This window comes from Streptomyces sp. DT224, from assembly GCF_049844595.1.
Lineage (GTDB): Bacteria > Actinomycetota > Actinomycetes > Streptomycetales > Streptomycetaceae > Streptomyces.
Map to the genome: position 1 here is coordinate 513,255 of NZ_JBNCLI010000002.1, position 110,246 is coordinate 623,500.

General features: G+C 72.5%; 104 protein-coding genes, 1 tRNA gene and 3 pseudogenes (2 of these 108 cut by a window edge). 49 read left to right on the forward strand and 59 right to left on the reverse strand.

Annotated features, from left to right (window positions below; genetic code table 11):
• Both ACLQ2N_RS05935 and ACLQ2N_RS05940 read right to left on the reverse strand, forming a co-directional pair.
• Positions 1-190, reverse strand: the 5' end (the start) of a protein-coding gene (locus ACLQ2N_RS05935; protein ID WP_425809759.1) for an ABC transporter ATP-binding protein. It extends 491 nt beyond the left edge of the window; 190 of the gene's 681 nt are visible here — the first part of the coding sequence; its start codon is at positions 188-190; its stop codon lies beyond the left edge, outside the window.
• Entirely contained in the window at positions 187-1,260 is a 1,074-nt protein-coding gene (locus tag ACLQ2N_RS05940) for an ABC transporter permease (RefSeq protein WP_425809761.1), read from the reverse strand. Before ACLQ2N_RS05940 ends, ACLQ2N_RS05935 begins: the two co-directional genes overlap by 4 nt.
• A 110-nt stretch (positions 1,261-1,370) precedes the next feature.
• On the opposite strand from ACLQ2N_RS05940, the gene ACLQ2N_RS05945 reads away from it, so the two are divergent.
• Together ACLQ2N_RS05945 and ACLQ2N_RS05950 are read left to right on the forward strand one after the other, a co-directional pair.
• Entirely contained in the window at positions 1,371-2,573 is a 1,203-nt protein-coding gene (locus tag ACLQ2N_RS05945) for a sensor histidine kinase (protein WP_425809763.1), read from the forward strand.
• Complete coding sequence (locus tag ACLQ2N_RS05950; RefSeq protein WP_425809765.1) at positions 2,570-3,205, forward strand: response regulator; 636 nt, start codon at positions 2,570-2,572, stop codon at positions 3,203-3,205. Before ACLQ2N_RS05945 ends, ACLQ2N_RS05950 begins: the two co-directional genes overlap by 4 nt.
• A gap of 20 nt (positions 3,206-3,225) precedes the next feature.
• On the opposite strand, the gene ACLQ2N_RS05955 is transcribed toward ACLQ2N_RS05950, so the two are convergent.
• Positions 3,226-3,540 (reverse strand): DUF5955 family protein, encoded by a 315-nt coding sequence (locus tag ACLQ2N_RS05955; protein WP_425809767.1) that lies wholly within the window; start codon positions 3,538-3,540, stop codon positions 3,226-3,228.
• A gap of 186 nt (positions 3,541-3,726) precedes the next feature.
• On the opposite strand from ACLQ2N_RS05955, the gene ACLQ2N_RS05960 reads away from it, so the two are divergent.
• The 3 genes from ACLQ2N_RS05960 to ACLQ2N_RS05970 all read left to right on the forward strand — a co-directional run bounded on the left by ACLQ2N_RS05960 (position 3,727) and on the right by ACLQ2N_RS05970 (position 7,148).
• On the forward strand, positions 3,727-4,320 hold the full coding sequence (locus tag ACLQ2N_RS05960; protein WP_425809769.1) for a nucleotidyltransferase family protein: 594 nt from the start codon (positions 3,727-3,729) through the stop codon (positions 4,318-4,320).
• 232 nt (positions 4,321-4,552) lie between these two features.
• A complete protein-coding gene (aceB, locus tag ACLQ2N_RS05965) occupies positions 4,553-6,172 on the forward strand; it encodes a malate synthase A (protein WP_425809771.1) in 1,620 nt (539 codons plus the stop codon).
• A gap of 391 nt (positions 6,173-6,563) precedes the next feature.
• A complete protein-coding gene (locus ACLQ2N_RS05970; protein ID WP_425809773.1) occupies positions 6,564-7,148 on the forward strand; it encodes a hypothetical protein in 585 nt (194 codons plus the stop codon).
• Between the two features lie 41 nt (positions 7,149-7,189).
• Here the strand turns inward: ACLQ2N_RS05970 and ACLQ2N_RS05975 are convergent, their stop codons facing one another.
• The 4 genes from ACLQ2N_RS05975 to ACLQ2N_RS05990 all read right to left on the reverse strand — a co-directional run bounded on the left by ACLQ2N_RS05975 (position 7,190) and on the right by ACLQ2N_RS05990 (position 12,147).
• Positions 7,190-8,086 carry a sucrase ferredoxin gene (locus ACLQ2N_RS05975; protein WP_425809775.1) on the reverse strand — a complete coding sequence of 299 codons (897 nt, stop codon included), beginning with the start codon at positions 8,084-8,086 and terminating at the stop codon, positions 7,190-7,192.
• A 16-nt stretch (positions 8,087-8,102) separates the two neighbouring features.
• On the reverse strand, positions 8,103-9,314 hold the full coding sequence (locus ACLQ2N_RS05980; protein ID WP_425809777.1) for a cupin domain-containing protein: 1,212 nt from the start codon (positions 9,312-9,314) through the stop codon (positions 8,103-8,105).
• Positions 9,311-9,712 (reverse strand): BatC protein, encoded by a 402-nt coding sequence (locus ACLQ2N_RS05985; RefSeq protein ID WP_425809778.1) that lies wholly within the window; start codon positions 9,710-9,712, stop codon positions 9,311-9,313. Before ACLQ2N_RS05985 ends, ACLQ2N_RS05980 begins: the two co-directional genes overlap by 4 nt.
• 146 nt (positions 9,713-9,858) lie before the next feature.
• On the reverse strand, positions 9,859-12,147 hold the full coding sequence (locus tag ACLQ2N_RS05990) for a glycosyl hydrolase family 18 protein (protein ID WP_425809780.1): 2,289 nt from the start codon (positions 12,145-12,147) through the stop codon (positions 9,859-9,861).
• A 211-nt stretch (positions 12,148-12,358) separates the two neighbouring features.
• Between ACLQ2N_RS05990 and ACLQ2N_RS05995 the strand changes: the two genes are divergently transcribed.
• The 5 genes from ACLQ2N_RS05995 (at position 12,359) to ACLQ2N_RS06015 (ending at position 17,734) form a co-directional block, all read left to right on the forward strand.
• Positions 12,359-12,431 (forward strand) — tRNA-Cys (locus tag ACLQ2N_RS05995).
• A gap of 30 nt (positions 12,432-12,461) precedes the next feature.
• Positions 12,462-13,598 carry a gala protein gene (locus ACLQ2N_RS06000; RefSeq protein ID WP_425809782.1) on the forward strand — a complete coding sequence of 379 codons (1,137 nt, stop codon included), beginning with the start codon at positions 12,462-12,464 and terminating at the stop codon, positions 13,596-13,598.
• A complete protein-coding gene (locus ACLQ2N_RS06005; RefSeq protein WP_425809784.1) occupies positions 13,595-15,334 on the forward strand; it encodes an ankyrin repeat domain-containing protein in 1,740 nt (579 codons plus the stop codon). The genes ACLQ2N_RS06000 and ACLQ2N_RS06005 overlap by 4 nt, the downstream gene beginning before the upstream one ends.
• On the forward strand, positions 15,331-16,542 hold the full coding sequence (locus tag ACLQ2N_RS06010) for an AAA family ATPase (RefSeq protein ID WP_425809786.1): 1,212 nt from the start codon (positions 15,331-15,333) through the stop codon (positions 16,540-16,542). The genes ACLQ2N_RS06005 and ACLQ2N_RS06010 overlap by 4 nt, the downstream gene beginning before the upstream one ends.
• Positions 16,543-16,546: 4 nt before the next feature.
• Positions 16,547-17,734: a DUF2201 family putative metallopeptidase gene (locus ACLQ2N_RS06015; protein ID WP_425809788.1), complete on the forward strand. Its 1,188-nt coding sequence runs from the start codon at positions 16,547-16,549 to the stop codon at positions 17,732-17,734.
• A 7-nt stretch (positions 17,735-17,741) separates the two neighbouring features.
• On the opposite strand, the gene ACLQ2N_RS06020 is transcribed toward ACLQ2N_RS06015, so the two are convergent.
• Complete coding sequence (locus ACLQ2N_RS06020) at positions 17,742-18,740, reverse strand: fibronectin type III domain-containing protein (protein WP_425809790.1); 999 nt, start codon at positions 18,738-18,740, stop codon at positions 17,742-17,744.
• A gap of 149 nt (positions 18,741-18,889) precedes the next feature.
• On the opposite strand from ACLQ2N_RS06020, the gene ACLQ2N_RS06025 reads away from it, so the two are divergent.
• Together ACLQ2N_RS06025 and ACLQ2N_RS06030 are read left to right on the forward strand one after the other, a co-directional pair.
• Positions 18,890-19,951: an amidohydrolase family protein gene (locus tag ACLQ2N_RS06025; protein WP_425809792.1), complete on the forward strand. Its 1,062-nt coding sequence runs from the start codon at positions 18,890-18,892 to the stop codon at positions 19,949-19,951.
• A 37-nt stretch (positions 19,952-19,988) separates the two neighbouring features.
• Positions 19,989-20,570: a TIGR03086 family metal-binding protein gene (locus ACLQ2N_RS06030; protein WP_425809794.1), complete on the forward strand. Its 582-nt coding sequence runs from the start codon at positions 19,989-19,991 to the stop codon at positions 20,568-20,570.
• A 41-nt stretch (positions 20,571-20,611) separates the two neighbouring features.
• On the opposite strand, the gene ACLQ2N_RS06035 is transcribed toward ACLQ2N_RS06030, so the two are convergent.
• Positions 20,612-21,295: an alpha/beta fold hydrolase gene (locus ACLQ2N_RS06035; protein WP_425809796.1), complete on the reverse strand. Its 684-nt coding sequence runs from the start codon at positions 21,293-21,295 to the stop codon at positions 20,612-20,614.
• Between the two features lie 60 nt (positions 21,296-21,355).
• Here ACLQ2N_RS06035 and ACLQ2N_RS06040 point away from each other — a divergent pair, with 60 nt between their 5' ends.
• Positions 21,356-22,180: a chitosanase gene (locus ACLQ2N_RS06040; RefSeq protein ID WP_425809798.1), complete on the forward strand. Its 825-nt coding sequence runs from the start codon at positions 21,356-21,358 to the stop codon at positions 22,178-22,180.
• 71 nt (positions 22,181-22,251) lie between these two features.
• Here ACLQ2N_RS06040 and ACLQ2N_RS06045 read toward each other — a convergent pair whose 3' ends face one another.
• From ACLQ2N_RS06045 to ACLQ2N_RS06090, 10 genes are all read right to left on the reverse strand, one after another.
• Entirely contained in the window at positions 22,252-23,700 is a 1,449-nt protein-coding gene (locus ACLQ2N_RS06045) for a nucleobase:cation symporter-2 family protein (RefSeq protein ID WP_425809800.1), read from the reverse strand.
• A 273-nt stretch (positions 23,701-23,973) separates the two neighbouring features.
• Positions 23,974-25,371, reverse strand: coding sequence for an 8-oxoguanine deaminase (locus ACLQ2N_RS06050; protein ID WP_425809802.1), 1,398 nt, complete (start codon positions 25,369-25,371; stop codon positions 23,974-23,976).
• 42 nt (positions 25,372-25,413) lie between these two features.
• Entirely contained in the window at positions 25,414-26,811 is a 1,398-nt protein-coding gene (locus ACLQ2N_RS06055) for a nucleobase:cation symporter-2 family protein (RefSeq protein ID WP_425809804.1), read from the reverse strand.
• A gap of 70 nt (positions 26,812-26,881) precedes the next feature.
• Positions 26,882-27,805 carry a factor-independent urate hydroxylase gene (gene pucL / locus ACLQ2N_RS06060; protein ID WP_425809806.1) on the reverse strand — a complete coding sequence of 308 codons (924 nt, stop codon included), beginning with the start codon at positions 27,803-27,805 and terminating at the stop codon, positions 26,882-26,884.
• A 7-nt stretch (positions 27,806-27,812) separates the two neighbouring features.
• Positions 27,813-28,205: a hydroxyisourate hydrolase gene (gene uraH / locus ACLQ2N_RS06065; protein ID WP_164403396.1), complete on the reverse strand. Its 393-nt coding sequence runs from the start codon at positions 28,203-28,205 to the stop codon at positions 27,813-27,815.
• Between the two features lie 13 nt (positions 28,206-28,218).
• Complete coding sequence (gene uraD, locus ACLQ2N_RS06070; RefSeq protein ID WP_425809808.1) at positions 28,219-28,728, reverse strand: 2-oxo-4-hydroxy-4-carboxy-5-ureidoimidazoline decarboxylase; 510 nt, start codon at positions 28,726-28,728, stop codon at positions 28,219-28,221.
• 177 nt (positions 28,729-28,905) lie between these two features.
• A complete protein-coding gene (locus ACLQ2N_RS06075) occupies positions 28,906-29,283 on the reverse strand; it encodes a helix-turn-helix domain-containing protein (RefSeq protein ID WP_425809810.1) in 378 nt (125 codons plus the stop codon).
• Positions 29,280-29,531 carry a hypothetical protein gene (locus ACLQ2N_RS06080; RefSeq protein ID WP_143618285.1) on the reverse strand — a complete coding sequence of 84 codons (252 nt, stop codon included), beginning with the start codon at positions 29,529-29,531 and terminating at the stop codon, positions 29,280-29,282. The genes ACLQ2N_RS06075 and ACLQ2N_RS06080 overlap by 4 nt, the downstream gene beginning before the upstream one ends.
• 65 nt (positions 29,532-29,596) lie before the next feature.
• Positions 29,597-30,778: a lactonase family protein gene (locus ACLQ2N_RS06085; RefSeq protein ID WP_425809812.1), complete on the reverse strand. Its 1,182-nt coding sequence runs from the start codon at positions 30,776-30,778 to the stop codon at positions 29,597-29,599.
• 125 nt (positions 30,779-30,903) lie between these two features.
• Positions 30,904-31,743 carry a GntR family transcriptional regulator gene (locus ACLQ2N_RS06090; protein WP_425809814.1) on the reverse strand — a complete coding sequence of 280 codons (840 nt, stop codon included), beginning with the start codon at positions 31,741-31,743 and terminating at the stop codon, positions 30,904-30,906.
• Positions 31,744-31,970: 227 nt separating this feature from the next.
• Here ACLQ2N_RS06090 and ACLQ2N_RS06095 point away from each other — a divergent pair, with 227 nt between their 5' ends.
• The 8 genes from ACLQ2N_RS06095 to ACLQ2N_RS06130 all read left to right on the forward strand — a co-directional run bounded on the left by ACLQ2N_RS06095 (position 31,971) and on the right by ACLQ2N_RS06130 (position 41,907).
• Positions 31,971-33,239: an extracellular solute-binding protein gene (locus ACLQ2N_RS06095; protein WP_425809816.1), complete on the forward strand. Its 1,269-nt coding sequence runs from the start codon at positions 31,971-31,973 to the stop codon at positions 33,237-33,239.
• Positions 33,240-33,277: 38 nt separating this feature from the next.
• Positions 33,278-34,264, forward strand: coding sequence for a carbohydrate ABC transporter permease (locus ACLQ2N_RS06100; protein ID WP_425809818.1), 987 nt, complete (start codon positions 33,278-33,280; stop codon positions 34,262-34,264).
• The gene (locus ACLQ2N_RS06105) at positions 34,261-35,103 is read left to right on the forward strand and encodes a carbohydrate ABC transporter permease (protein WP_425809820.1); all 843 of its coding nucleotides are present in this window, start codon (positions 34,261-34,263) and stop codon (positions 35,101-35,103) included. The genes ACLQ2N_RS06100 and ACLQ2N_RS06105 overlap by 4 nt, the downstream gene beginning before the upstream one ends.
• A gap of 33 nt (positions 35,104-35,136) precedes the next feature.
• Positions 35,137-36,729 carry a beta-N-acetylhexosaminidase gene (locus ACLQ2N_RS06110; protein WP_425809822.1) on the forward strand — a complete coding sequence of 531 codons (1,593 nt, stop codon included), beginning with the start codon at positions 35,137-35,139 and terminating at the stop codon, positions 36,727-36,729.
• Between the two features lie 47 nt (positions 36,730-36,776).
• The gene (locus ACLQ2N_RS06115) at positions 36,777-38,219 is read left to right on the forward strand and encodes a cellulose binding domain-containing protein (RefSeq protein ID WP_425809824.1); all 1,443 of its coding nucleotides are present in this window, start codon (positions 36,777-36,779) and stop codon (positions 38,217-38,219) included.
• A 220-nt stretch (positions 38,220-38,439) separates the two neighbouring features.
• Entirely contained in the window at positions 38,440-39,279 is an 840-nt protein-coding gene (locus ACLQ2N_RS06120; protein ID WP_425809826.1) for a TIM barrel protein, read from the forward strand.
• 44 nt (positions 39,280-39,323) lie between these two features.
• On the forward strand, positions 39,324-40,223 hold the full coding sequence (locus tag ACLQ2N_RS06125; protein WP_425809828.1) for a 2-hydroxy-3-oxopropionate reductase: 900 nt from the start codon (positions 39,324-39,326) through the stop codon (positions 40,221-40,223).
• 226 nt (positions 40,224-40,449) lie between these two features.
• The gene (locus ACLQ2N_RS06130) at positions 40,450-41,907 is read left to right on the forward strand and encodes a catalase (protein ID WP_425809830.1); all 1,458 of its coding nucleotides are present in this window, start codon (positions 40,450-40,452) and stop codon (positions 41,905-41,907) included.
• Positions 41,908-42,615: 708 nt separating this feature from the next.
• Here the strand turns inward: ACLQ2N_RS06130 and ACLQ2N_RS06135 are convergent.
• Both ACLQ2N_RS06135 and ACLQ2N_RS06140 read right to left on the reverse strand, forming a co-directional pair.
• Positions 42,616-43,230 (reverse strand): pentapeptide repeat-containing protein, encoded by a 615-nt coding sequence (locus ACLQ2N_RS06135; RefSeq protein WP_425809832.1) that lies wholly within the window; start codon positions 43,228-43,230, stop codon positions 42,616-42,618.
• A gap of 49 nt (positions 43,231-43,279) precedes the next feature.
• On the reverse strand, positions 43,280-43,657 hold the full coding sequence (locus ACLQ2N_RS06140; RefSeq protein WP_425809834.1) for a helix-turn-helix transcriptional regulator: 378 nt from the start codon (positions 43,655-43,657) through the stop codon (positions 43,280-43,282).
• On the opposite strand from ACLQ2N_RS06140, the gene ACLQ2N_RS06145 reads away from it, so the two are divergent.
• Positions 43,648-43,941, forward strand: coding sequence for a winged helix-turn-helix transcriptional regulator (locus ACLQ2N_RS06145; RefSeq protein WP_425809836.1), 294 nt, complete (start codon positions 43,648-43,650; stop codon positions 43,939-43,941). The two genes, ACLQ2N_RS06140 and ACLQ2N_RS06145, sit on opposite strands and share 10 nt — an antisense overlap.
• Before the next feature lie 46 nt (positions 43,942-43,987).
• Positions 43,988-44,230 (forward strand): cold-shock protein, encoded by a 243-nt coding sequence (locus ACLQ2N_RS06150; RefSeq protein ID WP_425809838.1) that lies wholly within the window; start codon positions 43,988-43,990, stop codon positions 44,228-44,230.
• Positions 44,231-44,244: 14 nt separating this feature from the next.
• Here the strand turns inward: ACLQ2N_RS06150 and ACLQ2N_RS06155 are convergent, their stop codons facing one another.
• From ACLQ2N_RS06155 to ACLQ2N_RS06165, 3 genes are all read right to left on the reverse strand, one after another.
• Positions 44,245-45,234: a CehA/McbA family metallohydrolase gene (locus tag ACLQ2N_RS06155; protein ID WP_425809840.1), complete on the reverse strand. Its 990-nt coding sequence runs from the start codon at positions 45,232-45,234 to the stop codon at positions 44,245-44,247.
• A gap of 186 nt (positions 45,235-45,420) precedes the next feature.
• Positions 45,421-45,813, reverse strand: coding sequence for a hypothetical protein (locus tag ACLQ2N_RS06160; protein ID WP_425809841.1), 393 nt, complete (start codon positions 45,811-45,813; stop codon positions 45,421-45,423).
• A 444-nt stretch (positions 45,814-46,257) separates the two neighbouring features.
• Positions 46,258-46,704, reverse strand: coding sequence for an ATP-binding protein (locus ACLQ2N_RS06165; RefSeq protein ID WP_425809843.1), 447 nt, complete (start codon positions 46,702-46,704; stop codon positions 46,258-46,260).
• Between ACLQ2N_RS06165 and ACLQ2N_RS06170 the strand changes: the two are divergent.
• Together ACLQ2N_RS06170 and ACLQ2N_RS06175 are read left to right on the forward strand one after the other, a co-directional pair.
• Positions 46,693-46,899: pseudogene (locus ACLQ2N_RS06170) on the forward strand (hypothetical protein); the annotation flags it as partial. The gene ACLQ2N_RS06165 and the pseudogene ACLQ2N_RS06170 overlap by 12 nt on opposite strands.
• Complete coding sequence (locus ACLQ2N_RS06175) at positions 46,896-47,435, forward strand: GNAT family N-acetyltransferase (protein ID WP_425809845.1); 540 nt, start codon at positions 46,896-46,898, stop codon at positions 47,433-47,435. The pseudogene ACLQ2N_RS06170 and the gene ACLQ2N_RS06175, both read left to right, overlap by 4 nt.
• A 59-nt stretch (positions 47,436-47,494) precedes the next feature.
• Here the strand turns inward: ACLQ2N_RS06175 and ACLQ2N_RS06180 are convergent.
• A pseudogene (locus tag ACLQ2N_RS06180) lies at positions 47,495-47,827 on the reverse strand (glyoxylate carboligase); the annotation flags it as partial.
• 122 nt (positions 47,828-47,949) lie between these two features.
• Here ACLQ2N_RS06180 and ACLQ2N_RS06185 point away from each other — a divergent pair.
• Both ACLQ2N_RS06185 and ACLQ2N_RS06190 read left to right on the forward strand, forming a co-directional pair.
• Positions 47,950-48,192, forward strand: a complete 243-nt coding sequence (locus tag ACLQ2N_RS06185; RefSeq protein WP_425809838.1) for a cold-shock protein — start codon at positions 47,950-47,952, stop codon at positions 48,190-48,192.
• Positions 48,193-48,324: 132 nt separating this feature from the next.
• Positions 48,325-48,801, forward strand: a complete 477-nt coding sequence (locus ACLQ2N_RS06190) for an RICIN domain-containing protein (RefSeq protein ID WP_425809847.1) — start codon at positions 48,325-48,327, stop codon at positions 48,799-48,801.
• 30 nt (positions 48,802-48,831) lie between these two features.
• Here ACLQ2N_RS06190 and ACLQ2N_RS06195 read toward each other — a convergent pair whose 3' ends face one another.
• Positions 48,832-49,146: an Imm21 family immunity protein gene (locus ACLQ2N_RS06195; RefSeq protein ID WP_425810218.1), complete on the reverse strand. Its 315-nt coding sequence runs from the start codon at positions 49,144-49,146 to the stop codon at positions 48,832-48,834.
• Between ACLQ2N_RS06195 and ACLQ2N_RS06200 the strand changes: the two genes are divergently transcribed.
• Positions 49,066-49,467 carry a hypothetical protein gene (locus ACLQ2N_RS06200; RefSeq protein WP_425809849.1) on the forward strand — a complete coding sequence of 134 codons (402 nt, stop codon included), beginning with the start codon at positions 49,066-49,068 and terminating at the stop codon, positions 49,465-49,467. The two genes, ACLQ2N_RS06195 and ACLQ2N_RS06200, sit on opposite strands and share 81 nt — an antisense overlap.
• A gap of 182 nt (positions 49,468-49,649) precedes the next feature.
• Here ACLQ2N_RS06200 and ACLQ2N_RS06205 read toward each other — a convergent pair whose 3' ends face one another.
• The 3 genes from ACLQ2N_RS06205 to ACLQ2N_RS06215 all read right to left on the reverse strand — a co-directional run bounded on the left by ACLQ2N_RS06205 (position 49,650) and on the right by ACLQ2N_RS06215 (position 51,622).
• Positions 49,650-49,775 (reverse strand): hypothetical protein, encoded by a 126-nt coding sequence (locus ACLQ2N_RS06205; RefSeq protein WP_425809851.1) that lies wholly within the window; start codon positions 49,773-49,775, stop codon positions 49,650-49,652.
• Positions 49,776-50,082: 307 nt separating this feature from the next.
• The gene (locus ACLQ2N_RS06210; RefSeq protein ID WP_425809853.1) at positions 50,083-50,877 is read right to left on the reverse strand and encodes an ISAs1 family transposase; all 795 of its coding nucleotides are present in this window, start codon (positions 50,875-50,877) and stop codon (positions 50,083-50,085) included.
• A 199-nt stretch (positions 50,878-51,076) separates the two neighbouring features.
• Entirely contained in the window at positions 51,077-51,622 is a 546-nt protein-coding gene (locus ACLQ2N_RS06215) for a hypothetical protein (protein ID WP_425809855.1), read from the reverse strand.
• A gap of 452 nt (positions 51,623-52,074) precedes the next feature.
• Here ACLQ2N_RS06215 and ACLQ2N_RS06220 point away from each other — a divergent pair.
• Together ACLQ2N_RS06220 and ACLQ2N_RS06225 are read left to right on the forward strand one after the other, a co-directional pair.
• Positions 52,075-52,978, forward strand: a pseudogene (locus tag ACLQ2N_RS06220) (IS5 family transposase).
• 27 nt (positions 52,979-53,005) lie between these two features.
• Positions 53,006-53,533 carry a DUF6584 family protein gene (locus ACLQ2N_RS06225; protein ID WP_425809857.1) on the forward strand — a complete coding sequence of 176 codons (528 nt, stop codon included), beginning with the start codon at positions 53,006-53,008 and terminating at the stop codon, positions 53,531-53,533.
• 400 nt (positions 53,534-53,933) lie between these two features.
• On the opposite strand, the gene gcl is transcribed toward ACLQ2N_RS06225, so the two are convergent.
• Positions 53,934-55,718 carry a glyoxylate carboligase gene (gcl, locus tag ACLQ2N_RS06230; RefSeq protein ID WP_425809859.1) on the reverse strand — a complete coding sequence of 595 codons (1,785 nt, stop codon included), beginning with the start codon at positions 55,716-55,718 and terminating at the stop codon, positions 53,934-53,936.
• A gap of 262 nt (positions 55,719-55,980) precedes the next feature.
• On the opposite strand from gcl, the gene ACLQ2N_RS06235 reads away from it, so the two are divergent.
• Together ACLQ2N_RS06235 and ACLQ2N_RS06240 are read left to right on the forward strand one after the other, a co-directional pair.
• On the forward strand, positions 55,981-56,679 hold the full coding sequence (locus tag ACLQ2N_RS06235; protein WP_425809861.1) for a hypothetical protein: 699 nt from the start codon (positions 55,981-55,983) through the stop codon (positions 56,677-56,679).
• A 153-nt stretch (positions 56,680-56,832) separates the two neighbouring features.
• Positions 56,833-57,060 carry a hypothetical protein gene (locus tag ACLQ2N_RS06240; protein ID WP_425809863.1) on the forward strand — a complete coding sequence of 76 codons (228 nt, stop codon included), beginning with the start codon at positions 56,833-56,835 and terminating at the stop codon, positions 57,058-57,060.
• 6 nt (positions 57,061-57,066) lie between these two features.
• Here ACLQ2N_RS06240 and ACLQ2N_RS06245 read toward each other — a convergent pair whose 3' ends face one another.
• Together ACLQ2N_RS06245 and ACLQ2N_RS06250 are read right to left on the reverse strand one after the other, a co-directional pair.
• Entirely contained in the window at positions 57,067-58,674 is a 1,608-nt protein-coding gene (locus ACLQ2N_RS06245; protein ID WP_425809865.1) for an AMP-binding protein, read from the reverse strand.
• Positions 58,671-60,347 (reverse strand): AMP-binding protein, encoded by a 1,677-nt coding sequence (locus tag ACLQ2N_RS06250; RefSeq protein WP_425809867.1) that lies wholly within the window; start codon positions 60,345-60,347, stop codon positions 58,671-58,673. The genes ACLQ2N_RS06245 and ACLQ2N_RS06250 overlap by 4 nt, the downstream gene beginning before the upstream one ends.
• Positions 60,348-60,483: 136 nt before the next feature.
• Here ACLQ2N_RS06250 and ACLQ2N_RS06255 point away from each other — a divergent pair, with 136 nt between their 5' ends.
• Positions 60,484-61,326 (forward strand): response regulator transcription factor, encoded by an 843-nt coding sequence (locus tag ACLQ2N_RS06255; protein ID WP_425809869.1) that lies wholly within the window; start codon positions 60,484-60,486, stop codon positions 61,324-61,326.
• Between the two features lie 58 nt (positions 61,327-61,384).
• On the opposite strand, the gene ACLQ2N_RS06260 is transcribed toward ACLQ2N_RS06255, so the two are convergent.
• Positions 61,385-62,530 carry a winged helix DNA-binding domain-containing protein gene (locus ACLQ2N_RS06260; protein WP_425809871.1) on the reverse strand — a complete coding sequence of 382 codons (1,146 nt, stop codon included), beginning with the start codon at positions 62,528-62,530 and terminating at the stop codon, positions 61,385-61,387.
• A 137-nt stretch (positions 62,531-62,667) separates the two neighbouring features.
• Here ACLQ2N_RS06260 and ACLQ2N_RS06265 point away from each other — a divergent pair, with 137 nt between their 5' ends.
• Positions 62,668-63,546, forward strand: a complete 879-nt coding sequence (locus tag ACLQ2N_RS06265; protein ID WP_425809873.1) for a DMT family transporter — start codon at positions 62,668-62,670, stop codon at positions 63,544-63,546.
• 116 nt (positions 63,547-63,662) lie between these two features.
• On the opposite strand, the gene ACLQ2N_RS06270 is transcribed toward ACLQ2N_RS06265, so the two are convergent.
• Together ACLQ2N_RS06270 and ACLQ2N_RS06275 are read right to left on the reverse strand one after the other, a co-directional pair.
• The gene (locus tag ACLQ2N_RS06270; RefSeq protein ID WP_425809875.1) at positions 63,663-64,247 is read right to left on the reverse strand and encodes a TerD family protein; all 585 of its coding nucleotides are present in this window, start codon (positions 64,245-64,247) and stop codon (positions 63,663-63,665) included.
• A gap of 213 nt (positions 64,248-64,460) precedes the next feature.
• Positions 64,461-64,691 (reverse strand): DUF6296 family protein, encoded by a 231-nt coding sequence (locus ACLQ2N_RS06275; RefSeq protein ID WP_425809877.1) that lies wholly within the window; start codon positions 64,689-64,691, stop codon positions 64,461-64,463.
• Positions 64,692-64,857: 166 nt separating this feature from the next.
• On the opposite strand from ACLQ2N_RS06275, the gene ACLQ2N_RS06280 reads away from it, so the two are divergent.
• Together ACLQ2N_RS06280 and ACLQ2N_RS06285 are read left to right on the forward strand one after the other, a co-directional pair.
• Entirely contained in the window at positions 64,858-65,310 is a 453-nt protein-coding gene (locus ACLQ2N_RS06280) for a DUF5709 domain-containing protein (protein ID WP_425809879.1), read from the forward strand.
• A 121-nt stretch (positions 65,311-65,431) separates the two neighbouring features.
• Entirely contained in the window at positions 65,432-65,794 is a 363-nt protein-coding gene (locus ACLQ2N_RS06285; protein ID WP_425809881.1) for a nuclear transport factor 2 family protein, read from the forward strand.
• Between the two features lie 54 nt (positions 65,795-65,848).
• On the opposite strand, the gene ACLQ2N_RS06290 is transcribed toward ACLQ2N_RS06285, so the two are convergent.
• The 6 genes from ACLQ2N_RS06290 to ACLQ2N_RS06315 all read right to left on the reverse strand — a co-directional run bounded on the left by ACLQ2N_RS06290 (position 65,849) and on the right by ACLQ2N_RS06315 (position 72,085).
• On the reverse strand, positions 65,849-67,234 hold the full coding sequence (locus ACLQ2N_RS06290) for an LLM class flavin-dependent oxidoreductase (RefSeq protein ID WP_425809883.1): 1,386 nt from the start codon (positions 67,232-67,234) through the stop codon (positions 65,849-65,851).
• The gene (locus ACLQ2N_RS06295; protein ID WP_425809885.1) at positions 67,218-68,012 is read right to left on the reverse strand and encodes an ABC transporter ATP-binding protein; all 795 of its coding nucleotides are present in this window, start codon (positions 68,010-68,012) and stop codon (positions 67,218-67,220) included. The genes ACLQ2N_RS06290 and ACLQ2N_RS06295 overlap by 17 nt, the downstream gene beginning before the upstream one ends.
• Positions 67,988-68,860 carry an ABC transporter permease gene (locus ACLQ2N_RS06300; protein WP_425809887.1) on the reverse strand — a complete coding sequence of 291 codons (873 nt, stop codon included), beginning with the start codon at positions 68,858-68,860 and terminating at the stop codon, positions 67,988-67,990. Before ACLQ2N_RS06300 ends, ACLQ2N_RS06295 begins: the two co-directional genes overlap by 25 nt.
• Entirely contained in the window at positions 68,857-69,924 is a 1,068-nt protein-coding gene (locus ACLQ2N_RS06305; protein ID WP_425809889.1) for an ABC transporter substrate-binding protein, read from the reverse strand. The genes ACLQ2N_RS06300 and ACLQ2N_RS06305 overlap by 4 nt, the downstream gene beginning before the upstream one ends.
• Positions 69,925-69,958: 34 nt before the next feature.
• Complete coding sequence (locus ACLQ2N_RS06310; RefSeq protein ID WP_425809891.1) at positions 69,959-70,483, reverse strand: flavin reductase family protein; 525 nt, start codon at positions 70,481-70,483, stop codon at positions 69,959-69,961.
• A 333-nt stretch (positions 70,484-70,816) separates the two neighbouring features.
• The gene (locus ACLQ2N_RS06315) at positions 70,817-72,085 is read right to left on the reverse strand and encodes an ROK family transcriptional regulator (RefSeq protein WP_425809893.1); all 1,269 of its coding nucleotides are present in this window, start codon (positions 72,083-72,085) and stop codon (positions 70,817-70,819) included.
• Between the two features lie 338 nt (positions 72,086-72,423).
• Between ACLQ2N_RS06315 and ACLQ2N_RS06320 the strand changes: the two genes are divergently transcribed.
• A complete protein-coding gene (locus tag ACLQ2N_RS06320; protein WP_425809895.1) occupies positions 72,424-74,856 on the forward strand; it encodes an endonuclease/exonuclease/phosphatase family protein in 2,433 nt (810 codons plus the stop codon).
• A 24-nt stretch (positions 74,857-74,880) separates the two neighbouring features.
• Here ACLQ2N_RS06320 and ACLQ2N_RS06325 read toward each other — a convergent pair whose 3' ends face one another.
• Genes ACLQ2N_RS06325 through ACLQ2N_RS06335 form a run of 3 tightly spaced genes read right to left on the reverse strand, consistent with a single transcriptional unit; the run spans position 74,881 to position 77,288 of the window.
• A complete protein-coding gene (locus tag ACLQ2N_RS06325) occupies positions 74,881-75,804 on the reverse strand; it encodes an alpha/beta fold hydrolase (RefSeq protein ID WP_425809897.1) in 924 nt (307 codons plus the stop codon).
• A 9-nt stretch (positions 75,805-75,813) separates the two neighbouring features.
• Positions 75,814-77,058 (reverse strand): beta-ketoacyl-[acyl-carrier-protein] synthase family protein, encoded by a 1,245-nt coding sequence (locus tag ACLQ2N_RS06330; protein WP_425809899.1) that lies wholly within the window; start codon positions 77,056-77,058, stop codon positions 75,814-75,816.
• Positions 77,055-77,288, reverse strand: coding sequence for a phosphopantetheine-binding protein (locus ACLQ2N_RS06335; RefSeq protein WP_425809901.1), 234 nt, complete (start codon positions 77,286-77,288; stop codon positions 77,055-77,057). Before ACLQ2N_RS06335 ends, ACLQ2N_RS06330 begins: the two co-directional genes overlap by 4 nt.
• Before the next feature lie 333 nt (positions 77,289-77,621).
• Here ACLQ2N_RS06335 and ACLQ2N_RS06340 point away from each other — a divergent pair, with 333 nt between their 5' ends.
• A complete protein-coding gene (locus ACLQ2N_RS06340; RefSeq protein WP_425809903.1) occupies positions 77,622-79,172 on the forward strand; it encodes a peptidoglycan-binding protein in 1,551 nt (516 codons plus the stop codon).
• 36 nt (positions 79,173-79,208) lie between these two features.
• On the opposite strand, the gene ACLQ2N_RS06345 is transcribed toward ACLQ2N_RS06340, so the two are convergent.
• A complete protein-coding gene (locus ACLQ2N_RS06345) occupies positions 79,209-79,775 on the reverse strand; it encodes a dihydrofolate reductase family protein (protein ID WP_425809905.1) in 567 nt (188 codons plus the stop codon).
• A gap of 111 nt (positions 79,776-79,886) precedes the next feature.
• Here ACLQ2N_RS06345 and ACLQ2N_RS06350 point away from each other — a divergent pair, with 111 nt between their 5' ends.
• Both ACLQ2N_RS06350 and ACLQ2N_RS06355 read left to right on the forward strand, forming a co-directional pair.
• On the forward strand, positions 79,887-80,927 hold the full coding sequence (locus ACLQ2N_RS06350) for a hypothetical protein (RefSeq protein WP_425809907.1): 1,041 nt from the start codon (positions 79,887-79,889) through the stop codon (positions 80,925-80,927).
• 149 nt (positions 80,928-81,076) lie between these two features.
• Positions 81,077-82,309, forward strand: coding sequence for an MFS transporter (locus ACLQ2N_RS06355; RefSeq protein WP_425809909.1), 1,233 nt, complete (start codon positions 81,077-81,079; stop codon positions 82,307-82,309).
• Between the two features lie 64 nt (positions 82,310-82,373).
• Here the strand turns inward: ACLQ2N_RS06355 and ACLQ2N_RS06360 are convergent, their stop codons facing one another.
• From ACLQ2N_RS06360 to ACLQ2N_RS06385, 6 genes are all read right to left on the reverse strand, one after another.
• Complete coding sequence (locus tag ACLQ2N_RS06360) at positions 82,374-86,129, reverse strand: S8 family peptidase (RefSeq protein ID WP_425809911.1); 3,756 nt, start codon at positions 86,127-86,129, stop codon at positions 82,374-82,376.
• 108 nt (positions 86,130-86,237) lie between these two features.
• Complete coding sequence (locus ACLQ2N_RS06365; protein ID WP_425809913.1) at positions 86,238-87,389, reverse strand: XdhC family protein; 1,152 nt, start codon at positions 87,387-87,389, stop codon at positions 86,238-86,240.
• A gap of 33 nt (positions 87,390-87,422) precedes the next feature.
• Positions 87,423-88,880 (reverse strand): NCS2 family permease, encoded by a 1,458-nt coding sequence (locus ACLQ2N_RS06370; protein ID WP_425809915.1) that lies wholly within the window; start codon positions 88,878-88,880, stop codon positions 87,423-87,425.
• A gap of 270 nt (positions 88,881-89,150) precedes the next feature.
• On the reverse strand, positions 89,151-91,535 hold the full coding sequence (locus tag ACLQ2N_RS06375; RefSeq protein WP_425809917.1) for a xanthine dehydrogenase family protein molybdopterin-binding subunit: 2,385 nt from the start codon (positions 91,533-91,535) through the stop codon (positions 89,151-89,153).
• A 3-nt stretch (positions 91,536-91,538) separates the two neighbouring features.
• Complete coding sequence (locus tag ACLQ2N_RS06380; protein WP_425809919.1) at positions 91,539-92,135, reverse strand: (2Fe-2S)-binding protein; 597 nt, start codon at positions 92,133-92,135, stop codon at positions 91,539-91,541.
• Positions 92,136-92,137: 2 nt separating this feature from the next.
• Positions 92,138-93,028, reverse strand: a complete 891-nt coding sequence (locus tag ACLQ2N_RS06385; protein ID WP_425809921.1) for an FAD binding domain-containing protein — start codon at positions 93,026-93,028, stop codon at positions 92,138-92,140.
• A 257-nt stretch (positions 93,029-93,285) separates the two neighbouring features.
• On the opposite strand from ACLQ2N_RS06385, the gene ACLQ2N_RS06390 reads away from it, so the two are divergent.
• Complete coding sequence (locus ACLQ2N_RS06390) at positions 93,286-94,998, forward strand: PucR family transcriptional regulator (protein ID WP_425809923.1); 1,713 nt, start codon at positions 93,286-93,288, stop codon at positions 94,996-94,998.
• A gap of 164 nt (positions 94,999-95,162) precedes the next feature.
• Entirely contained in the window at positions 95,163-95,948 is a 786-nt protein-coding gene (locus ACLQ2N_RS06395) for a hypothetical protein (protein ID WP_425809925.1), read from the forward strand.
• Between the two features lie 30 nt (positions 95,949-95,978).
• On the opposite strand, the gene ACLQ2N_RS06400 is transcribed toward ACLQ2N_RS06395, so the two are convergent.
• Positions 95,979-96,734, reverse strand: coding sequence for a GntR family transcriptional regulator (locus tag ACLQ2N_RS06400; protein ID WP_425809927.1), 756 nt, complete (start codon positions 96,732-96,734; stop codon positions 95,979-95,981).
• Positions 96,735-96,879: 145 nt separating this feature from the next.
• On the opposite strand from ACLQ2N_RS06400, the gene ACLQ2N_RS06405 reads away from it, so the two are divergent.
• A complete protein-coding gene (locus ACLQ2N_RS06405; RefSeq protein ID WP_425809929.1) occupies positions 96,880-97,728 on the forward strand; it encodes a (2Fe-2S)-binding protein in 849 nt (282 codons plus the stop codon).
• Between the two features lie 206 nt (positions 97,729-97,934).
• Entirely contained in the window at positions 97,935-99,014 is a 1,080-nt protein-coding gene (locus tag ACLQ2N_RS06410; protein WP_425809931.1) for a DUF2637 domain-containing protein, read from the forward strand.
• 221 nt (positions 99,015-99,235) lie between these two features.
• On the opposite strand, the gene ACLQ2N_RS06415 is transcribed toward ACLQ2N_RS06410, so the two are convergent.
• Both ACLQ2N_RS06415 and ACLQ2N_RS06420 read right to left on the reverse strand, forming a co-directional pair.
• Positions 99,236-99,601 carry an ATP-binding protein gene (locus ACLQ2N_RS06415; protein WP_164401724.1) on the reverse strand — a complete coding sequence of 122 codons (366 nt, stop codon included), beginning with the start codon at positions 99,599-99,601 and terminating at the stop codon, positions 99,236-99,238.
• 156 nt (positions 99,602-99,757) lie between these two features.
• Positions 99,758-101,608, reverse strand: coding sequence for a serine/threonine-protein kinase (locus tag ACLQ2N_RS06420; RefSeq protein ID WP_425809933.1), 1,851 nt, complete (start codon positions 101,606-101,608; stop codon positions 99,758-99,760).
• A 174-nt stretch (positions 101,609-101,782) separates the two neighbouring features.
• Here ACLQ2N_RS06420 and ACLQ2N_RS06425 point away from each other — a divergent pair, with 174 nt between their 5' ends.
• From ACLQ2N_RS06425 to ACLQ2N_RS06435, 3 genes are all read left to right on the forward strand, one after another.
• Positions 101,783-102,373: a TetR/AcrR family transcriptional regulator gene (locus ACLQ2N_RS06425; protein ID WP_425809935.1), complete on the forward strand. Its 591-nt coding sequence runs from the start codon at positions 101,783-101,785 to the stop codon at positions 102,371-102,373.
• Positions 102,374-102,523: 150 nt separating this feature from the next.
• Entirely contained in the window at positions 102,524-102,916 is a 393-nt protein-coding gene (locus ACLQ2N_RS06430) for a ribonuclease domain-containing protein (RefSeq protein WP_425809937.1), read from the forward strand.
• Between the two features lie 23 nt (positions 102,917-102,939).
• On the forward strand, positions 102,940-103,329 hold the full coding sequence (locus tag ACLQ2N_RS06435) for a barstar family protein (protein ID WP_425809939.1): 390 nt from the start codon (positions 102,940-102,942) through the stop codon (positions 103,327-103,329).
• A gap of 11 nt (positions 103,330-103,340) precedes the next feature.
• On the opposite strand, the gene ACLQ2N_RS06440 is transcribed toward ACLQ2N_RS06435, so the two are convergent.
• The 4 genes from ACLQ2N_RS06440 to ACLQ2N_RS06455 form a co-directional block, all read right to left on the reverse strand.
• Complete coding sequence (locus tag ACLQ2N_RS06440; protein WP_425809941.1) at positions 103,341-103,730, reverse strand: PPC domain-containing protein; 390 nt, start codon at positions 103,728-103,730, stop codon at positions 103,341-103,343.
• Positions 103,633-103,986, reverse strand: coding sequence for a hypothetical protein (locus tag ACLQ2N_RS06445; protein WP_425809943.1), 354 nt, complete (start codon positions 103,984-103,986; stop codon positions 103,633-103,635). The genes ACLQ2N_RS06440 and ACLQ2N_RS06445 overlap by 98 nt, the downstream gene beginning before the upstream one ends.
• Positions 103,987-103,995: 9 nt before the next feature.
• Positions 103,996-105,738, reverse strand: coding sequence for a pyruvate dehydrogenase (locus ACLQ2N_RS06450; protein WP_425809945.1), 1,743 nt, complete (start codon positions 105,736-105,738; stop codon positions 103,996-103,998).
• 114 nt (positions 105,739-105,852) lie between these two features.
• Positions 105,853-107,316: a protein phosphatase 2C domain-containing protein gene (locus ACLQ2N_RS06455; protein ID WP_425809947.1), complete on the reverse strand. Its 1,464-nt coding sequence runs from the start codon at positions 107,314-107,316 to the stop codon at positions 105,853-105,855.
• 269 nt (positions 107,317-107,585) lie between these two features.
• Between ACLQ2N_RS06455 and ACLQ2N_RS06460 the strand changes: the two genes are divergently transcribed.
• Positions 107,586-108,563, forward strand: a complete 978-nt coding sequence (locus ACLQ2N_RS06460) for a helix-turn-helix domain-containing protein (protein WP_425809949.1) — start codon at positions 107,586-107,588, stop codon at positions 108,561-108,563.
• A 51-nt stretch (positions 108,564-108,614) separates the two neighbouring features.
• The gene (locus ACLQ2N_RS06465) at positions 108,615-109,097 is read left to right on the forward strand and encodes a DUF456 domain-containing protein (RefSeq protein ID WP_425809951.1); all 483 of its coding nucleotides are present in this window, start codon (positions 108,615-108,617) and stop codon (positions 109,095-109,097) included.
• Here the strand turns inward: ACLQ2N_RS06465 and ACLQ2N_RS06470 are convergent.
• Positions 109,022-110,246, reverse strand: the 3' portion of a protein-coding gene (locus ACLQ2N_RS06470) for a DNA-3-methyladenine glycosylase 2 family protein (protein ID WP_425810220.1). It continues 203 nt past the right edge of the window; 1,225 of the gene's 1,428 nt are visible here — the last part of the coding sequence; its start codon lies beyond the right edge, outside the window; it ends in the stop codon at positions 109,022-109,024. The two genes, ACLQ2N_RS06465 and ACLQ2N_RS06470, sit on opposite strands and share 76 nt — an antisense overlap.

Genomic DNA, 110,246 nt, shown 5'->3' on the forward strand with positions numbered 1-110,246 from the left:
CGACCGCCCCGCCGTCCGGGGGGACCAGGGTCGCGGCCACCGCGAGGAGGCTCGACTTGCCGGAGCCGGACGGGCCGACGACGGCGGTGAGGGTGCCGGCGGGCACGTCGAGCGCGACGCGGTCCAGCGCGGTGAGCCGCCCGTCGCCGTCCGGGTAGGTGAGGGTGACATCGGTGAGCGTGAGGGTCATCGGGCACTCCCGAGCGCGGTGAGCGGGTCGACGGCGGTGACCCGCCGGATGGACAGGGTGGCCCCGGCCGCGCCGAGCGCGATCATCACGGCGGCCGGGACGAGGACCGTCGCCGTGTCCAGGACGAACGGCACGGGCCCTTCGGCGACCAGGGCGCCGATGCCGGAGGCGAGGGCGGTGCCCAGACCCGTACCGGCGGCGAGCATCACGACGGCCTGCCCGAGCGCGTCCCGCAGCAGATACGGCGTTGAGGCGCCCAGCGCCTTGAGCACGGCGACGTCACCGCTGCGCTGGATCGTCCAGACGGTGAAGAACGCGCCGATGACCAGGGCGGAGATGGCGAAGAGGAAGCCGCGCATCAGCTGGAGGGAGCCGTTCTCGGCCTGGTAGGAGCCGATGGCGGTCAGGGAGTCGCCCAGCGAGAGCGTGCGGGTGCCCGCCGCCCGGTCACCGGCGGCGAGATCGGCGGCGGAGGTGGCGGTCAGGGCGATCACGGTGGCGCGCCCGTCCCCGCTCCCGGCCCGCCGCCAGTCGGCGAGGTCGGTCCAGACGACCGGGGTGTGGCTGTACGAGGCGTCACCCGCGACGGCGGCCACGGTGGCCTCCCGGCCGCCGAGGGCCAGCCGGTCGCCGGGACGTACGCCCAGCTCGTCGGCGCCCCCGCGCGAAAGCACCACCTCGCCCGGGCCGACCCGGGCGGGCGCCAGGGGGCTGCCGGGCTCGACGCCGAACGCGGAGACGGCGGCGGTGCGCTTCCCCGTACCGGCGGTGGCGTTCAGGGTGCGGATGCCGAGCGGGTGCGCGGACTCCACGCCGGGCCGCCCGGCCCAGGCGCGTACGGCGTCCTCACCGACGGCCGAGTCGGCGAAGGACACCGACCGGCCGTCCGGCGGGGCGGCGAACGCGAGGTGGTCGGCGTTCAGCCCGGTGACGGCCGAGGTGTTCTCCCGGGCCAGCCCGGCGGTCAGGCCGGACAGCAGGCCCACGAGCAGCGTGATCAGCACGATCACCGTGCCCATGAGCGCGAACCGGCCCTTGGCGAACCGTAGGTCTCTCCATGCGACGAACATGGATCCAGCGTCGTTTCCGCCCGCCCCGGAAACATCGCCCCCGGGCTGGTGACGACATCAACCTTTCGGTTGACCGGCCGCGAGCGGGCCGCGCCTACGCTGGATCCATCATGGAAACGCGTGTCCATCCCCCGGTCGCCGCCGCACTGCGGCTGTGTCTGCACGGGCTGCTGCTCGGCCTGCTGGCGCTCGCCGCCGTCAAGGCCGTCGCCGACGGCGGCCCGCACCCCGGCGCCGTGACGGCGGTCGCCGCCGCGCTGGCGGCGGTGTACCTGGCGGGCGCGGCGGCCCCGTCCGTGCAGCCGGGGACCCGGGCCGGCGCGGGGTGGCTGGCGGTGCTCGGGGTCCTGTGGGCGGCGCTGCTGGTGCTGTCACCGGACGCGCTGTGGGTGGCCTTCCCGCTCTACTTCCTCCAGCTGCATCTGCTGCCGACGCGCTGGGGCCTGCCCGCCGTGGCGGTGACGGCGGTTGCCGCCATCGCGAGCTTCCTGCTGCACGGGCAGGCGGTCACGCCCGGCACGTTCATCGGTCCGCTGCTCGGCGCGGCCGTCGCCGTCGCCACGGTCCTCGGTTACGAGGCGCTGTTCCGGGAGAGCGAACGGCGCCGCGAGCTCATCGATGAGCTGGTCGCGACCCGTGCGGAGCTGGCCGAGGCCGAGCGCACCGCCGGGACTCTCGCGGAGCGGGAGCGGCTGGCCCGGGAGATCCACGACACCCTCGCGCAGGGCCTGTCCTCCATCCAGTTGCTGCTGCGCGCCGCCGAACGCGCGCTGCCCGGGGACGCCCCGGCCGCCGCCCATGTGCACCGGGCGCGCGAGGCGGCGCAGGACAACCTGGCCGAGGCGCGCCGCTTCGTCCGCGCGCTGACCCCGCCGGACCTGGCGAACGGGTCTCTGACGGCCGCCCTGGAACGGCTGTCCGCCCGCTCCACGACGCCCGCGCTCACCGTGCGGTTCGCGGTCAGCGGCCCACCGGTGGAGCTGCCGACGCCGTACGAGGTGGCGTTGCTGAGGACCGCCCAGTCGGCGCTGGCCAACACGGTGCGGCACGCCGGGGCGGGACGGGCCGAGATCACGCTGAGCTTCATGGAGACCTCGGTGTCGCTGGACGTGGTGGACGACGGACGCGGCTTCGCGCAGGACGCCCCGGCGGCCGGCGCCACGGAGTCCGGCGGCTTCGGGCTGCCCGCGATGCACTCCCGGGCCCGGTCGCTCGGCGGCACCCTGAGCGTCGAGTCGGCGCCCGGCCAGGGCACCGCCGTCGCGCTGACGCTGCCGCTTCCGGTGGGCCGGGCCGGGCGGGAGGCGGCATGAGCGCGGAGCCCGTGCGGCTGCTGCTCGCCGACGACCATCCGGTGGTACGGGCGGGGCTGCGGGCCGTCCTGGACACCGAGCCGGACTTCCGGGTCGTCGCGGAGGCCGCGACCGCCGAGGAAGCGGTCACCCGGGCGGCGGCGGGCGGGCTGGACGTCGTGCTGATGGACCTCCAGTTCGGCGCCGGGATGCACGGCGCGCAGGCCACCGCCGCGATCACGGCGGCGCCGGACGCGCCCCGGGTGCTGATCCTGACGACCTACGACAGCGACGCGGACATCCTGGCGGCGGTCGAGGCGGGGGCGGCGGGCTATCTGCTGAAGGACGCGCCGCCCGAGGAGTTGGCGGCCGCGGTCCGTACGGCGGCGGCCGGGCGTTCGGCGCTGGCCCCGGCCGTCGCGCACCGGCTGATGGACCGCATGCGCACCCCCGCCCAGGCGCTCACCAAGCGCGAGCTGGAGGTGCTGCAACTCGTCGGCGAGGGCCTGTCGAACGCGGAGATCAGCAAGCGGCTGTTCCTGAGCCAGGCGACCGTGAAGTCCCACCTGGTGCACATCTACGCCAAGCTGGGCGTCGACTCGCGCACGGCCGCCGTGGCGGCGGCGACGGCCCGCAGGCTCATCCGCCGCTGACCACGGCCTGCCCTGCCCGGTCAGCGCTGCGGCGGCTCGCCGAAGAGGTCGACGGCGACCCGGACGTCCCGCAGGGCCGCGGCCAGCGCGCTGACCGAGCCGATCGCCCCCGCGATCAGCAGCAGCGAGCGGCGCAGCCGGGGAATCTCGGGCGCACCGCTGCGCGCCATCGCGTCCAGCGCCGCGAGCTCGTCCTCGGCGATGGCGCGGTCGGGGAACCGTCCGGGGTGGCCGGCCAGGGCCCGCCGGAGCCGGGAGACCGCCGTACGGAGCTCCACCACTCTGGGGTCCTCACCGCTGCCGGTCACTCGCTCCTGCCCGACGCTCTTCAACAAAGCTCCCCCTCGCACGTCCTTGTGCCAGTGTCGTTCCGACCGGTCCCCGCACCATGGTCAAGTGTCCGGGGGTGCGGGCAAGTTAACGCCATAAAAGGTGCCGGGCGCCACTCCGCGTGCGTAACACACGCCATAGAGGTACGAGGCGGTGGGGCGGGAGCGGCCGCCGTGAGGTATCCAGGCGGCATGACACACACACAGATCGCCGGACTGCTGCTCGCCGCGGGCGGGGGCCGCCGGCTCGGCGGACGCCCGAAAGCCCTGCTGGGACACCGTGGCGGACTGCTCGTCGAGCACGCGGTGCGCACGCTGCGCGCGGGCGGCTGCGGCCCGCTCCACGTGGTGCTCGGCGCCTCGGCCGACGAGGTCGCCGCCCGGGCGGAGCTGGAGGGCTGCGCCGTGAGCGTCAACCCGGAGTGGACCGAGGGCATGGGTTCCTCGCTGCGGACGGGGCTGGACGCGCTTGCGGGGACGGGCGCGGACGCGGCGCTCGTGCTGCTGGTGGACCAGCCGGGCATCGGGGCGGAAGCGGTGGCCCGGGTATGTGCGGCGTACCGGGACCGGACGAGCCTGGCGGCGGCCTCGTACGCGGGAGAGCGCGGGCACCCGGTGCTGTTCGGGGCGGACCGGTGGGCGGACATCGCGGCGAGTGCGGTGGGCGACCGGGGGGCGCGGGCCTATCTGCGGACACACCGGGAGGCGTTGACGCTGGTGGAGTGCGGCGATGTGGCACAGGCGTACGACATCGACACTCCGGCGGACCTCTCACACCTGGAGTGAACGCCCTGGCACGCTGCGCCAGCGCGCGGGCCGTTCTGTCGACCCGAAGAATCTCGACATCAACAAAACATTGAACTTCCACCATGAGGAAACTACTATCCACTGTTCAGAAGCCCTCTGCACCTCAGACGGCGGCCACAGCCGTATCCCGGAGCCCTGGCACGCCGTGCCGAATCGGGCGGCCCGGCGGCCGTGACGCCGCCCGCACCGCCCGCTGAAGGAGTGACAGCTCATGTCCGCACCAGCGCCGTCCTCGCTGGCCATCGTCGATGCCGAGCCCCTGCCCCGGCAGGACGAGGTCCTCACCCCCGCGGCCCTCGCGTTCGTGGCCGAGCTGCACCGCCGGTTCACGCCCCGGCGCGACGAGCTGCTCGCCCGCCGCGGTGAGCGCCGTGCCGAGATCGCCCGCACCTCCACGCTGGACTTCCTGCCGGAGACCGCGGCGATCCGGGCGGACGACTCCTGGAAGGTCGCGCCGGCCCCGGCCGCGCTGAACGACCGCCGGGTGGAGATCACCGGTCCGACCGACCGCAAGATGACCATCAACGCCCTGAACTCGGGCGCGCGGGTCTGGCTCGCCGACTTCGAGGACGCCTCCGCCCCCACCTGGGAGAACGTGGTCCTCGGCCAGCTCAACCTGATGGACGCGTACAACCGCTCCATCGACTTCACCGACCCGAGGTCCGGCAAGGCGTACGCGCTGAAGCCGGCCGAGGAGCTGGCGACCGTCGTCACCCGCCCGCGCGGCTGGCACCTCGACGAGCGCCACCTCCAGCTCGACGGCACCCCCGTGCCCGGCGCGCTGGTCGACTTCGGCCTGTACTTCTTCCACAACGCCCAGCGCCTGATCGACCTCGGCAAGGGCCCGTACTTCTACCTGCCGAAGACGGAGTCGCACCTGGAGGCCCGCCTCTGGAACGACATCTTCGTCTTCGCGCAGGACGAGCTGGGCATCCCGCAGGGCACCGTCCGCGCCACGGTCCTGATCGAGACGATCACCGCCGCGTACGAGATGGAGGAGATCCTCTACGAGCTGCGCGACCACGCCTCCGGGCTGAACGCGGGCCGCTGGGACTACCTGTTCTCCATCGTGAAGAACTTCCGTGACGGCGGCGCCAAGTTCGTCCTGCCGGACCGCAACGCGGTGACGATGACCGCCCCGTTCATGCGGGCGTACACCGAACTCCTTGTCCGCACCTGCCACAAGCGCGGCGCCCACGCGATCGGCGGCATGGCGGCCTTCATCCCGTCCCGCCGCGACGCCGAGGTCAACAAGGTCGCGTTCGAGAAGGTCAAGGCCGACAAGGACCGCGAGGCGAACGACGGCTTCGACGGCTCCTGGGTCGCCCACCCGGACCTCGTCCCGATCGCGATGGCCTCCTTCGACGCGGTCCTCGGCGAGAAGCCGAACCAGAAGGAGCGCCTGCGCGAGGACGTCTCGGTGGCGGCCGGCGACCTGATCGCCATCGACACCCTGCACGCCAAGCCCACGTACGAGGGCCTGCGCAACGCCGTCGCCGTCGGCATCCGCTACATCGAGGCGTGGCTGCGCGGCATGGGCGCGGTCGCCATCTTCAACCTGATGGAGGACGCGGCCACCGCCGAGATCTCGCGCTCGCAGATCTGGCAGTGGATCAACGCGGACGTGGTCTTCGAGAACGGCGAGCACGCCACGGCGGACCTGGCCCGCAAGGTCGCCGCCGAGGAACTGGCCGCGATCCGCGCGGAGATCGGCGAGGAGACCTTCGCCGCCGGCCAGTGGCAGGAGGCCCACGACCTCCTCCTCCAGGTCTCCCTGGACCAGGACTACGCGGACTTCCTGACGCTGCCCGCGTACGAGCGGCTGCGCTGACGTCCGTACCGCTTCCCGCCCCGGTGCCGCACGGCGCCGGGGCGGCGGTGTGTCGGGACATAGGGCGCCGACCGGAACCGTCGCGTCGCGACTCTGCGGGAAGCCGGACAACTGGCCACTGATTCCGCACCTTTGACCGATGACGTGCAGATCCGAAGGGATCGACTATCTTGCTTGGGGCACGGAGGAACGTGCTGCGAAGGCGAGCCGAGTACGGGACCGACAGCACCACCTGAGGGCGTCACGGCACGGCGAGAGCGACCGCATTCCCTCCACGACCTCGGGCCCCGCGCCCGACGTACCGTCTTCGTCCGGACCTCCTGCGCCCATCGGCCACCGGCTTTCGCACGTCGACCAACCACGCGCCGTGCTCATGAACAGGGAGTTCCTCATGACCGATCCCGGCAACGCCAGACCCGCCGACGCCCCCTCCCCGGCCCCCGGCTTCGGCACCCTGCCACCGCTGCCGTCCTCCGATCCGGCCGTAGCCGTTCCGTCTCCCTCACCGCGCTCGAGAAAGACAAGCCTGCTCGCCGTCGCGACCTGCGCGGTCCTGCTCGCCGGCGCTGCCGGCTTCTGGTGGGGAAGCCGCGACAGCGACGACTCCCTCGGTCCGTTGAGCTCCGTCGACATATCGGCCGCCAAGCTGGCCGAGGCAGAAGCCGACGAGGACTGCGATGACTACGACGACGCGAGCTACAACGACTGCGACACCGAGACCACGTTCACGTACAAGTACAAGATCAAGAACGAGGGCGACGAGATGGCCAGTTACTCCGCCGTCATCAACGCCTTCGACGAGGACGGAAACTTCATCGGCCAGGACTACGTCTCGGTCAGCCATCTGCCGCCTGGCAAAACGAAGACCGACGACGGTGAGTTCAGTACGTACTCGAATTTCGAAGGCGATAAGGAACCCTCGGACATCTCCACGGTGAGAGTCGCCCACGTGGAGCGCACCCCACTGGCGAATTGAGTCCGGGCAGCCCGGCGACGGACTGACCGGAAGCGGGCGCTTCAGCCCGCGCGGATCGACGAGACCTCGTGGAGCACGGCCGCGCTCGTGGCCGGGCCGTTGCAGGTCAGTTGGTGCGGTGGGGCGCGGTGGGCGGTGACCTCCACGTCGTACGCCGTCGTACGCGGGGCGGGCCCGGTGACGTGGATCAGCCAGTGCGGGCCGGCCCGGGAGGTCCCGGTGACCGTGTAGGCGTGGCGGCCCGCCGGACCGTACCGGGCGAGCACCGCCGCGACCGCCGCCTGCTGGGCCGGGAAGAGGTCGGTGTACCCGCGCAGGTGCGCGGCGTGGACGCGGTCGGCGAGGTGCTGCTCGACCACGGCGACGGACGAGGCGGCGTCCAGGCCGCCGTAGTACACGCCGTCGGGGGCAACGAGCACATTGGCGGCGAAGCGGTCGCCGCCCACGTGGGTGCACTCCCAGACGAGGCCGGGCCACCGGTCGGCCAGCGCGCGGGCCGCCGGGCGTCCGCGCAGCGCGCAGCAGGTGTCGTGCCGGCCGTGGGCGCAGACGAGGACGACCGGTGGATGTCCGGCCTCGCCGGGCGCGCCGAGCGCGGCGGCGGCGAGGGCCAGGTCCTCCTCGCGCTCCCAGGTCCCCCACTGCTGGCGGTGCGCGCCGGTGGCGTCGTACCGCAGGACGGCCCAGCGCCGGGGGCCCGCGTCGGCGGGGCGGCGGCCGTGGCGGCGGATCAGCAGGATGCGGGCCTGCGCCGCCCTGGCGGCCTCGTAGAGCAGGGACTTGGTCACCGGTTCGAGCGCGAGGCCGTCGTAGCCGTTGGCCGGCCAGGGCGCGTGGTGCTCGACGAGGACCCACGCCAGGCCGTACGGGGCGGTGCCCGGGAGCGCGTCGCCGCGCGCCCGGGCGGCGTCGGCGCAGAAGAAGCGTTCCGCTGTCACCGGAGGCGTTCCGCGCTCACCGAGCGGCCGGGACGAGGACTCCGGCGCGCAGCAGCCTCCCCGCGCAGGCGAGGCCGAGGTCGTCGGCGGTGCGCACCTCACCGGCGAGCAGGCGGGCCAGGGCCGGAAGGTCCGCCTCCGGGAAGTCCAGCCATCCGACCCGGGTGACCAGGCGGCGGCCCTCCAGGCGGGCTTCCAGCGCGCCCCGGAGGCGGACCGGGGTGCCGGGGGCGAGTCCGTCGACGGCGGCGAGCTGGGCGAGCGGGCCGAGCGGGGCGGGGCGGGCCTGGGCGCGCCGGGTGCGGTGGAAGTCCGGGGCGGGGTCGGCCTCGGCGAGGGCCGCGAGGAGGCGCTCGCGTACCGGAGCCGTTTCCTCGTCCGGGCCCGCCACGCCCAGCGGCAGGGAGCCGCGCATCCAGGGGTCGTCGCGCAGTTCCGCGAGCGCGGCGCGCATCAGCTGTTCGGCCAGGGCGTACCGGGTCCAGGTGTGGACGCCGAGCGTCAGGTGGACCGCGACCTCGCCCTGCGCCTCGGCGGCGTGCAGCCAGCCGCGCGGCAGGTAGAGGACGTCGCCCGGCGCGAGCACGGTGTCGAGGTGCGGTTCGCGCCCGGCGGCCTCGGCGACGGCGCCCCGGTGCTCGGTCCAGGGCTGGTCGCGCAGGGGGGCGGGGTGCACGGGGCGGTGGACGATCCACCGCTTGGTGCCCTCGGTCTGGAGGACGAAGACGTCGTGCACGTCGTAGTGCGCGTCGAAGCCGCGGTTCTGCGGCGGAGTGACGTAGGCGTTGGCCTGCACGGGGTGGCCCAGTTCGGCGGCGAGAGCGGCCGTGAGGTCGCCGACGGGGGCCCAGGTGCGATGGAGTGCTTGCAGGACGAGGGTCGCGCCGTCGGCGAACTCCCGCCACAGCGCGGTGTCGTCGGCCTGGTCGCCGATGGTGGCACCGGCCCCGGCGGGCGAGGTGAACGAGGCGTCGGGCAGTGTGGCGCCGTTCTTGGCGACGCGGAGGAACGGCGTACGCAGTCCGCGCCGCGAGACGAGTTCGTCCACGGCTGCGGCCGGGAAGAGGTCGGAGAAGTCACCGGCCCGGCGGGTGAGCAGGGCCTCGCGGCCCCAGAAGTCGCGGGCGAACGCGGCCCGGTCCGTGCCGGGCGTCAGGCGCGACTCCAGGACCCCGGGGGCCGCCGTCGCGGCCCGGGGGTCCTGGGTGCCGGTCGGGGTTGTGCTCAAGAACGGCCCGCGCCGCCGTCGGCCCCGCCGTCCTGGACGCCGGGCGTACCCGCCGCGCCACCGTCCGCCGGGCCCTCGGCCCCGCCGTCCGCGCCACCGTCGTGCACGCCCGGCGTACCCGCCGCGCCACCGTCCGCCGGGCCCTCGGCCCCGCCGTCCGCGCCACCGTCGTGCACACCCGGCGTACCCGCCGCGCCCCCGTCCTCAGGGCCCTCGGCCCCGCCGTCCGCGCCACCGTCCTGGACACCCGGCGTACCCGCCGCGCCCCCGTCCGCAGGGCCCTCGGCCCCGCCGTCCGCGCCACCGTCCGCGCCGCCGTCGTGGACACCCGGCGTACCCGCCGCGCCCCCGTCCGCGGGGCCTTCCTGCTGGTTCGGGTCCTGCTCGGGGCTGGTCATGGTTCCTCCCGCGCATCGAACGGCTGGGGCCGGACCCCGTCGCGGGGTCCGGTGGTGAGGCACGGCGGTGCCACGGGGCACCGCCGCGACCAGCCTACCGCTATGGGCGGTAAGTCTCGATTTGAGGGAAATGGAACGATAGAGGGCTATTTCAGCCCGTTGTCGAGGGCGCCCATCAGCGTGCCCTGGGCGGTGTCGCCCGACATCTCCCAGACCATGACGCCGAGCAGCCCCTTGTCCTTGACGTAGTCCGTCTTCCTGCCGATGGACCAGGTGTCGTCGTAGGACCACCACTGGCTGCCGGTGTAGCCGTACGTGGAGATGGACTGTTCGTCGTGATGGACCGCCATCGCCGGGTAGGCGCCGATGAGGTTCGAGTAGCCCCGCGTGCCGGCCTCCTCGGCGAACTGGCCGGGGGCGGCCCCGCCCGCCGGCTGCCACTCGCCCGCGACGCCGCCGTCGGTGACGCCCTGCCAGCCCCGGCCGTAGAAGGGGATGCCGAGGGTCAGCTTGCGGGGTTCGACGCCCGCGTCGGTGTACGCCTTGATGGCGCTGTCCGCGCTGAAGTGGAAGTCGTACGGGTCCTGGGTGTCGTTGTAGAGGTTGGCCTGGTGGCCGGTGCGGTTCGGCTCCCAGGAGTTGTCGCTGCCGGAGCCGTGGAAGTCGTAGCCCTGGACGTTGGCGACGTCGAGCGAGTCGAAGACCTTGGACAGGTCCCAGCCCTCGTCGATCTTCTGCGGGTCGGCGGGGGTGAAGGCGGTGAGGAGCCGGTGGCCGCCGCCCAGCGCGTCGAGCTGCTTGCGGAACTCGGCGAGCAGCAGGGTGAGGTTGTCCTTGTCGTCGGGCGAGTAGTGGTTGCCGGGGTGCCCGGTGCCGGTGCCCGGCCACTCCCAGTCGATGTCGAAGCCGTCGAAGATGCCGGCCGCGCTGCCCGGGCCGCCCGCGCCGTTGTACTCGGGCAGGTTGCCCTTGATGTACATGTCGATGCAGGAGGAGACGAACTTCTTGCGGGCGGCGTCGGTGGCGGCGACGTCGGAGAAGTACGTGGAGTACGTCCAGCCGCCGAGCGAGACCACGATCTTCAGGTCGGGGTGCAGCTTCTTCAGCTTCTTGAGCTGGTTGAAGTTGCCGCGCAGCTTGCCCCAGCCGTCGTCCGCGACCCCGTCCACGGACTGGGCGGCGCTGAACGGGCGGGCGTAGTCGGCGTCCGCGTCACCCGCGCCGGTGCCCTGCTCGGGATCCTGCGGGTCCGCGGTCGTGCCCTTGGTGACGCCGTTGAGGCAGGTGAGGTTGTTGGGGTCGATGTTGGCGAAGGCGTAGTTGACGATGTCGAGCTTGCCGGCGGCGCCGGAGGTCTCCAGGTTCTTGACGAAGTACTGGCGGCCGTAGATGCCCCACTGGACGAAGTAGCCGACCTTGGCGTAGTTGCCGGCGCCGACGATGTCGTCCGTCTTCACGGTGAGGACGTTGCTCGCCGGGGAGGCGTTGTCGGCGGCGTCGCGGGCCTTCACCGTGAAGGTGTACGAGGTGGAGGGCGACAGGCCCCCGACCGTCGCGGTGGTCGTGGTGCCGGAGACCGTGGTGGCCAGGGCGGAGCCCCGGTAGATGTCGTACGCGGCGACGCGCTGGTTGTCCGTCGCGGCGTTCCAGGCCAGCGTCACGGACGAGGAGTCGGTGGCGGTGGCGCGCAGGGCGCCGGGGGCCGTCGGGGCCGAGGTGTCGGTGGCCGGGTCGACGGTCGTGACGGTCAGCGGGGCGCTCTCGGCGGAGACGTTGCCGCGGGTGTCCTTGGCCCGGACGGTGAACGCGTAGGCGGTGGCCGGGGTCAGGCCGGTGACGGTTGCGGAGGTGGCCGCGGTGGCGGAGCCGACGACCTTGCCGCCCGCGAGGATGTCGTACGAGGCCACGGGGAAGTCGCCCGCGGTGGCGGCCGTCCAGGACAGTGTCGCGGTGCGGGCGGTGACATCGGTCTGCTTCAGCCCCCCGGGCGCGCCCGGGGGCACGTCGGCGGAGCCGTCGCACTTGTCGCCGTTGATCCGGCACCCGGTGGGTGCGGTGATCGGGCCGGTGGCGACGAACCAGAAGCTGTACGGCTCGGTGCTGCTGTGCGCGGCGACCGTGCCGTTGTAGTGCGCGTTGACGGCGGTGATGTGGCTGCCCTGGGTGGTGGTGGTCCCGTTGTACGAGGACTGGATCGCGACCCCGGAGGGCAGGTCGAACTCCAGGCTCCAGCCGGTGACGGCGGTGTCCGTGTCGTTGCGCAGGACGTAGGTACCCTTCCACCAGGGGCCGTTGTCGGCGGAGGTGAAGGTCGCCGTGAGCTTGCCCGCCGCGTGCGCGGGGACGGCCTGCAGGGACAGGAGCGTGAGGAGGAGGCCGAGCACGGCGAGCAGTGCGGTCGCCGTTCTCCGTCTGAGTGGCATGTGCTCGAACATGGTTCTCCCTTGCGGCAGGGACCGGTGAGGCGGTCCTCGGGGAGGTGCGGATGTCGTTCCATGGAGCACACGGGAAGGTAATTGGTCTGGACCAAGTCGTCAATAGGTACAGACCACTTGAGATGCGTGCGCCTTCCGGCCGCCGGCCCGCGCACACCTGTTGGTGCAGGTGTGCGAATTGATCGCCGTCATGGTTAGGATCATCGACGGCAAGGCTGTAGCGCAGAGGTCGTCGCGCCCTAGCAGCAAGCTGGAGGACGCCGGTTCGAATCCGGCCGGTCTTGCCGCCTTTTCGTAGACGGGGGTAAGCAGAGATGTCGCAGCCGATGCCGGTGCGCTGTCCGGCGATTGAACATCCGGACCTGCCCTTCGCCGATCCGGCACTGCTGGGGCCGCTGCTCGACCGCCTGGCGGCGTCGGAGCCGGTGGGGGCGGACGAGACGTTCCCGCTGGGTGCGCTGCGCGCCGACGGGCGCGTCGATCTCTGCAAGCGGGGGCTCGGCGCGGCCGGCGCCGCCCGGGTCATGCCCGCCGCCGCCCGCTCCCCGCACGCCACCCACGTACTGCTCGGCACCAACTCCCTCGGCGACGAGGGCGCTTCGGCCGTGGCCGCGGCGGTGGCCGGGTCCGCGCACGGGCTGCACACCCTCTACCTCGGCTGCAACCGCATCGGCGCCGAAGGGGCCACCGCCCTCGCCTCCGCCCTGGCCGACGACGCCACCGTCCGGGCCCTCTGGCTCAAGCGCAACCCCCTCGGCGACGCGGGCGTCCGCGCCCTGGTCCCGATGCTGCGGCGCAACACCGCCCTGCGCACCCTCGACCTGGTCAACACCGGGGTCACGACCGACGGGCTCGCCGCCCTGCTGGACGTCCTGAGCACCCGTCCGCGCCCCGTCGAGCGGCTCTTCCTCGGCGGCAACGGTCTGGGCGCCGACGCCGCGCCGCTGCTGGCCCGGCTGATCCTGGACGCGGGGGTGCGGGAGCTCTACCTCCCGTCCAACCACCTCGGCGACGAGGGCGCCGCCCTCCTCGCGGGCGCCGCCGACCCGTCCCGCCCGATCCGGCTCGGTCTGGGCGGCAACGGCATCGGTCCCGGGGGAGCCCGCGCCCTGGCCGGTGCGCTCGACGGGATCGAGGCACTGGACCTGGGCCGGCCGCCCTCGGAACGCAGCCTGGGCGCCCCTCCCAACGCCACCGGGGACCTCGGGGCGCACGCGCTGGCCAAGGCGCTGCCGGGCAGCCCGCTGCGCCGCCTCGAACTCAGCCACACCGGGCTGACCGGCCGCGGGGCGAAGACCCTGCTCGCCGCCGTCGCCCCCGGGTCCCGGCTGGAGTACGTCGGCCTGGGCCCCGGGCTGCCGCGCCGGGTGAAGCGCTCCTTCGCGGCGCTGCTGCGACCGGACGGCGGGGCCCACGCGGACCTGCGCGCGGTCAGGAGCCTGTACCGGTGAGCCCGCGGGACGTCCGGCTGTTCCTGTCCTCGCAGGACGCGTCCAGCTGGCGCCAAGTCCGGCGCTACGCCGTGCCGCGCTCGATGATCGAGGAGTCGGCCGCGCTGCGGGACGCCGGCGACTGGCGCGGGGCCTGCGCGGCGGCCGGCTTCGACGTGCGCGTCGACCCGGACCAGGTCTCCGCCCGGTACGGCGCCCAGGTCGCCGAGGCCCTCCTCGCCGACCTCCGGGACCTGGCACCGGACCTGCTGCGCTGGCATCTCCCCCGGATCCTCGCGGGCCGCTCGACCCTGGCGACCGACCGGACCGTCCTCCTCGCGGGCTACGGCTCCGCGCCGGACGCCTACCTCCACGTCTCCACCCCGCCCATGGTCGACGGCCCGCAGCGCATCCCGCTCCGGTTCGGCCCGCGCCGGCCCCGGGCCGCGAACGGCCTCACCGACGACTGGCGGCCGCTCGGGCACCTGTGGCGCGCGAGCCGGGCGAGTGAGCTGCGCACACGGGCCGGCGGCGCGGACCGGCTGCCGTTCCTCGCAAGCGACGGCACCCCGCTCCCGGCGGACCGGCTGCCGCACGAGGACCCGGGCAGCGGCGATCCGGTGGCCCGCGCCGAGTGGCTGAACCTGCGGTACGCGGACGGCCGGGTCGCCGACGCGCTGGCGGCGGCCGGGATCGTTTGGGACCCGACGCCCCCCGAGATGCCCTCCTACTACCGGACCGCCCCCGAGAGGGTCATGGCGGGCCTGGCGCTGGACGTGGCCCGGCTGGAGGTGGAGGTGCGCCGGTTCGCGGAGTCCGTGGGGGCGGAGCGGTTCCAGATCGGCCAGGACTGGCGGGCGCGCGTCCTGCTCGACTTCACCGGCCCCGGGCGCGACGGCCGGCTGCGGATCAGACTCGTCAACCGCGAGAGCGCCGACGGCGCCCCTTTCCTGCCCGAGGCGCTCTGGCGCAGGCTGCCCGACCTGGACCTGCTCAGCGACGGCGTCCTGACCCCGGCGGACCTGCATCCGCTGGTGGCCCGGTCGCTCTTCCCGGACCGCCAGGGGCCGTCCGGGCCACCCGGGGTCGCGCCGCCCGCCCCGGTGCGGGTGCGCTGCCGGGGCGACTGGCATGAGGTCCGCTTCCGGGACGGGACGCTCGACTCCCCGCACACCGCGCAGGAGCGGCAGCGCGAGAGCGCCCTGCGCGCGTTCGGCGGGGCGGTCACCGGCTGCTTCGCCGTCGAGCACGCCTGCCGCACCGGGACGGGCCGGCTGCCCAGGGCGCTGGCCGCCCAGCGGCGCGACCTCTTCCTGCGCGCCCAGCACGGCGACACGGCGGGGGTCCTGGCGCTGCTGGACGCGGGCGTCGATCCACGCGTCCGGGACGGCGGCAGGCACACGCTGCTCCACGTCCTGCCCCTGCTCGACCACACCGTGCTGCTCCCCCGGCTGCTGGCGGCCGGCCTCGACCTGGAGGCCAGGGACCACCGCGAGCGCACCCCGCTGAGCGTCGCCGTCTCGGGGCGCGGGTCGGCGGGGCTCGTCCGGGACCTGCTGGACGCGGGCGCCCGGATCGACGTGAGCGACCAGACCGAACTCTCCCTGGAACAGATGATCCGCAAGTACCGGCGGACCGATCTGAGGTTCCTCGCGGAACGGGTGCTGAAGGAGCATCCGGACGCCGGCTCGGAGTGGTGGGACGAGTGGAACGACGACGAGGACGACGACGCCGACGAGGAAGGTGAGGAGACGTGAGCACCGTGGCCCCCGGCATCCCGGCACAGGCACCGCACCCCTTGGACGCCGCCGACGCGCTCGACCGGCGACTGCGCGCCACCCGGACCGAGCCGGCCCCCAGTCCGCAGCTGGAGGCGCTGGCCCTGGCGGTGACCGCCAATCAGCCGGTGCTCCTCTGGGGCGAGCCGGGCATCGGGAAGTCGGCGGGGCTCGAACAGCTCGCGGCGGGCCTCGGCCTGGACCTGGAGACCGTCATCGCCAGCGTGCACGAGCCGTCCGACTTCGCGGGGCTGCCCGTCGTCGGGGACGACCCGGCCACGACCGGGGTCCCGATGGCGCCGCCCGACTGGGCGGTCCGGCTCGCCCGCAAGGGCCAGGGGCTGCTGTTCTTCGACGAGTTGTCCTCCGCTCCCCCGGCCGTGCAGGCCGCCCTGCTGCGCGTCGTCCTGGAACGCCGGGTGGGCAGCCTGAAGCTCCCCGACGCCGTGCGCATCGTGGCGGCGGCCAACCCGCCGTCGAGCGCGGCGGACGGCTGGCACCTGAGCCCCCCGCTCGCCAACCGCTTCGTGCACCTGCACTGGACGCACGACCCGCGCACCGTGGCACGCGGCATGGCCGGCACCTGGCCCGAGGCGCCCGTCCCGCTGGTCGACCCCGCCCGGACCGCCGGTGCGGTGGCCCGGGCCCGGGGCGCGGTCTCCGGATTCCTCACCGCGCGCCCCGGTCTGGTGCACCACCTCCCGGCCGACGCGGAGGGCCGGGGCAGGGCCTGGCCGTCACCCCGGACCTGGGACATGGCGCTGCGGCTGCTCGCCACCGGCTACGCGACCGGCACCGGCCGGGACGCCGTCGCCGCCGCCCTGACGGGGGCCGTCGGGGACGGGGCGGGCATCGAGCTCCTGTCCTACCTGGAGAACCTGGACCTGCCCGACCCCGACCGGGTGCTGGCCGACCCGGACGCCTTCGCCCTGCCCGAGCGCGGCGACCGGCAGCTGGCGTTCCTGATCGCGGTGGTGGCCGCCGTCCAGGCCGAACCGACCCGTCCTCGCTGGGAGGCGGGCTGGGCGGTGCTGGCGAAGGCCGTCGCGGCGGGGGTGCCGGATGTGGCGGCCCGGGCGGCGATGGACCTGGCGTCGATGCGGGACGCCGACTGGCCGGTGCCGGAGGGCATCGACGCCTTCCTGGAACTCCTCCAGCTCTCCGGCGCCCTGCCGGGGAGCGCCTGAGCCCGTGTCCGTACCGGCACGGCTCCCGCTGGACCACACCAAGCTGCTCGCGGCGCGCTACCGGGCGGCGAGCGACCGGCCGTACCTCGCGACCGCGCTGTACGCGCTGTCGGTGGTGGCGAGCGACCAGGTCCCGACGATGGGCGTGGACCGGCACTGGCGCTGCTACGTGGCGCCGGAGTTCGTGGCGCGGACGCCCGTCGCCGAGCTGGCCGGGGTGTGGGTGCACGAGGTCGCGCATCTGCTGCGCGACCACCACGGCCGGGCCGCCCGGCTCCCGGCGGCCGACCAGCGCGACGCGCACCGGGTCAACGTCGCCCAGGACTGCGAGATCAACGACGACCTGATCAGCGACGGGCTCCCACTGCCGGAGGGACGGATGGAGCCGGGGCTCTTCGGGCTGCCGTCCGGTCAGCTCTTCGAGACGTATCTGCCCGCGCTGCCGCCGGGGCCGCCGCCGCACAACTGCGGTTCGGGCGCGCACGGCCGCCCCGAGCCGTGGGAGCTGCCCGGTGCGCAGGGGCCGCCCTCGCTGGGCGCGACGGAGGCGGAGGCGCTGCGGCGGCGTACGGCCGAGTCGATGCGCGCCCACCAGCGCGCCCGGGGCGACCTTCCGGCGGGCTGGCGGCGGTGGGCCGAGGAGGTCCTGGAGCCGACGGTGGACTGGCGGCAGGCGCTGGCCGGTGCGGTGCGGGAGGCGGCGGCCTGGGCGTCCGGGGCGGTGGACTACACCTACCGCCGCCCCTCCCGGCGGAGCGCGGCCCTGCGCGGCGTCGTCCTGCCGACGCTGCGCCGCCCGCTGCCCCGGGTGGCCGTCGTGGTCGACACCTCGGGCTCGATGGGCGACGCCGAGCTGGCGGCCGCGCTGGGCGAGGTCACCGGGGTGCTGCGGGAGGTGGGCATCCGGGGCAACCGGGTCTCCGTGCTGGCCTGCGACGCGGATGTGCACGCCGTGTCGCGGGTGACCTCCGCCGACCAGGTCGCGCTCGGCGGGGGCGGCGGCACCGACATGCGGGTGGGCATCGCGAGGGCTCTGGCCGCCCCGGAACGGCCCGGCATCGTGGTCGTCCTCACCGATGGCCACACGCCCTGGCCCGACGAGGCGCCCTCGTGCCGGCTCGTCGCCGCGCTGATCGGGGCGGACGCCCCTCAGCCGCCCCTGTGGATCGAGACGGTCCGCGTCCCCCGCTGACGCGGGCTCACCGGCCCAGGACCACCGTGAGCGGGTCCGAGAAGTCGCCCCACTTGCCGTCGGGCAGCTGGGCGCGCAGCGTGATCGCGTGGCTGGTGCCGCGCGGTTCGGCGGTGGTGTACTGGTAGGTCGCCCGTTCGGTGGGCGGTTCGTCGCCCCAGGCGATGGTGGTGGTCATCTTGCCGTCCAGATACAGCTCGTACGTGCGGATCTCGCCGTACGCCTCGGGCGGTGCCCACTCCAGGTCGACGGCGTACTCCTTGCCCTGGACCTTGGTCCTGGCCCGCAGGCCGGTGGGGGCGGTGCTCGCCGGGGCGCCGGGGGCCGACGCGGTGGTGAGGTGGAAGGCGTTGCTGTCCGGCGAGGAGGTGTCCGCGGCGTCGCGGGCCCGCATGGTGAAGGTGTAGGACGTGCCGGGACGCAGCCCGGTCAGCCGTGCCGTGGTCCCGGTGCCCGGCACGGTGTGGATGCGGGTGCCCTCCTGGTAGATGTCGTACGCGGTGACGCCGATGTCGTCGGTGGAGCCGCCCCAGGAGAGGGTGGCGGCCCGGTTGCCGTCGGCCTTGCCGCGCAGTTTCACCGGCCGGGTGGGGGGCCCGTGGTCGGCGGGCGTGGGGGCGGGGGTGGTGACGCGGACGGCCGCGCTGGGCGCGGAGAGGTTGCCGGCGGCGTCGCGGGCGCGGACGGTGAAGGTGTACGCGGTCGACGCGGTGAGCCCCTCCACGTCGATCATCACCTTGGACGCGGGGACGGCCTTGGCCTTCTTGCCCTCCCGGTAGACCTCGTAGCCGGTGACGGCCGTGTCGTCGGTGGCGGCCTTCCACATCACGTGCGCGGAGGTGGCGCTGCTCGCCTGCACGGTGACCCCGCGCGGCGCGGTGGGTCTGCTGGTGTCCCCGTGGTCCGCGGAGCCGGAACCCGGGCCGGAGCCGCAGGCGGTGGCGAGTGCGGCGAGGAGCAGGGCGGCGGCGCAGGCCGGCGCGCGACGCGTGTGAGGGGATCGCACGGTGTTGCCTTCCGTCCGGAAGCAATGGTCCAGACCTGTATCGCATGCGCCGGGCCCCTCCGACAAGAGCCCGGAGCCGAACCTTCCGCAATGTGCCGGTGTGCCCCTGCGAGCCGCGCCGGGCGCGGCGGCTGACGTACCGTCTGCGGATGCTGTGCATACGAGGTGTGGTGCTGCCGGAGCGCGAGGAGCGGGCCTTCTGGATCGAGGGCGAGGTGCTGCGCGAGGGCGCCCCGCCGGGAGGCTTCGCCGGGCGGCACGCCGAGACCGTGGTGGACGGCGGCTGGCTGCTGCCCGGACTGGTGGACGTACACACGCATCCCGGGGCCACCGACACGAGCACGCCCTTCGACGAGGAGCTGCTGCGCGCACACCTGCGGGCGCACCGGGACGCCGGGGTCCTCGCCGTCCGCACCCCGGGCACGGCCGCGCGGATGCCGGCCTGGGTGGACGAGGACCGGGAGCTGCCCCGCGTCACATCGGCGGGGCGGTGGCTGGCCACGCCCGGCAGGTTCTTCCCCGGGTTCGGCCGGGACGTGAGCGAGGCGGAGCTCGTCCGGGCCGCCGTGGAGGAGTCGGCGGCCTCCTCCGGCTGGTGCAAGGTCGTCGGGGACTGGCGGCAGGACGAGCCCCCGGTGCCGCTCGCCCTGCTCACCGAGGTGGTCGCCGCCGTCCACGCGGCGGGCGGCAAGGTGGCGGTGCACTGCCAGACCGCGGAGGGCACCCGCAACGCGGTCCTCGCGGGGGCGGACAGCCTGGAGCACGGCATGCATCTGGACCCCGGGCTGCTGGACCGGATGGCCGCGCAGGGCACCGCGTTCGTCCCGACGCTGGCCGTGTTCGGCAAGGGCGTGGACGCGATGCGGGCGCGGGAGCCGAGTGCGCGCCGCGATCTGTGGCTGGCCGGCTGGGAGACCATGTTCGGCAACGTCCGGGCCGCCCACGAGGCGGGCGTCACGGTGCTGGCCGGCACCGACTCGTTCCCCTGCGGGACCGTCGCGAGCGAGGCGTCCTGGCTGCTCAGGGCCGGGCTGCCGGCCGAGGCGGCGCTCGGCGCGGCGTCCTGGACGGCGCGGTCGTGGCTCGGGCTGCCGGGGCTGGCGGACGGGGCGCCGGCCGACCTCGTCGCGTACGGCACCGACCCGACCGCCGATCCGGCCGCGCTGGACCACCCGGTCCGCATCATTCTGCGGGGACACGTGGTGCGCTGACCGATGAGCCGGCGGCGGTCCGGCAGTCTGCACCGGTATGGACACACAACCGCTCGACCTGGAACCGGCCGCGCGCCGGATCACCGCTCAGCTCGACGCCGTGGAGGACGCAGCGCTGGGGGCCGCGACACCGTGCCCCGGCGTGACCGTGGGCGCCCTGCTCGCCCATATCGAGGGCCTGGCCGGCGCCTTCCGCGACGCCGCCCGCAAGGAGCCGGGACCGGCCACCGACTCGGCGCCCTCCGTGGAGTCCGGCGTCCTCGGATCCGGCTGGCGCAGCACGCTTCCCGCCGCGCTCGACGGGATGGTGGCCGCCTGGCGCTCCCCCGACGCCTGGGAGGGCATGACCAGGGCGGGGGGCGTGGATCTGCCCGGCCGGGTCGCGGGGATGGTCGCGCTCAACGAGCTGGTGCTGCACGGCTGGGACCTGGCGAAGGCGACCGGGCAGCCCTTCGACGCCGAGGAGGCGCACCTGCGCAACACGCTCGCGCTGCTGGCGGACCAGGGCGACGGCCCGTCCCCGTTCGGGCCGCCGGTACCGGTCGCCGATGACGCGCCGCTGCTGGACCGGGCGGTGGCCAGGGGCGGCCGGCGGCCGGACTGGCGGCCCGAGAGCTGAAGAGGTGCGGGGACGGGGCGTGCGCTCCGGAGCGCGCGCCCTCAGCTCGTGAAGAACTCCGTGATCCGCTGAGCCGTCTGCTCCGGATCGGCCTCGTGCGGACGGTGACCGCCGCCCAGCGTGACCAGGTGGCAGTCCGGGATCAGCGACGCCATGTCCTGGAGCCGCTCCTGCGGCATCGTGCTGCCCGGCCCCCCGGCCAGCATCAGCGTCGGCGCCACGATCTCCCCGAGGCCCCGCGCCCACGCCGGGTCCGGGTCCGCCAGCTCGGCGTTCACCGACGCGAGCACGGCCTCGTCGTAATCGGCGGGCCCCTGCGGCCCGACGGCCGGACCAGCGGCGCCGGGGAACGGCGGCGGGGTCTCCACCAGCACCAGCCGCTCCACCCGGTCCGGGTGCTCCTGCGCGAGGAGGTGGGCGACGACCCCGCCCATGCCGTGGCCGACCACGCCCGCCCGGTCCACCTCGCACTCGTCCAGGAACCCGAGCACGTCGTCGCGCATCAGCTCCAGGTCGTACTCGTCGGGCCAGTCGCTCTCCCCGTGGCCGCGCAGGTCGATCGCGTACACCCGCCACTCCTGCCCCAGCAGGCTCCCGGCCGCTTCCCAGCTCGCCGCGCTCGCGCCGAGGCCGTGCAGCAGTACGACGGGGGACCCGAACGGGTCACCCCAGCTCCGGTACGCCAGCCGCACGTCGCCGACATCCACCACAGACTGATCATCCATGCCCCCGACGCTACCGCTGAATGCGCCGGCATCACGCCCCTGGCCTGGCAGGCTGGAACGGTGAAGCTCACCGCGCGTGCCCTGGTCACCCCGTTCGCCGCCCTCCTGATGTCCGTCACCGCGCTCACCGGCTGTGCCCAGGCGGGGGGTTCCTCCGGCAAGGGGTCGGGGGGCGGGCTCGCCGCTCCGGCGAAGAAGGACATCGCCATGCGGCTCGTCTCCAGCGCGGAGAACTCCACGCTGGACTGGAAGGCGCAGTACAAGTACATCGAGGACATCGGGGACGGGCGCGGTTACACGGGCGGCATCATCGGCTTCTGCTCCGGCACCGGCGACATGCTCCGGGTCGTGGAGCGGTACGCGGAGTCCCGGCCGGGCAACGCGCTGGAACGGTTCCTGCCCGCGCTGCGGAAGGTGAAGGGGAGCGACGCGCACACGGGGCTGGGTGGGCCGTTCACCCGGGCCTGGGCCGAGGCGGCAGGTGACGCGAGGTTCCGGGAGGCGCAGGACGCCGAGCGGGACGCGTCGTACTTCGATCCGGCGGTGCGCCGGGCGAAGGAGGACGGGCTGGGCACGCTGGGCCAGTTCGCCTACTACGACGCGTATGTGATGCACGGGGAGGCCGACGCGGACGGCACCACCGGTTTCCGTACGATCCGGAGCCGGGCGCTCGACGCGGCCAGGACCCCCGCGGACGGGGGCGCCGAGACCGCGTATCTCGATGCCTTCCTCGACGCCCGCGTCGCCGCGATCCGCGAGGAACCCTCGCACAGCGACACCAGCCGGGTGGAGTCCGCGCAGCGGGTCTTCCTGGAGAAGGGCAACCTGGACCTGGACCCGCCGCTCGACTGGAGGGTCTACGGCGACAGCTACCACATCGGCTGAACCGCGCCGGCCGGAACGCCGCATGGCGCGTACGGCCAACCCCGTACGCGCCACGGCGCACTGACCATACGTCAGTGTGCGGCCACCTCCACCGCCTTCACCGGGTCGTGGCCGCCGGGCGCGGTACCCGCCTCCGGGCCGGGCTTCCGGCCGAGGTGGTTGAAAGCCAGGTTGAGGACGATGGCGACCACGCAGCCGGTGGAGATGCCCGAGTCCAGGACGACGAGCAGGTCCTTCGGAAAGGCGTGGTAGAAGTCCGGCGCCGCGATCGGTATCAGTCCGACGCCGACGGCCGCCGCGACGATCAGGGCGTTCTCGCCCTTCTCCAGGGCGGCGCCGGCCAGGGTCTGGATCCCGCTGGCGGCCACCGAGCCGAACAGGACGATGCCCGCGCCGCCGAGGACCGGCAGCGGCACCAGCGCGATGACGGACGCGGCCACCGGGAACAGCCCGAGCAGGATGAGGATGCCGCCGCCGGCCGCGACCACGAAGCGGCTGCGCACCTTGGTCATCGCGACCAGTCCGATGTTCTGGGCGAACGCGCTGCACATGAAGCCGTTGAACAGCGGGCTGATGGCGCTGCCCAGGGTGTCGGCGCGCAGCCCGCCCTCGATGGTCCGCTCGTCGGCGGGGCGGTCCACTATCTTGCCGAGGGCCAGCATGTCCGCCGTGGACTCGGTCATGCAGACCAGCATCACGATGCTCATCGAGACGATGGCGGCGATCTCGAACTGCGGGGCGCCGAAGTGGAACGGGGTGGGGAAGCCGATCGCGTCGGCGTTCTCGATGGCGCCGAAGTCGGTGATGCCGACGGGGATCGCGATGAGCGTGCCGATGATCAGGCCGAGCAGGATGGCGATCTGCTGGAGGAAGCCGCGCAGCAGTTTGCGCAGGGCCAGCACGATGACGAGGGTGACCGCCGCCATGGTGATGTTGGTGGTGGACCCGTAGTCGTGGGCGGTCGCGTTGCCGCCCTGGGACCAGTTGAAGGCCACCGGCAGCAGCGAGACACCGATCAGGGTGATGACCGTGCCGGTGACCACGGGCGGGAAGAAGCGGACCAGTTTGCAGAAGTAGGGGGCGAGGACGAAGCCGAGGAGGCTCGCGACGATGATCGCGCCGAAGATGACGGCGATCCCGTCGTGTCCCCGGTCCTTGCCGATCGCCACCATCGGGGTCACACCGGCGAACGAGACGCCGTTGACGAACGGCAGCCGGGCGCCTATCCGCCAGAAGCCGAGCGTCTGGAGCAGGGTGGCTATGCCCGCGGTGAACAGGCTCGCCCCCATCAGGAACGCGGTCTCCTTGGGGCTGAGGCCCACGGCGGGCCCCACGATCATGGGCGGGGCCACCACGCCCGCGTACATCGCGGCCACGTGCTGGAGGCCGCTGGTGAACATCTTCAGCGGGGGGAGGGTCTCATCGACCGGATGCTTCCGGTCGGACGCCTCCGTCGTCGGGTCTTCTTCGGCGCGGGGGGTCGCACTTGCGTCGTCGCGAAACCTGGGCGTAGCTGCCACGGCGGTTCCTCCGGTCGGGTACACGTCGGCGGTGACGTGGGTGTCAGGGAGGTGGTGCCGGGGCCGGTCCGCCGGACCGGGCCCCGTGTGCTGCGGTGGTGCGGTGAGGCAGGTCGAGCGGCTGGTGCGGGCAGCCGGGATCGCCGGTGCGGGAGGCGCGTGCGCGTGGGCGGCGCGCCTCCCGCACCGGTTGCCGCGGACCCCGCTCGGGTCCGCGGCGGCCGGGCCGAGGGCCGTCCCCCTCGGCCGGCCGCTTTCGGGGCCGCCGGGCCGTCAGGCTCCGGCGGCGATCTGGGCGAGGCGGCGGGCCTCGTCGCGGGTGGCGCGGGCGATGGCCTCCTCGTCCGCGGTGACCAGGCGGCCGGACTCCACGACCGGCTTGCCGTCGACCAGCGACAGGGTGACCGGGGCCGCGGCGCCGAAGACGAGCGCGGTGACCGGGTCGGCGATGGAGGCGTGGGCGAGGGTGTCCAGCTTCCAGAGGACCAGGTCGGCGAGCTTGCCGGCCTCCAGCGAGCCGGTCTGCGCGGCGCGGCCCAGGACCTGGGCGCCGCCGTGGGTGCCCAGGCGCAGCGCCTGACGGGCGTTCAGGGCGCGTTCGCGGTGCGGGCCGAGGCGGTTGACGAGGAGGGCGTTGCGCAGTTCGGTGTGGAGCTCGCCGGACTCGTTGGACGCGGTGCCGTCGACGCCGAGGCCGACCGGGACGCCTGCGGCGAGCATGTCCGGGACGCGTGCGATGCCCGCGGCGAGGCGGGCGTTGGAGGACGGGCAGTGGGCGACGCCGGTGCCGGTGCGGGCGAAGGCGGCGATGTCGGAGTCGTTCATGTGGACGCAGTGCGCCATCCACACGTCGTCGCCGAGCCAGCCGGTGGACTCGAAGTAGTCGGTCGGGCCCATGCCGAACAGCTCGTGGCAGAACTTCTCCTCCTCCACGGTCTCCGAGCCGTGGGTGTGCAGCCGCACGCCCTTGCGCCGGGCCAGTTCGGCGCCCTGGCGCATGAGTTCGGTGGATACGGAGAACGGCGAGCAGGGGGCGACGGCGACCTGGGTCATCGCGTCGAAGGAGGCGTCGTGGTGGGCGTCGACGGTCGCCTCGGTGGCGGCGAGCGCGCCTTCCAGGGTCTCCACGGCGAAGTCCGGGGGCAGCCCGCCGTCCTTCTCGCTGCGGTCCATGGAACCCCGGGCGAGGGTGAAGCGTACGCCCATGTCGCGGGCGGCCCCGATGATGGCACCGGACAGGTCGCCGGAGCCCTTCGGGTAGACGTAGTGGTGGTCCATCGCGGTGGTGACGCCGCCGAGGGCCATCATGGCGAGCGACCCTTGCGCGGCGGCGCGTGCCATCGGCTCGTCGATGCGCGCCCACGTCGGGTACAGCGCCACCAGCCAGTCGAAGAGGTTGTGGTCCGTGGCCAGGCCCCGGGTGATCCACTGGTAGAAGTGGTGGTGCGTGTTGATCAGGCCGGGGGTGGCCAGGTGGCCGGTGCCGTCGATCCGGCGTACGACGTTCTCCAGGCCCTCGGGTGCCCGGCCGGCGCCGACGGACTCGATGCGGTTGCCGGCGACGACGAGGTGGCCCGAGGCGTACTCGGTGTCGGCCGCGTCGACGGTCGCGATCGAGCAGTTCTCGATGACGATGCGCTCCACCCGGTCGGGGGCTGCCGGTGCTGCCATGGTGCTTCCTTCTCTCATCTGGGACGTGGGCACGGCAGGACCCTAGGAGGATTTGAGTGCCACGGCGGTGCGGCCGTGGGTGCCGAGATGGTGGAAGAACAGGTTGAGCAGGACCGCGACGAGCGCTCCCGCGCTGATCCCGGAGCCCAGGACGGTCTGGGCCCAGGACGGGAAGTCCGCGTAGAACCCGGGCGCGGCGAGCGGCACGATGCCCGCGCCGAGGGCCACGGCGACCAGGATGATGTTGGAGCTGTCGTCGAGGCCGGCCTCGGAGAGCGTACGGATGCCGCTGACGGCGATCGAGCCGAAGAGGACGATGCCGGCGCCGCCGAGCACGGGCATCGGGACGAGCGAGACGACCGCGCCGAGCACCGGGAAGAGGCCCAGGACCAGCAGGGCGGCCCCGGCCGCGGCGACCACGTAGCGGCTGCGGACCTTGGTGAGCGAGACGACGCCCACGTTCTGCGCGAAGGCACTCGTGGGGAAGCCGCCGAATACGGGGCCGATGAGGGTGGCGATGCCGTCCGTGCGCAGGCCCCGGGTGAGGGTGCGTCCGTCGGTGCGGCGGTCGCAGATCTCACCGACGGCCAGCATCCCGGCGGACGACTCGGTCATCAGGACGAGCATCACGAGGCACAGCGAGAGGATCGCGGCCGGCTGGAACTCGGGCGCACCGAAGGCGAACGGGGTGGGCACGGCCGCGAGCGGGGCGTCGCGCAGCGAGGAGAAGTCGGCGAGACCGAGCGGGACGGCGGCCAGCGTGCCGATCAACAGACCCATGAGCAGCGCTACTTGGCACAGAAAACCGTGGCCGAAGCGCTGGATCAGCAGGATGACGACGAGGGTGAACGCGGCGAGCGCGAGGTATTTCATGTCGCCGAAGTCGGTGGCCGTCTTGTCGCCGCCCTGCGCCCAGGAGACCGGAACGGGCATCAGGGTGACCCCGATGAGGGTGATGACGACGCCCGTGACCAAGGGCGGGAAGAAGCGCAGGAGTCTGCCGAAGAACGGCCCGACGGCCAGGCAGAAGACCCCGGCGACGAGCACCGCTCCGTAGATCGCGGGGAGTTGGTGCCCGGGCGCGTTGGTCTCGGCGATGGCGAGCATCGGGGCGATGCCGGCGGAGGACGCGGCGTTGACGAACGGCAGCCGGTTGCCGGCGAGGCCGCCGATGCCGAGGGTCTGGAGCAGGGTGGCGCAGCCGGCGATGAGCAGACTCGCCGCGATGAGCCGGGTCATGCCCGCCGCGTCGAGGCCGACGGCCTGTCCGATGATCAGCGGCGGGGTGACGACGCCGGCGTACATGGCGGCGATGTGCTGGAGAGCGGCCGGCAGGAGCCGCGAGGGGGTGAGCTTCTCGTCCACCGGATGCACCGCACGCTCCGGCGGGGTGGAACAGGGGCCTTCTGCTTCCGCGGGCCCGGATGCTGGCTGTGCCATGAGGGTTCCCTCCGGCCCGGCCGGTGCCCGGCCGCCGTCGTGGGCGGGCGGGCACCGGCGCGGCGCCGCGTCAGAGGTTGGTCATGTCGACCGGGATCTGCGGCTCGACACCGTCCCGGAGCACGGTGCCCTCGATGAGCCCGTACGGACGGTCGGCCGCGAAGTACACCTCGTTGTCGTTCTTGAGGCCGAAGGGCTCCAAGTCCACAAGGAAGTGATGGTTGTTCGGCAGCGAGAAGCGGATCTCGTCGATCTCGCTGCGGTTGTTGATGATGCGCGAGCCCATCTGGTACAGGGTCTGCTGGAGCGACAGCGAGTACGTCTCGGCGAAGGCGTGCAGCATGTGCTTGCGCGCCTGTTCGTAGGACTTCTCCCAGTTCGGCATGCGCTGCTCGTCGCTGGTCCAGTTGTAGCGCCAGCGGGCGGAGACGTCGGTCGCGAGGATGCGGTCGTACGCCTCCTTGAGCGTCGTGTACTTGTCCTTGACGTAGCCCCAGAACTCGGAGTTGGTCGAGTTCATCACGGTCAGGTCCTTGAGCCCGGAGATGACCTGCCACTTCTCACCGTCGAAGGTGATCTGGGCGGTGCGGATCTCCTGGTTCTTGCGGACGAAGGAGTGCTTGACCTCGTCGGACCCGATGAAACGGGAGTTCGCGTCGGAGGTGGCGATGCGCTCCCAGGCGTACTCCTCGATGCGGATGCGCGCGGTCTTGATCGGCTCCTGCGAGGTCACGAAGTGGCGGGCGAGGTGGATGCCGAACTGCTCGGCGGACTCGATCCCGTGCTCCTTGGCGAACGCGAACACCGTGTTCTTGGTGGTGTCCGTGGGCAGGACGTGCGCGTTGGAGCCGGAGTAGTGGACGTCGTCCATCTCGCCGGAGAGCGCGACCGAGACGTTCAGGTCCTTGATGTGGTGGGTGTCGCCGTCCCGCGTGATCCTGACGACGCGGTTCTCTGCTTTGCCGTACTGGTTCTGGCCGAGAATCGTGGGCATGTGTCTGCTAGCTCCCTCGGTATACGGAGTAGCCGAACGGGTTGAGCAGCAGCGGTACGTGGTAGTGCTCGCCCGGGGTGACGGCGAAAGTGATCGCCACCTCGGGGAAGAACGCGCCGCTGTCCCTTACGCGGGGGGCGTCCTGCTGCGCCTCGGCTTGCTTCTTGGCGGTGAAGTACGGCTCGGTCTCGAAGTCGAGCCGTACGTGGGTGGTGCCTTCCGGCAGGGCCGGCAGGTCCTTGCAGCGCCCGTCCGCATCGGTCGCGGAGCCCCCGAGCGTCACCCACTCGGCGTCGGCGCCCGAGCGGGCGGCGAGCGAGACGGCGACATCGGCGGCGGGGCGGCCGATGCTGGTGTCCAGGATGTGGGTGGACACCGATGCGGTGGCGAAGGTGCTCAAGACTCTCCTTGTGTCAGGCGTCTTCCGTGACGAGGCGGGTGAGGCGGATGCGGTTGATCTTGCCCAGCTCGGTGCGCACGATCCCCCGCTCCCGCTCCGGCGAGTTCCCGATGCGGGACTTCACCGCGTCGCGCATCTGCTCACCGGTGGCGCCGGTGGCGCAGATCAGGAAGACGTGTCCGAACCGCTCCTGGTACGCCAGGTTGAGTTCGAGCATCTCGGCCTTGAGCTCCTCGGACGCCCCGGCCATCCCCCGCTGTTCGCGGGAGGAGGTCGGGTCCCCGGGCTTCGGGCGGCCGATCGGCGGGTGACCGGCCATGGCCTCGGCCAGGTCCTCCGCGCCGAGTGCCGCCGTGGCGGTGTCGCTCGCGGAGAGCAGGGCTTCGGTGGTGGCGTACGGGCGGTGGGCGAGGATCGCTCGTCCCCATGCCGCACTGGCACACACCTCGTGCAGTGCGGCGGCCGCGTCCGCGTCCGCCTGGGTGTTGAGCCGGGCGAGGCCCGGCGTGGAGCTCGAAGTCACGGGAGCCTCCGTGGCTGTTCTTCGCTGTGCGTCGGTCGGGCTGCGGATAGCTAACGCCCTCCGCAACACGACGTCAACAGTTTGTTGAAATTCCGTATACAGAAAGAGCCGCCGCCCGGTGGTCCGGGCGGCGGCCTGATCGATCATGCATCGGCAGCTGGTGCGAGTGCGTCCCAACTACCCGCTCTTGGAGCCGTTCTCACGGTTGAGGTAGTTGTAAACAGTGAACCGGGAGACGCCCAGCGCCCCCGCCACGGTCTCGACCCCATGGCGTACGGAGAAGGCACCGCGTGCCTCCAGCAGCCGGACGGCCTCCTGCTTGGCCTTGCGGTCGAGCTCGGCCAGCGGCATGCCGTGCCGGCGCTCCATCGCGGCCAGGATGTGGTCCAGCGACTCCGAGAGCTGCGGCAGCCGGACCGCCACGACGTCCTCGCCCTCCCAGGCCAGCACCACGTCGTCGGGGTGCGCCTCACCGGGGCCGACGAGCTCGGCCCCCATGGCGTCCACGAGCGGCTTCACGGCGGTGACGAGGGGGTGGTCCACCGGTCCGGTCACTTCGGGTCCTCCCCGATGACGTTGACCTGGAGCGAGACCCGGGTGGCACCCGATGCCAGCGCTTGCCGCAGCAGGCTGTCGACGGCGGTGAGCACCTGGTCGGCACCGCCCTCCGCCGTGTTGCCGAACGGGCCGACGTCGACGGCGTCCAACTCGGCCCCCTGGATGACCTCGCGCGCCACGACCGCGTGCGCGGGCGCCTCGTCCAGATCGAAGGGCTCGGTGGTGAACTCCACTCTCAAGCGCATGGTGCCTCCCTGATGCGTCGCACCGCGTCCGGTGCGACCCGCGGCTCGGGCTCGACCCTAACGCCCTACACCGGCAGCACGCAGACCGCCGCCGGGGCCGCGTACGGGGTCCCGGCGGAGGTCAGCGCGCCGGAGGCCGCGTCCACCCGGAACGCGGTGACCGTGCCGGACCTCTGGTTGGCGGCGAAGAGCAGGGTGCCGTCCGGCGAGAACGCGGTGTGCCGGGGGAAGTCGCCGCCCACGGGCACGGTGTCGAGCAGGCGCAGCGCGGCCCCGCCGTCCTCGACGGCGTACCGGGTGAGGCTGTTGTGCCCCCGGTTGGCGAGGTAGGCGAACCGGCCGTCCCCGGTGACCAGGAACTGCGCGGGGTAGCTGGTGCCCGAGCCCGTGCCGGTGGACTGCGGGTCCCCCGGGGTGAGCGCGCCCGTGGCGGGGTCGTAACCGCAGACCACCGCCGCGTTGTCGAGCTCGCAGGCCAGGTAGGCGTGGCGCCCGTCGGGGTGGAAGGTGAGGTGGCGGGGGCCGGCGCCCGCCCGCAGCGCGGCGTACGAGACCTGCTCCAGGGTGCCGCGTGTCCCGTCCAGCCGGTACGTGTACACCGTGTCGTTCCCCAGATCGACGGCGAGCACATGGCCGCCGTCGGGCGAGGTGATGATCTGGTGCGCGTGCGGGCCGTCCTGCCCCGGTCCGGGGGCGGGTGAGCTGTGGGCGACCAGGTCGGTGCGTTCCCCCACCGATCCGTCGTCGGCCAGGGGGTGCACGGCGACGCTCCCGGAGGTGTAGTTGGCGCTGAGCAGCCACCGCCCGCTCGGGTGGACCGAGAGGTGACAGGGTCCGGCGCCACCGGTGGACCGGGTGCCGAGCACCCGGAAGTCGTCCGCGACGGCGACCGCGGTGACGCCGCCGTTCTGCTGCTCGTCCACCGCGTAGAGCGTGGCGCCCGTGGGGTGCAGGGCGAGGTACGAGGGGTTCTCGACGCCCGTGACGACGGTGCGGGCGGTGATGCCCGCCGTCTCCGGGTCGTACGCGGCGACGCCGATGCCGGTGCCGCCCGGGCTGGTCGAGGTGTAGGTGCCGAGGTAGAGGGTGCCGGTGCTCCGGGTCGCGGGGTGGGCCGGGTGCGGCGGGTGGTGCGGGTGGCGGGGCGCGGGGTGGTGCGCGGAGCGCGGCAGGCTGGGGGCGGCGGCGAGGGCACCGCCCGCCAGGAGGGCTCCGAGCAGGGTACGGCGGCTGGTGGGGGACGTCATGCGAGGCACCTCGTGGGGTCGGTTCCGTCGGATGTGCCAGCCACAGTGGCCCCGCCCGGGGCGCACCGCAAGAGGTGCACCGGCCATTGCGGAGGGCGCAACGCATGCCTCACCCCGCCGCCGGATCAGTCGCCCGACTGGATGTCACCCCGCGTCGAGGAGGTGATCGGCTCGCGCTGCGCGAAGTCGCCCGGCGGGATGCCCGGGTGGTGGCCGCCCTCGACCGGCTGGACGGCGGCGGCCGGGCCGAGGGCCAGCCGGGAGACGATGCGGTAGCGGTCGCCCCGGTAGAGCGAGTGCACGTACTCGACGGGGCGGCCCGTCGTGTCCGAGGTCAGCCGCTCGAAGAGCAGCGCCGGGGACAGCTCGGGCACGTCCAGGAGGCGGGCCTCGGCGCGGGTCACCACGGTCGGCTCGATCGCCTGGACCGCCTCGTGGACGTGCACGTCGTGGCGCTCGCGCAGGTGCTCGTACAGGTCGCCGCTCTCCAGCTCCTCGGCGGACAGACCGGGCACCAACTCGGCCCGGATGTGCAGGTGCTCGATGGCCATGGGCGCGCCGTCGACCAGCCGGAGCCGGGCGACGTACACGATGTCGGCGGCCGGTGACATGCGCAGCTTCCGGCCGACCCGGGCGCCGGCCTGGAGGGTGGTGAACTCGAGGAGCCGGCTCGACCAGGCCCCGGCCGCCTGCGGCACCGACAGGGCGAGGTCCGCCGAGATCAGCTCCTCGGTGATCTTCGCGGGCGCGACGAACATGCCCCGGCCGTGCTCCCGCACGAGGAGTCCCGTCGCGACCAGTTCGTCCACCGCGGCGCGCAGGGTGGGCCGGGAGACGCCCAGCGTGGCGCACAGGGACCGCTCCGAGGGGATCGCGTCGCCCGGGCGCCGGGACTCGATCATCTCCAGGATGGCGTCACGGGCCCGCTCCCGTTTGAGCACCGTCCCCGATGCGTCGGCGTCCATGCGCTGCCCCCTTCTGGCGGGTTGGATACCTGACCACTGAACCACTGGTCAGATGGATTGTAGCCGCTATCGCGAGCCGCCTCTCCGATAGATCACCAAAAGCCTTTGAATACAGGGCACTTGACGGCTCCATTGGTCCATGCCACCTTCATCCACCAACAAGAGGTGAGCTGTCCAGCGGCCTTCACTGGTCAGGTGGTCAGGTCCTGTTCTCCCAGAGGTGAACCGTGAAGTACCGCTTGCTTGCCGGTGGGTCCGTGCTCGTGCTGGCCGCCGTCCTCAGCGCCTGTGGCTCGTCCGACGACTCCTCCGACTCCTCCGGTGACGGCCGGACGAGCATCGACGTCTGGCTGATGCGCGACAGCGTCTCGGCGCAGTTCCAGAAGGAGTTCGTCCAGGGCTTCGAGAAGGCGCACCCCGACATCCGGGCCAGGGTCCAGATCCAGGAGTGGGACGGCATCGGCGAGAAGATCACCGCCGCGCTCGCCAGCAACGACGCCCCGGACGTCATCGAGAGCGGCAACACCCAGGTCGCCCAGTTCGCGCAGAGCGGCGGGCTGCTCGACCTCACCGACAAGGTGGACGAGCTGAACGGCAAGGACTGGCTGAAGGGCCTCGCCGAGCCGGGGGCGTACGAGGGCAAGCAGTACGGCATCCCGTACTACGCGGCCAACCGCGTGGTCGTCTACCGCACCGACCTCTTCGAGAAGGCGGGCATCGACGCGAAGGCGATCAAGACCCGCGACCAGTGGATCGCCGCCACCGAGAAGCTCGACAAGGGCGGCAACCAGGGCATCTACCTGCCCGGCCAGACCTGGTACGCGCTGGCCGGGTTCGTCTGGGACGAGGGCGGCGACCTCGCCACCGAGTCCGGGGGTAAATGGACGGGCGCCCTGGACACCCCGGAGGCGCTGCGCGGCATGGAGTTCTACAAGAAGCTCCAGGCGCTCGGCAAGGGGCCCAAGGACGCCGACGAGGCCGATCCGCCGCAGGCCGATGTGATGGCGCAGGGCAAGGTCGCCCAGGTCATCTCGACCCCGGGCGGAGCCAACGTCGTCATCGAGAAGAACCCGGACCTGAAGGGGAAGCTGGGCTTCTTCCCGATCCCCGGCAAGACCGCCGGCACCCCGGGTGCCGTCTTCACCGGCGGCTCGGACCTGGTGATCCCCACCGCGTCCGGCAAGCAGGAGGCCGCGCTCACCTTCATCAAGGAACTCACCGGCGACGTCTGGCAGAAGAAGCTCGCCGTCGCCATGAGCTACGTGCCGAACCGGACCACGCTCGCCTCCGCCGTGGCCGCCGACCCGGGCGCCGCCGCGATGGCGGTCGGCGCGGCCAACGGCCACGCCACGCCCAACACCCCGAGCTGGGCCGCGGTCGAGGCGGAGAACCCGATCAAGGACTACATGACCGCCGTGCTCACCGGCGGCGACCCGGCGAAGGAGGCCGCCAAGGCGTCCGCCGACATCACCCGGGCCATGAACTCCGGCTCCTGACCGTTCGTCCGCCCACACCCTGTGAGAGGAGGCGTGCCGTGTCGGTCATCCGGGAACGGACCGCACCCCCCAGCCCCAAGCGCCGGGCCGTACCCGGCACGTCCGGACCGCCGCCCCGCCGGCGGCGGTCCGGGGAGCCGCGCGGCCTGTGGCCGTACGCCCTGATCGCGCCGGCCGTCGGCGGCATGCTCTACCTGCTGGTCTATCCGCTGCTGCGGGCGGTCCTGATCTCGCTCCAGGACTTCCGGCTGCGCCAGCTGATCACGGGTGAAGCGGAGTTCGTCGGGCTGCGCAACTACCGCACGCTGCTGAGCGATCCGCGGTTCTGGGAGGTCGTCCGGCGCACCTTCCTGTTCATGGCGGTCAACGTGGTCCTGATCATGGTCATCGCGACGCTGGTCGCCCTGATGACCGAGCGCCTGGGCAAGGCCGCCCGGACGGTGGTGCTCAGTTCGCTGGTGCTGGCCTGGGCCATGCCGGTGATCGCGGCCACCACGGTCTTCCAGTGGCTGTTCCACTCGGAGTTCGGCATCGTCGACCACCTGCTGACCGGTGCGGGCTTCTCCTCGTTCGACCGCTATCCGTGGTTCGCGCACGGCACCGCCGCCTTCGCCATCCTGGTCCTGCTGGTCGTGTGGCAGTCGGTGCCGTTCGCGGCGATCACGATCTACTCCGCGCTGACCACGGTCCCGGCCGAGCTGTACGAGTCGGCCCGGCTCGACGGGGCGAGCGGCGCCCGGATCTTCCGCTCGGTCACCCTGCCGGTGCTCCGGCCGATCTTCCTGCTGGTGTTCTCGCTGGAGGTGATCTGGACGTTCAAGGCGTTCGTCCAGATCTGGGTGATGACCCGGGGCGGCCCGGGCGACGCGACGACGATCCTGCCCGTGTACGCGGTCCAGACCGCGCTCGCCGGCCAGCGTTACGACCTGGGCTCGGCCGCCTCGATGGTCACCGTGGTCCTGATGTCCGGGGTGCTCTTCCTCTACTTCCGCCAGATGCTCCGCCAGGAGGACGAGATCCGATGAGCCGTGCCCGTAGCGCACGACTGCGGCGGCTTCCGCTGAACGCCGCGGCCGCGCTGACCGTCCTGGTCTGCCTGTTCCCCGTCTACTGGATGATCTCCACCGCGTTCAAACCGTCCAAGGACATCCAGTCCTCCGACCCCCAGCTCTTCCCGCGCACCTGGACACTCGACCACTTCCGCACCGCGGTGCAGGCCGACGGCTTCGGGATGTTCTGGCGCAACAGCGCGCTGGTGACGGTGAGTTCGATCCTGCTCGCCCTGATCGTCGCCCTGGCCTCGGCGTACGCGGTGGCCAGGCTGCGCTGGAAGGGGCGGCGGCAGTTCATGCTCATGGTGTTCATCGCGCAGATGGCGCCCTGGGAGTCGCTGATCATCCCGGTCTACATCATCTCCCGCGACACGGACATGCTGGACCGGCTGCCGACGCTCACCCTCGTCTACTTCATGGTCACACTGCCGTTCTCGGTGATCGTGCTGCGGGGTTTCATCGGGACGATCCCGCCGGAGCTGGAGGAGGCCGCGCAGGTCGACGGCTGCTCCAGGACCGCCGCCTTCCGGAAGGTGGCCCTGCCGCTGCTCGCGCCGGGGCTGATGGCCACCTCGCTGTTCGGCTTCATCACCGCCTGGAACGAGTTCGCGTACGCCAACTTCCTGATCATCAAGCACCAGGACAGCCGCACCCTGCCGGTCTGGCTGTCCTCCTTCCAGAACACCTTCGGCACCGACTGGGGCGCCACGATGGCCGCCTCCACCCTCTTCGCCCTGCCCGCGCTGGTGGTCTTCCTGCTGCTCCAGCGCCATGTCACCTCCGGCTTCGCCGCCGGCGCCGTCAAGGGCTGACCGACGACCCCGCACCCCTCCCGGAGGCCCCGCATGCCCGCCCCCCGCCCCGAACACTCCCTCGTCCCCCGCCCCCGGAAGGTCTCCGCGCGCCCCGGCCGCTTCACTTTGACCCCGGACACCGGCATCCGCGCCTACCCCGGCGCGGAGGGCGCCGCCGACCTGCTGCGCACCCTGCTCCGGCCCGGCACCGGGCTCCCCCTCGTCCCCTCCGCCACCGGCCGCGTGGTGCTCGCCCTGGACCCGCAGCTCAGCGGCCTCGGCGAGGAGGGGTACGGGCTCACCATCGGCCCGGATACGGTGCTGCTGCGGGCGGCCCGGCTGCCCGGCCTGCTGTGCGGGGTCCAGACGCTGCGCCAGCTCCTGCCTTCCGAGGCGCTCTCGGCGGGGGCCCGGCGCGGCAGGGCCTGGACGCTGCCGTGCGTGGAGATCAGCGACATCCCGGCGCATCCGTGGCGCGGCACGATGCTCGACGTGGCCCGGCACTTCCAGCCGGTCTCCTATCTGCGCCGTTACGTGGACCTGATGGCCCTGCACAAGCTGAACACACTGCACCTCCACCTCACCGACGACCAGGGCTGGCGGATGCCGGTCGCCGCTTACCCGAGGCTGACGGGGATCGGCGGCCACCGCAGCCAGTCGATGGCCGGCCCGCCGGGCGGCCCCGTCGAGAGCTTCGACGGCATCCCGCACTCGGGGGCGTACACCACCCAGGAACTGCGCGGCCTCGTCCGGTACGCGGAGGCGCGGGGGGTGCGGGTGGTGCCGGAGATCGAGATGCCGGGCCATGTGCGCGCCGCCCTGGCCGCCCATCCGGAGCTGGGCAACGACCCGTCGCGGCGACTGGGCGTGTGGACCCGGTGGGGCGTGTGCGACACGGTGTTCGGGGTCCACGAGGAGGTGTTCGACTTCTGCCGGACGGTGCTGGACGAGGTCATGGACGTCTTCCCGTCGCCGTACATCCACGTCGGCGGCGACGAGTGCCCGACCACCGAGTGGGAGAACAGCCCGGCGGCCCGGGAACGGGCGGCCGCCGAGGGGCTCCCCGACGCGCGGGCCCTGCACGGCTGGTTCATGGGCCGGATCGGGGCGTACGTGACCGAGCGCGGCCGTATCCCGGTCGGCTGGGCGGAGACCGGCACCGGACTCCCCCCGGAATTCACGGTGATGACCTGGCGCGACCCGGCCCACGCCCGCGCCGCCGCCCGCCGCGGCCACCAGGTGGTCGCCGCGCACTACCGGGCCACCTACCTCGACTACGCCGAGTCGGACGCCCCCGGCGAACCGCTCACGCAGCCGGGCCCGCCCGTCGGCCTGCGCACGGTGCACGGAGACCGCTCGCTGACCGACGACTGGGAGCCGGGCGACGCGGTCCGGCTGCTCGGCACGCAGGCCCAGCTGTGGACCGAGTACGCGCGCACCCCGGACCGCATCGAGTACCAGACGTATCCGAGGCTGTGCGCCCTCGCGGACCGCGCCTGGTCCGGCGGCGGCGACGGCTGGCCCGGCTTCCTGGCCCGCCTCCGCCACCACACCACCCGGCTGGACGCATTGGGCGTCCGCTACCGCCCCCTGAATCCCCGGCCGCTCACCGCGGCATCCCCAGGAACAGCGCCGACTGCGTGATCCCCGATCCCCCACTCCCCCACGACGTTCCCGGAAGGAACAGACGCATGAAGTCACACGCGAAGAGCCGGCTGCACGCCACCGCCGCGGCCGCCGTCACCGTGGCGCTGGGCTGTACGGCCCTGGCCGCCGTCCCCACGACGGCGACCGCCGCCGGTGAGCCGATCGCCGTGCAGTACCGCACCGGCGCGTCCGGCGCGAGCGCCGACCAGAGCGAACCCTGGCTGAAGGTGCGCAACACCGGCAGCGGGTCCGTGCAGCTCAGCGACGTGAAGCTCCGCTACTACTTCAAGGGCGACGCAGGGGGCGAGGCCTACCGGTTCGCCTGCTCCTGGGCGGTGAAGGGCTGCGGGAACATCACGGGGACGTTCGGTACGCTCGCGCACCCGACCGCCACCGCCGACCGCTACCTGGAGATCGGCTTCACCTCCGGTGCGGGCTCCCTGGCACCGGGTGCCGACACCGGCGACATGCAGCTGCGGTTCTACCGGTCGAACTGGCAGCCGCTGGTGCAGAGCGACGACTACTCGTTCGGCGCCGGCTCGGCCGCGTACGCCGACTGGACGAAGGTGACGGCGCAGCTCGGCGGCGCCACGGTGTGGGGAACGGCGCCCGAGGGCAACGCCCCCACCGACCCGACCGATCCCACGGACCCGACGGGCCCCACCGACCCGCCCGGTGACGGGGCGACGCTGTTCGACGACTTCAACTACAGCAACCACAGCGACCCGCGGATCGCCGCGCACGGCTGGAGCGTCCGCTCCAACGCGGGCGGGCCCGGCGTGCCCGGCGCCACCTGGGCGCCCGAGAACGTCACGTTCGCCACGCAGAGCGGCAACTCCCTCATGAACCTGGAGACGTCGACGGCGGGCAGCGGCGAGTCGACCAAGCAGACCGAGATCCTGACCCAGTCCATGAAGTTCCGCAACGGCACCTACGCGGCACGGGTCAAGTTCAACGACGCCCCCAGGTCGGGCCCGGACGGCGACCACCTCGTCCAGACGTTCTTCACCATCAACGACCTCAAGGCGCCGATGGCGGACGACTACGCCGAGTACGACTTCGAGTACCTGCCCAACGGCGGCTGGGGCGAGAGCGGCAACATCCTCTACACCACCTCGTGGGAGACCTACCGGCCCGACCCGTGGGAGGCCGTCAACCAGCACACCGAGTCCCGGCAGAGCTACGCCGGCTGGCACGACCTGGTCGTGACCATCGACAACAGCGCGATCACGTACTACATCGACGGTCAGCTCTTCGGCACGCACGGGGCGGCCTACCTGCCGGAGCGCGGCATGTCGATCAACTTCAACCAGTGGCTCATCGACCTCGCCGGGCAGACGAGCACGACCCCCCGCGCGTACGACCAGCAGGTGGACTACGTCCTGCACGTGAAGGACCAGGTCCTCACCCCTTCGCAGGTGAACGCGAAGGTGGCCGCGCTCCGCGCGGCGGGGACGACGTTCCAGGACACCGTTCCGGCCGGGTGATCCGGTAGCGGAGGGAACGGGCGGGGCGGACGGCCGACGGGCCTCCGCCCCGCCTTTCGCGTGCCCGGAGCTTCTGCCCGGGACCGCCGTCCCGAGTCGTAGGGACCTCCTGACCGGCCCGGATTTCCGGGCACCCCCTTGACAGCCCTGCCACCCGCCGGGCAATCTTCCATTAAGCAGAAAGAAACTTCCGCAATACGGAAGGAGCGCCGAAACCCTCATGGGCTACCCGGACCAGCGCTTCGATGTGAACCTCTCGATCCTCTTCACGGAACTCCCGCTCCTGGAGCGTCCCGCGGCAGCCGCCGCGGCCGGCTTCACGGCGGTCGAGCTGTGGTGGCCCTGGATCGAGACCCCCACCCCCGAGCAGGCCGAGCTCGACGCCCTCAAGAAGGCGCTCGACGACGCCGGCACCCAGCTGGTGGGCCTGAACTTCTACGCCGGACAGCTCCCCGGCCCCGACCGCGGCGCGCTCTCCGTGCCCGGCGCGGAGTCGGAGCGCTTCCGGGCCAACATCGAGGTGGCGGCCGGCTTCGCCGCCTCGGTCGGCTGCAAGGCGCTCAACGCGCTCTACGGCAACCGGGTCGACGGCGTCGACCCCGCCGCGCAGGACGAACTCGCCCTGGAGAACCTGGTCCTGGCGGCCCGCGCCGCCGACCGGATCGGCGCGGTGCTGCTCATCGAGACCCTGAACGCGCCGGAGTCGCCGCGCTATCCGCTGGTGAGCGCGCCGGCCGGGATCGAGGTCGTGGACCGGGTCAACGCCGCGACGGGCCTCGGCAACGCGAAGTTCCTGCTGGACCTGTACCACCTGTCGATGAACGGCGAGGACCTGAGCCAGGTCATCACCGCGTACGCCGACAGGACCGGGCACGTCCAGATCGCCGACAACCCGGGGCGCGGCGCGCCCGGCACCGGCTCGCTCCCCCTGGAGCAGCTCCTGGACAAGCTGACGAAGGCCGGCTACGAGGGCTGGGTCGGGCTGGAGTACAAGCCCGGCGACCGCCCGAGCGCCGACTCGTTCGACTGGCTCCCGGCCGCGGCGCGTCCCGCCCGCTGAGGCTTCCCAGGAGCCCCTGTACACGCTGATCGGAAGGCACCCTCATGAGCAACAACCTCCCCAAGGTTGCGTGGATCGGTCTCGGCATCATGGGTTCGCCCATGTCGGAGAACCTGATCAAGGCCGGTTACGACGTCACCGGCTACACCCTGGAGCAGGACAAGGTGGACCGGCTGGCCGCGGCCGGCGGCACCGGCGCCTCCTCGATCGCCGAGGCGGTGAAGGACGCGGACGTGGTCATCACGATGGTGCCCGCGTCCCCGCAGGTGGAGGCCATCTCGTACGGCCCCGACGGCATCCTGGAGAACGCGAAGCGCGGGGCGCTGCTGATCGACATGTCCTCGATCACCCCGCAGACCTCCGTGGACCTCGCGAAGAACGCCGCCGAGAAGGGCATCCGGGTCCTGGACGCCCCCGTCTCCGGTGGTGAGGCCGGCGCCATCGAGGCCGTGCTGTCCATCATGGTGGGCGGCGAGCAGGCCGACTTCGACGCCGCGAAGCCGGTGCTCGAAGCGCTCGGCAAGACCATCGTGCTGTGCGGCCCGCACGGATCCGGCCAGACGGTGAAGGCCGCGAACCAGCTGATCGTCGCGGTGAACATCCAGGCGTGCGCCGAGGCCGTGGTCTTCCTGGAGAAGTCCGGGGTGGACCTCGCCGCCGCGCTGGACGTCCTGAACGGCGGGCTGGCCGGTTCGACCGTGCTGACCCGCAAGAAGGACAACTTCCTGAACCGGGACTTCGCCCCGGGCTTCCGGATCGACCTGCACCACAAGGACATGGGCATCGTCACGGACGCCGCCCGCAACGTCGGTGCCGCGCTGCCGGTCGGCGGTGTGGTCGCCCAGCTCGTCGCCTCACTGCGCGCGCAGGGTGACGGCGGCCTGGACCACTCGGCGCTGCTGCGCTCGGTCGAGCGACTGTCGGGCCTGCCCGTCCAGGGCTGACCCGGCCACCCTCCCCTTCCCCGCAGACTTCCGGACGGTGCCGTCGCTGACACCTGTCCTGTCGCGCCCAGGCGCCGGCACCGTCCGGAACACCCTCCCACCACGAATTTCAACAAACTGTTGACGCCGCATCCGGGGCCTCTTTACGCTCCGGACACGCCCCCAGGAATCTGCCCCCTGGCCGTCGCAGTTCAGCAGCTCCCGTACGGAAGGTCGCCCCGACACCATGACGCAGCGCGTGCTTACGACCGAGTCCGGCGCCCCGGTCGCCGACAACCAGAACTCCGCCACCGCGGGTGCCGGAGGCCCGATCCTCCTCCAGGACGGCCACCTCCTGGAGAAGCTCGCCCGCTTCAACCGGGAGCGCATCCCGGAGCGCGTGGTGCACGCCCGGGGCTCCGGCGCGTACGGCTACTTCGAGGTGACCGACGACGTCACCGCGTACACCCGCGCCGACTTCCTCTCCGAGGTGGGCCGCCGCACCGAGACGTTCCTCCGCTTCTCCACCGTCGCCGACTCGCTGGGCGGCGCGGACGCGGTGCGCGACCCGCGCGGCTTCGCCGTCAAGTTCTATACGAACGAGGGCAATTACGACCTCGTCGGCAACAACACCCCGGTCTTCTTCATCAAGGACCCGATCAAGTTCCCGGAATTCATCCACTCGCAGAAGCGCGACCCCTTCACGGGCCGGCAGGAGCCGGACAACGTCTGGGACTTCTGGGCGAACTCCCCCGAGGCCACGCACCAGATCACCTGGCTGATGGGCGACCGGGGCATCCCCGCCTCGTACCGCCACATGAACGGCTTCGGCTCGCACACCTACCAGTGGACGAACGCCGCGGGCGACGCGTACTTCGTGAAGTACCACTTCAAGACCAACCAGGGCGTGCGCTCCCTCTCCGCCGACCAGGCCGCCGAGCTCGTCGGCAAGGACGCCAACTCGCACCAGACGGACCTGCTCCAGGCCATCGAGCGCGGCATGAACCCGTCCTGGACGCTGTACGTGCAGCTCATGCCCGCCGCCGAGGCGGCGGACTACCGCTTCAACCCGTTCGACGTCACCAAGGTGTGGCCGCACGCGGACTACCCGCTCCAGCGGGTGGGCCGGCTGGTGCTCGACCGCAACCCGGACAACGTCTTCGCCGAGGTCGAGCAGGCCGCGTTCTCCCCGAACAACTTCGTGCCCGGCATCGGCCCGTCCCCGGACAAGATGCTCCAGGGCCGCCTGTTCGCCTACGCGGACGCACAGCGCTACCGCCTGGGCATCAACCACACCCAGCTCCCGGTGAACGCCCCGCGCGCCGCGACCGCGGACAACTACGGCCGCGACGGCCTCCACGCCACGCGGTACGGCTCGCGCCACGACAAGAACTACGAGCCCAACTCGTACGCGGGCCCCGCCCAGACGGACGCGGCGCTCTCCGCCCCGCTCCCCGTCCAGGGCTGGACCGGCACCCACGAGGCGCCCGCCCACACCAAGGACGACGACTTCTTCCAGGCCGGCGAGCTGTACCGCCTGATGTCGGCCGACGAGAAGGACCGCCTGATCGCGAACATCGCGGGCGGCCTGTCCCAGGTCTCCCGGGACGACGTCATCGAGAAGAACCTCGCCCACTTCCACGCGGCCGACCCCGAGTACGGCAAGCGCGTGGAGGAGGCGGTCCGCGCCCTCCGCGAGGACTGACCTCACCCCCGAGCCCTGCCCGCGCCGACGCGTCCACCCGGATGAGGGGTTGTGCGCGACGCAGGCAGGACGAGGGGTGTCTGGCGGATCCGCGCAGGAGAAGGAGCGGTGTCTGGTGCGTGCGATCGCAAGGCGCCGGGAGCGTGCGTGCCAGACACCGCGACGCTGCGCGGATCTGCCAGACACCCCCTTGGGCCGCGGCGGTGGCGTGATGCCAGTGCGGTGGTACGCGGGAGGGCGGCCCGGTCACCAGACCTGAAGGCCCGTGCAGCCCCCCTTCGCGCTACCGCCGCGGCCCCTGTATTTCCCTGAACCAGGGCGCGGAGTACGGATACGGTCCCGTACTCCGCGTCCTTTTCGGTGTGGTGGCACCTGGTGATCGCTGTACGGCCGCCTCCCGTATCGTCGCCCGGTGACAGACCCGGGGCACAGGGGAACCGATTGCCGTCCTGGACTGGGACCGGCTGGGCGTCCGCCCGGACGCGGAAGAGGTCGTTGGTACGGCACAGGTGCACTTCGGGGCTGAGGGCGTGTTCGCCCTGGAGCGCGTGGAAGCGTTTGTGGCCGGCTATCGGTCGATGATCCCGTGAAGCCGGCCTCTCCGGCAGTTGCCGCGCGGCGCCCGGGTGGAAGCGGATGACGAGCTTCTGGCAGCTCGAGTTTCAGGTGAACCCCGACGTGTACAGCCCACGGGCCACCGGCAGCGGGTTAATCGAAGACGATCCCGGCCTCCCGTGCCAGGCTCAGGGCCAGTTCCATCGATCCTGGGCCCTGCACCACGACGCCCCTGAGTGAGGCGGCCCCGCCCACGTCTGTGAGTGTGCAGTTCTCGAAGCGGACGTTGTGCATGTCGGACTTCTGGAAGTCCGCGCCGTGCATGGGGACGTCCTCGAAGGCGACGCCGTAGAACTTGCACTCCCGGAAGAGCGCATGGTCGGCCTTGCCGTTCTCGAAGCGCACATCGCGGAAGGTCGCGGCCTTCCACGACGATCCGGTGACACGGCTGCCCGACACGGTGCAGCGAACCAGGGAGACGTCGTCGGCCTTCAGTTCGGCGAAGTCGCAGGTGTCGAGGACGGAGTCGGAAATCTGGCTCTGCCGCATCACAGCCCCGGTGAAGCGGACGCCCTCGAACCGGCAGCCCTCGGCCTCGAACGCCTCCGCGTGCGCACCGGCGAACGAGGTGCCGGCGTACGTGACGTGCTTGACGACCGCGTCGTCCTGCAGGGCGTCCCGCCACATCTCCGCCGGTTGGAGGCGGGACGGCAGGCGGGGTGCCGCGGGGTTCTTCACCGATCCGCCTTGCCGCATGGTTCGGGGCATAGGTGCCGCTCCTTTTCCGTCCGCTCCTGGGCTCCCAGCGTAGGGGCTGTCAGCCGAGCGGTCGTGGGGTGGTCGGGTGCGAACCGGTGCGGGTGCGCTGGTAGCGCGCGGGTGTGGTCCCGACGTGGCGTGTGAAGTGCCGGTTGAGGTGGGCCTGGTCGTACAGGCCCACCGCTGAGGCGACCTCGGCGGGCCGGTGGCCGTCGAGGAGGAGGCGACGGGCGTGTTCGATCCGCTTGCCGGTGAGGTACGCGTGCGGCGGAAGACCGTATGTCCGCTTGAAGCATCGAATCAGGTGGGTGGGGTGGGCGTGCAGGGTGGCCGCGGCCTCATGCAGCGAAAGCCCGGCGTGGGTCCGCGCGTAGAGCACCACGTCCGGGCCGGCCGGTACGGGGGTCGGAGTCGGACCGCCCGGTGATGGCCGCACTCGACCTGCTCGGACGGCGTTGGACGATGCGGATCCTGTGGGAGCTGAGCCAATCTCCGGCCGACTTCCGCGAGTTGCAGCGCCGGTGCGAGCGCATGTCCTCCAGCGTGCTCAGCACCCGGATCGAGGAACTGTCCGCCGCCCGCCTGATCGCCCTGGACGGCGACGGCTACCGCCTCACCCGGCTCGGCCGCGATCTCATCGAGGCGCTGAGCCCGCTGGATGCCTGGAGTCGACGCTGGGCCGAGGAGATGGGACCCGCCGCGACAGAAGGGCTGGAATGATCACCGCGTGGCCGCCTCCTGCGGCCATGAACGAAGGGAGCGGCACATGGGCCGCCGCACAGCGGTCGTGACCGCGACGGTGCGTGAGTGGTACGACGAGGAGGGCTGGGGTGTCCTCGACTCACCCGAGACCCCCGGAGGGTGCTTCGGCCACTACTCCGACATCCAGGCCCCCGGCTTCCGCACGCTGTCACCGGGAGAGAAGGTCGATCTCACCTGGGAAGCCCCCGGCTTCAAACAGGACGGCTACGACTACCGCGCGGTGAGCATCACCCCGCGGCGACGGTGACCCCGCACGAGCCGTCAGGTAATGATGATCGGATTGGTGAGTGCGGCAGCGTGCCCGCTGGGATGGCGGACCTCGATGCGAACGAACGCCGAGTCCTCCGCTGTCGTGTCCCACTGCACCGCCCCCGCCCCGTCACCGGGGAGAGGTGATCGGTGGACCTCACCTCGATCGGTGTTGAAACTGACGGTCCCCTCGGGCACACCTCGGACGGCCGCATGGACTGCCACGTGCGCGCCATGAGCGGCGAGCCGCTCCCCAACCCCGGCAGTGCACCCGTCGGCCTCGGCAGTGAACGACACGTCCACAGCCGCTGACTCGGCGATCCAGCTGCGACCGGCACGGATCCCGGCCAGGACTGCCTCCGTGCTCAGTTCCTCGGCGAAGACCACCGTGTGAGGGATCCCGATCTGTCCCTCCAAGTGGGTGTCACTGTTACCCATCGCCGGCCGCCACGAGCCCGTCCGGAGGTCTGCAGTGAGGCTCCTCCCCCACTCGGCCAGTGTCGTCTCGTTGTCAGCGTTCCAGGGCCGGTCCGAAGTCCACAATCCGTTCCACACCTCCACCACGTCGAAGCCGAGAAAGGGGAACATGAAGTCTCCTGAGGGGTAGGGCGCATGCGGGTGCGCGGCAACGCACAGCCCACCTCCGCGGTGAACCTGATTCAGGCGTTCGTCCACCAGCCCGTCCCCGACCTGGTGGCTCCAGTCGACGACCTCGCCGGGATCGAGGCCGAGCGCGAGCCAGTAGCCGGTCTTCGTGGTCACCTCTTCGCCGAGAAGGATCAAGAAGTCCTCGGTCGCCAGGTGCCCCCAGACGCCCGGAGCCGCAGCTGAGTTGTGCTCCGTCGTCGCGATGAAGTCGAGTCCGGCCGCCCGCGCTCGGACGGCCACCTCTTCGGGAGTGAGTTCCCCGTCCGAGTGGACGGAGTGGATATGGCAGTCCCCGCGGTACCAGGCGGCACCGCGCCCGACCGCCCGCGTCGACGGGTAGCTCGCACTCGACAAGGTTTTCCTCCCAGAGTCCTGCCGACCCAACGCGCCGCCGAGGCACCCCGTTCCCCGGCCTGAGCGGCGGCAGCCATTCGCCGCTCGCCATGGACCACGAGCCCGAGGCGAGTACCGCCCTCCTGGGGGGCCGTCGAAAGGGCGCGGAGTGCGGGACCGTTTCCCCACCCCCCTCCCTTTCATGCGTCAGAGGACGATACCGGCGGCGTCCAGCAGAACGGCGTTGCTGGCCACGGGATCGTGGTTGAGCGCCAGCCCTTGATGCGGGAGCCGGCCGAGGTGTCCGGCGAGCGCCTTGGTCGAGATCTCGACGGGCAGGAGCCCGAAGACGTCCGGGTCCCGGTCCTCGGTGGCGGCCCCGAAGAAGTCGGCGTCGGTCACGCCTCTGACCGCGGTGGTCAGCGCGGGAGCGGCGCCCGGAGCGATCTCCGGGAAGAGGATTCCGACGGCGTGACCTTCGGTGGCCAGCGTCAGCCCGTGCCAGGTTTCGAGCTGATCGGGGAAGAACTGCGGCTTCATCTCGACCCCCGGCTTCTTCCACAGCGGGGTGCGGTCACCGACCAGGAGCGCGTCGGTCATGCCGTTCGACGCCGATGTGGGCAAGTGCGCGATGCAGCTGCAGTGCCGCGTTCTGCACCTCGGTGAGGCCTGTCTCCAACAGCCTTGCGAACGAACGGACTTCCTGCTCCGAAGGCAGGGTGAGAAGCAACGCGTAACCCGGGCATGGCAGGGGCTGTTCGAGGTGTGCCACCTCGGCGGTGATTCCTTCGGCCAGCAAGTGGGCCCGCGTGTCTCCGTGCGTCCAGGGGTGGGCGGCCGAGGGGGTCAACCACAGGCGGCAGCCCCCGGGGCGCGGGGCCTTCCCCCAACTCGAAGCGGAGACCGGCGTACTCCAGGGCCGGCTTCAGCGAGCCAGCTGTGGCCACCGCAGTCGTCAGCGAGTTCGTCATCGGATTTTCTCGTAAGGTAGGTCGAAAGCCTGCTTGAATCAGATTTCCTTGACGCCGACGAGTGCGCGACCAATCAGGTTCGGGTCGGCCCGTCCGTCCGCGAATGCTCGACGGTCATCCGTTGCAGGTCGGCCCGGTGACAAGACGAAAGCGGCGCGGCTCTCACCCGGGCTCGCGGAAGTAATGGCGACCTCAGCCCACACCACCTTCCCCGGCGCGCTCCGGGCCGGGTAGTACCCCCGGCCCTGCTCATCGCCGCCACGATGAAGATCCCCCGCCCGCCCATCGCATCGACACCGACCTCCTTCAGAACAGGCGGCCGCAGATCGCGGTCCCACACCGACAACCTGACGGCCCCGGACACGGTCTCCAGCAACAGCTCGAAGGTCTGCACGCTGCTCTGAGAAGCGCGCGGACGCGTCGGCGCCTGACCCTCCTCCGAGTGCCGCACGGCGTTGGTCGCCAGCTCGGACACCAGGAGCTGCGCCGTCTCGACGGCGTCGGCGGACGTCTCGCTCACGCCCTTCTGTCACAGGGTGCCGCCGACGCCGCGACTACCACCGCCATAAGGGTCCCCCCGGACGCCGCCACCAGCCACGCTCGCGTGTCGCGAATGCTCCAAGAGTTCGGGGCCGCCTTCCGCGCCACCGCACCGCGCAGCACCACCGTCCAGACCTGGACCGAGCACACCATCTCTTGGAGGACGGCTGCATGACCACCGCACCCACCACCCAGCTACGCACCTTCACCAGCTTGGACACCATCCGTGGCGACCTCCTCGATGTGTACGCCGAGGTACGCGCCCCACTGCTCCACCTGCCGAACTACGCGGTCACCGCCTTCGGCGAACGGATCGACCGGCACTCCACCGAACCGGGATTCACAGCCGTCCTCGCGTACGCGGACGACCACCCGGTCGGCTACGCGTACAGCAACACAATCGAGCAGGGCGACCGCTACTGGCAGCGCACGAGCCCCGCTCCCGCGAAGCAGTACACAGAGCACCCGGCCACGGCTCTCAAGGAGATCGGTGTCAGCCCGGCCTGGCGCAAGACCGGCACCGCCCGCCGCATCCACGACGCCCTCCTCACCACCCGCGACGAGCCGTACGTGACACTCATGGTCAACGGAGCCGCAGGCGACGGAAGGGTGCACGCGCTCTACAGGTCATGGGGCTACGAGGACATAGGCCAAAGCCAGCCGTCCCCGGCCTCACCGGTCCTCACCGTGATGATCCGCGCTCTCCAATGACCGGAGCTTGTCCAGCCGACCATGGCAGTGGGCTGACGGGCACGGTGCCCGGGTGGGCATCATCGTGCCGGTCGCGCCTCCGCGTACGGCCGGATCGCCGTAGGCGCGTGGGTCGGGTCCGTTGCCACGTCCTCGAACTCGTTGACCGACGCGATGTCCGAGCCGCTCATCGAGATGTTCGTGACCCGCTCCAGGATCGCCTCGACCACCACCGGGACCCGGTGTTCCGCGGCCAGCTTCTTCGCTTCCTTGAAGGCCCGGAGGAGGGCGTCCGGTTCTGTCACGCGGATGGCCTTGCAGCCCAGGCCCTCGATGGCCTTGAGGTGGTCGATGCCGTAGACGCCCAGCTCCAGGGAGTTGAGGTTCTCGAACTCCAGGTTGACCTGGAAGTCGCTGAGCCCGCTGGATGCCTGGAGTCGACGCTGGGCCGAGGAAATGGGACTCGCCGCGACAGAAGGGCTGGAATGATCACCGCGTGGCCGCCTCCTGCGGCCATGAACGAAGGGAGCGGCACATGGGCCGCCGCACAGCGGTCGTGACCGCGACGGTGCGTGAGTGGTACGACGAGGAGGGCTGGGGTGTCCTCGACTCACCCGAGACCCCCGGAGGGTGCTTCGGCCACTACTCCGACATCCAGGCCCCCGGCTTCCGCACGCTGTCACCGGGAGAGAAGGTCGATCTCACCTGGGAAGCCCCCGGCTTCAAACAGGACGGCTACGACTACCGCGCGGTGAGCATCACTCCGCGGCGACGGTGATGAGGCAGGCGGCGAGGCCGAGGAAGGCTTCGTCAGCCCTTAGCGGGCATTTCTCCCCCCGCAGGCGTGGGAGGGGTGACGTCCGGGGAGCTTGTTGAGGCACCTCCGAAATCCACCGCAAGGAGCCCCCCAGTGCGCCGCCCGACCCGTAGTGCCTTCGCCTCCCTCATCGCCGCAGCCGCCCTCGCCCTCCCCCTCCTCGCCCCCACACCTGCCTCGGCCGCCACCACGACGACCAGCCGCTTCGCGAACTACCGCTACGGTGACTGCCTGCGCGAGAACTCGGAATCCGGCCTCAAGGGCGACCGCTGCAGCACCGGACGTGGCAGCCTCCTGTGGCAGTGGAACGGCCGCCTCAACACCAACACCACGCTCAAGAACAACTTCTGGGGCCGCTGCCTCGACAGCAACGACCGGGGCGACGTCTACCCCAAGCCCTGCAACGGTGGCTCTTACCAGAAGTGGCGCACCGTCCAGCCCGCCGCCCGCAGCGCCGTCATGCTCCAGAGCGTCGGCACGGGCCGCTGCCTCTACCAGCAGGACGACGGCTACTACCGCACCGCCGCCTGCGACCGAAACGCCCAGAACCAGCGCTTCACCATCGGCTGAGACGAAGGGACGTCCGGCGCGGCCGCCGTCTCAGAACCGCCGGCGTGACAGGAGCTGGACCAGGCCGACGCAGGTCTCCTCGTCCGCCTTGGTGTGTGTGGCTCGGACTCTCCAGCGTCCCGCGGGCAGTGAGACCGATGCCGCGGCAGGCGTCCCGCCGCCTGGGTACGCGAGACCAGGCCGGACCATGAGCACCGCCGGGCCGTCCGAGGACCACGTGCCGCACTCCTCCCACACCGTGGCCGGGTCTGGGAGGATTCGCTCGTGGAGGACAGCATGATTGGGGCAGCCGGGGCGGACATAGACCTGGACTGCCAGATCTACGTCGCCGCTCCCAGCCGCAATCGGTTGATGGAGCGGCTCGCCGCGGCTCTGAACGTGTCACTTGGACCAGATTGCGTGATCTCGTACGGATGCATCGAGGTGACGTGGGAGCACAACGATTACGAAGGCACCGGCGCGCACGTGGAGTTCCTGAACTGGCACTCGCTCCTTGTGTGCCAACCTCGCCGCGGCGCCTCAACAACTGCTGTCGCGTCGGACACAGCGACGGTTCTGGACGCAGTCCGGGAGGCCGGCTACCGGGCCGTCCCCGATTGCGACTTGGCCGTTTCGTTCGGATCGTCAGGTGTGGTCTGGGGACAGTGCAGTCAGGCGCTTGACTGAACGCGTGCCCAGGCGCGAGCCTTGCGATCAAATGTCGGCGGTGGCGACTGCGCTGGGCGAGGGCTTCAGCAAGCGGCGTGCGGGGTGTGCACCGCGAACCAGGAGTGGATGCCCAGGTGATCGAGTTCCTGATCGACATGGTGGGGCAGGGTCATTGCGTGAAGTGATCTTGTCCGGGTTTATCAGGTGAGTCCGAGGGCGGCCAGGGGGCGGCGGTAGTCGCGGGCGGTTCGTCGGAGGGCGGCAGCCATGTTGGTGGCGCCGTCCTGGCGGTGGACGCTGATGGCGAGGTTGCGCAGGGATGCCATAGCGCGGGGCAGGTGTCCGGTGCGGACCTTGGAGTCGTCCTCGCGGAAGGTCCGGTCGCGGACGTGATGCAGGAGGTTCTCGATTCCCCAGTGGCCTCTGATCCAGGAAGCGAGTTCGGGGCCGGTCGCGGCGCCGGGGGCGAGGCTGGTGATCAGGTAGATCCGATCGATCGTGAGCTCACCGGCGGCCCGGTCCAGGCGCCATCGGACGACCTGGAGGGCCTGCTTCGCGTCGGGGTAGTCGAGGTGGCTGAATGCGGCGGCCTTCAGCCTGCGGATCTCGATGCGGTGGTGGGCGCGGGTTCGGTCAGTGTTCCAACGGCATATCCCGCCAAGGCAGATGGCGCACCCGGTCGTGGAGTTTGGCGTGGTTCTTCTTCACGATCGCCAGGTAGGGGGCCTCGCGGGAGCGGAGGTAGGTGCCGTGGGCATGTTGGGTGTGCAGCGCGTCAGCGGTGACCACGACGCCGTCCAGGTCCTCGATGGTCTCCAGCAAGGGTGCGAAGGCGGGGATCTCGTTGCTCTTGTCGGCGATCTGCCGCTGGGCCAGGACGGTGCCTGTGTGGTCCATCGCGGCGAGCAGGACCACCGCGCTCTTCTCGGCGGTGCGCGAGCCTCGCACCGTCTTGCCGTCCACAGCGACGGCCCGTCGGTTCGTCTGCGCGGCCGGCCCGCCAACGCGGTTCCTCCGAGTGAGGCGAGCGTCGAGGAAGGCGCCGATGGCCCGGTCCAGGACATCGCCGTCGAGACGTTCCAGCAGGCGACGGACGGTCGCAGGGTGTGGGACGGGGATCTGCCCGGTGAGCGGGTCGGGGATGAAGCCGAGCGCCTTCAAGGCCCAGGCCGGTGCATCGGTGATCCATTCGCTGATGGCAGTCAGCGACTTCGCGCCGGTCAAGACCCCGGCGGCCACCGCGCACGCCAGCGCGCTGAAGGGGTAGAGCCGACCCTTGCGGTCCCGGGGATCGGCACGCAGTCCAGGAAACTTCGCAGGTCGACGGCGTCGAGCAGGGGCGCCGGGTCGGATATCGAAGCCAGTTGACCCAGCGGAGAGGCGATGGGTGATGATGTAGAAGCAGGCACGGGCTCGCTCAGTGTTCATGGGACATAGACACTCACATGATCACCAGCACCGTGCCTGCACTGCGTTCCACCCGGAACCGGACCAAGCTGTCGGCGTACGCCCGAACGTCGCCAGTGAGGTACAGCGATACGTCCCCACCCTGACGGTGGTCGTGCGCAGGTCGGGGAGCCGGGGCCATCCGACCGCTCAACTACTCACACCCGAGGAGTCGTCGCCCTCAGCAGACGGTTGCGCCCAGGTAGTCGAGGGCCGCGCGGGCGAATCCCGGTGCGGTACGCGGGCACTGCCAGCGGGCGAGGATCTCGGGCCCGGAGAGGTTCGCGGGTTCGGCCTCCTCGTCGAGTTCATCCATGCAGTCCTCGGGAAGCAGGTCGTCGAGGGCCTGGTTCACCGGGGAGCTCAGCACCTCCAGGACGGCGGGAAGGCGCTCGAGCACATCGTCCACGTCGGACTCGTACGGATGCCAGCCGTGCGCGCACGTACTGCCGTCGTCACCGCGCGCGACCCGGCTCAGTACGGCGACGACCTCGTCCTCGACTCCCGGACCGGGGTTGCCGAAGGCCACGTAGGGGGCGAGCATCAGCAGGCCCAGCGTCCAGAACAGCACGGGATCGCCCTCCGATCCCGGCGCCTTCGTGTCGAGCCGGCGGGCGCAGCCGCGCACCGTCTCGTCCTTGTCCCCGGCGTGGTAGCCGTGCCGCAGCTCGTCCCAACTGCTGAACAGTGACTGCCAGTTGTTGGGCACAGGTATGACCGTCGACATGCTTCGTGCTCCCTTCGCAAGGTCCCGGCTCCGCGGCCATTGGATCACACAGGCGTGCGCCGTCGCCCAAGGACCGCCACGACACCTGGCCCGCAGAACCGCGTGATCGCCCAAGCGCGCCGGACGGGCTGACGCCTCCCCGGGGGACGCACCCTCGACGCCCTCGAAGGCCTTACCGCGTGCACGAGATCAACCGAAATTCAAAGATGGGCTCTCATGGTGCGGGACACGACGGTCCGTCAAGGGCGGCCTACGGGCCTCGCTGAGCGATGAGGGCTGCGGACTGATCGACCTGTCCCGAGGCTGGCGGGCCATCGGCCGGCCCCGGCCATGCGGCGGCCAAGCAGCCGAGGACGTTCACCCGTACGCATCGGGGGAGAGAACCTCGTACGCCGATACAAGCCCGACATGACGCAACGTCACAGGCATCTGTGGCGAATCTGCTTCACGCAATGACCCTGGTGTGGCGGCTTGGCAGTTGGGTGCGGGGTCGGCAGGACCTGGTGGGGGCTCCTGACCTTGGGCCAGATGATCTGCGGGAACGCATAGCCCCGCTGCTCCCGGAGCGACCGCCTCGGAGGCATCGGCATCCCGGGCGGTTGCCGGTGGATGACCGCACTGCTCTGCGGGGCATCGTTTACGTGCTGTGCAAGCGCGTCAGCTGGCGGGATGTCCCCGCGGAGCGGGTGGGCTGCAGCGGGGTGACGGCCTGGCGGCGTCTGCGGGACTGGACCGAGGCCGGAGTATGGCCCCGACTGCACGAGGTCCTGCTGGCAGAACTGCGCAAAGAGGGCCTGCTGGAGACGGGCGACGCCGCGATCGACGGCTCGCACATCAGGGCCCTCAAAGGGGGGCTCACACCGGACCTTCGCCAGTCGATCGGGCCCCGGCAGCAAGCACCACCTGATCGTCGACCGGCACGGAACCCCGCTCGCCGTCTCTCTGACCAGCGGAAACCGCCACGACGTCACCCAGCTCATGCCGCTGCTGGACGCCATACCCCGCATCCGTGGCCTGCGCGGCCGGCCACGCCACCGGCCCCGGCGACTGTTCGCCGACCGCGGCTACGACTACGACTACGACACATAACGCCGTCTCATCCGGGGTCGCGGGATCACACCCAAGATCGCCCGCAGCGGCACCCCGCACGGTTCCGGCCTGGGCAAGACCCGGTGGGTCGTAGAGCGCACCTTCGCCTGGCTCCACCAGTTCAAAAGACTCGGCATCCGCTACGAAATACGAGCCGACCTCCACCTCGGACTACTTGAACTCGCCTGCAACATTATCTACTCGAGACAGCCGATGCCGTTGAGAGCGAACGAGCGATTGCTGAGCGACACAACCAGTTCGACGTAGGTCAGTGCGGTACACGATCATGCGTTCATGCCCCTGAGAGAGACACTTGCCCGAGTCGATGCAGACCTGGCCGCCGGCCGGGTTCCCGCCGCGCGCCAGCGCCTGCGCGGTCTCATCTCGTCCTTCCCGCACGACCTGACACTCCGCCGTCGTCTGGCCGAGGTGTACCGGCTCTACGGCGACGCCGCCGAGGCTGGACGCTGGATGTACCTCGAAGAGGACCGGAATGCCGACGAGACCGCCGCCTTCGAGGCGCGATACGGGTCTCCCGGGTGGCGGATGAAGGCCCTCGCCTGGCACGGCCCTGAGGCGAAGGCCGCCACCGCCTTCTCGGAGGGACAGCTGGTCGCGGTGCGGACCGCCTGCGCCGAAAAGCTAGGACACCCCGTCGACTGGGACGACCCGACCTCCTACGGGGACGACCTGGAAGGGGAGTACGAAGCGCCCTCCGAGCCGTGGACGGTCGGCGGCGTGCTGGCGGGCGTCGGCTGTCTGGTGGCGGCCCTTGTGTTCCTCGCGATCTGGGTGAATGGACTCGTTGCCCTCTTCGACTGACTCAGGTCACCGGGGCCTGTGAGGAGCGCCGCTCAAGGTTCGGTGAGACCGTCCAGAGCCGCCGTGAACGGGGACGCCCGGTGACGAGTGAAACGATCTCCCGGTGTCTGGTGTGATCACGGCTTCGGAGCCGTTCTGGACAGCCCCGTTCTCCGGGCTGAGCCCTCGCCTTAGGTCGTGCTGGCGAGCAGCAACCGCGTGACCGGGTTCCACGCCCCGGCCATCTCACCGGACTACCCGGACCGCCCCCACTCGCTTCGTCACGGCGTGCGCCGACTCCGGCGATAGCCGCCGCTTCTGGAACTCCCCGCCGTGTCGGAGCCGGCCCATGCCGCCGCCGAAGAGCACCGACGGAGATCCGTAGGTGCTTCTTCGGGGCGGGGCCGCAGTCCCTGCCGGGTTACGCCTCCGCGTACGGCCGGATCGCCGTAGGTGCGTGGGACGGGTCCGTCGCCACGTCCTCGAACTCGTTGACCGACGCGATGTCCGAGCCGCTCATCGAGATGTTCGTGACCCGCTCCAGGATCGCCTCGACCACCACCGGGACCCGGTGTTCCGCTGCCAGCTTCTTCGCTTCCTCGAAGGCCGGGAGAAGGGCGTCCGGCTCCGTGACGCGGATGGCCTTGCAGCCCAGGCCCTCGACCACCTTGACGTGGTCCACGCCGTAGACGCCCAGCTCCGGGGAGTTGAGGTTCTCGAACTCCAGGTTGACCTGGAAGTCGATGTCGAAGTTGCGCTGGGCCTGGCGGATCAGGCCGAGGTACGAGTTGTTGACCAGGACGTGCACGTACGGGATGCGGTGCTGGGCGCCCACCGCGAGCTCCTCCAGCATGAACTGGAAGTCGTAGTCGCCGGAGAGCGCGACGACCGAGCCCTCCGGGTCGGCCGTGGCGACGCCCAGCGCGGCCGGGATGGTCCAGCCGAGGGGGCCGGCCTGCCCGCAGTTGATCCAGTGGCGCGGGCGGTACACGTGGAGCATCTGGGCGCCCGCGATCTGGGAGAGGCCGATCGTGGTGACGTACCGGGTCTCCGGGCCGAAGGCGCGGTTCATCTCCTCGTAGACGCGCTGCGGCTTCAGGGGGACGTTGTCGAAGTGCGTACGGCGCTGCAGGGTCGCGCGGCGCTCCTGGGTGGACGCCGCCCACGCCGAGCGGTCCTTCAGACGCCCAGCCGCCTTCCGTTCGCGGGCGACCTCCACGAACAGTTCCAGCGCCGCCTTCGCGTCGGAGACGATGCCGAGGTCCGGGGCGAAGATCTTGCCGATCTGGGTGGGCTCGATGTCCACGTGGACGAAGGTGCGGCCCTCCGTGTAGACGTCGAGCTTGCCCGTGTGGCGGTTGGCCCAGCGGTTGCCGACGCCGAGGACGAAGTCGGACTCCAGGAAGTTCGCGTTGCCGTAGCGGTGCGAGGTCTGCAGGCCGACCATGCCGGCGTTCAGCTCGTGGTCGTCGGGGAGGATGCCCCAGCCCATCAGGGTCGGGACGACCGGGACGCCCGTCAACTCGGCGAATTCGACGAGCAGTTCCGCCGCGTCGGCGTTGATGACGCCGCCGCCCGCGACGAGCAGCGGGCGCTCCGAGGCGTTGAGCATGTCCAGAGCACGTTCGATCTGACGGCGGCTCGCGGCGGGCTTGTGCACCGGCAGCGGCTCGTACAGGTCGGGGTCGAACTCGATCTCGGTGAGCTGCACGTCGATCGGCAGGTCGATGAGGACCGGGCCCGGGCGGCCCGTGCGCATCAGGTGGAACGCCTGCTGGAAGACGCCGGGGACCTGCGCGGCCTCCAGGACGGTGGTGGCGGCCTTGGTGACCGGGGCGGCGATCGAGGCGATGTCGACGGCCTGGAAGTCCTCCTTGTGCAGGACGGCGGTCGGCGCCTGGCCGGTGATGCACAGGATCGGGATCGAGTCGGCGATCGCGGAGTACAGGCCGGTGATCATGTCGGTGCCGGCCGGTCCCGACGTGCCGATGCACACGCCGATGTTGCCCGGGCGGGCCCGGGTGTAGCCCTCCGCCATGTGGGAGGCGCCCTCGACGTGGCGGGCGAGCGTGTGGTGGACGCCGCCGGCCGCCTTGAGGGCCGCGTAGAAGGGGTTGATCGCGGCGCCGGGCACACCGAACGCGTTGCTGACGCCTTCGCGCTTGAGGATCTCGACTGCCGCGCGGGCAGCGGTCATACGAGGCATTGAGTGCTCCTGCTCGTCCCTGGGTGGAGTCGGGCGGTGGAGTCGGGCTCTGTCGCGCCACCTGAGAGCACCAATTCACCGATTCCGCATTGCGGAAAGTTTCTTCTGTTATGTGGAAGCAAATCTAAGCCGCGCCCGGACCGTCGTCAAGGGAGGCGGCCCCCGCTCGGAGACGGGCGCCAAGTGGGCCGATTCCCCACCCGGCGGCGGGCTCCTGGGGGAGCATGGACGGATTACGGAAGCGGGACGGAAGGAGCACACGGTGGAGTCAGTGCCGGTACGGTGCCCGGCCTGCCGCCGCGACCACGCGTACACGGCTCCCGCCTACCCGTGCCCGTGCGGGGAGCCGACGGCCCCCCCGCTGCTGCGCGGCGCGCCCGTCGTCCCGATCACCCACCGCACTTGGAACGACGACTGGGTGACCGTGCGCTGCCGGGGCTGCGGGCGGCACGACCAGTGGCCGCAGCCCGAGGTGTGCTGCCCGTGCGGCGCGGTGCTGCGGGTGCCGGTGCGGCCGGTGGCGGCCGCCGGGGCGGTCCGGCCCGCGCACATACCGCTGCCGCGCACGGCCGCGGCGCCGCGTCCGGCGTTCCGCCCGCTGACCATCCGTACCGCGCGGGACGCGGTCGCGGCGGCGGCGCTCTATCTCGCCTGGCTCGGCTTCCGGGACGTGACGCACCCGGTGAACCGGCCGGCGTCCCGGATCGACCTGCGGGCGGCCGGGCTGATCGCCGAAGTGGACTCCACGACCCGGCCGACCGGGCCGCGGGACGTCGAGTGCCTGTGGCTCAACGCGCTCAACGGCTCCGTGCGCGGGGTCCTGTTCTCGCTCGCGGGCTACACCCCGGAGGCCCGGAAGCGTGCGGACACCCTGGGCGTTCCGCTGTTCGTCCTGGACCTCACGGGCACTCCGCAGCCGGTGAACGGAGCGGCCGACGAACTCGTCAGCACCGGGGCCTGACCGCGCGCACCCCACGTTTTCGGACACGGAGACCGGCCGGAGTGCCGTGCCTCACAGAAACCGCCCGGCCACCCTGCGTGTGATCCGTCACGTTCTGGCCAACGGCCCCCGATGGGCGGTTCGTTGTCAGTGGCGGGCCCTACAGTGGAGCGCATGGTCTTAACTCCACGGACTTCACCACCCTCGGACACGCCCGCGCACGCCCCCGCGCTCTCGGGCCGCGCAGCCCTGGAGGCCAATGAGGCGATCCGGGCGTTCGTGGACGCCCGCGCAGGGCAGGAGTGGTCCCCCGTGGAGTCCGCCGCGTACGAGGTGCTGCTCATCGAGTGGGCGGCCGCGACGCGTGGGACGTCGGCGGGGGACGTCATCGAGGCCGCCTGACGCGGGCTACCTCCGGTAGTTCTCCCGCAGTTCGATCTTGCGGACCTTGCCGCTGACCGTCATCGGGAAGGTCTCCAGGATCTGGAGCAGGCGCGGCACCTTGTAGTGCGCCAACATCCCGTCGCAGAAGGCCCGTACGTCCTCCAGGGCCGGCGGGTCGGCCGGGTCCGTGGGAATGACGCAGGCCAGTACCTCTTCCCCGTACCGCTCGTCGGGCACGCCGACCACCTGGACATCGGCGATCTTCGGGTGGCGGTACAGGAACTCCTCGATCTCGCGCGGGTAGACGTTCTCGCCGCCCCGGATGATCACGTCCTTGATGCGGCCGACGATCTGTACGTAGCCGTCCTCACGCATCACCGCGAGGTCGCCGGTGTGCATCCAGCGCCCCGCGTCGATGGCCTCGGCGGTCCGCTCGGGCTGGTCCCAGTAGCCGAGCATCACGCTGTAGCCCCGGGTGCACAGCTCACCCGACCGGCCGCGCTCCAGGGTCACTCCCGTCGCCGGGTCGATGACCTTGACCTCGATGTGCGGCATGACGCGGCCCACGGTTCCGGTGCGGCGTTCCAGGTCGTCGTCGCGACGGGTCTGCGTGGAGACCGGGGAGGTCTCCGTCATGCCGTAGCAGATGGACACCTCCTCCATGTGCATCTCGGCCACCACCCGCTTCATCACCTCGACCGGGCACGGCGACCCGGCCATGATCCCGGTGCGCAGCGAGGACAGGTCGTACGAGGCGAAGTCCGGCAGGTTCAGCTCGGCGATGAACATCGTCGGCACCCCGTACAGCGAGGTGCAGCGCTCCTGCTGCACGGCGCCCAGCACGGCGGCCGGTTCGAACGAGGGGCCGGGGATCACGATGCAGGCGCCGTGCGAGGTGATGCCGAGGTTGCCCATCACCATGCCGAAGCAGTGATAGAAGGGCACCGGCAGGCAGACCCGGTCCTGCTCGGTGTAGGCGACCAACTCTCCTACGAAGTAGCCGTTGTTGAGGATGTTGTGGTGAGAGAGTGTCGCCCCCTTGGGGAAGCCGGTGGTGCCGGAGGTGTACTGGATGTTGATCGGGTCGTCGCAGGACAGCTCGGCCTCGCGCGCGGCGAGCTGATCGGCCGTCACCCTTGGAGCTGACGACAGCAGTTCGTCCCAGGACCCGTCGCCGATGTAGTGCACCGCTCGCAGGTCGGGGCAGTCGGCCCGGACCTCGTCGACCAGCGCCCGGTAGTCACTGGTGCGGTGCGCGAGGGAAGCGGCCAGCAGGGTGACCCCGGCCTGCTGCAGCACGTACTCCAACTCGTGCGCCCGGTAGGCGGGGTTGATGTTCACCATGATCGCGCCGATGCGGGCGGTGGCGTACTGGACGAGCACCCACTCGGGGCAGTTGACCGCCCAGATGCCGACCCGGTCGCCCTTGGCCACGCCCGACGCCATCAGGGCCCGCGCCAGTTCGTCCACGGCCGCACCGAACTCCGCGTACGTCCAGCGCCGTCCGGAGGGTACGTCGACCAGCGCCTCGCGGTCCGGCCAGGAGGCGACGGCCCGGTCCAGGTTGCGGCCGATGGTGTCGCCGAGCAGGGCGGTCGTGCCCGTGCCGTGCGCGTAGGAGAGCTCGGTCATGCCAGGTCCCCCTCGGCGTACTCGGTGCCACCGCCCTGGGCGGTGCGCTCACGCAGTTCGATCCGGCGGATCTTGCCGGAGACGGTCTTGGGCAGCTCCGCGAACTCCAGCCGCCGGATCCGCTTGTAGGGGGCGAGCACGGACCGGGAGTGGGCGAAGAGCACCTTGGCGGTGTCGGGCCCGGGCTCCCAGCCCTCGGCGAGCACCACGTACGCCTTCGGGACGGAGAGCCGGACCTCGTCGGGGGCCGGGACGACGGCGGCCTCGACCACCGCCTCGTGCTCCAGCAGGGCGCTCTCCAGCTCGAATGGGGAGACCTTGTAGTCGGAGGACTTGAAAACGTCATCTCGGCGCCCGATGTACGTGATGTAGCCGTCCTCGTCGCGGGAGCCGATGTCGCCGGTGCGGTAGTAGCCGCCGGCCATCGCCTCGGCCGTGCGCTCCGGGTCCCCGTGGTAGCCGGTCATCAGGCCCACGGGGTGCGCCGACAGGTCGAGCGAGATCTCACCTTCGAGCGCGCCGGGCTCCCCGCTCACCGGGTCGAGCAGGACCACGCGGAAGCCGGGGCTGGGCCGTCCCATCGAGCCGGGTTTGAGGGCCTGACCGGGGGTGTTGGCGACCTGGACGGCGGTCTCCGTCTGGCCGAAGCCGTCCCGGATGGTGACGCCCCAGGCGCGCCGGACCGCCTCGATGACCTCGGGATTCAGCGGTTCGCCGGCCGCGACGACCTCGCGCGGCGGGGTCTTCAGCTGAGTCAGGTCCGCCTGGATGAGCATGCGCCACACGGTGGGCGGGGCGCAGAAGCTCGTGATGCCGGAGCGGTCCATCTCGGCCATCAGGCGGCCGGCGTCGAAGCGGGTGTAGTTGAAGATGAAGACGGTCGCCTCGGCGCTCCACGGGGCGAAGAGATTGGACCAGGCGTGCTTGGCCCAGCCGGGCGAGGAGATGTTGAGGTGGACGTCGCCGGGTTTGAGCCCGATCCAGTACATCGTCGCCAAGTGGCCCACGGGGTACGAGACATGGGTGTGCTCGACCAGCTTGGGGCTGGCGGTCGTGCCGGAGGTGAAGTAGAGCATCAGCGGTTCGTCCGCGTCGGTCTCACGGTCCGGCGTGAAGGTGCGCGGGGCCTCGGCGGCCTCCGCGTAGTCGAGCCAGCCCTCGGCCGGGGCGCCGACGCAGATCCGGGTGTAGCGGCCGGGCACCTCGTCGAACTTGGCGGTGTCGGTGTCCCGGACCAGGACGTGCCGGACCCGGCCTCGCTCGACCCGGTCGCGCAGGTCGGCGGGTCCGAGGAGCGGGGTCGCCGGGATGACGACGGCGCGCAGCTTCATCGCGGCCAGCGCGGTCTCCCACAGCTCGACCTGGTTGCCGAGCATGACGAGGATGCGGTGCCCCTCGCGTACGCCCTGGGCGCGCAGCCAGTTCGCGGCCCGGTCGGAGCGGGCGGACATCTCGGCGAACGACACCTCGGTGCGGCCGCCGTCCTCCTCCACGATGTGCAGGGCGGTGCGGTCGTTGTCCCGGGCGATGACGTCGAACCAGTCGAGCGCCCAGTTGAAGTGGTCGTCGCGGGGCCAGCGGAAGCCCTCGTAGGCGGCGGTGTAGTCCTCGCGGTGCCGGAGCAGGAAGTCCCGGGCCGCCCGGAACGTCTCCGTCGCACTCGTTTCCGGCATGTGCCCTCCTCTTTACCGACCCGGCCGGTCCTTTGGCTCCTCACATGATGTAAACAGTGACCCAGGTCTCACCACCCCCGGACGGGGGTGTCGCGGGGCCGTCATTCCCTCGGGGGCCGGGCAGAGAGGCGGCAGGGTGCCGGAATCCGTCGACGCGGTCGAGATGCAAGCGGCGCTGCTGCGGCTGCGCCGGACGAGCGGGCTGCCCGTGGCTTTCGGCGGGCTGCTCTCCGACAGCCGCCACGCCAGGATCGCCGAGGTGAGCGGGGCGCGCACGGGGGCGCTGCGGGGGCTCGTGATCTCGTCGGGCAGTGGCCTGGGCGGCAAGTCCATCGCCCTGTCGAGGCCGTGCGCGGTGACCGACTACCGCTCCTCGCGCCACATCAGCCACGAGTACGACACGGCCGTCGCGGCCGAGGGCCTGCGCTCGGTGGTCGCCGTCCCCCTCGTGGTGCGACGCGAGGTGCGGGGTGTGCTGTATGGGGCGTTGCGTGAGCCGCTGGCACTCGGGGACCGCACGTTCGACGCGGCGGTGGCCGCGGCCCGGGACGTGGAGCAGGCGCTGGTGGTCCGGGACGAGGCGCGGCGGCTGCTGGCGGCGAGCCGCCCGGAGCCGGACGCCGCTCCCGGGGCGGCGGGAGCCTGGGAGGACGTCCGGGAGGCGCACCGCGAGCTGCGTGCCCTGATGCCGAAGGTGCTGGACCCGGTGCTGCGGGACGAGCTGCTCGCGGTGTGCGGGCGGCTGGCCTCGGCTACGGGCGCCCGGGAGCCGGGTGCGCGCGAGGTCCGGCTCGCGCCGCGCGAGATCGATGTGCTGGCGTGCGTGGCGGCGGGCGCCACGAACGCGGTGGCGGCGGACCGGCTGGGGCTGCGGCCGGAGACGGTGAAGGGCTATCTGCGGTCCGCGATGCGACGGCTGGGGGCCCACACCCGGCTGGAGGCGGTGGTGGCGGCCCGGCGGGCGGGGCTGCTGCCGTAGGGGCGCGCCTCGGGGCCGCAAGCCCGCGCAGGCTCTCCCCGCCGCCGCCGCGAACGTGTCAGCGGCCCAGGTCCACGAACCGGCCGAAGCGGACATCGTGCTCGGTGGCCGGGGTCATCGCCGCGATCAGGCCCGCCGCCTCCTTTGCCAGAGCGTCGCGCTCGGCGGCGGTCAGCGGGCGCACCTCCTGCACGGTGACGGCGGCCGGGGCGTCGCGCGGGGTGTCCAGCCGCCAGACCGCCGCGAAGAACCCGTCCACCAGCACGCTGCCGTAGGTCTGGTTGCCGACCCCGTTGAGGCCCCTGAGGGGAGCCGGGATGACCCGGGTGCGGTCGGCGTGGCCGAGCAGGACGTTGTCGAACTCGGGCAGGAAGCGGGGCGGGGCGGGGGTGTCCTCGGCAGGACGCGGGGCGTCGGGCAGGTCGAAGAGTTCGACGCCGTGCTCGTCGCGGAAGGTGACGAGCCGGGGTCGCAGCCGCTCGAAGACCTCTTTCAGGCGGGTCAGCCCGGCCCAGGTCTGCATGTCCTTCACCGAGGCGGGGCCGAACGCGCCGAGGTAGCGCAGCGCGGCGTCCTCGATGTCGGGGGCCGAGCCGGCCGAGCGGCCGAGCCAGTGCTCGACGGTGGTGAGCGCGACGCCGCCGCTCACGCCCCAGAGACCGCGCGGGGTGACCTGGACCAGGGGCAGCAGACAGCGGGCGGCGGTGCTCAGGGCCTGCGGGTCCGCTTCGGGCCACTCGGTGAGCAGCCGTGTGCGGATCTCCTTCGGGGTGCGGGGCGTCTCCTCGACGTACGCCCTGCTCAGCTCGCGCAGGCGGTCCAGGTCCACGCCCGTGAGCCCTTTGCGGAAGATGCCGAGCTCCCGGTCACGGGCCGCCTGCACCAGGGGCCGCAGGGTGAGGGCGTCGTCGGCGGTGTGGGTGTGGATGGTCGAGCGCAGGGAGACGATGCGGACGACCTCGCGGGACTCCATCAGCGCGGACAGTTCGGCCGGCCGGAAGCCGTGGAGCCGGGCCAGGAGCTGGTAGTACGGCGGCTTGGTGTTCTGCGCCTGGAGGCCGACGAGGTGGGTGACGGCGTCCTTCGCGCTCATCGCGGTCCGGCGCAGCAGGAGCTGGCGGTCCAGGGTCGCCCGGCCGAGGGCCCTGGGCGTGAGCACGGGAACGGGAACGGCACCGGCTGAGGTCTTCTTCTTCACGGCCATGACGGCACGCTACGCGGCCAATAGGCCGGATTCGGTCCTCTTTACGAGCCCTTCGGGTCACCGAAGACCTTCCGGGGCCGCCATGCCGTCATCCGGCGAAGCCGGGCTCGGGGCCGGGTCGCCCGCATCATGGTCCCGTGATCGCCGTCCTGTTCGCCGTCCTGACCGCCCTCAGCAACGGCTCCGCCTCCGTACTCCAGCGCCGGGCCGCCCTCGACGTGCCGCAGACCGAGGCCATGCGGGTGTCGCTCATCGGCCATCTGCTGCGGCAGAAGGTGTGGCTCGCGGGGATCGCCCTGGTGATCGTCGCCGCCGTCTGCCAGGCCGTCGCGCTGGCCACGGGACCGATCGCCGTGGTGCAGCCGATCTTCGTGATCGAGCTTCCGGCGACCCTGCTCCTGGCCGGTCTCATGATGCGGGTGCGGGTACCCCGGACGGTCTGGCTCGGGGTCGCCGCGGTGACGGCGGGGCTGGCCCTCGGGATGGCGACGGCCGCGCCGGGCGGCGGCAGCGACTCCGTGCACGGGGCGGCGTGGGTGCCGGCGCTGATCCTGACGGGCGTGTGCGAGGCGCTGCTGATCGCGGCCGCGCTGGCCACCCGGGGCAATCTCCGGGCCGCCCTGCTGGCCACGGCCGCCGCCGTCGGTTACGCGCTGACCGCCGCGCTGATGAAGGACGCGATGGCGCGGCTCGACGCGGGCGGTGCCGGGGCGCTGTTCAGCTCCTGGCAGCTGTACGCCACGGCGGTGGCGGGGGTCGGCGCGCTGTTCCTCCTCCAGAACGCCCTTCAGGCGGGCACGCTCGTCGCCGTGCAGCCGTGTCTGACACTGGGCGACGCCCTGATCAGCGTCCTGTACGGGGTGACCCTGTTCGGCGAGGAGGTGCGCACCGGCTGGTGGGTGCTGCCCGAGCTGCTGGCCCTGGGCCTGATCGCGGCGGGGTGCGTGGAGCTGGCGCGGTCGCCGCTGGCCGCCGGGAACCCGGCGGCCCCGGCCCGCGCGCGCCGGGTCGACTGACCGGGCGCGCGCGGACCGGGGCCGGCCCTCAGGGGGTGTTCCGCCGGCCGGGGCCGGGTCCGCGACGCCTGGCGCGGCCTGACCGGCCCTGACCGACAGAACCTCCCCTGCACGTCCTACTTGCTGATCGCGAAACGCATCAGGGCGTGCTCGTCGCCCTGCTTGATCTTGCCGGTCTCGTTGATCACCTGGAGCTTCCATCCGGCGCCGACGCGCATGGCCTTCGCCACCGCGCAGCCGTTGTCGCTGGTGAGCAGGGACGGCCAGATGTCGGCGACCTGCTGGCTGCTGCCGCCCGTGGCGTCGTACACCTTGATGCTCACGTTGCGCGCGCTCTGGAAGGAGCTGCCCTTCTTGTACGCGGCGGCGACGAAGACGATCGCCGTGACGTTCGAGGGGACCTTGGCGAAGTCGACGGTCACCGTCTCGTCGTCGCCCTCGCCCTTGCCGGTCTGGTTGTCACCGCTGTGCACCAGCGAGCCGTTGCCCAGCGGGTCCAGGGAGTCCAGGCCGGCCAGCCGCACCGGGTCCGCGCCCTGCATCGCGATGGCGATCAGGTCGAGGTCGGTGCCCTTCTTCTGCTTGAGCTTCCCCAACAGCCCGCCACTGCTGCCGACGGTGGGGTCCCAGGAGACGCCGATGGAGAGGTGGGTCACCCCGTCCAGGTCCGCCGGGCCGTCTTCCTTCTTCAACGTGATCATGCGTGATCCTCTTCGTGGCGAGATTCCTACAGGGTGAGTCTGCCTGGTGCCTCCCCGCTACCCCTCACCAGGGGCAAAATTTCGACCAAGTGTGGGAGGGGCCCGACCAGAATGTCCTGCCTCGGCATGATGTACGGGCACGTTTCCCCGTGATACGGGCATGCGGAGGACGCCCGGGCCGGGGCAGGGACCGGGCGTCGGTTGTCAGCCGGTTCAGGCGGCTTCCTCGCGCACCACCCTCGGTGTCCCCAGGTGCTGGTGACCGCCGCTGGCGAGCATGCGCACCTCCGCGTGATCACTGATCTCGGCGCGGACGATGCCGGTGTCGTCCTCGTAGACGGGATGCCCGCCCGCACCGCTCTGTGCCGTCCGGTGGACGGTGACGGCGTCGTCCTCCACTGCCGCGGACTGGAAGACGAGCTCGTAGCTCTCCGGATATTCCATGACGGCTCTCCAGACGACCGTTTCCGGGCAGGCTCCTCGGAGCGTGCCCGCCCTGCACAGCCCATGGTCGCGCACACCCGTACGGGATGCAGATGCGCGCGCCCTGCGGGTCCGGACGGGGGCTGCCTATGCTGAAGGAGAGCCCCGCCGCGGGAAGGGAAACGCCATGGACGAGGCCGCTCTGGGCGACGACGTCTATCAGCCCCAGCAAGAGTCGGAGGCATCCGATCCGGTCGAGCAGCTCGACACGGAGGAGACCTTGGACGACCCGGACGTGGAGGACGTCCTGGACCGGGGCTACTCGCCTCCCGAGCGCCCCTACGCCGTGGAGGACCTGGGCACCACCGCCGCCGAGCAGCACCGGGGCGAGTCCCTGGAGAGCCGGCTCGCGCGCGAGCGGCCCGAGGACGGCGGCCCGCCCGGTGACGGGGTGGGCGATGTCGTGGACGGGGACGGCGAGCCCTGGGACCGCGAGGTCGGCACCGTACGCGCCGGGCGGCTCACCCGGGACCTGGGCATCGACGAGCCGGACAGCACGGCGGGCGAGGACGTCGGGATCGACGGTGCCGCCGCCTCCGCCGAGGAGGCCGCCGTGCACGTCATCGCGGACGAGGCGTAGCCGGGCCCGTCCCGCCTTACCCCGGAGGTAATCGACGCCCCGCGCGCCGTCGGACATCGTGTTCCTCACGAGCACAGCGCTCCCGGCCCGCCGGCCGGAAGCCCTACGGGAGGGATCCACGATGACCGCCTACGACGACGCCGTACAGCGCTACCTCGCCGCCTGGAACGCCGGGCCCGAGGAGCTGGAGAAGGCCGTCGCCGCCGCGTTCACCGACGACGCCGCGTACACCGACCCGCTGGTCGACGTACGGGGGCACGAGCAGCTGGCGGCCGCCATCGGCGGAGTGCGGCAGCAGTTCCCCGGGTTCACGTTCCGCCCGGCCGGTGCGGTGGACGGGCACCACGCGCTGATCCGCTTCGGGTGGGAACTGGTCGCGCCCGACGGCTCGGCGCCCGTCGCCGGCTCCGACGTGGCCACGCTCGCCGAGGACGGCCGGATCGCCTCGGTCAGCGGCTTCCTGGACCGGGTGCCGGCGGTCTGACCGACCGGGCGGTGCGGGGGCGGGCGCCGCCGCCCGCCCCCGCACCGCGCCCCCTCAGCCGGTCTGCGCGAGACCGATGCCGTACCCGTCCGCGTCGCGCACCGGGGCGTCGAAGAGGCGGTTGGCGGGGCGCGGCAGTCCGTAGTGGCCGCGCAGGGTGCTCGCGGTGTACTCGGTGCGGAAGAGCCCGCGTTCCTGGAGGATCGGCACCACCCGGTCCACGAAGAGCTCCAGGCCGGACGGGAGGACGGCCGGCATGATGTTGAAGCCGTCGGCAGCCCCGCTGTCGTACCAGTGCTCGATGGTGTCCGCGACCTGTTCGGCGGTCCCGGCGAAGGTACGGTGGCCGCGCCCGCCGCCGAGCCGCCCGATGAGCTGCCGTACGGTCAGCCGCTCGCGCCGGGCCAGCTCCACGACGAGCGTGTAGCGGCTCTTGGCGCCCTCGATCTCGTCCTCGGTGGGGATGTCCTCGGGCAGTTCCTCGTCCAGGTGCAGGTCGTCCGGGGCGATCCTCAGCTGGCGGGCGAGCTGCCGCTTGGCGTACTCGGGGACGATGAGGCCGTCCAGTTCGGCGTCGAGTGCCAGCGCCTCGGCCTCGGTGTCCGCGATGACCGGCACGATGCCGGGCAGGATCTTGATGCCGTCGGGGTTGCGGCCGGCGGCGACGGCGCGCTCCTTGACGTCCTTGTAGAACGCGATGCCCTCCTCCAGCGTCTGCTGGGCGGTGAACACCGCCTCCGCGTACCGGGCGGCGAAGTCCTTGCCGTCCTCGCTGGAGCCGGCCTGCACGAGCAACGGGTAGCCCTGCGGCGGTCGTTGGACGTTGAGCGGTCCGTCGACGCGGAAGAACTCGCCCCGGTGCCCGATCTGCCGCACCCGCTCGGCCAGGGCGTGCACCCCGCGCTCCTTGTCGGCGACGACCGCGTCGTCGGCCCAGCTGTCCCAGAGCTTGGTGGACACCTCGACGAACTCACCGGCGCGCCGGTAGCGGTCGCGGTGCAGCGGGGTGTCGTCCAGGCCGAAGTTGCGGGCCGCGTCGGCGCCCGCGGTGGTGACGATGTTCCAGCCGGCCCGGCCGCCCGACACGTGGTCCAGCGAGGCGAACCTGCGGGCCAGGTTGTACGGCTCGTTGTAGCTGGTGGACGCGGTGGCGATGAGGCCGATGTGCCGGGTGGCGCCGGCGAGGGCGGTGAGCAGGACCGTCGGCTCCAGCTTGGCCGCGGGACGCCGGCCGGGGTCGCCCATCAGGACCGGGCTGTCGGCGAGGAAGACCGAGTCGAGGCGGCCGCGTTCGGCGATCCGCGCGAGGTTCTTGTAGTGCTCGATGTCGGAGTTCGCGTCGGCCGGGCTGCCGGGCAGCCGCCAGGACGCCTCGTGGTGGCCGGTCGACATGAGGAAGGCGTTGAGGTGGAGCTGCTTGCGGTCAGGCGTGCGGGTCATGGGAGTCCTTCGCTGCGGTGAGGGGCGGCTGCGCGACCCCGAGGGCGGTGAGGAGGGTGTCGCGGTATTCCTGGAAGCGGGGGTCGCGGCGGGAGCGCGGGGCCGGGAGATCGACGGTGAGGTCGACGGAGATCCGGCCGTCCTCCAGGACGAGGACCCGGTCGGCGAGCTCGACGGCCTCGTCCACGTCGTGGGTGACCAGGAGCACCGCGGGGCGGTGGCGTTCGTAGAGTTCGCGCAGCAGGTCGTGCATCTTGATCCGGGTGAGCGCGTCCAGGGCGCCGAACGGCTCGTCGGCCAGCAGGAGTTCGGGTTCACGGACCAGGGCGCGGGCGAGGGCGGCGCGCTGCTGTTCGCCGCCGGACAGCTCGTGCGGCCAGGAGCGGTCGCGGCCCCCGAGGCCGACCTCGGCCAGGGCGGTGAGGCCGCGTTCGCGGGCTTTCGGGCCGCGCAGACCGAGGGTGACGTTGTCGATGAGCCGGAGCCAGGGCAGCAGCCGGGAGTCCTGGAAGGAGAGCGAGACCCGGTCGGGGACGGTGAGTTCTCCGGAGCCCTCGACGCTGTGGTCGAGGCGGGCGACGGCCCGCAGCAAGGTCGACTTGCCGGAGCCGCTGCGCCCGAGCAGTGCGGTGAACTCGCCCGCGCCGACGGTGAGGTCGAGCTCCTTGAGGATGTCCCGGTCGCCGAAGCGGCGGACCAGATTCCTGGTGCGGACGGCGGGGCGCGGGGCGGCAGCCGTCGCGCCGGGGGCGGTCAGCCCGCCAGGGTGCGTCGCCATGACAGGGCCTTCCTCTCGGCGGCGCGTACGGCCGCGTCCGATGCGTAGCCGAAGATCCCGTAGGCCACCAGGCCCACGATGATCACGTCGGACTGGGCGTACTGCTGGGCCTGGAACATCATGTAGCCGATGCCGCTGGTGGCGTTGACCTGCTCGACCACGATCAGGCCGAGCCAGGACGCGGTGACCCCGAGGCGCAGTCCGACGAAGAATCCGGGCAGCGAGCCGGGGACGACCACCTTGCGGATGAACTGCGCCCGGCTCAGGTCGAGTCCTTCGGCGAGTTCGACGTAGCGGCTGTCGATGCCGGTGAGTGAGGCGTACGTGTTGATGTACATGTTCACCGCGACGCCGAGCGCGATGACGGTGACCTTCATCTGCTCGCCGATGCCGAGCCAGAGGATCAGCAGCGGGAGCATGGCCAGGGAGGGGATCGCGCGCTTGATCTGGAGCGGTCCGTCGAGAAGGTATTCGCCGGTCCTGCTCAGCCCGGCGGCGACGGCCAGGAGGACTCCGGTGGTCACCCCGAAGAAGAGGCCGAGCCCGGCGCGCTGGAGGGAGATGAGGACGTTGTCCTGGAGCCGGCCGCCGGCGACGAGGTCGGACGCGGTGGAGAGAACCGTGCCGGGGCCGGAGAGTATCCGGGGGTCCAGATAGCCGGTGGCGGAGGCGGCCCACCACACCGCGACGACCAGGACCGGGCCGATGAGCCGCCCGAACGGGACGGCCCGGCCGGGGCCCAGCCGCCTGCGCGTGCCCGACGGCGCGGCCGGCGGTGTCTTCGCGGGGGCGTCCGCCGTGTTCACCGGCGGGGCGGTGCGGGGGGTGTGCGTCAGCAGCTCGGTCATGACTTCTCCCGGTACCGGGCGGGTACGGCCTCGGCCGCCAGCCCTTCGAAGCGGCGGTCGAACAGCTCGGTGGCGTCCTGCTCCGGTACGAATCCGCCGGCGGCGAGCAGGTCGGCGGTCTCCTGCTCCCAGGCGATGGCCTCGTCCCAGGAGGCCGGGAAGAGCGGCTTGTCGAGCGAGGCGACGATGCGTTTGCCGTCCGCCCGGGAGACGCCCTGGTCCTTCACGTAGTAGGTGTCGATCCACCGGTCGGTGTTCTCCCAGGCCCAGACCTGGCCCCTGGCCCACAGCGGGACGAAGCTGCGGACGGCGGCGGCCTTGGCGCGGTCGTTCAGCACCTCGTTGGGCGCCCAGAGCACCGTGAGCAGGTCCACCACGTCGGTCTTCACGGCGCGCGCCCCGTCCTTGCCGTACTGGGCGAGGTACTTGGTGAGGGTGGGCTCACCCAGCGGGGCGATGTCGACCTGCCCGGACTGGAGGGCGGTGAGGAACTGGGTGCTGGGCAGGGCGACCAGCTCGACGTCGTCGGTGTCGATGCCCGCCTGCTTCAGTGCCCGCAGGACGACGACGCCCTGCGCCTGCCCCTGCGAGAAGCCGATCCGGCGGCCCCGGAAATGGGCGGCGGAGCGGATGTCGGAGCCGGCTTTGGTGGCGAACGCGTACAACGGACTGTTCCGTACCTGCACCGCGACGATCTTCGCGCCGACGCCGATGGCATGGGCCTGGATCGGCGGAATTCCGGCGTTCACGGCGAGGTCGATGGAGTGCGCCCGGAAGCCCTGGATGATATCGGGGCCCGCGTTGAGATTGGGCCACTGCGACACCCGGAAAGGGAGTTCCTTTTCGAGGCCGGCGGGGGCGAGCTGGAGTTTGGTCGTACGGACGGCTATGGAGAGTTCCGTCCCCGGCGGTGGTGCCCCGGAGGGCAGTTCTCCGGACGGTTCGGTGCCGGCCGCCGCGTCGGCCCGAGGCGAGCAGGCGGCGAGGGTCCCGATGAGCGCTCCCCCGGTGAGGGCGAGGAACGAGCGGCGGCCGACCGTCGGGGGTGTGGTGTCGCGTGGCATGCGTGATTCTTCCTGATCCGTGATGTCGGGGTGGTCAGAGGGAGAGGTAGGCGCCGTCGTGGAAGAGCAGCGGGCTGCGGCCCTCGTCGAGCTGGGCGTCCACCACCCGGGCCACGACGATGCGGTGGTCACCGGCCGGCACGATCTGCTCGGTCTCCACCCGCAGGTGGCCGGCCACTCCGTCGAGCAGGGGCTCGCCGCCGCTCAGGCGGTGCCAGCGCGTGGGGGCGGCGAAGCGGTCGATGCCGCTGGTGGCGAAGGTGGCGGCCAGGGACTGCTGTTCGGCGCCGACGAAGTGCACGACGGCCGTACGGGCGTGCTCGAAGTGCGGCCAGGACGAGGTGGTGGTGCCGATGCCGAACGAGACGAGCGGCGGGTCGAGCGAGAGCGAGGTGAGCGAGGTCGCGGTGAAGCCGACCGGGCCGCGGCCGGAGTCGGTGGTGATGACGACGACCCCGGCGGGGTAGCGGCGGAACGCCTGCCGGAAGCGGTCGGGGGCGATCCCCGCCGGGGCGGGGGCGGCGGCCTGGGCCGCGTACGAGGGCACAGTGACGGTCAACGTGTCTCCCGGAGGTGGAAAGCCGAAAAGGACAGCACGAAAAGGCAGCGGTGAATCGCGCGAGGGCGTGCATACGCACGGCGAGGCACGCACGGACGTGCGGAACGTCCGCCGGATATCAGCGGGTGTTTACCGAAGACCCGGACAGCGCCCGCGACAGGCGCACATCGCCGCGGGCGCGGACGAGCGGAAGGGCGGCGTCACCGAGGACGCTTTCGCTGCATTCCGCTGTCGGCTGGTCATGAAACCATCTTCCCGTGGGCCTTCACGGCCGGTCAACAATGCAACTGACTGAATTAAATCGGATGAGGGAGAGGGGCGGCGGCTTCGGTGTCAGGACACCGCGGGCAGCGCCGGCCAGGGGCCCAGCGGGTCCGTGTACAGCGAGCCGAGCGCCACCGCCGCACCCGCCACGGCCAGGACCGACCCGGTGAAGCTGCTCGGCACCACGGCCCGCTCGGGGTCGTCGCACACCACGGACCGCTCGGCCACCTCCGCCCGCAGATCGGCGAGGCACTCCGGCATCCGCCCGGCCCCCGGCTCGACCACGACCAGCACCTCCGGGTCGAACATGTCGAGGAGGAGCGCCGCCGCCCGCCCGACCAGCCGGGCCCGCCGGCGGAACAGCGCCACCGCCCGGGCGTCCCCCGCCAGCGCCCGGTCGAGCAGCTCCGGGAAGGACCCGGTCACCAGCCCCTGGGCGGCGGCGCGCCGCACCATGGCCCGCTCCGAGACCTCCGACTGGAGGCAGCCGGACCGCCCGCAGGAGCACGGCTCCGCACCGCCCGACCCCCCGGCGCCCAGGGGCAGATGGGCGACGCTGCCCGCGCCGGAGCGCGGTCCCCGGTGCAGGGTGCCGTCGGTGGCGAAGGCGGCGTCCACGACCGCGCCGACGAAGAGCAGGACGGCACTGGCCCGGGTCGACTCCTGGCCGAACAGCTGCTCGGCCCGGGCCAGGGCGCGGGAGTGGCTGTCCACGTGGACGGGCAGTCCGGTCGCGGCGGCGAGCAGGTCGCGGGCCGGAACGTCGTGCCAGCCGAGCTGCGGATGCGCCACGATCACCCCGTCGACCGGGTCGACGCGGTGCCCGGTGGCCAGGCCGAGAGCGAGGACAGTGCGCCCGCCGGCGTGGGCGGCCACCAACGGGGGCAGCCGGGCGGCGAGTTGGGCGAGGAGGCGGTGAGGGTCGGTGGTGCCGTGGGGCCGGCGGTCCTCGGCGACGACCCGGCCGCGCAGGTCCATCAGCGAGAGGGTGGAGTGGGCGACGGCGATGTGGGCCCCGGCCACCAGATAGCGTCCGGTGTCGATCTCGACGGGGATGTGCGGCCGGCCGAGCCCCTTGGGGCCCGCGGTCTCGGCGCTCTCCCGGACCAGTCCGCGGGCGAGCAGCCGGCCGACGTGACCGCTGACGGAGGCGGGCGAGAGGCCGGTGAGGCGGGCGACCGTGGACCTGGCGACGGGGCCGTGGTCGAGGATCGCACCGAGGACCGAACCGGTGCCGGTCGGGCGGCGGCCCGGCACGTGCGCCGGTATGTCGGCGCGGCGCGGCGGGGTGGTGCGGGTCTCGTGGGGGCGGCGGACGGGGGCGGAGAGACTCTTCACCGTGTCTTCCAGACCTCGGGGGCGGCGATGGGCGCGGTGTCTGCTCGGCGGAGGCACGGGGCCGGGGCGCGGGGCCTCGGGAGCGGTGCCTCAGGCGCGGTGACACACGGCGGAGCACACCCGCTTGAGGTCGATGTGACCCCGCGTCGTGAGGTGTGCGGATCGCTGCATGCCGCGCAACGTAGCCGGACCGGCTCAACCCGGTCAAACCATCGCCGCATCCTGGACAGCTCCGTGCGTCACCGAACGTTTTCCGGAATTCACCCCTGATGCCTTGTCATCGCCTGTTCTACGCGCATAGCTTGTGCTCCCTCACCACACTCTGAGGGGCCTTCTCCGTGCGCATATCCACCACCCGTTCCGCCCTGCTGGCCGGTGCGGTAGCCGTGACGCTCTCGGCGACCGCGCTGCCCGCCGCCTTCGCCGCTCCGTCCGCGACCGCCGTCATCTCCGAGGTGTACGGGGGCGGCGGGAACTCCGGTGCGACACTGACCCGTGACTTCATCGAGCTGGCCAACGCCGGCTCGGCCGCGTACGGCCTCGACGGGCTCAGCGTCCAGTACCTGCCGGGCGCCCCGTCGGCGGGCTCGCTGTGGCAGGTGTCCGCGCTGACCGGTTCCGTCGCGCCCGGTGCCCGCTATCTCGTCGCGGAGGCGGCGGGCACCGGCGGCACGGTGGCCCTGCCGGCCCCGGACGCGACCGGCAACGTGGCCATGTCCGCCACGAGCGGCACCGTGGCCCTGGTCTCCGGGACGGCACCGCTGACCTGCAAGACCGCCGCCGACTGCGCGGCCGACACCCGGATCGTGGACCTGGTCGGCTACGGCACCGCGGTCGTCCGGGAGGGCAGCGGACCGGCGAAGGGCACCTCGGCCACCGCCTCCGTGGCGCGCGCGGCCTCGCTGGCGGACACCGACGACAACGCCGCCGACCTGACCGCGGCGGCCCCCTCCCCGGTCAACGCGGCCGGTGAGACCTCGGGCGGCGGCGAGGACCCGGGCGGCCCGGGCAACCCCACCGAGCCCGGCACCGTGCGCGTCCACGACATCCAGGGCACCACCCGGGTCTCTCCGCTGGACGGCAAGGCGGTCACCGGGGTCCCCGGCGTCGTCACCGCGGTGCGCGCCTCGGGTTCGCGCGGCTTCTGGATCCAGGACACCGCCCCGGACGCCGACCCGCGCACCGGTGAGGGCGTCTTCGTGTACACCGGCTCCGCCGCCCCGGCCGTCCAGGTGGGCGACTCGGTGCTGGTCAGCGGCACCGTGGACGAGTACTACCCGTCGTCCACCACCCAGTCGGTCACCGAGATCACCGCCCCGAAGGTCACGGTCGTCTCGTCCGGCAACGCGCTCCCCGCGCCGGTGGTGCTGGACGCGAACGCCGTACCCGAGACGTACGTGCCCTCGGCCGGCGGCGGCTCGATCGACGCGCTGCCCCTGGAGCCGTCGACGTACGCGCTGGACCTGTACGAGTCCCTGGAGGGCAGCCGGGTCGAGATCGCCGACACCCGCGTGACCGGCGCGACGACCGCGTACCACGAGGTCTGGGTGACGGTCGAGCCGAAGCAGAACCCGACCCGGCGCGGCGGCACGCTCTACGCCTCGTACACCGACCAGAACACCGGCCGGATCAAGGTCATGTCGCTGGACCCTGCCGCGCCCGTGCCCACCGCGAACGTGGGCGACGTGCTCGTCGGCACCACCTCGGGCGTCCTGGACTACGACTCGTACGGCGGCTACAACCTCCAGGCCACCGCGCTCGGCGAGGTCATCGACCACCACCTGAAGCGCGAGGTCACGCGCAAGCAGAAGGGCAAGGAGCTCGCGGTCGCCACGTACAACGTGGAGAACCTCGACGCGCTCGACGACCAGGCGAAGTTCGACACCCTGGCCGAGGGCGTCGCGGTCAGCCTCTCCTCCCCCGACATCGTGTCGCTGGAGGAGATCCAGGACGACAACGGCGCGGTCAACGACGGCACGGTCGGCTCCGAGGCCACGCTGAAGCGGTTCACGGACGCGATCGTCGCGGCGGGCGGCCCGCACTACGCGTGGCGCTATGTCGCCCCGCAGGACGGGAAGGACGGCGGTGAGCCCGGCGGCAACATCCGCAACGTCTTCCTCTTCAATCCGAAGCGGGTCGACTTCGTGGACCGTCCGGGCGGCGACGCGACCACCCCGGTCGCGGCCGTGAGGACGAGGAAGGGCGTCGCGCTGTCGGTGTCGCCGGGCCGGATCGCGCCGGCCAGTGCGGCCTGGGACGACAGCCGCAAGCCGCTGGTCGGTGAGTTCCGCTTCCACGGGAGGTCCGTCTTCGTCGTCGGCAACCACTTCGCGTCCAAGGGTGGCGACCAGCCCCTGCACGGCCGCTACCAGGAGCCGGTGCGCAGCTCGGAGACCAAGCGCGTGCAGCAGGGGAAGGAGGTCAACACCTTCGTCAAGTCGCTGCTCGCGGCGGACAAGTCGGCGCGGGTCGTCGTCCTCGGCGACCTCAACGACTTCGCGTTCTCGCCCACCGTGGACGCGCTGACCGACGGCGAGGTGCTCAAGCCGCTGATCACCACGCTGCCGGATAACGAGCAGTACAGCTATGTGTACGAGGGCAACTCGCAGACCCTCGACCACATCCTGACCAGTCCGGGCGTGCGCCGCTTCGACTACGACGTGGTGCACATCAACGCGGAGTTCGCCGACCAGGCGAGCGACCACGACCCGCAGATCGTGCGCGTCGACGTGAACGCCCCCGAGCACGGGAACGGGCACGGGCACCACTGACCCGTCCGCCACGGGCGGGCGGTCTCAGCCGCCCGCCCGTGGCACGGCGTGGCGGGCTGCCGCGCCCGTACGCGGACGCGGCAGCGCGGCGAGCGGCAGCAGCGCGGGCGCGGACTCCAGCGGCCGGTCGGTGACGAAGCGCGCCACCAGGTCCGCCACGTCGTCGGGGCGTTCCAGGACGACCCAGTGGTCCGACTCGCCGATGGTCAGGAAGCGGCTGCCCTCGATCGTCGCCGCGAAGGCCCGCTGGTGGTGCGGCGAGGTCACGGTGTCGTGCTCGCCGGCGAAGACGAGCGCCGGGACCCCGGCCAGCCCGCCGGAGAAGTCCGGGCGGTGTTCCAGCGACCGGCGCAGCGAGCGCTCCGCGTGCGGGGAGTGCGCGAGGGCGTGTGTGAAGGACCGGCGCACGTAGCGCAGGGCCAGCTCCCGCCGGTGGACCGGCCGCTCGGGATCCAGGCACATCAGCGCCCCGGCGGTCAGGGCGGCGAGCCCTTCCGTGTCCCCGGCGTCCAGCCGGCCGACGGCCAGGGCCCAGCCGTCGCGCTGGGCCTCGCTGATGTGCGACGGTACGCCTCCGAGGACCAGGCGGGCGATCCGGCCGGGGTCGCGCCGGGCGCAGGCGAAGGCGACGGACGTTCCGTAGGAGAAGCCGAAGAGGTTGAACCGGTCGGCACCCAGGTCGTCCATGACGCCCGTGACGGCGGCGGACAGGAGGCCGTCCCCGGTGCCGGGCGGCAGCGGGTCGGCGCCGCCCATGCCGGGCAGGTCGAGGGTGATCACGGAGGCGTGCGGGCCGAGGTGCTCGTCCATCTGCGGCCAGCCGTGGATGCCCTGGAGGGCGCCGCCGAGCACGACGACCGGCTCGGTGCGGGGCGCGGGCTGCGGCAGGACGCGGTAGCGGTAGCGGAGGCCGTTCACGGTGAGGGCGCGGATGATTTCATCGGTCATGGGCTTCGGTCACCTGGTGAGGACGAGGGCGGCGTTGTGGCCCCCGAAGCCGAGCGAGGTCTTGACGGCCGCTTCGAACGCCGCGGGCCTGGCCTCCTTGCTCACCACCTCGACCGGGATGTCCGGGTCGGGGGCGTCGAGGTTGACGGTGGGCGGTACGAGCTGGTGCTGGAGGGCGAGGACGGTGAGCGCGGTCTCGATGCCGCCGGCGGCGCCGAGGGTGTGGCCGGTCATCGCCTTGGTGGAGGTGACGAGGGGGTGCTCGCCCAGGACCCGGCGGAGCATGGCCGTCTCGATCAGGTCGTTGGCGACGGTGGAGGTGCCGTGCGCGTTGACGTGGCCGACGGCGGCGGCGTCGATCCCGGCGTCCGCGAGGGCGGTGCGCAGCGCGCGTTCGACGCCGATGCCGTCGGGGTCGGGGGCGACGGCCGAGTAGGCGTCGCTGGAGGCGCCGTAGCCGGTGACGTGGGCGCGGACGGCGGCGCCCCGGGCGCGGGCGTGCGCGGGGTGTTCCAGGACGAGCAGTCCGGCGCCCTCGCCGACGACGAAGCCGTCGCGGTGGGTGTCGAAGGGGCGGCAGGCGGCCTGCGGGTCGTCGCGGCGGGTGGAGACGGCCTTGAGGCGGCAGGCGCTGGCGATCAGGAGCCGGGAGCAGACGGACTCGGCGCCGCCGGCGATCACGATGTCGCAGGCGCCGGTGCGTAGCATCTGGTGGGCGGTGCCGATGGCGACGGTGCCGGAGGAGCAGGCGGTGGAGACGGCCTGGCTGGGGCCGTGGGCGCCGAGGTCGGTGGCGACGCTGCTGGCGGCGCCGTTGACGACGGTGAGGGGGGCGAGCTTGGGCGAGACGCGGCGGGCTCCGCGTTCGGTGAGGGCGGTGTGCTGTTCGTCGTAGAAGGGCAGGCCGCCGTGGGCGGAGCCGATGACGACGGCGACCCGGCCGCTGTCCCAGACGGCGGGGTCCAGGCCGGCGTCGGCGACGGCCTCGCGGGCGGCGATGACGGCGAGGTGGGAGAAGCGGTCCATCAGCCGGTGTGCGGCGACCCCGAGCACGGCCCGGGTGTCGAGGCCGGCCACGCTGTACATGAAGTCGCAGGGGAGGTCCGCCAGTTCGGGCCGGTGCGGCACGCAGGGGGCGGTCGCGGGGTCGTTCACCGCGCGCCAGGTTGCCTCGGCGCCGACGCCCGCCGAGGTGACCAGGCCGATGCCGGTGACGGCCGCGGCGAACGGCGGCAGCCGGTGGGGGGCCGTCACGCGGCGGCCTTGCGGCGCACGGCGTCGACCAGCTGGCCGACGGTGTCGCGCGAGGTGAGCTCGACGTCGTCCAGATCGACGTCGAGGCGGTCCTCGATGAGGAGCCGCAGCTCCTCCAGCGCCAGCGAGTCCAGCCTGAGCTGCCTGAGCGGCACGTCGGGGCGGATCGCCACGGGGTCGGTTCCGAAGTTCGCCGTCAGCAAGGTGCTGATCTCGTCTGCCGTGCTCATGCTCATCGGGCACTTCTCCGCTGTCGTACGCGGTGACGCCTTGCCGCGTGAGATGTGAGTGCCATCGGGGACGCCGGCCGGTCCGGAGTTCTCTGTTATACGCCCTGGCGGCGACGGGTCCGGCCCGCGTTCCCCCGTGCGGTGGGCTGCCGTCCAGGTGTACGAATCCCGCGCGGCGCGCGCGGGCTCACGGGCCGTCAACTCCACGGGAGTGCAGAGGATTCGACACACCCGCAGGCTGATTGTCTTACCTTCGGTGGCTCTCTATCGTGGGCAGGCTTCGCGGCCGGCCGGGCCCCGTCGGCCGCTCTCCCCCACACAGCAGGAGCAGGTATGCCCACACGCGCCGCCCGCACCCGGACCCGCGCCTCCCTCCTCGCGGCCCTCACCGCCACCGTCCTCGCCGCGACCGGCGCCCCGGCCCCCGCGGCGGCGGACACCGGGCACCCCATGGACCGGGCGTTCACGCGGGCCGCCGAGGCGTTCGACGTACCCCGCGATCTGCTCGCCGCCGTCGGGTACGGCGAGACCCGCCTCGACGGCCACGCCGGACGCCCCAGCCAGGCGGGCGGCTTCGGCGTGATGCACCTGATCAGCAACCCCACGCACCACACCCTGGAACGGGCCGCCGCCCTCACCGGTGAACCCGTCGCCACCCTGCGCACCGACACCGCCGCCAACATCCTGGGCGGCGCGGCGCTGCTGCGCGGTTACGCGGACGGGCTGGGCCTCGACGCCGGGGACCGCGACGACATCGACGCCTGGTACCCGGCCGTCGCCCGCTACAGCGGCACGCGGGGCACGGCCGCCGCGCTCTACGCCGACGCGGTCTACACCTTCCTGGCCGACGGGCTCGCCGCGCTCACCCCGGACGGCGAGCGGATCACGGTGACCGGGCGGCCGGTCTCCCCGGAGCGGGACGGGGTCGCGGCCGCGGACTCCGGTGCCCGCAGCGGCGACTACCCGGCCGCGCTCTGGGTCCCGGCCGATCCGAACAACTACACCACCGGCCGGACCGCCAAGATCGACAAGATCGTCGTCCACGTCACCCAGGGCTCGTACGCGGGCTCGATCAGCTGGTTCCAGGACCCCGTGTCCGAGGTGAGCGCGCACTACGTGGTGCGGTCGTCGGACGGGCAGATCACCCAGATGGTGCGGGACGCCGACGCCGCCTACCACGCGCGCAGCGCCAACGCCTCGTCGCTGGGCATCGAGCACGAGGGCTTCATCGACGACCCCACCTGGTTCACGGACGCGATGTACCGGTCGTCGGCCGCCCTGACCGCATCGCTGTGCGACAGGTACGGCATCCCGAAGGACCGGGCGCACATCATCGGGCACAGCGAGGCCCCGGGCAACGACCACACGGACCCGGGCCCGTACTGGGACTGGGACCGCTACATGGAGCTGGTGACCGGCACCGGGACGGGCGGCGAGACCCGGGACGGGCTGAGCTTCACCACGTACACGACCCAGCGGTCCGGCTCCACGGGGCCTCAGGTCACCGCCCTCCAGCGGCTGCTGAACGACCAGGGTTACGCGGCGGGCGAGGCGGACGGCACCTTCGGGACGGCGACGGCGGCGGCGGTGACGTCGTTCCAGTCGGCGCACGGCCTCGACGCGGACGGGGTCGTGGGCGCCAGGACGTGGACGGCGCTGCTGTCCGCCGGGACCACGCCCGTGCTCGCCGAGGACGCGACGGGCGAGGACGTGAAGCGGCTCCAGCGGGCCCTGACGGCGGCGCTGGGCTCGACGGTGGACGCGGACGGCACCTTCGGCCCGGCGACCGCGACGGCGGTGCGCTCCTACCAGACGGGGCGGGGCCTGACGGCCGACGGGATCGCGGGCTCCGCCACCTGGGCGGCGCTCCAGGCGGGCCGCTGACGGAGCGGTGGCGTCCCGGGCCGGACCCCCAGGGCGTCACCGCCCGGCGGGCTCGTACCGCAGCTCCACGACCCCGTTGCCGAAGGCGCGGGTGCCGGTGAGGCGGAGGGGCCGCACGGTCTCCTCCGCGGGGAACATCGGCTTGCCCCGGCCGATGAGGACCGGCTGCACGTAGACGCGGTACTCGTCGATCAGGCCGAGCGCGGCGAAGGACGCGGCGAGGCCGGCGCCGCCGAGGGCGAGGTCGCCGTCGGCCGCCTCCTTCAGGGCCCTGACCTCCTCGGGGACGACCTCGCGGACGATCGTGGTGTTCCAGTCGGCGTGGTCCAGCGTCCGCGAGTACACGTACTTCGGGGTGTCGCGCCAGATGGGCGCGAACTCGGCCGTGGGTCCGGCGTTGGCCGGGTCCTGGTCGGCGGTGGGCCAGAAGTCCGCCATCAGCTGATGGGTCACACGGCCGTCCAGCATGGCGCCCATGTCTGCCAGTCGGCTGTTGAAGTAGCGGTGCAGCTCGTCGTCGACGACATGCCAGTCGATGTTCCGGTGCGGTCCCTCGATGAAGCCGTCGAGGGACATCGACATCCAGTAGACGATCTTGTTCATGGCGCACCTCACCGGGCGTGTCGCGGGACGGGCGGGAAGCGCCGCCGACGTTACCGGGCGGCGGCCGCCCCCGGCTTGACGCCGAGCCGGACCGGCGCGTAGGTGTCGGGCATGAGACTCGGAGAGGCGCGCGCCGCCGCCGCGCACTGGGTGTCCGCCTACGCCCGCCCCGCGCCGGACTTCCTGGGGGCCTACTTCAGCGGGTCCACCGTCGGGCGGCCGGACGACACGGAGCTGCCGGTCTCCTCGGACGTGGACGTGGTCGTGGTGACGGCGGGGGCCGAGGCGCCCGCGAAGCCCGGCAAGCTCCTGCACCGGGGCGCGCTGCTGGAGATCACCTACGAGCCCTGGTCCCTGCTGGCCGACCCGGAAGCGGTGCTGGGCGCGTACCACCTGGCGGGCGGCTTCCGCCGGGACACCGTCATCGAGGACCCCACGGGGCGGCTGCGCGCGCTCCACGCGTACGTCGCCCCGCGCTTCGCCCGGCGGGAGCACGTGCGGCGGCGGTGCCTGGACGCCCGGCACCGCGTCGAGAGCCGGCTCGCGGCCCTGGACACCACGCAGCCGTTCGCCGCCCGGGTGCTGGCGTGGCTGTTCCCCACCGGGGTCACCGCACATGTCCCGCTGGTCGCCGCCCTGCGCAACCCGACCATCCGGCTGCGCTACCCCGCCGTGCGCGACGTACTCACCGCGTACGGGCAGGAGGCGCTGTACCCCGAGCTGCTGGCGCTCCTGGGCTGTGCGGAGGTCTCCGCGCCGCTGGTGCGGCACCATCTGGACGAGCTGGCGCGGACGTTCGACGCCACGGTCCCCGTCGTGCGCACGCCGTTCTTCTTCGGCAGCGACCTGACCGCACGGGCGCGCCCTCTCGCGGTCGACGGCAGCCGGGAGCTGATCGACCGGGGCGACCACCGGGAGGCGGTCTTCTGGATCCTCGCGACCTTCGCCCGCTGCCACACCGTGCTGGCCGTGGACGCGCCCGCGCTGCATACCGCCCGGCTGCCGGCGTTCCGGGAGGCGGTCGCCGGCCTCACCGGCATCGCGGGCACCGGGGACCTGCTCATCCGGCGCGACGAGGTACTGCGCTTCACGCCCCGGCTGTGGACCGTCGCGGAGGAGATCATGGCGGCCGATCAGGGGGTCGCCGGGTAGCGGCGCGCTCTGCTACCTTGCCCCGCGTGTCTCTTCCTCGTGCGTAGGACCCCGTCGAGACCGCGCCCGGTGTCCCGGGTGCGGCACTCCGGTGTCCCCGCATGCCTGTGGCGCGGCAGGTCCGCGCCGCCTTCCCGAGGAAGACCACCGTGTCCACTCCTTCGTACGCCGCTGTCCTGCGCGTGCCGCACGCCGCGCGCACCTTCGCCGCCGCGCTGACCGGGCGGCTGTCCTACGGAATCGCCCCGCTCGCCCTGCTGCTCGCCGTCAAGGACGCCACCGGCTCCTACTCGGCCGCCGGCACGGTGATGGCCCTGTTCGGGGCCGCCAGTGTGTTCCTGTCCCCCGCCCGTGCCGGGCTGATCGACCGGTACGGGCCGCGCCGCGCCCTGCCGCCGATGGCCGGTCTGTACGCGGTGCTGCTCACCGTCCTCGCCCTGGCCACCTGGCGGCCGGGCGCCTCCCCGGCGGCCCTCGGGGTGCTCGCCACGGCTGCGGGGGCCTGCACGCCTCCGCTCGGCCCGGTCATGCGGACGCTGTGGAGCGAGCTCGTCCCCGACCGGGACCTGCTGCGCCGCGCGTACAGCCTGGACGGGGTGGCCGAGGAACTGCTCTACGTCTCCGGGCCGTTGCTGGTGGGCGTCGCGGTGGCGGCCACCGGGCCCGCCGTCGCCGTGCTGGCCGGCGCGGTGCTGATCGCGGCCGGGGCGGGGGCGCTGGTGACCTCGCCCGCGGTGGGGCGCGGGAAGCCGGACCACGGCACCGGGGCGGACGGTTCCGCCGCCCCTGGGCTGCGGCTCGGCGCCGTGCCCGCGCTGCGGCGCGCCGTGCTGGTGACGGCCGCCGTGGGGCTCTGCCTCGGGGCGCTCGACCTGCTGGTGGTGGCCCTGACCGAGGCGATGCACCGGGCGTCGGCGGTGTCGTGGGTGCTGGCCGCCCTGTCGGCCACGAGCGCGGTCGGGGGCCTGGCCTACGGCGCGCTGCGGTGGCGGGCCCCGCTCGGGGTGCGGCTGCCGGCCATGGCCGCCGGGCTGGGCGCGGCGGTGGCGGCGGCCGGGCTCGCGGGCAACGTGTACGTGCTGAGCGCCGTGGTCGGCGCGGCCGGGCTGTTCGTCGCGCCGGCGCTCACCACCGCGTACCTGATCGCGGACGAGTCGGCGGACGCGGCCCGGCGCACCCGGGCGGGCGCCTGGGTCAACACCGCGTTCAACGCGGGCTCGTCGGGCGGCACCGCGGCGGTGGGGCTGCTGGTGGACCGGCTGCCGCTCGCCCTGTGCTGCGCGGTGGCGGCGGCCCCGGCGCTGCTGTGCGCGGGCGCGGTCCTGGGGGGCGCCGGTGTCCGGCGGGCCCGGGCGGGGGCGGAGGTGGTGGACGCGGCCTGACGCACCAAGGCGGCCGTCCACCCGCTCCCGGGTGGACGGCCGTCTCGCACGAGGGATCAGCGCGTCACTTCAGGCCGAAGGCCCGGATGATCTCCTGGTCCACGGCGAGGCCGCCGCCGGCCTCGGCGTGGGCCTTGAGCGAGACCGCGGTGGCGCCCTTCTCCGGGGTCTTGAACCGCGCGGTCCAGGAACCCGTCCGGTCCTTGTTGAGCGACACCGCGCTCCAGGTCTTCCCGTCGTCGTAACTCACCGACAGGGAGGCCTTCGTGGCCTTCACGGCGCCGTCCAGCCACTCCTGCGTGGTGGACGACAGGCCGATCTCGGTCCACTTTCCGGCCGGGACGTCACCGGCGAGGTCCGTGGTGACGTCGTAGTCGAGCTGGAGCATCGGGATGTCGACCTGGAACGGGCCCTCGGGGTCGTTGGCGCCCGAGACGAACGACCACTCCGAGTGGGTGCGGACGGACGTCTTCCAGGTGTCCGCGTCGCGCGAGGCGTCGAGGACCAGGCGGTAGGGCAGCTTCTCGTCGGGCAGGTCGCCGACGTAGCCGGCGCGGCCCGGGGACTCGTCGAGCAGCTTGTCGCCCTGGTAGACGGAGACCTTGCCGGTGTCGTACTCCTTGTCGGGCATGGCGCCCGAGTGACCGGCCCCGCCGTCCGTCCACGGGGTGATGTTGTACTGGATGTCGCCGTACTGCGAGCGGTTCGGGCCCCAGAAGGCGGTGCCCAGGCGCGGCCGGGTGACGGGCGCGAACCACTCGGCCTTGCTGGTGGAGCCGGCCCGGTAGTCCATCTCGCCGCCGCGCTCCTCCAGCGCGGTGTCGGTCCCCTCGGCGTTGTACTGCGCGTGGTTCTCGTACCAGAACGAGGCGCCCGGCAGCGGGGTGACCCACTCGGTGCGGGTCCCGGGGAACTTCTCGTACTCGGCGAAGCCGAGCCCGGGGCCGTACTCGGGGATGTCGTAGCGGTAGCCGCCGCCGACGACGTCGCGGTGGCCGTAGAAGGTGTTCTCGATCTTCGCCAGCCGCCGGGTGGACGGGGCGAAGGCGAGCGAGCGGTCCGGGACGGTGCCGTCGTGGCGGTCGACCAGGTCGTAGACGTAGCCCGCGTACCGGTGCTGCTCGGCGGTCAGCTTCCCGCCCCGCTGGGCGGCCTTGATCAGGCTCTCGCCGGCGAGCCGCTGGACGGTGGCGACCGGGAGGGCGAGCGTGGTGCCGTAGTCGCCGTAGGACTCCATCAGCCGGCCGTCGCCCTGGTTGACGACGAACAGCGCCTTCGCGCCGGCGGCCACCGCGGCGGCGGTCCGGTCGGCCGGGGCCACCGTGTCACTGGCGCGGATCACGACGGCCTTGCCCTTGGCGTCGAGGTGCTTGTATGCGGCGGCCGATCCGGTGCCCGCGTAGACACCGCTGAGCCTGGCGCGGCTGTCCTCGGCGACCGGGGAGCCGTTCTGCACGGTGACCGGGACGTCCCGGCCGTCGGCGGTCAGGTCGAGCAGCTTCTCGCCCTGGCGCCAGCGGGTCAGGAAGGAGAAGTCGCCCTGGGTGACCTTCTTGGTGGGGCTCGCCCACAGCTGGTCGTACGTCAGCGGGATCTGGTACGCGTCACGCTGGACGGTGCCGTCCGGCGCGGTGCGCGCCATGTCGTAGCGCAGCTGGCGGGTCTCGGTCTCCTTCGGCGTGCGCACGCTGATCCTGTGGGCCTTGGAGGCGTCGAGCGTGGCCGTGGCCGGCTTGTCGAGGATGATCTCGGGGGCGGCCAGGAAGGCGAGGGCCTTGGAGTCGGCGGTGTCGCCCTTGATGTCCGCGGCGGTCCAGGCGGTGTAGTTGCCCGGGGGCAGCCTCAGGGTGGTGTCACCGGACACCGCGACGGGGGTCAGGTTCGGATCGCCGAGGGCGCCGAGGACGACGGTGCCGTCCATGGGCTTGCCGGAGCGGTCGCGGAGCCGGAGCGTGAGGTCGTAGAGCTCCTGCTCCTTGCTGAGCGCGAAGCCGGTGTGCGCGACGACGGCACCGGAGGCGTCCTTGGCGACGACCTGGCCGGAGAACGTGGTGTCCGCGTCCACCTTCGACGGGTCGAGCGTGAGCACGGCCTGGGCGGTGGAGCCGGCCGGGACGGTCAGCTGCTTCGCGGAGAGCGTGTACGCGTCCGAGGCCCTGTCCGTCGCCAGGTCGAGGGTGACGTCGGCGCCGCCCGTGTTGCGGTAGGTGATGGTGCGTTCGGTGACCGGGTCGGTGGCGCTGTGCGGCCAGTCGTACGCGGCGACCGCGACGGACCCCGTGGCCTCGACGGTCGTGTCGATGGCGGCCTTCACATCGAGGCGGCCGGTGCCCTGCTCGTACGGGGTGTAGTCGGGCAGCACCGTGGACGAGGTCATCAGCGCGTCCTTGACGCGCTGGCCGGACCAGTCGGGGTGGCGCTGCTTGAGGATGGCGGCGGCGCCGGCGACGTGCGGGGTCGCCATCGACGTACCGGACATCGACTGGTACATGCCCTCGATGCCGGGGACGGACTGCGAGGCGGCGGCGTTGATGTCGACGCCCGGCGCGGACAGGTCCGGCTTCAGGCCGTAGCTGCGCACCAGCGGGCCCATCGAGGAGAAGTCCGCGCGGCCGTCCTGCTTGTCGACGGCGGCGATGGTGAGCGCCTTGTCGGCGGAACCGGGCGCGCCGATGGTGCCCGCGCCGTACGCGTTGCCGGCGGCGATGACGAAGAGCGGGCCGCCGTCCGCCGAGAGCGAGTTGACGGCCTGCGCCATGGGGTCGGTGCCGTCGTCGGCGACCGGTGAGCCGAGGCTCATGGAGACGACGTCGGCGCCCTCCGCCTTGGCCCACTCCATGGCCTCGATGATGCCGGAGTCGGCTCCGGAGCCCTGGTCGCTCAGGACCTTGCCGACGAGCAGCCCGGCCTCGGGGGCGACGCCCTTGTTGACGCCGTCGGACGCGGCGCCGGACCCGGCGATGGTGGAGGCGACGTGCGTGCCGTGGCCGTTCTTGTCGTCGACCGCCTCGCCCGGGACGAAGCTCTTCGTCTCCAGGATGCGGTCCTTGACGTCCGGGTGGTCCTCGTCGATGCCGCTGTCCAGGACGGCGACCTTGACGCCCTTGCCGTCGTAGCCCTCCGCCCATGCCTGCGGGGCGTTGATCTGGGGCACGGAGTCCTTGAGAGCGGCCTCGGCGCGGCCGTCGAGCCAGAGCTTGGCGATGCCGTTGTCCAGCGAGCGGGCCGTGGCGGTGCGCGCGATGTCGTCCCAGAAGGCGCGGGCGGTGTCCTTGCCGGCCTTGAGGGCGGCGCCGTGGATGGACTCCAGCTTCCGGACGGCCTTGCTGCCGCGCGGGGCGGCGGGCAGCGAACGGGCCTCGGCGGCGGGGTAGGTGGCGATCAGCGGGATGCCGCCGGTCGTTTTGTCGTCGTAGCCCATCTTCGCGAGCGCCGAGACGTTGAAGAGGCGGCGGTCCAGCTTGCCGGCCGCGAGGAGGCTCTGCGCCTCGTCGGGGAGGACGTAGATGTCGTCCCCGGCCTGCTGGACGTGGACGCCACCGATGGCGCCCTCGGGGCGGTCCACGGTGACGGTGTCCTGCTTGCCCGCGCCATCGGCGTAGTGGACGACGTCACCGGTGACGAGGGTGATGTCGTAGCGGTGGACGGGCCCGGCCGCGGGGGTGGTCCCGGCGGTGGGGGCCGGGGCGGCCGAAGCGGTGGCCGTAATGGGGAGCAGCGCGCCGCTCACCAGGGCCGCGGCGGTGGCTATGACGAGGGTGCGTCGCCCGTTGCGAGCGGGTCTCGCCCGGCCGGTCGCGGTGGAGGGGGTGAATGTCATGGGTGATGATCTACCGGCAAACCGGCCGCCGTGGGACGGTCCGTGCCTGGCGCGAATGTGCCGTGGCGGCTAACCGCCGGTCGTGGACGGCCCTTTCCCGGGGGCGCTTCAGGCCACCGAGCCGATGCGCCCCGCCGGGGGCAGCCCGCCGGGGTGGTGGATCGGGGTGTGCGCGCCGGTCAGCGGGGCGCCGCTGCCGCCGCGCCGGACGGCGACGATCTCGGCGGCGATCGACAGGGCCGTCTCCTCGGGCGTACGGGCTCCGAGGTCGAGTCCGATCGGCGAGTGCAGGCGGGCCAGCTCCAGCTCGGTCACCCCGGCCTCGCGCAGCCGTTCGTTGCGCTGGAGGTGCGTGCGGCGGGAGCCCATCGCGCCGACGTACGCGACGGGCAGCTTGAGCGCCGCCTCCAGCAGGGGCACGTCGAACTTGGCGTCGTGCGTGAGGACGCACAGGACCGTGCGGGCGTCCACCGGGGTTCCGGCCAGATAGCGGTGCGGCCAGTCCACGACCAGTTCGTCGGCGTCCGGGAAGCGGGCCTTCGTCGCGAAGACGGGCCGCGCGTCGCACACCGTGACGTGGTAGCCGAGGAACTTGCCGGCCCGGACCAGGGCGGCGGCGAAGTCGATGGCGCCGAACACGATCATCCGGGGCGGCGGCACGCTGGACTCCACGAGCAGCGTGAGGGGCTGCCCGCAGCGTGAGCCGTCGGCGCCGATGGTGAGGGTGGCCGTGCGGCCCTGGTCGAGCAGGGCGCGGGCCTCGGCCGCCGCGGTGCGGTCCAGCTCCGGGTGGCCGCCGAGCCCGCCCTCGTAGCCCCCCTCGGGGCGCACGAGCAGGGGGCGGCCGAGGAGTTCGGCGGGGCCCTCGGTGATGCGGGCGACGGCGGCCGCCTCGCCGCGCGCGGCGGCGGTGAGCGCGGCGGCGTACACCGGCCGGGCGGGGTCGTCCGCCCGGACCGGGGTCACCAGGATGTCGATGACGCCGCCACAGGTCAGGCCGACCGCGAAGGCGTCCTCGTCGCTGTAGCCGAAGCGTTCGAGGCGGGTCAGCCCGTCCTCCAGCGCCTCCTGGCACAGCTCGTACACGGCTCCCTCCACGCACCCGCCGGAGACCGAGCCGATCGCCGTGCCGTCGCGGTCGACGGCCAGCGCGGCCCCCGGCTGACGGGGGGCGCTGCCGCCGACGGCGACGACGGTGGCCACGGCGAAATCGCGTCCCTGCCCGGCCCAGCGGTCGAGCTCTTCGGCGATGTCCAGCATCTCGGTCTCCTTGCGGGTGAGTGGGGCGGCGGGTCAGCTGACGCCGAGCCAGCTCTCGATCGGGTGCAGGGCGAAGTAGACGACGAAGATCACCGTCAGGCCCCACATGAACGCGCCGACCTCGCGGGCCCGGCCCTGGGCGGCCTTGATGGCGACGTACGAGATGACGCCCGCCGCCACACCGGTGGTGATGGTGTACGTGAACGGCATCAGGACCACCGTCAGGAACACCGGGATGGCCACCGAGCGGTCGCTCCAGTCCACGTGCCGGGCGTTCTGCATCATCATCGCGCCGATGACGACGAGAGCGGCGGAGGCCACCTCGGCGGGCACGATCGCGGTGAGCGGGGTGAAGAAGAGGCAGGCGGCGAAGAACAGGCCGGTGACGACGGAGGCCAGGCCGGTCCTGGCCCCCTCGCCGACGCCGGTCGCGGACTCCACGAAGACCGTCTGCCCGGAACCGCCGGCGACACCGCCGATGGCCCCGCCGGCGCCGTCGATGAACAGCGCCTTCGACAGGCCCGGCATGCGGCCCTTGTCGTCGGCGAGCCCGGCCTCCGTGCCGACACCGATGATGGTGGCCATCGCGTCGAAGAAGCCGGCGAGCACGAGGGTGAAGACGATGAAGCCGACGGTCATCGCGCCGACGTCGCCCCAGCCGCCGAACGAGACGTCACCGAAGAGCGAGAAGTCCGGCGAGGAGACCGCGGAGCCCTTGAGCTCCGGCGGGCCGCTGCTCCAGATCTTGGGATCGACGTCCGCGACCTTGTTGATCACGACGGCGATCACGGTGCCGACGACGATGCCGATGAGGATCGCGCCGGGGATGTTGCGGGCCTGGAGCATGAAGATCAGCAGCAGGGTGACCGCGAAGACGAGGACGGGCCAGCCGGCGAGTTCACCGGCCGGGCCGAGGGTCACCGGGGTCGCGGTGCCCTTGCCGACGAATCCGGCCTTGTAGAGCCCGATCAGGGCGATGAACAGGCCGATGCCCATGGTGATGCCGTGCTTCAGCGGGAGCGGGATCGCGTTCATGATCAGCTCGCGCAGACCGGTGACCACCAGGAGGCAGATCACCGCGCCGTACATCACGCACATGCCCATGGCCTGGGGCCAGGTCATTTCGGGGGCGACCTGCGAGGACAGGACGCCGGAGACGCTGAGACCGGCGGCGAGCGCCAGCGGGACCTTGCCGACGAAGCCCATGAGCAGGGTGGTGGCCGCCGCCGCGAGCGCGGTGGCGGTGATCAGGGCGGGCTGGCTGAGCAGATTGCCGTCGACGTCCTTGCCGCCGAGGATCAGCGGGTTGAGCAGAAGGATGTACGCCATGGCCATGAAGGTCGTGACGCCGCCGCGCACTTCCCGGGCCACGGTCGAACCGCGGTCGGATATGTGGAAGTACCGGTCGAGCCACGATCTGCCGGCGGGGACGCGCGAGCCGGGGCCCGCGTCCTCCGCACCGGTCTTCGGCTGCACTGACTGCTGGGTCATGATGCCTGACTCCCAAGGTTCACAGGGGCACCCGCGATGAAGAATCGAGATGCGGGATTTGGGATGACTGCGCTGGCGGCACGACCCGGGGGACGGCCCGAGACGAACTGTTCATGCAGGAAGGGCTCGGAACGGCTGCCGCTGTTCCGGGTGCGGGGGTTCGGGGCCGCGAGCGGTGCGGAACCCTGGGCCTCCGGGCGGTGCGGGCCGGGGAAGTGTGACGTTCGCCGGTGGCGCGCACCGCCCGGAGAGCTGGTGGCGGAGCCCTCGTCAGACGCCGGTGAGGTGTTCCGGCCGGACCGGCGTCCGGTCGAGCTCCAGACCCGTCGCGTTCCGGATCGCCGCGAGGACGGCCGGGGTGGACGACAGGGTGGGGGCCTCGCCGATGCCGCGCAGCCCGTACGGGGCGTGGTCGTCGGCGAGTTCGAGCACGTCGACCGGGATGGTCGGCGTGTCGAGGATGGTGGGGAGGAGGTAGTCCGTGAAGGACGGGTTGCGCACCTTCGCGGTCACCGGGTCGACGATGATCTCCTCCATGACGGCGATGCCCATCCCCTGGATGGTGCCGCCCTGGATCTGGCCGACGACCGACAGCGGGTTGAGCGCCTTGCCGACGTCCTGGGCGCAGGCCAGTTCGACGACCTTGACCAGGCCGAGTTCGGTGTCGACCTCGACCACCGCGCGGTGCGCGGCGAAGGAGTACTGGACGTGGCCGTTGCCCTGTCCGGTGCGCAGGTCGAAGGGCTCGGTGGGCCGGTGGCGCCATTCCAGCTCGATGTCGACCGCCTCGTCCTCCAGGACGTCCGCGATGTCCGCCAGCACCTCGCCGCCGTCGGTGACGACCTTGCCGCCCTCCAGGAGGAGTTCGGCGGTGGCCCAGGCGGGGTGGTAGGTGCCGAACTTGCGGCGGCCGAGCTCCAGGACCTGTTCGCGGACGGCCTCGCAGGAGTGCTTGACCGCGCCTCCGGTGACGTACGTCTGGCGGGAGGCGGAGGTCGATCCGGCGGAGCCGACCTTGGTGTCGGCCGGGTGGATGGTGACCTGGGAGACGCCGAGTTCGGTACGGGCGATCTGGGCGTGCACGGTGACGCCGCCCTGCCCGACCTCGGCCATCGCGGTGTGGACGGTCGCGACGGGTTCGCCGCCGATGACCTCCATGCGGACCCGGGCGGTGGAGTAGTCGTCGAAGCCCTCGGAGAAGCCGACGTTCTTGATGCCGACCGCATAGCCGACGCCGCGTACGACGCCCTCGCCGTGGGTGGTGTTGGAGAGGCCGCCCGGCAGGGCGCGTACGTCGGCGTGCTCGCCCGCGCTCTCCCACTGGCGCTCGGGCGGCAGCGGCATGGCCTTGACGCGGCGCAGCAGTTCGGCGACCGGGGCGGGCGAGTCCACCTGCTGTCCGGTGGGCAGGAGGGTGCCCTGTTCCATGGCGTTGAGCTGCCGGAACTCGACCGGGTCCATGTCCAGTGCGGCGGCCAGCTTGTCCATCTGGGCCTCGTAGGCGAAGCACGCCTGGACGGCGCCGAAGCCGCGCATGGCGCCGCACGGGGGGTTGTTGGTGTAGAGGGCGATCGCCTCGATGTCCACGTTGTCGATGACGTACGGGCCGGCCGACAGCGAGGAGGCGTTGCCGACGACGGCCGGGGACGCGGAGGCGTAGGCGCCGCCGTCGAGGACGATGCGGCACCTCATGTGCGTGAGCTTGCCGTCGCGGGTGGCGCCGTGCTCGTAGTGGAGGCGGGCCGGGTGGCGGTGGACGTGCCCGAAGAACGACTCGAAGCGGTTGTAGACGATCTTCACGGGCTTGCCGGTGCGCAGCGCGAGGAGGCAGGCGTGGATCTGCATCGACAGGTCCTCGCGTCCGCCGAAGGCGCCGCCGACGCCGGAGAGCGTCATGCGGACCTTGTCCTCGGGCAGGCCGAGGACGGGCGCGATCTGGCGCAGGTCGGAGTGGAGCCACTGGGTCGCCACGTACAGGTCGACGCCGCCGTCCTCGGCGGGTACGGCGAGGCCGGACTCGGGGCCCAGGAACGCCTGGTCCTGCATGCCGAAGTAGTAGTCGCCCTTGACGATCACATCGGCCCGGGCCTCGGCCGCCGCCACGTCGCCGCGGACGATCGGCTGGCGGTGGACGATGTTGGGGTGCGGTACGTGGCCGATGTGGTGGTCGTCGCGGCCCTCGTGGATGAGGGGGGCGCCGGGCGCGGTCGCGGACGCCTCGTCGGTGACGACGGGCAGCTCGCGGTAGTCGATCCGGATCTTCGCGGCGGCGCGGCGGGCCGTCTCCGGGTGGTCGGCGGCGACGAGCGCGACGGGTTCGCCGTGGTGGCGGACCCGGCCGTGGGCGAGGACGGGGGTGTCCTGGATCTCCAGGCCGTAGTTCTTCATCGCGGCCGGCAGGTCGTCGTAGGTGAGGACCGCGTAGACGCCGGAGGTGGCCAGCGCCTCGGAGACGTCGATGGAGACGATCTCGGCGTGCGCGACGGTGGAGCGCAGGGTGTGGCCCCAGAGCATGTCCTCGTGCCACATGTCCGAGGAGTACGCGAACTCGCCGGTGACCTTCAGGATGCCGTCGGGGCGCAGCGTGGACTCGCCGATGCCGCCCTTGGTGCGGCTGCCCTGGTTGATGTTGGTGGGGGAACCGGTGACGCCCATCGCCTAGACCGTCCCTTCCGCGCGGGCGGCCGCGAGGCGGACCGCGTCGAGGATCTTCTCGTAGCCGGTGCAGCGGCAGAGGTTGCCGGAGAGCGCCTCGCGGATGTCCGCGTCGGACGGCTGCGGGGTGCGCTCCAGGAGCTCGTCGGCCGCGACCAGGAGGCCGGGGGTGCAGAAGCCGCACTGGACGGCTCCGGCGTCGATGAACGCCTGCTGGATCGGGGACAGCTCCCCGGTGTCCCGGGTCTCGTCGTCCGAGGCGGGCTCGGCCTTCCAGCGCTTGGCCCGGTCCAGCGAGGTGCCGCAGGCGCCGGAGGCGCAGCCGGTGCCGGGGTGGGCCTCGGCGCGGTGGGCGGCGAAGTCGGCGAGACCCTCCACGGTGACGACGTCGCGGCCCTCGACCTGGCCGGCGGCGACCAGGCAGGAGCAGACGGGTACGCCGTCGAGGCGGACCGTGCAGGAGCCGCATTCGCCCTGCTCGCAGGCGTTCTTGGAGCCGGGCAGGCCCATGCGCTCGCGCAGGACGTAGAGGAGGGATTCGCCCTCCCAGACGTCGTCGGCCTCGTGGCGGCGGCCGTTGACCGTGAAATTGACGCGCATGATCAGGCGGCTCCTTCGGTGCTGCGGCCGTTGCCGCGGTATGACTCCCAGGCCCAGCCGAGGGTGCGGCGGGCCATGATCCCGACGGCGTGCCGGCGGTAGCTCGCGGTGCCGCGCACGTCGTCGATCGGGTTGCAGGCGCCGGCGGCGAGCGTGGCGAACTGCTGGGCGACGGAGGGCGTGATGATCGTGCGGCTGTCCCAGAACCCGCCCTCCTCCAGCGCGGCGTTCAGGAATTCCTCGGCCTCCTTCGCCCGTACGGGTGTCGGGGCGGCCGATCCGATGCCGGTGCGGACCGTGCGGGTCTCGGGGTGCAGGGCGAGGCCGAAGGCGCAGACGGCGATGACCATCGCGTTGCGGGTGCCGACCTTGGAGTACTGCTGCGGCCCGTCGGCCTTCTTGATGTGCACGGCCCGGATCAGCTCGTCCGGTTCGAGGGCGTTGCGCTTGACGCCGGTGTAGAAGGCGTCGATGGGGATCATCCGGGTGCCGCGTACCGACTCGGCCTCCACCTCGGCTCCGGCCGCGAGCAGGGCGGGGTGGGCGTCACCCGCCGGGGACGCGGTGCCGAGGTTGCCGCCGACGCCGCCCCGGTTGCGGATCTGCGGCGACGCGACGGTGTGCGAGGCGAGCGCGAGACCCGGCAGTTCGGCCCGTAGGTGCTCCATGATCTGGCTGTACGGGACCGAGGCGCCGAGCCGTACGTTCTCCTGCCCCACCTCCCACTCGGTGAGCTCGCCGACGCGGTTCAGGTCCAGGAGGTATTCGGGGCGCCGGTGGTCGAAGTTGATCTCGACCATCACATCGGTGCCCCCGGCGATGGGCACAGCCGTCGGGTGCTCGGCCTTGGCGGCGAGCGCCTCCTCCCAGCTTGCGGGGCGAAGGAAGTCCATGGTGGCTCTCTTCTTCTCAATCGGGTTTTCACGCTGGGCTGGGTGACGGCCGGCCCTCGAACTTGTTCATGTCTTGTTCACGCGGTGTGTGGCCCAGTACACAAGCCCTGCTCCACCTGGTGCAGTCACCGAACCCATGAAGGAGTTGGCTGGTCTCCGCTCATGTCTTGTAGATTCGAACGAATGGCGGGGCTCAACAGCCTCACCGCAACACCCAGACTTCACCCGTACCAACGAAAGAGATCGGCGGCGACCCCATGCGGCTGCGCGCACTGCTGGAGAACGACGCGCTGGGCCTGCGGCTGCTCGGCGGCGACGAGGAGCTGGACCGGTCGGTCCGCGGCGTGATGACGACCGACCTCCGCGACCCGAGCCGCTACCTCACCGGCGGCGAGCTGGTCCTGACCGGTCTGGCCTGGCGCCGGGACGCCGAGGACTCGGAGCCGTTCGTGCGCATCCTGTCGGGCGCCGGGGTGGCCGGTCTCGCGGCGGGCGAGGCGGAACTGGGCACCATCCCGGACGATCTCGTGGAGGCGTGCCGCCAGCACCGGCTGCCGCTGTTCGCGGTCCACGAGACGGTCGCTTTCGCAACGATCACCGAGTACGTGGTGCGCCAGGTGTCCGGCGAGCGTGCGGGTGACCTGGCGGCCGTGGTGGACCGGCACCGCAGGCTGATGACCTCGGGCCCGACGGGTGGCGGCCCCGAGGTGGTCCTCGACCTCCTGGGCTCCGACCTGGACCTCCACGCCTGGGTGCTCTCCCCCACCGGGCGGCAGATCGCGGGTGCGGGCGCCCCGCTGCCCTCCGCCGCCGGGGCCGAGCTGGCCGGGCTGCATCTGGCCGCCGTCCGCTCCGGCCGCCGCGCCCCGCACCGGGCCGCTCTCGGCGGTACGACGTATTCGCTCTTCCCGATCCGGAACAACGGCCGGGGCGGCACGGTGCCGCCCGCCCGCGACGTGCGGGAGTCGGTGCTCTCCGACTGGCTGCTCGCCGTGGAGGCCGACGCGAGCGACTGGCCGGCCGCGCGGCTCGACCTCCTCCAGGGCGTCACCCAGCTGATCGCCGTCGAGCGCGACCGGCGCGACGCAGCCCGCACGGTGCGCCGCAGGCTCGCCCAGGAGGTCCTGGAGCTGGTCCAGGCGGGGGCCGCGCCCGCCGAGATCGCCGCCCGGCTGCGTGTGGCCACCCCGGTCCTGCTCCCCGGCCTCGGCACCGCACCGCACTGGCAGGTCGTGGTGGCCCGGGTCGAGTGGGACGAGGACGGCGGGTCCGGGGTCCCGGGCGGCCCGGTCGCCCAGGCGCTCCTTGAGGAGATCCTGGTCGACCCGGCGGTGACCGGCCCCGACTCGGCGGACCGGATCGCCGTCGCCCACACGGGTGACGAGGCCATCGCCCTGGTGCCGCTGCCCGCCGCTCCGGCCGCGCCCCGGGACGGCGCCGGGGACACGGCCGGCGACGCACCGGACGACGGGCCCGCCCTGCACGCCGACGCGCTGCTCGCCGCCGTGCGCGCCCCACTCTCCGCGGGCCTCGGTAACGACGGCCGCCTGACCCTGGGGGTCAGCGCCTCGGTGCACTCGGCGGAGGGGTTGCGCGGCGCCCTGGAGGAGGCCCGGCACGCGCGCCGGGTGGCGGCGGCGCGGCCCGGCCGGGTCTGCGCGGCCGGCCACCACGAGCTGGCCTCGCACGTGCTGCTGCTTCCGTTCGTCCCGGACGACGTGCGGCGGGCGTTCACCGCCCGGCTGCTGGACCCGCTGCGCGAGTACGACCGGCGTCACCGCGCGGAGCTGATCCCGACCCTGGAGGCGTTCCTGGACTGCGACGGTTCGTGGACCCGCTGCGCGGCCCGGCTGCACCTGCACGTCAACACGCTGCGCTACCGGGTCGGGCGAATCGAGCAGTTGACGGGGCGTGACCTGGCGCGCCTGGAGGACAAGCTCGATTTCTTCCTCGCGCTGCGGATGAGCTGAAATCCCGGGCCGGACAAGGGCTGTACCCCGTGCGGTCGATTGTGAAAACTTTCACCTGACATTGCCTCGACCCCTTGGCCCGGCGTGCCATTCCGTGCTGTGATGCGGCCCGTACTCAACAGCTCGAAGGCGCGCTCGGGGAGGGCAATGTGGCGCATACCGCCATGTCTGGTTCCGGAACGACAGCAGATGACGATCCTCCGCTCCAGACCGCGGTATGGCGGCTGCGCTCACGCGCCTGCTGGACGGACGCCGCGGCCCTGCTGGAACACGACGCCGCCACCGACCCGGCCGCGGCCCTCCAGCGGACGGCCCTGCTGACCGAGCGGTGCCTGTACACCGGGCAGGGGTGGACGGACGCCGAGGACGCCCTGCGCACCGCCGAGGCCATGGCCCACGACGACGAGGAGCGCGGCGCGGCGGCCTGCGAGCGCGGATACCTCGCCTACGCCTCGACCCTGCTCGGGGTGCGGGACCGGGCCGACGAGGCCCGGGTGGCGCTGGGCCGGGCCGCGGCCCTGCTCTCCCCCGCCGCCCAGGGCCGGCCGCTGCTCGACTTCCGGCGCGGTCTGATCGCGCAGAACATCGCGGACTCCCCGCAGGCCGCCCGGGCCGCGTACCGCAGGGCGCACGCCGGCGCCACCGCGCAGGGCGACGCGCTGCTGCTCTCCTCGACCTGGCGCCATCTCGCCCTGATCGCCCTGCGCGAGGGCGAGCTGGCGGAGGCCCGGCACGGCTTCGCGGAGTCCCTGCGGATAAGGGAGGAACTGGGCTATCTGGTGGGTACGGCCCCGGCGCTCATCGCGCTGGCCGACGCCGAGTCCGAACCGGAGGCGGCGACCCGGCTGCGCGCCGAGGCGGCCCGGCTCTTCCGGCTGCTGGGCGGCGTCCCGACCTGGCTGGGCCCGCACCTGGACCAGCCGCCGCCGGAGACGGTCGAGGCGAACTGAGAGGACACCGGGGCGCCGACGCGTACCGGCTCAGCCGTCGGCGCCCGCGAAGTGCTCCCTCACCAGCGACTGGACGACCGCGACGTCCTGGGCGATCAGCGCGTCGAGCAGCGCGGTGTGCTCGGAGGCGTCGGCCAGCAGGTCGGCGCGCCGGGTGACCGGATTGTCCACCAGGGGCCACTGGGAGCGGCGGTGCAGGTCGTCGGCGACGGCGACCAGGCTGTGGTTCCCGGCGAGGGCGAGCATCGCGCCGTGGAAGGCCCGGTCCGCGTCCGCGTAGCTCGCCCGGTCGCCGACGGCCGCCGCGGCCACGGTGGCGTCCGCCAGCGGGCGCAGCGCGCACCAGCGGGCGGGCGGGACGCTGCGGGCGAGCCGCAGCATGACGGGGACCTCGATCAGCGCGCGGACCTCGGCCAGCTCCGCCAGCTCGCGCGGTCCCCGCTCGGCGACCCGGAAGCCCCGGTTCGGCACGACCTCCACGGCCCCCTCGGTGGCCAGCCGCTGCATCGCCTCGCGCACCGGGGTGGCGGAGACGCCGAAGCGGGCGCCGAGGGCCGGCGCCGAGTAGACCTGGCCGGGGACCAGCTCGCCGTCGACCAGCGCGGCGCGCAGGGCCTCCAGGATCTGGCCGCGCACGGAGTGCCGGCGCACCTGGGCGCGGGGGGCCGGCGCCTCGCGGGGGTGCTCCCCGTGGGTGTGCTCGCCGCGGGCCTGCTCGGGCACCCGGACGACCGAGGCACCGCCGTACGGGGGACGCACCTCCTCGCGCGCTCCGCCCTGCTCCACGGGCACCTCCTCGGCCGGTCTCGGGCGCGCTCGCGCGTCGGGCGCCCTGTGTGCACGATAGGCGTAACGGCCCCCGGTTCACACATCGATACGGCAGGGTAAGGTAAGGCTTACCTGCTGACGCTCGTGAATCGGTGGTCCCCGCATGACCCTGCCCGCCCTGCTCCCCGCGGTGACGGCCTCACCCGTGGCCGACGCCTACGCGCGCCTGACCGAGGTCTTCCCCGGGCTGCGCGCCGAGATCCTGGCCGACGGCGAGAGTGCCCCCGGCGGTCCCGGCTGGGTCGGTGCGCACGAGCTGGCGGCGGGCGGCGAGGCCCTGGACGCGTTCCTCGCCTTCGACGCCGAACAGGTGCGGCGGGACTACGGCCAGGAGGGCCGGCCCGATGTGATCGCCAGCTTCGGGCTGCACCGGTACGCCTGGCCGGCCTGCCTCCTGGTGACGGTGCCCTGGTTCCTGCACCGCCGGGTGCCCCGCGTGCCGGCCGAGGACGTCTCGTTCCAGCGGGCCCTGGGTCATCTGACGCTGCGGGTGCGGGAGTTCGCCTGCCTGCCCGACGATCCGGCGGCCGGACTGCCGGGGGCCCGGGTGGTGGCCGACGAGGCGGCGCTGCGGGCCGAGGTGCTGGACGCGGTGGCCGAACACCTGGCCCCGGTCCTCGAGGGCTTCCGGCCGCGGATGCGGCGCGGGAAGCGGGCCCTGTGGGGGATGGCGACCGACGAGATCGTCGAGGGCCTCTGGTACGTCGCCCATCTGCTGGGCGAGGAGCGGCGCGCCATGCGGGAGCTGGAGGCGCTGCTGCCCGGCGCCACCGAGCCGTACGTCGGCACCGCGGGCTTCCGCGAGCTGACCGGGCCGAACGGCGCATCGCTGCCGACCCGGGACCGGGCGAGCTGCTGCCTCTTCTACACGCTGCGCCCCGAGGACACCTGCGTCACGTGCCCGCGTACGTGCGACGAGGAGCGCGTCCGCAAACTGACGCCCGCGCCCTGATCCACTCCGCCGCGTGCACACCGCCCGGACAGGTGACACGCATTCGAACACCATGCGCACACCACTGAAGGGCGTTCGACCAGAACGTCCATATCGACGGTCTCCTGCACCCCGTTGGCGTTCACTTGTCCCGAAACCGTCTGAACGGAGGGCAATTTCCGCCACGATGGCGCCCGAAACGCCCTACGTGACGCAAGGGACCGCGCATGAGACTGACCGACATATCGCTTGACTGGCTGCTTCCGGGCGCCGTGCTGCTCGTGGGGGTCATGGCGGCGGTGGCGGTGGTCGCGCGCGGAAGGCGCGCCTCTGACACAGCCTCGGCCGACGACAGCTGGGAACGCAGCGAGGAGCGGCGCAGACGCAAGGAGACGCTGTACGCCACCGCTTCGTACGTGCTGCTGTTCTGCTGTGCCGCGGTCGCCGCCGCACTCTCCTTCCACGGGCTCGTCGGCTTCGGCGAGCAGAACCTCGGCCTCTCGGACGGCTGGGAGTACCTGGTGCCCTTCGGCCTGGACGGGGCGGCGATGTTCTGCTCGGTCCTGGCCGTGCGGGAGGCCAGCCACGGGGACGCGGCGCTCGGCTCGCGCCTCCTGGTGTGGACCTTCGCCGGCGCCGCCGCCTGGTTCAACTGGGTGCACGCGCCGCGCGGCATCGACCACGCGGGTGCCCCGCACTTCTTCGCGGGCATGTCGCTCTCGGCCGCCGTGCTGTTCGACCGCGCGCTGAAGCAGACCCGCCGGGCCGCGCTGCGCGAGCAGGGCCTCGTGCCCCGCCCGCTGCCTCAGATCCGGATCGTGCGCTGGCTGCGCGCGCCCCGGGAGACCTTCGGCGCCTGGTCGCTGATGCTCCTCGAAGGCGTACGCACGCTGGACGAGGCGGTGGACGAGGTACGCGAGGACCGCAGAGAGAAAGAGCAGAACCGTCTCCGCAGAAGGGACCAGGAAAAGCTGGACCGTGCGCACATCAAGGCCCTGAACCGGCAGAACCGGGCCTGGGGCCGGCTCGGACGGGGCGGCTCCCCGGTCGAGGTGGCCGCACTGGCCCCCGCGACGGGCTCCGCGCAGTCCGTCGCGGAGCCCGCCATATCCGAGCCGGGTCAGCTGCCCCTGCGACCCCGGCCATCCCTGCAAGCCGCGAACCACTCGAACTCGGCGAGCGTCCCTGAACTGGGCGTGAGCGGATCGGCCTCGGCCGATCCGGCCGACGACGACGACACCCAGGCCCTGCCCCGGCTCGATTCGCTGGAGCAGAAGCTCAAGGACCTGGAGCAGCAGTTCGGCTGACACGGGACGGCGGACGTACGCGAACGGCCGGGCCTGTCTGACCATTCCCGTCGTCCGCCCGGAGGGCGGGCAGGGCGGCGTCAGGTGCGTGCTCTCGGCGTGCCGGCCCCAGACCCCTGTACTGGATGTACTGGGGTCTGGGGCCGGTGCGGCGAGAGTGCGTGCATGGCGCCGCCCTGCAGACGGGACTTGTCAGACAGGCCCTGGTGGTCCGGAGACCGTCAGGGCCGTTCGCCGTCCAGCTCGAACCACACCACCTTGCCCAGCGAGCGGGGGCTGATCCCCCAGGAGTCGGCAAGGCTCTCCACCAGGACGAGTCCCCGGCCGTGCGTACCGTCGTCGGCGGACGGTACGTGCGGCTCGGGGTCCATTCCGGGGACGAAGTCCCGCACCTCCACGCGCAGGCGGCGGGGCGCGACGCTCACGGCGACGACCGCGCCCTCGTCCGTGTGCACCAGGGCGTTGGTCACCAGCTCACTGAGCAGCAGCTCGGCGACCTGCGCCGGCTCCTCCTTCCAGCGGTAGCGCAGTAACTCCCGCACCGCGCCCCGCACCTCCCCCACGGCTGCCAGATCGGCCCGGTCCACCCTGCGATGCATCCGGGCCTCTTCGTGACGCTCCATCGTTTCCCCCGCCCACACGGCCATTCGCCCCCTGTCTCGAAGGTGCTCACGCAATGCATGCCCCCGCCTCCCGGCTGTCACGCTTGCGGAGTCCTTCGGACCGGAGGAATCGTGCGGGGCTCAGGCGCGCTTGTAGTAGTAGCCGTCGCCCGCGGCGGCCCCGACGTTGTGCTGGATTCCGGTGGCGTTGAGGCTGAAGAAGGATGCCTCCAGTGTGGCGAAGCACCGGAAGTCCTTTTTGCCGACCGGCGTGGCGGCGCTGATGTTGATGCGGCTGTTGCCGTTCGCCTTGGACGTCACCGTGGCCTGGTAGGTGCAGGGCATGTACGGAACGCCGGACATGCGCACGATGCCCGCTCCGGAAATGCTGACGGTTTCCGGCTGGTTGATGTTCACGGACTCGCCGTACTTCCAGGTGCCGACGAACGCGGACGGGACCGTGCTGTCACTGCTCGAACCGCCGGTGGTGCCACCGGACGTGCTGATGCTGGTCGAGCCTCCGCCTCCGGACGTGCTCGTGGAGCCACCCGAGGTGCCGCCGCCGACAGTGGAGCCCCCGCTCGAACTTTCCCCGCCGGAGCCCCCGCCGCTCGTACCACTGCCGCTCGAGGTCGAGCCGCCGCCCGCGGTGCCCGCGTCCCGGCCGTCCTTGCCCGGCTCGCCGTCCTTCCCGTCCTTGCCGGCGTCCGCCTTCTTCTTGCTGGGAGACGCCTTCGGGCTCTCGCTGCCGGTCGGGGAAGCGCTGCCGGCCGCCGAGGGCTCCGGGGTGGCGGTCGGACCCGTCGAGGTGGCCGCCGGGGGCGCCGCGTGCGCGTCGGCGCCGTCGTGGCTGAACGGCTGGAGGAGCAGCGTAGCGCCGCCCCCGCCGATCACGACCACCAGCGGGACCGCGACCACCCAGGGGCGCCGCTTCCCCCGCTTCGGCTTCTCCGCCGTCTTCTCGCCCTCCACCGCCGCCGCCACCTCGGGCGCCGCCCGGAGGTCCACCGTCGCGCGGTCGGCCTCCTGCCGCAGCGGCTCCGCCTCCGCGTCGAGCAACTGCGCCGACTGGCGGGCCAGGTGGCTCACGACGGCGGCGGGCAGCCATGAGGAGGCGACCGGCCCCGCCTCGCGCCCCGGCTCGGCCAGCAGCTCGTCCACCGAGGGCCGCTCGTCCACCGGCTTGACCAGCAGCCGGGCGATCAGCGCCTTGAGGTCCGCGTCCCGGACCCGCTTGAGCTCCGGCTCGGCCTCGGCGATCCGGTACATGATCGCGTGCTGGTTGCTCGCCCCGTGCCCGAAGGGGAGCGTCCCGGTCGCCGCGTACGTGAGGACGCAGCCGAGGGTGAAGACGTCGCTCTTCGGTACCGCGCTCTCCCCGTGCACCTGCTCCGGGGCCATGAACCCGGGCGTGCCGATCATCATGTTGGTACTGGTGAGCAGGGACTCGACGGCGGTCCCGACGGCACGGGCGATGCCGAAGTCGATGACCTTGGGCCCCTCCATCGTGAGCATCACGTTGGACGGCTTGAGGTCGCGGTGGACGATGCCCGCCGCGTGGATGTCCTTCAGCGCGTGCAGCAGCCCCGTGGCGAGCGCCTGCACCGAGGCGGCGGGCAGGGCGCCGTGGCCCCGTACGACCTGTTCCAGGGAGAGCCCGGCCACGTAACCCGTGGCCACCCAGGGGAATTCGGCGTCCGGCGCCGCGTCCAGTACGGGCGCGGTCCAGCGCTCGCCGACGCTCCGCGCCGCCTCGACCTCGCGCCGGAAACGGCCCCTGAACTGCGGGTCCGCGACGTGCTCCGGGTGCACCACCTTGACCGCGACGGTGCGGCCGCCGTCGGCGCGGGCGAGGTAGACCCGGCCCATGCCGCCGGCGCCGAGCCGGCCGAGCAGCAGATAGGGCCCGATGCGCGCCGGGTCCGTCGGCGTCAGCGGCTTGATGCCTCCGTCGAGGTAGTCCTCGTCGCCCGCGTGGTCGTCGTTGTTCACACCGGTCTCCTGAAATTCCCTTGTTCGGCCGCGACTTGGCGCGACAAGCGTTCAGTGTGAAGCAATGCGGGAGCCCATTGGAACAACTTCCGGAAACAATTCCGGAACCTTCTTCTAGGCTGTTCCCGGCGCCACCATGAGGAGCCAGCGATTCCGGAAGTGGGTGCTGCGTCGATGAGTCCGAAGCAACAGCGCGGGGAGGCCACGGCCGCCCAGGTGCTCGACACCGCCCTGGAGCTGTACGCGGCCCAGGGCGAGGCCGGCCTCACACTGAACGCCATCACCTCGGCCAGCGGCGTGAGCGCGGGCAGCATCTACCACCACTTCGGCAGCCTTCAGGGAGTGGTCCTCGCCCTCGCGCAGTCCTGGCTGGGCCGCCTCCTCGGGGAGGTGACCGAGGCGCTGGAACAGGTCACGGACGCGCACGGCGGGGTGCGGGCGCTGACGGAGGCGTACCTCCGCTTCGTCCAGGCACATCCGGACGCGGCCCGGCTCATGCACTCCGTCACCGCCGACCGCGAGGCCCTCATGAACGCCCGGCAGCTCCGGGGGGCCCAGGAGGCCCGGATCGCGCCGCTCGCCGCCTGGCTCCATGCGCACCGGGAGTCGGGCGAGCTGGCCGCGCTGCCGCTGCCGGTCCTGGAGTCGCTGATCCTGGGGCCGGTGACGGGCATCGCGCGGCGCTGGCTCGCCGTGGGTGACATCGACATCGAGGAGGCCGTCCGCACGGTCCCGTATCACATCTGGCGCTCCGTCAGCCCTTGAGCCGACCACGGACTTCCGTTCGAACCTCGCACGACCGTGGCACCCCGGAGGCCCCGTGGGCGGGACGTGTTCCCCCTCCACGGTTAACTCCCGAAGAATTCACCCGAGTTGGCGTTGACGAGCCGCTGTCTACGCGCGTCATCATGGAGCATGCGAATCCCCCCACGGATCACCACGCTCGGCGGCGCGGCCGCCCTCCTGTCCGCTCTCCTCGTCGGCGGCCCGGTCACGGCCACCGCTTCGGCGACGACCGCATCGGTCGGCAGCGTCTGCTACTCGGACCTGCCGTCCCAGGCCCACGACACCCTGCACCTCATCGACGCCGGCGGCCCGTTCCCGTACGACCAGGACGGCACCGTCTTCCAGAACCGCGAGGGCGTGCTGCCCGCGCAGGACACCGGCTACTACCACGAGTACACCGTCATCACCCCCGGCTCCCCGACGCGTGGCGCGCGGCGCATCGTCACCGGCGAGGAGAGCCGGGAGGACTACTACACCGCCGACCACTACGAGACGTTCGACCTGGTGGACCACGACTGCTGACCCGCGCCCGTAGGGTCGTCCCCATGACCGTGACCTATGTGCTCGAAGGCTCCCGGATCACCGGCCTGGACAGCTTCTGGACCGTGGTCGGCGAGGCGGTGAACGGGCCCGGTGGCTATTTCGGCCGGAATCTCGACGCCTTCGCGGACTGTCTCAGCGGTGGCATGGGCGCGCCGGACGACGGCGACTTCGTCTTCGAGTGGCGCGATCACGCCCTGTCCGCACGGGCGTTGGGGCACGCGGAGACCGCCCGGCATCTGGATCGGCTGGCCACCCGCGCCCATGAGAGCAACCGGAGCCGCCTGCGCGAGGAGTGGGCGCAGGCGGCTGCGGGGCGCGGTCCGACCCTCTTCGACCGGCTGGTGGAGATCATCCGGGACCGGGCGGGGCCGGACGCGCTGCGGTTGCTCTGAGGGCGTGCGGGTCAGTAGCTCGTCGCGATACTCACCTGCCCGAAGTCCCGCACGCCGTACAGGCTGATGCAGTGCGCCCCGGCGGCCGGGTGGTCGACCGTGAGGGTGTGCGCGTTGCCGCTGCCGGTGGCCTTGGCGGTGTACGAGCCGGTGGTCGCCCAGCCGGTGGAGCTGTAGTAGAGGTCGGCGTCGCCGGTGCCGCCACTGGTGGTGGCGGTCAGCCGGCCGGTGCCCGCCGGTATGCAGAGGTACAGGTAGGCGTAGTCGCCCCGGGTGGCGTGCCGGCCGTCGCGGGCGAGGGAGCTACGCCCGGCCCGCCGGTTCGCCCCGGCGGCTGTCGGCCCACAGCGGGTGGACGTGTGACATGTGGCCGAGCATGCAGGACTCCGCGCCCCCGGCATCCCCGGCGACCACCAGGTCGAGCAGTTCGATGTGCTCCTCGGCCGACGCGGTCAACTGCCCGGACCCGGAGAGCCGGTTCAGGCCGGAGAGCCGGGACCGCTTGCGGAGTCGGGGTGCCGGCAAGAACACGTGGAAGACCAGGCGCCCGCCGGGCGTGGTCGTGTCGAGCGCCTCGTGCAGCGAGGTGAAGCCGACGCCGCGCTTGCGCAGACCGGACACGATCGCGATGAGGTCCTGTGCACACCGTGGTGACACCCGGTCAGTTCACGGCCGGGGCACGTTCCGGAGGTTGGAGCGGGCCATCTGGAGCATCCGGCCCACCCCGCCGTCGAGCACGATCTTGCTGGCGGACAGGGCGAAGCCGGTGACCATGTCCGCGCTGATCTTCGGCGGGATGGAAAGCGCGTTGGGGTCGGTGACGACGTCGACCAGCGCCGGGCCCTTGTGCTTGAAGGCGTCCTTGAGGGCGCTGTAGAGCTCCTTGGGCTTCTCGACGCGGACGCCGTACGCCCCTGCCGCGCGCGCCACGGCCGCGAAGTCCGGGTTCTTGTTGGTCGTCCCGAACGACGGCAGGCCGCCGACCAGCATCTCCAACTCGACCATGCCGAGCGATGAGTTGTTGAAGAGGACCACCTTGACCGGCAGGTCGTACTGGACGAGGGTCAGGAAGTCGCCCATGAGCATGGTGAATCCGCCGTCCCCCGACATCGAGACGACCTGCCGGTTCCGGTCGGTGAACTGGGCGCCGATCGCCTGCGGAAGCGCGTTGGCCATCGAACCGTGGCTGAACGAACCGATGACCCGCCGCTTGCCGTTGGGCGTCAGATAGCGGGCCGCCCAGACGTTGCACATGCCGGTGTCCACGGTGAAGACCGCGTCCTCGTCCGCGAGTTCGTCCAGGACAGACGCCACGTACTCCGGATGGATCGGGACGTGCTTCTCGACCTTCCGGGTGTACGCCTTGACCACGCCCTCCAGGGCGTCGGCGTGCTTCTTGAGCATCCGGTCGAGGAACTTGCGGTCGTTCTTCACCTTCACCCGGGGCGTCAGACAGCGCAGGGTCTCACGGACGTCGCCCCAGACGGCCAGGTCCAGCTTGGTGCGCCGGCCGAGGTGTTCCGGCCGGACATCGACCTGCACGATCTTCACGTCGTCGGGCAGGAAGGCGTTGTACGGGAAGTCGGTGCCGAGCAGGATGAGCAGGTCGCACTCGTGGGTGGCCTCGTACGCGGCGCCGTAGCCGAGCAGCCCGCTCATGCCGACGTCGTACGGATTGTCGTACTGGATCCACTCCTTGCCGCGCAGGGCGTGCCCCACCGGGGACTTGATCCGCTCGGCGAACTCCATGACCTCGGCGTGCGCGCCCGCCGTGCCGCTGCCGCAGAACAACGTCACCCGCTTGGCCTCGTCCACCATCCGGCACAGCTTCTCGATCTCGCCGTCACCCGGCCGCACGGTGGGGCGCGAGGTGACCAGGGCGTGCTCGGCGGACCGCTCCGGGGCGGGCTGCCCGGCGACGTCGCCCGGCATGGTCACGACGCTGACGCCGCCCTGGCCGACCGCGTGCTGGATGGCGGTCTGGAGCAGCCGGGGCATCTGCTGCGGGTTGGAGATCATCTCGTTGTAGTGGCTGCACTCCTGGAAGAGCAGCTCGGGGTGGGTCGCCTGGAAGTAGTTGAGGCCGATCTCGCTCGACGGGATGTGCGAGGCCAGCGCGAGCACGGGGGCCATCGAACGGTGGGCGTCGTACAGGCCGTTGATGAGGTGCAGGTTGCCCGGCCCGCACGACCCGGCGCAGGCCGCCAGGTCCCCGGTGATCTGCGCCTCCGCACCGGCCGCGAACGCCGCCGTCTCCTCGTGCCTGACCTGGATCCACTCGAGGTCCGCGTGCCGCCGCACGGCGTCGACCACCGGGTTGAGGCTGTCCCCGACGACCCCGTACAGGCGTTTGACGCCCGCCCGGGCGAGGATGTCGACGAACTGCTCCGACACGTTCTGCTTGGCCATGGGTGACGCACTCCCTCTGCCTGTGCTCCGTGCACGTCCGGCTGTCCGGGACTCGGGGCGGCAAACCCCGGCCCGGACGGGTATCCGGAATCCATCAACCCATGGTGTGCGCCGTTACGCCTCCCAGACGCCGACCGCCGTCCGGTCGTCCGCGTACCCCTTCACCCGGATCCGGGTGTCCGCGAGAAACGCCCCGAGACCCGGCGCCTCCACGGGGGACCAGCGCGTGGCGAGCTCGGCGGCCAGCTCCGGTTCGCCGCGCAGCGGATCGGCGAGCCCGGCCCCGCACAGCAGCAGGGTGTCCCCCGGCCGGGCGACGGAGGCGCGGAAGCGGAACGGTTCGGCAGGGGGCGGGAGCGGCTCCTCGACATACGGGGCGGGGCCGGTGGCGATCCCGAGGTCCATGGTCAGCCGGTCGCCCCGGGGCCCGCTCTCCGGCGCAAGGGAGCCGAAGCCGACCACGGGCTCCCCGCTCAGCGCGGCGGGAGGCGGCAACGCCGGTTCCAGGTCGTGCCAGCTGCCGTCGCGCAGCCGGAAGAGGCCGCCGGCGCCGATGCCGAAGAAGACCCGGGTGCGGCATTCGGGGTCGGCGGACAGCAGCAGGCAGCGCAGGCTCGCGGTGTACGCGTCCGGTTCCACACCCAGTTCGGCGGCGCGGGCGCGCAGCTTGCCGAAGGCGCGGTCGGTGAGCCGGTGGAGCCCGGCCTTCAGGTCGGCCCTGCGGCCCGCCCTTATGTCGTCGGAGAGCCGGGCGTGGCTGCGCCCGACCGCCTCGCCGATCCAGTGGCAGGCGTCCGCCGCCGCCGTGTACGCCCCCTCCGCGCCCCGGGACGCGCCTGCGACGGCCACCAGCACCAGCGCGTCCTGCCCGCTCCCGAAACGCGCCGTCAGCAGCGCGTCCCGGCGCGGCTCGCCCCGGAACCGGGCCGAGTCACCGCGTACGGAGGCTGCCCGCAGCGTGTACGTCCCGTACGTGGCACCGTCCAGCACCGTGTCCGGGACGACGCGGTCCAGCGCGCAGGGGTCGGTGGCGGGCAGCGCCGTGGGCTCGGCGTCGTAGGTGGGCGGCCGGGCCCCGACGTGGGCGACCAGGGGCCGGGGCGCGTCGGCCGGCTCCCCCGGCGCCTCCTCGGCCGCGGGCCCGTCCGCCCCGGTCCGCTCGGAGACGGGCCGCCTGGGCAGTGGGGGCGCGGCCGGCACGCGGGGGTCTCCCGAGGCGGGCGCCTCGGGGTCCGGCGGCGGGGGTTCGGGGGCCGGCCCGGGAAACGTGCGCGGCAGCGCGGGACCGGTCAGCGGCTCCCACGGGGCGCGGGGCGGCGTCCGCACGGCCGACGGCGCGCGGGCCTCCGGGACCGGCGCGGTGGCCGCCGGCCGCGGCTCCTGCCCCGGCGCGGGTGTCTCCCCCGGCGTCCCGTGAGCCGCGCCCCTCCCGGACGCCACCGTGTCCGACGCCGAGACGAAGCGGTCGTCGAGACTGTCGGCCGTGCCGTTCGCCCCGGTGTCCGGGGCGGATTCGTCGTACAGCCTGCGCCACCAGTCGTCCTCGTGGGCCTCGGGCCTCTCCCCCTGCTGACTCATGTCCTTATTGTCGACCGCGGGGGCCGTACAAAAACGGGCATCCGGAAAATGGGTCCGCCGGGCACCCCCACCCCCCACGGGAAGGACGCCCGGCAGACCGGTCCGGAGAGCGGGTGGCGGACAGGGCCGCCGGTCCCGCTGTGCCGTCACATTGGCAGAGTGGCGCGCGGTACGGCGATGATGTGCCGTGGCGACATCACGCCGTGGCGACTTTTCGCCACACGGGGTGCGCCCAGACGCGTACGCACTGGTCCGGGGAGGGGTCGGGGATGCTGGCAGCCATAGGTCTCGACGAGCGGCAGGAGTCGGCCTACCGCGCACTGGTGGCGCTGGGGGCCGCCGAGGTGTCCGACCTCTCGCACCGTCTGGCGCTCCCCGAGCGGGACACGGAACGCGCGCTGCGCCGGCTGGAGCAGCACGGCCTGGCCGCCCAGTCCTCCGCCCGCACGGGCCGCTGGGTGGCGGCGCCGCCCGGGGTCGCCCTGGGGGCCCTGCTCACCCAGCAGCGCCACCAGCTGGAGCAGGCCGAGCTGGCGGCGGCGCTGCTCGCCGAGGAGTACCGCGCCGACGCCGCCGAACCGGCCGTCCACGACCTGGTCGAGGTGGTCACCGGGGCGAGCGCGGTGGCCCACCGCTTCCACCAGCTCCAGCTGGGCGCGACGAGCGAGGTGTGCGCGCTGGTCACCGGGAAGCCGATCGCGGTCCGCGGCCTGGACAACGAGTCGGAGGAGGAGGCGGCCGCCCGCGGAGTCTCGTTCCGGGTGGTCGTGGAGCGCGAGGTGCTGGGCCTGGAGTCCGGGATCGTGGAGCTGTCGGCGGCGCTCGGCCGCGACGAGCGGTGCCGGGTGGTCCCCCGGGTCCCGACGAAGCTGGTGATCGCCGACGGCGCGCTGGCCATGGTGCCGCTGACCGGCCGGGGAGCGGAGCCCGCGGCGCTGGTCGTGCACGCGTCGGGGCTGCTGGAATCGCTGACCGGGCTCTTCGAGGCGGTGTGGCGGGAGGCGATGCCGCTGCGGCTCGGCGAGAGCGGCGCGGTGCTCGATCAGCCGGGCGGCCCGGACCCGACCGATCTGGAGATCCTGTCGCTGCTCCTGGCCGGCCTGACCGACGCGAGCGTCGCCAAGCAGCTGGACCTGGGCCTGCGGACCGTTCAGCGCCGGGTCAAGGGCCTGATGGAGCTGACCGGCGTCTCCACCCGCCTCCAGCTCGGCTGGCACGCGTACGAACGGGGCTGGGTGGCCCGGTAGGACCCCTGGTCAGAACGGGCGGGACCCGGGCGGGTCCGGCACGCTGGTCAGATGGGTGTGTGGCAGCTCGTCGCCGTCGGACTGGTCATGCTGCTCGGCCTGATCGGTGTGCTGGTCCCGGGGGTCCCGGGGCAGGCGATCGTCTGGGCCGCCGTCCTGTGGTGGGCGTTCACCGACACGACTCCGGCCGCGTGGGCCGTACTGATCGGCGCCACCGCGCTGCTTCTGCTCAACCAGGCCCTCAAACCGCTGCTGCCCCCGCGCCGGCCCCGTGAGTCGGGGGCGCCGCGCCGGACGCTGCTGCTGGGCGGGCTCGGTGCGATCGCCGGCTTCTTCGTGCTGCCCGTCGTCGGGGCGGTCGTCGGATACGTCGGGGTGATCTTCGGGGCGGAACGGCTGCGCCTCGGCAGCCGGGGCGCGGGCTGGGCGTCGGTCCGCTCGGTGATGCGGGCGACCGGCTACTCGGTGCTCGTGGAGCTCTTCGCGTGCCTGCTGGTGACGGGCGCCTGGCTGGGCGCGCTGCTCTGGGGCTGAGCCCGTCGCCCGGCCCGCCGCACACCGTACGAGCGCCAGGGGCGCCAGCCGGCCGCGCCGGGGGTGCCGTACGGGTCCACGTCCGGGTCGCCCAGGCCGCGCATCCGGATCAGCGCGGCGGTGGCCGGGCCGATGCCGGGCAGCCGACGGAGCGCCTCCTCGGCCTCGTCGCGGTCGGCGCCCGCGTCCAGGCGTACGGTGCCGTCGGCGAGCGCGGTCGCCAGGGCCCGCAGGGCCGGGTCACCGGCCGCGTCGGCGAGTACGGCCGGCTCGGGGAAGACGTGGGTCAGCGCGCCGCACGGCACGTCCAGCGCCTTGCCGTACTCCTCGACCAGCTCCGCCGCCGCCGCGTCGCCCACCAGGGCCCGCACGGCGAACTCCTCGGCGTCGGCCGCGCCCGGCGAGCGCACGCCCGGCCGGGCCGCGACGTCCGGGGCGAGCGAGGGGTCCGCGGCCAGGAGCTCGTCCACCGCGTACGGGTCGGCGTCGAGGTCGAAGAGCCGGCGCAGCCGCTGGACGGCCGTGGTCAGGTCGCGCAGATCGGTGAGGTGGATGCGGGCGTCCAGCCACTTCCCGGCGGACCGCTCGTCCACGGAGGTGACGGCGGTGCCGTACGGGAGACGCAGCGTGCGCCGGTAGGTACGGCGGCCGGGCTCCCCGGTGACCTCCTCGACGCGGGCGACCGGCCCGGCGGCGAGCAGGTCGAAGACGTCACCGGCGGCGTACGGCCCCCGGTGGGCGAGGCGGAGCGGGATGCCGGTGGTGCCGGCCTGGCGGACCGCGATGCCCAGCCCGGTACCGGCCTCGGCCCGCAGGGCGCTCGGGGTGCGGGCGTAGATCTGCCGGACGGTGTCGTTGAACTGGCGCAGGCTGCCGAACCCGGCCGCGAAGGCGATCTCGGTGACGGGCAGGGCCGTGGTCTGGAGGAGGACCCGGGCCGTGTGGGCGCGCTGGGCGCGGGCCAGGGCGACGGGGCCGGCGCCCAGTTCGGCGTTGAGCTGGCGCTGCACCTGGCGGGAGCTGTAGCCGAGCCGGTGGGCGAGCCCGGGAACACCTTCCCGGTCCACCACGCCGTCGCCGATCATCCGCATGGCGCGCCCGACGACATCGGCCCGGACGTTCCACTCGGCGGAGCCGGGGGCGGCGTCC

Coding starts and splice junctions, on each gene's coding strand:
- ACLQ2N_RS05940 (WP_425809761.1), bottom strand. CDS start 1,260: ATGTTCGTCGCATGGAGAGACCTACGGTTCGCCAAGGGCCGGTTCGCG.
- ACLQ2N_RS05945 (WP_425809763.1), top strand. CDS start 1,371: ATGGAAACGCGTGTCCATCCCCCGGTCGCCGCCGCACTGCGGCTGTGT.
- ACLQ2N_RS05950 (WP_425809765.1), top strand. CDS start 2,570: ATGAGCGCGGAGCCCGTGCGGCTGCTGCTCGCCGACGACCATCCGGTG.
- ACLQ2N_RS05960 (WP_425809769.1), top strand. CDS start 3,727: ATGACACACACACAGATCGCCGGACTGCTGCTCGCCGCGGGCGGGGGC.
- aceB (WP_425809771.1), top strand. CDS start 4,553: ATGTCCGCACCAGCGCCGTCCTCGCTGGCCATCGTCGATGCCGAGCCC.
- ACLQ2N_RS05970 (WP_425809773.1), top strand. CDS start 6,564: ATGACCGATCCCGGCAACGCCAGACCCGCCGACGCCCCCTCCCCGGCC.
- ACLQ2N_RS05985 (WP_425809778.1), bottom strand. CDS start 9,712: ATGACCAGCCCCGAGCAGGACCCGAACCAGCAGGAAGGCCCCGCGGAC.
- ACLQ2N_RS05990 (WP_425809780.1), bottom strand. CDS start 12,147: ATGTTCGAGCACATGCCACTCAGACGGAGAACGGCGACCGCACTGCTC.
- ACLQ2N_RS06000 (WP_425809782.1), top strand. CDS start 12,462: ATGTCGCAGCCGATGCCGGTGCGCTGTCCGGCGATTGAACATCCGGAC.
- ACLQ2N_RS06025 (WP_425809792.1), top strand. CDS start 18,890: ATGCTGTGCATACGAGGTGTGGTGCTGCCGGAGCGCGAGGAGCGGGCC.
- ACLQ2N_RS06030 (WP_425809794.1), top strand. CDS start 19,989: ATGGACACACAACCGCTCGACCTGGAACCGGCCGCGCGCCGGATCACC.
- ACLQ2N_RS06035 (WP_425809796.1), bottom strand. CDS start 21,295: ATGGATGATCAGTCTGTGGTGGATGTCGGCGACGTGCGGCTGGCGTAC.
- ACLQ2N_RS06050 (WP_425809802.1), bottom strand. CDS start 25,371: ATGGCAGCACCGGCAGCCCCCGACCGGGTGGAGCGCATCGTCATCGAG.
- ACLQ2N_RS06055 (WP_425809804.1), bottom strand. CDS start 26,811: ATGGCACAGCCAGCATCCGGGCCCGCGGAAGCAGAAGGCCCCTGTTCC.
- pucL (WP_425809806.1), bottom strand. CDS start 27,805: ATGCCCACGATTCTCGGCCAGAACCAGTACGGCAAAGCAGAGAACCGC.
- ACLQ2N_RS06080 (WP_143618285.1), bottom strand. CDS start 29,531: ATGCGCTTGAGAGTGGAGTTCACCACCGAGCCCTTCGATCTGGACGAG.
- ACLQ2N_RS06085 (WP_425809812.1), bottom strand. CDS start 30,778: ATGACGTCCCCCACCAGCCGCCGTACCCTGCTCGGAGCCCTCCTGGCG.
- ACLQ2N_RS06090 (WP_425809814.1), bottom strand. CDS start 31,743: ATGGACGCCGACGCATCGGGGACGGTGCTCAAACGGGAGCGGGCCCGT.
- ACLQ2N_RS06105 (WP_425809820.1), top strand. CDS start 34,261: ATGAGCCGTGCCCGTAGCGCACGACTGCGGCGGCTTCCGCTGAACGCC.
- ACLQ2N_RS06110 (WP_425809822.1), top strand. CDS start 35,137: ATGCCCGCCCCCCGCCCCGAACACTCCCTCGTCCCCCGCCCCCGGAAG.
- ACLQ2N_RS06115 (WP_425809824.1), top strand. CDS start 36,777: ATGAAGTCACACGCGAAGAGCCGGCTGCACGCCACCGCCGCGGCCGCC.
- ACLQ2N_RS06120 (WP_425809826.1), top strand. CDS start 38,440: ATGGGCTACCCGGACCAGCGCTTCGATGTGAACCTCTCGATCCTCTTC.
- ACLQ2N_RS06125 (WP_425809828.1), top strand. CDS start 39,324: ATGAGCAACAACCTCCCCAAGGTTGCGTGGATCGGTCTCGGCATCATG.
- ACLQ2N_RS06130 (WP_425809830.1), top strand. CDS start 40,450: ATGACGCAGCGCGTGCTTACGACCGAGTCCGGCGCCCCGGTCGCCGAC.
- ACLQ2N_RS06135 (WP_425809832.1), bottom strand. CDS start 43,230: ATGCCCCGAACCATGCGGCAAGGCGGATCGGTGAAGAACCCCGCGGCA.
- ACLQ2N_RS06145 (WP_425809836.1), top strand. CDS start 43,648: ATGGCCGCACTCGACCTGCTCGGACGGCGTTGGACGATGCGGATCCTG.
- ACLQ2N_RS06150 (WP_425809838.1), top strand. CDS start 43,988: ATGGGCCGCCGCACAGCGGTCGTGACCGCGACGGTGCGTGAGTGGTAC.
- ACLQ2N_RS06160 (WP_425809841.1), bottom strand. CDS start 45,813: ATGACCGACGCGCTCCTGGTCGGTGACCGCACCCCGCTGTGGAAGAAG.
- ACLQ2N_RS06175 (WP_425809845.1), top strand. CDS start 46,896: ATGACCACCGCACCCACCACCCAGCTACGCACCTTCACCAGCTTGGAC.
- ACLQ2N_RS06185 (WP_425809838.1), top strand. CDS start 47,950: ATGGGCCGCCGCACAGCGGTCGTGACCGCGACGGTGCGTGAGTGGTAC.
- ACLQ2N_RS06205 (WP_425809851.1), bottom strand. CDS start 49,775: ATGGCATCCCTGCGCAACCTCGCCATCAGCGTCCACCGCCAGGACGGC.
- ACLQ2N_RS06210 (WP_425809853.1), bottom strand. CDS start 50,877: ATGAACACTGAGCGAGCCCGTGCCTGCTTCTACATCATCACCCATCGC.
- ACLQ2N_RS06215 (WP_425809855.1), bottom strand. CDS start 51,622: ATGTCGACGGTCATACCTGTGCCCAACAACTGGCAGTCACTGTTCAGC.
- ACLQ2N_RS06225 (WP_425809857.1), top strand. CDS start 53,006: ATGCCCCTGAGAGAGACACTTGCCCGAGTCGATGCAGACCTGGCCGCC.
- gcl (WP_425809859.1), bottom strand. CDS start 55,718: ATGCCTCGTATGACCGCTGCCCGCGCGGCAGTCGAGATCCTCAAGCGC.
- ACLQ2N_RS06240 (WP_425809863.1), top strand. CDS start 56,833: ATGGTCTTAACTCCACGGACTTCACCACCCTCGGACACGCCCGCGCAC.
- ACLQ2N_RS06245 (WP_425809865.1), bottom strand. CDS start 58,674: ATGACCGAGCTCTCCTACGCGCACGGCACGGGCACGACCGCCCTGCTC.
- ACLQ2N_RS06250 (WP_425809867.1), bottom strand. CDS start 60,347: ATGCCGGAAACGAGTGCGACGGAGACGTTCCGGGCGGCCCGGGACTTC.
- ACLQ2N_RS06260 (WP_425809871.1), bottom strand. CDS start 62,530: ATGGCCGTGAAGAAGAAGACCTCAGCCGGTGCCGTTCCCGTTCCCGTG.
- ACLQ2N_RS06270 (WP_425809875.1), bottom strand. CDS start 64,247: ATGATCACGTTGAAGAAGGAAGACGGCCCGGCGGACCTGGACGGGGTG.
- ACLQ2N_RS06275 (WP_425809877.1), bottom strand. CDS start 64,691: ATGGAATATCCGGAGAGCTACGAGCTCGTCTTCCAGTCCGCGGCAGTG.
- ACLQ2N_RS06280 (WP_425809879.1), top strand. CDS start 64,858: ATGGACGAGGCCGCTCTGGGCGACGACGTCTATCAGCCCCAGCAAGAG.
- ACLQ2N_RS06285 (WP_425809881.1), top strand. CDS start 65,432: ATGACCGCCTACGACGACGCCGTACAGCGCTACCTCGCCGCCTGGAAC.
- ACLQ2N_RS06290 (WP_425809883.1), bottom strand. CDS start 67,234: ATGACCCGCACGCCTGACCGCAAGCAGCTCCACCTCAACGCCTTCCTC.
- ACLQ2N_RS06295 (WP_425809885.1), bottom strand. CDS start 68,012: ATGGCGACGCACCCTGGCGGGCTGACCGCCCCCGGCGCGACGGCTGCC.
- ACLQ2N_RS06300 (WP_425809887.1), bottom strand. CDS start 68,860: ATGACCGAGCTGCTGACGCACACCCCCCGCACCGCCCCGCCGGTGAAC.
- ACLQ2N_RS06305 (WP_425809889.1), bottom strand. CDS start 69,924: ATGCCACGCGACACCACACCCCCGACGGTCGGCCGCCGCTCGTTCCTC.
- ACLQ2N_RS06325 (WP_425809897.1), bottom strand. CDS start 75,804: ATGACCGATGAAATCATCCGCGCCCTCACCGTGAACGGCCTCCGCTAC.
- ACLQ2N_RS06335 (WP_425809901.1), bottom strand. CDS start 77,288: ATGAGCACGGCAGACGAGATCAGCACCTTGCTGACGGCGAACTTCGGA.
- ACLQ2N_RS06340 (WP_425809903.1), top strand. CDS start 77,622: ATGCCCACACGCGCCGCCCGCACCCGGACCCGCGCCTCCCTCCTCGCG.
- ACLQ2N_RS06345 (WP_425809905.1), bottom strand. CDS start 79,775: ATGAACAAGATCGTCTACTGGATGTCGATGTCCCTCGACGGCTTCATC.
- ACLQ2N_RS06350 (WP_425809907.1), top strand. CDS start 79,887: ATGAGACTCGGAGAGGCGCGCGCCGCCGCCGCGCACTGGGTGTCCGCC.
- ACLQ2N_RS06360 (WP_425809911.1), bottom strand. CDS start 86,129: ATGACATTCACCCCCTCCACCGCGACCGGCCGGGCGAGACCCGCTCGC.
- ACLQ2N_RS06365 (WP_425809913.1), bottom strand. CDS start 87,389: ATGCTGGACATCGCCGAAGAGCTCGACCGCTGGGCCGGGCAGGGACGC.
- ACLQ2N_RS06370 (WP_425809915.1), bottom strand. CDS start 88,880: ATGACCCAGCAGTCAGTGCAGCCGAAGACCGGTGCGGAGGACGCGGGC.
- ACLQ2N_RS06375 (WP_425809917.1), bottom strand. CDS start 91,535: ATGGGCGTCACCGGTTCCCCCACCAACATCAACCAGGGCAGCCGCACC.
- ACLQ2N_RS06380 (WP_425809919.1), bottom strand. CDS start 92,135: ATGCGCGTCAATTTCACGGTCAACGGCCGCCGCCACGAGGCCGACGAC.
- ACLQ2N_RS06385 (WP_425809921.1), bottom strand. CDS start 93,028: ATGGACTTCCTTCGCCCCGCAAGCTGGGAGGAGGCGCTCGCCGCCAAG.
- ACLQ2N_RS06390 (WP_425809923.1), top strand. CDS start 93,286: ATGCGGCTGCGCGCACTGCTGGAGAACGACGCGCTGGGCCTGCGGCTG.
- ACLQ2N_RS06395 (WP_425809925.1), top strand. CDS start 95,163: ATGTCTGGTTCCGGAACGACAGCAGATGACGATCCTCCGCTCCAGACC.
- ACLQ2N_RS06405 (WP_425809929.1), top strand. CDS start 96,880: ATGACCCTGCCCGCCCTGCTCCCCGCGGTGACGGCCTCACCCGTGGCC.
- ACLQ2N_RS06410 (WP_425809931.1), top strand. CDS start 97,935: ATGAGACTGACCGACATATCGCTTGACTGGCTGCTTCCGGGCGCCGTG.
- ACLQ2N_RS06425 (WP_425809935.1), top strand. CDS start 101,783: ATGAGTCCGAAGCAACAGCGCGGGGAGGCCACGGCCGCCCAGGTGCTC.
- ACLQ2N_RS06430 (WP_425809937.1), top strand. CDS start 102,524: ATGCGAATCCCCCCACGGATCACCACGCTCGGCGGCGCGGCCGCCCTC.
- ACLQ2N_RS06435 (WP_425809939.1), top strand. CDS start 102,940: ATGACCGTGACCTATGTGCTCGAAGGCTCCCGGATCACCGGCCTGGAC.
- ACLQ2N_RS06440 (WP_425809941.1), bottom strand. CDS start 103,730: ATGCCGGGGGCGCGGAGTCCTGCATGCTCGGCCACATGTCACACGTCC.
- ACLQ2N_RS06450 (WP_425809945.1), bottom strand. CDS start 105,738: ATGGCCAAGCAGAACGTGTCGGAGCAGTTCGTCGACATCCTCGCCCGG.
- ACLQ2N_RS06455 (WP_425809947.1), bottom strand. CDS start 107,316: ATGAGTCAGCAGGGGGAGAGGCCCGAGGCCCACGAGGACGACTGGTGG.
- ACLQ2N_RS06460 (WP_425809949.1), top strand. CDS start 107,586: ATGCTGGCAGCCATAGGTCTCGACGAGCGGCAGGAGTCGGCCTACCGC.
- ACLQ2N_RS06465 (WP_425809951.1), top strand. CDS start 108,615: ATGGGTGTGTGGCAGCTCGTCGCCGTCGGACTGGTCATGCTGCTCGGC.